Genomic DNA, 112,693 nt, shown 5'->3' on the forward strand with positions numbered 1-112,693 from the left:
ATAATCTCCTCTGATATATCCCGGCATTGCTGACATCACATCCGAAATGGTTGCGGCACCATTGACATCAAGAATGCGCACCGGTTCTGCGGGCTTTTTAAACCAGCGTGCCGGTTCGCGCGTTGAGGCGATTTCCTTCAGGGGTCTGTTATCGTTCAACCCTTTCTGAACGGCCTTGCCCAAGGCAACCACCCGCAGGCTTGCGCCACAATGCGTGCAGGTCTCACCCTGCTGACGGTTGATATAATCGACCTCTTCAGCATTGATTTCCCATTGCTCGATCAAAAGCGGCCACAGAACGTTCGCGCGCTTGAACTCTGTATGTCCGCAAATGGTGCATTTCAACATATCGACTTTTCTCTTGATTGGCCCATTTGGTGAGCGCGCGGTTACGGTTTCGGCTGCATAATTCCTTAAACAGAAATCGGTTTAAGGAATTATGCAGCCGATGTTAAGAGTTACAGCCAACATTTGTGCGCCCTATGGCGGGCAGTGCCCGCCATGCCTGGTCGTTTAGAGCAAAGCCGCGCAGCATCTTGATCAGAAAATTATTGCATCTCTTCCACCGTCAGGTCGCTTCCACGGGCGCTGACAATTTTTATGCGTTTGCCTGCGGCGAGATCCGGCCCAGTTACGGGCCAGAAGGTGCCATCGAGCTGAATGCGGCCTCGGCCCTCAAGGATGGCGTCTTCCAGAATTGCGGTTCTGCCCACGAGGCTTGCGGTGCGCTGGTTGAGCAAGGGTTCATCGCTACGTGATGCATCGGAGCGCACAAGTTTGCGCCCGAGCAGAATGGCAATGACCGAGAAAATGGCAAAGCACAGAAACTGCACCTGCCATGGCCAAAAACCATCGCCCCAGAACAAAAGCGATAGCAGGCCGGTGGCAAGCGCACCGACCCCAAACCATATCAGAAACATGCCGGGCATGATCATTTCCAGCGCCAAAAGCGCAAGACCCGCAATCCACCAGCTCCAAAGGCCCAGTTGATCCACCAGCCATTGCAGCATGGCCTTTACTCCTCAGGCTTTGTGAAAGGATTCACGACAGGCGTGCTGCGCGATGGTGATGGACGGGCAGGGGTGGTATTGGCCTTGGCCGAAGCGCCGGTTTTGCCTTGGCCGTTATCGCCAAACACGTCGCGGGCAATGGCACCAATGCCGCCCAGAGAGCCAATCAGCGAGGAGGCTTCCATCGGCATCAGCACGATTTTTGAGTTTGGAGCAGAGCCAATCGTGGACATTGCCTCGGTGTATTTCTGGGCTACGAAGTAATTGATGGCCTGCACATCGCCTGCCGCAATCGCCTCAGACACCATTTTTGTGGCTTTGGCTTCGGCTTCGGCCAGACGTTCACGCGCTTCGGCTTCGCGATAGGCCGCTTCACGCTGGCCTTCGGCTTGCAGAATGGCAGATTGCTTGGCACCCTCGGCACGCAAAATCTGGGCATTTCGAAAGCCTTCTGCCTCCAGCACCTGCGCGCGCTTTTCACGCTCTGCCTTCATCTGGCGGCCCATGGCAGCCACCAGATCTGTTGGTGGCTGAATGTCCTTGATTTCAACGCGCGTCACCTTGATACCCCAAGGCCGCACGGCCTCATCCACCACCCGCAGCAGCCGATCATTGATCACTTCGCGGTTGGACAAAAGCTCGTCCAGATCCATGGACCCCATGACCGAGCGGATATTGGTCATGGTCAGGTTGAGAATGGCGTTTTGCAGATTGGCCACCTGATAGGCGGCCTCGGCGGCGTTCAACACCTGATAAAAGGCAACAGCGTCGGCAGAGACGCTGGCGTTATCCTTGGTGATGACTTCCTGGGTTGGCACATCCAGCACCTGTTCCATCACATTCATCTTGGCACCGATGGTCTCGATAAATGGGGCGATGATGTTGAGGCCGGGCTCCAGCGTGCGGGTGTAGCGGCCAAAGCGCTCGATGGTATAACGATATCCTTGGGGAACTGTTTTGATCCCTGCCATCAATACGAGAATGACGAAGCCCACAAGAGCAACGACGAGAATATCAAAGCCGGTCATAACAACTCCCCAAAACCTTCAAAATACTGCCTTATATCTAGGCTTTTGAACCGCCACTTACCAGTGCACAGGCCAGTGCAATGGTTGATTTTCGAGAAGGCGGCGCAATTACCCGTTCGGGTGGGTTTTCAAATCCGCCATTGTGGATTATCAGCGCTTTGGTTTTCGCCACCGGTCGCAGCCTACCCGGATAAAACAAGGACTAGAACTATGAAGACACTTGTCGTCTGCTCTGGCGGACTCGATTCCGTTTCGCTTGCCTATAAAATCGCAAGCGAGCAGCAATTGATTGGTCTGTTGTCGTTTGATTACGGTCAGCGCCATAAAAAAGAGTTGGAATTTGCCGCCCGCGCGGCCAAAGCGCTGGGCGTGCCCCATCAGATCATTGATATCACCACGATTGGCAAGAGCCTCACCGGCTCGGCCCTGACGGATGATCTCGATGTGCCCGATGGTCATTACGCCGAAGAAACCATGAAAATCACGGTGGTGCCAAACCGCAACGCCATCATGCTGGCCATTGCCTTTGGTGTGGCAGCGGCCAAAAAGGCCGATGCGGTGGCCGTTGCCGTGCATGGTGGCGATCACTTCATCTATCCCGATTGTCGCCCCGGCTTCATTGATGCGTTTCAGACCATGCAAAATCATGCGCTGGAAGGCTATGCTGATGTGACGCTGCTGTCGCCTTTCGTCACCGTGCCAAAGTCTGAGATTGTCGTGCAGGGGGCGAAATACGGCACACCCTTTGCCGATACTTGGTCATGCTACAAGGGTGGCGCGCGGCATTGCGGCCGTTGCGGCACCTGCGTGGAGCGCCGCGAGGCTTTTCATTTGGCCGGTGTTGTTGATCCGACAGAGTATGAAGATCCTGATTTCTGGCGTGCTGCCACCTCCGGCTTCAAGGCGGAAGGTGTGTGAGCATGTACCGGATCACAACGGAATCTGAGGTTCCGGACACATCGGCGGTGCGAGGGCGCGAAACGCAAAAAAAGCCGGGCGGGGCATCATCCGCGAGCGGGCTGGGCAACCAGATCCGCATTAGCGAAATCTTTGGCCCGACCATTCAGGGCGAAGGCGTGCTGATTGGTCAGCCCACCGTGTTTGTGCGCACGGGCGGCTGCGATTATCGCTGTTCGTGGTGTGATAGTCTGCATGCAGTTGACAGCCAGTTTCGGGATGCATGGCAGCCGATGGATGTTGATGCCATCTGGGCGGACGTGGAGCATCTGTCCGGTGGCGTGCCGTTGATGGTGTCGCTTTCGGGAGGCAATCCGGCCATTCAGCCGCTTGATGGTTTGATCGCCCATGGTCATCAGCGTGGCTATCGCTTTGCTTTGGAAACCCAAGGCTCGATTGCGCGCGACTGGTTTGCTGATCTGGACGTTCTGGTGCTGTCGCCCAAGCCGCCATCCAGCGGCATGGAGACCGATTGGATCGCCCTTGATGACTGTTTGAACAAAGCTGGCACTAAGCCGCAAACGGTGCTGAAGTTCGTTGTGTTTGATGAGGCCGATTACGCCTATGCCAAAGCGGCCAGTGCGCGTTATCCGCATCTTCCGACCTATTTGCAGCCGGGAAACCATACGCCACCGCCGCCCGAAGCTGTTGATGCGGTGATTGATATGGATGGGATCATGAGCCGTGTGCACTGGCTGGTGGATCGGGTGATGCAGGACCGCTGGTTTGCGGCCACCGTGCTGCCGCAACTGCATGTTTTGCTCTGGGGCAACAAGCGCGGCGTGTAATTGGCTATCTTGCATTGAAATATTCACCGCATCTGTCACTTTGGCGTGGGTTGAGGAACCAGCTATGTTGAATGTGGAGGATATTTCATCATGCGTTTGCTTTTTTCGCTGCTGCTTGCGGCGGGTTGTGCCGTGACTATTCCGGCCTTTGCTCTTGATCGCCCGGCATCACCTCCGGCGGATCGTCCGTTGAACGGGTTTGTCACGAGCGTCGAAAAGGATGGGTCGATCACCTTTCGGCTTTTTGCGCCTTCGGCCAAAGCCGTCTCGGTTGTTCTCGGCGCGGGTGACCCCATGGCGCTGCAACGCAATGAGGACGGGGTGTGGAGCGTGAAAACCGAGCCGCTAAAGCCCAATCTTTATGAATATTATTTCAATGTTGATGGCTTTCGCAGCATAGATACCGGCACCAATGCGCCCAAGCCCCAACGGCAGGTCAACACCAGCCTCATTCTCGTTCCCGGCAGCATTCTGGACACCCGCAATGTGCCTCATGGTGATCTGCGTCTGGTGACGCTGCATTCCAAGGCGTTGAAATCCGAGCGGCAAATGTATGTCTATACCCCGCCGGGCTATCTCGACACATCAAAGCCGCTGCCGGTTTTGTATCTCTATCACGGCTTCGGTGATACGGTGGCCTCCTGGGTCACGCAGGGGCGGGCACCGCAAATTCTCGACAATCTTCTGGCTGAGAAGAAAATCAAACCGATGATCGTGGTGATCCCGGATACGGAAACCGATGTGCCGGAGGCGATTGCTGAAAATGTTGCAGGTTCTGAGCGCCGCAAGGAATTTTATCCGGTCAATGCCGAGGCTGCCGACCGGGAACTGATCGAAGACCTCATTCCTTATATGAAGCGCCATTATCGTGTCCGCAGCGACGCCAACAGTCGTGCTGTGGCGGGGCTTTCGCAAGGCGGGTATCAGGCCCTGGTTTCGGGTCTTTCACATCTGGGCACGTTTGGCTGGGTTGCGACCTTCAGCGGCGTTTCCACAACCACTGTGCCGAACAAGGCGGTGGAAGCAGCCTTGAATGATCCGGCCAAAATCAACAAGATGCTGCGCAATTTTACCGTCACTGTTGGGTCAAAAGATCAGGTGACGGGCAAGGATATCGCAGGCTTGCGGGCTATTCTGGACGAGAAAAAAATCGCTCACGAGTATCATGAATATCCAGACTTGCAGCACGAAATGGATGTCTGGCGTCCATCTCTGATTGCCTTTTTGCAAATACTCTTCAAGAATTAGAGTTTGTCAGGGAAAAGTGGAACCCGGTTTTCCCGAAAAAACAAACGAAAACAAAGATGTTTAGAGTCTGTCAGGTTCAATCTGAACCTGACAGACTCTAAAGTATTCCACCGCCGTGCGTTTACAAATGCACGGCGGTGTTGGTTTCTTATGCGCCGGTTCATCCAAAAACCGGTCTACACTTTTTCCTGACAAGCTTTAGAATTCTTCCCAACTGTCATTCGAGGTTGCGCTCATCAGAGCCGGGGCCTTTGCAGAACCTGCATTTGTACTGGCAGCCTTTTTAAAACTGCTATTGCCTGTGAAAGCCTTGGCAACGGCCTGCACCTTGGCGTGGACGGGAGACGGCACGGGCCGCGCCGTCCCTTTCACGGCCTGTGGTGCGGCGGTTGGCATCCGGCGCTGGTGATTGGCATCATTGACCTTGAAATGCTCCAGCAGTCGCGCAAGGCTATCGGCTTCCTGCGAGAGCTTGTGGGTGGAGGCGGAGGTTTCTTCCACCATCGCGGCGTTTTGTTGGGTCACCTGATCCATCTGGTTGATGGCGGTGTTAACCTCTTGCAGACCGGTGGACTGCTCCTTGGCCGAGCTGGCAATCGAATGGATATGGTCGTTGATGGCCAAAATCTGTGCTTCGATGGCCGAGAGTGCCTTGCCGGTTTTTTGCACCAGCGCCACGCCACCGCCCACTTCCTCGCCGGATTTGTTGATCAGCGCCTTGATATCCTTGGCGGCATTGGCAGACCGCTGCGCCAGCTCGCGCACTTCTTGTGCCACGACGGCAAAGCCCTTGCCCGCTTCGCCTGCGCGGGCTGCTTCAACACCGGCGTTGAGCGCCAGAAGATTGGTCTGGAAGGCGATTTCATCGATCACGTTGATGATCTTGGAAATCTCGTTGGAGGCCTGTTCAATTCGGCCCATGGCGTCCACGGCACTGCCGACAACAATAGCCGATTGCGCGGCGTCCTCCTTGGCTGCCGAGACGATCCGGGTTGCCTCCTGGGTACGATCCGTCGAGTTGCGTACTACGATGGTGATTTGCTCAAGAGCGGCAGACGTCTGCTCAAGCGCTGCGGCTTGCCGCTCGGTGCGCTGTGACAGATCGTTGGTCGCCTTGCTCAATTGGTCAGTATTGCCATGGATGCCATCTGCCTTGAAGCGGATATTGGCAATCACTTCGCGCAGGCGCTCAAACGTGCTGTTGACGTTGGACTGCAGCTCGGCAAAAACGCCGCGGAACTGGCCCTTCATGCTCTGTTCCAGATCGCCTGCCGCAAGGCTGGCAATGACCCGGCCTGTTTCGCCAACGCCCTGATCAACGCTGGTGAGCAGCGTGTTGATATTGGCGGCAAACCGATCCAGATTGACATCGTCGTAGTGCTTTTCGATGCGCTTGCTGAAATCGCCACTGGCGGCGGCCTCCACGACGGCCGAAATGCTCGACTGCAGATCGTCGCTCTTGGCCCGCATGGCCGTCTCTTGCGCGTTCAGACGCTGAACCTGCAAGCCGTTTTCTTTGAAAATAACAACAGCTTTGGCCATGTCGCCAATTTCATCAGAGCGGTCACTATAGGGCACATCGGCATCAAATTCGCCATTGGCAACGCGCTTGATGGCGGCTGTCAGGCCTGTAATCGGTCTGCTCAACTGGCTGACGCCAATATACATGCCAACGCTGACGCCGAGAACAATCGACAGGACAGTGGCGGATGCAATCAACGTCATCATGGTCGCGCCAAACGCGCCCAATGAAGACTGGAGGGCATCAAGCTGGGCTTTATCGGCATCGACAATTTTGTCAATCTCGGCCTGAAATTGCTTGCGATTGTTGCGGTTGTTCTCGTTGTTGCCCTGCTCGTTGGCCGCTTCAGGGCCAACCTCTTTGCCCAGGCGCACCGTCTCAGTCCGAAACTTGCGAAACTCGGATGCTTTCTCAACCATGCTATTAAAGCTGGTCTTTTGATCTGCAGGTATTAATTTTTCCCAGGTTGCGAGGGTTGTATCAATTTCGCTCAAGCTTTTCATCAAGCCGGTGCCGAACTTTGCGGCATCTTCTTTCGACTTGGAGGCGTAGATGCCGCGCGCATCCATCACCACGGCCGTCACGTATCGGTTGAGGCGCTCACCTTGAAAGGCGCGTTCCGACACATTCATCAATTCGGCCGTTTTATTGTTATAGCGAAGAGTGACAAACACCCCCATGGCACCAATAACAAGTGCCGCAATCCCTAATATAGCGACTAAGGAATATATTTTGCCGCTGATTTTCACGAAATTATCCTCCAATTTAAACTCCGCTTTTAAGCGAAGGCATCAGAGGATTTTACGATAAAAACCATTAATAATTGCTTTTTGAGTTTTGTGTAATTTAGATTCTGCATTGGTTTTATTTTTAAAAAATCAAGTGAAAACAATTATTTACGTGATGTTTGACGAAGGTTAAATTGACTATTTTTTGTGCAAATCATCTCGTCTTGGGCATCCACACTCTGCGCCCGGTGTAAAGCTTACACCGGGCGTGAAGGCTTGTGCGCTTTACAGCCAGCCCATCAGTTCCCGTCTGACAACATCTTCGAGAACGCGCATGCCATCCGGGCTGTCGTTCAGGCAAGGAACGTGGGTGAATTTTTCACCACCATTATGATGGAAAATTTCGCCCGCTTCGCCGGCAATTTCCTCAAGGGTTTCCAGGCAATCGGAGACAAAGCCCGGGTTGATAACGGCGATGCGCTTCATGCCATCCTTGGCCAGTTTCTCCACCGTTTTATCGGTATAGGGTTGCAGCCATTCTTCGGGACCAAATCGAGACTGGAAGGTGACCATCAGCTTTTCTTTGCTCCAACCCAATCGGTCACGCAAAAGCCTTGCCGTTTTGTAGCATTGGCAGTGATAGGGGTCGCCCGCCATGAAATAGGATTTGGGGATGCCGTGAAACGATGTGAGCAGCACTTCTGGCTCCCAATCGAGAGACGCATAATGCGCCTCAATCGAATTGGCCAGCGCGTCGATATAGACGGCGTTGTCGCTATATTGCGGAACTGTGCGAAGCGCCGGTTGCCAGCGCATTTTCAGCAAGGCCCTGAAGGCTTCATCGTTCACCGTTGCGGTGGTGGCGGCGGCATATTGTGGGTAGAGCGGAAACAGCAGGATTTTTTCGCAGCCCGCCTTTTGCAATTCATTCATTTTTGACTGGATTGAAGGCTGGCCGTAGCGCATGGCCCAATCCACAATCACATTGGGCATATCGGCAAACGATGCCGCCATTTTTTCTGCTTGGTTGCGGGTGTAGGTGCGCAAATAGCTCTCATCCAGATCCTTGTTCCAGATGCTTTCATAGGCCTTGCCAACCTTGCCGGGGCGGGTGTTGAGCACAATGCCATAGAGGATCGGATACCAAAACAGCCTGGACCACTCGATCACGCGCTTGTCGGAGAGAAATTCGCGCAAATACCGACGCATGGACTTATAATCGGTGCCGTCCGGTGTGCCGAGATTGACAAGCAGAACGCCCACCTTTCCAAACTTGACAACGGGGTGATCGGCCGGGAGGTTGTTCATATGCGCGCTCATATCTGGAATGCCTCAGTCAGGAAATATCATTCAATACGTATGTGCCGCGGGAAGAGATCACTGTCTACTCTATAAATTGTTGGCAGCACGGCCTGCGCTTTATGCCGCACGCATTCTCATCAATAGAAAGCGGCTGGAGTTGCCTCCAGCCGCCATTGTAAAATCGCTTGAGCCCTTATTTGGCGGGCAATGTCAGCTCTTCACCAATTTCAATGTGGTTTGGATGGCGCAGTTTGTTGGCGGCGGAAATTTTTGTCCACGCTTCACCATCGCCATAGACGCGCTCGGCAATCTTCCAAAGGCTATCGCCTTTGACAACGGTATAGGGTGTGGTTTTCGTTTCTGGTGCCGCTGGTGCCGCTGGTGCCGCTGGTGCCGCTGGTGCTGCGGCAGCCGGGGCAGGTGTCGCTGGCGCAACAGCGGTTGCGGCTGCTGCCGTTTTTGGCTGGGCCGCCGGTGCCACATAATCCTTCGGGGTTACTTCCGTGATGCGATTGCTAGCCACAGGCGTATAGGGGCTGTGTTTGCCAAGATAATCTGCGGTGACGGTTTCAAGGCTTGGGCCAAAGTCATAGGCATTCTGGCCCTTGGTTGCGAAAATCTTATAACCGTCGCCGCCCGAGCGCATATAATTATTGGTGACCACGCCATAGACTTTTTCGAGATCAAGCGCGGTGTAGCCGTCGCCATCCTTGACCTCAACTGAGGTGATGCGGCTGCCAACCGGCTTGGAGCGGTCGAAGGAATATTTCATCCCGGCAACTTGCGCAAACCGCCCGGCACCATCATCAATCTGGCTCACACCATTTTCCAGCGAGGCCAGCAGATCGCTACCCTTGAGCTGGAAAGTGGCAACGGAATTCTGGAACGGCAGAACCGTGAGAACATCACCCATCGTCACTTTGCCAGCATTGATGGAGGCGCGCACGCCACCGCCATTTTGCACGGCAATGGTGATACCCTGATTTTTGGTATGATCCAGCATGGCATCGGCAATCAAATCGCCCATCGAGCATTCGCGGTTGCGGCAGGCACTGCTGCCGCCGTCCAAAACGCCTGTGGTTTCGCCCACCACCTTCTGCTTGACTTCTTCCAGCGGCTTGGCCAGCTCGGCAACTTTGGCAACATAGCTCGCATCCGGCGTGACCGAGGAATCCAGCAGCTTTGGTGCGCCTTCTTCTGCTTTCACCACGCCCTTGTCGTCGAAAGTCACTTTCAGCTCGCCGAGATATTTGGAATAGGCGTAAGCGGTGACGATCGGCACCTCAACACCGCCCGGGTTTTTCACCAGTGTCGGGTAGGGGCCGGAGGACTTGGGGTCGGTGCTGGACAGGTAGGTATGGCTGTGGGCACCCACAATCACATCAATGCCGTCAACCGCTGCGGCAATGCGCTGGTCTTCGGCATAGCCGACGTGGGAGAGCAGAACGATCTTGTTGATGCCCTTGGCTTCAATTTCGGGCACAATCTTTTTCAGATATTCAATGGGATCAAGGAAGGAGATCTTGTCGCCCGGCGAGGATGTTTCGCCGCTGTCAGCCGCAAGCACGCCAACCACGGCGACTTTCTCTGAGCCGAAATCCTTGACCACATAGGGCTGATATTTTCCGGCAACAATGCTGTCAGCGGCGGCAATGGTATTGCCCGAGACCATCGGGAATTTCAGCGCATTGATGAATTTCAGCAGCTCTTCCGGGCCATCATCGAATTCGTGATTGCCAATTGCCATCACATCAAAGCCGATGCCATTCATAAAATCGGCCACCGGCGCGCTTTTATAGGTGGTGTAAAACATCGAGCCTTGGAATTGGTCGCCAGCGTCGAGTGTGAGCACATTCTTGCCAGCCAGCGCGGCCCGCGCCTGATCAATCGCCGCCTTGACGCGGGCAATGCCGCCGAAACATGCGTTCTTGGCCTGCTCCTCAGCGGTGCAGGTCGAATCATATTTGTTGATTGCTTCAATTCGGGAATGAAAATCATTGATGTGCAGGATGTTCAGCTCAAAATCGGCAAAGGCCGCATTTGAGGACAGCACCAGCACAGAGGCGCTTAGCAGGCCAAATCTAAATCTCTTCAACATCCAGTCTCTCCGCAAATTTAAGGTTCCCGATTGCTACCCTGCTTATGTGAACGTTTATTGTAGGGGTAACGAATATCCGCATGTTTTCATCACGCGAACGTGACTGCAAGCGAAAAGACGCAATCTCGCACCGCCAAAGCAAAAAGCCGACCCAGAGGGCCGACTTTATCAATGCGAAGAAATGGTCGTTTTCAAAGATCAGCTTTTGCGGCGCAATGAGAAATTCGCGCCCGAATCTGTGGTGCAATTGAGCTGATCGGGGGTGACAAGGGCGCAATTGACACGCGACTGGGTCTTGCGCAGCAGCGATGTCATATTGATTTCAACCAGCGTTGGCGATTGGTTGGAATAGGTGCCCGATGCCAAAAGCGCGTTGCTGTCGGATGAGCGCGTCGAGAATGTCCCGGCCTGGAAGGTGGAAACAATGCCGTTCGGGTCAACCCAGGAGCCATCCACGCCCATGGGCTGCGGCGCTGGCGAATAGGATACCTGTCGAGGTGCCGGGCCACCCATCATGCAAGATGAAAGCGCAAGGCCAGTGATCAGGAGGGTTGTGATGCTTTTGATCTTCATAACAGTCTCCTTCAGGCGGAATGGGTCGTGCGTGCGCCCGCAACCGTCCATAAATTGTTAACCTGACCATGCAGCTTCAATGCGCTAAATGCAAGGCGGCAGGCATATTCCCAGCGCTTTGCTCACAGGCATATTACGGAAGCATATGCAAAAAAGCCCACCAATCATACCTTGGTGGGCTTTTGTTCTATCGAGGCAGGGACTTACCGAACCAGAATATTCTTGAACTGCCAAGGATCTTTGGTGTCCAGATCTTCCGGGAACAGGCCGGGGCGGCCATCCAGCGGGGTCCAGTCGGTGTAGTGACCTTCAACCGGGCCGAGGTAAGGCATCTGCACTTCGAGGCAGCGCTTGTAATCTACCTCGTCGGCTTCCACGATACCAGCCTTGGGGTTTTCAAGCGCCCAGACCATGCCGGCCAGAACTGCCGAGGTCACCTGCAAGCCCGTGGCGTTCTGATAGGGTGCGATTTCGCGGGTTTCTTCGAGCGACAGGCGCGAACCATACCAGTAAGCGTTTTTCTCATGGCCGTAGAGCAGAACACCCAACTCGTCCACGCCATCCACCAGCTCGTTCTCGTCCAGAACATGCAGAACAGGCTGTGCCTTGCCGCCGTTACCAAACATTTCATGCAAGGACAGAACCGCGTCATTGGCTGGATGATAGGCATAATGGCAGGTTGGGCGGAAGGTGACTTCGCCTTCCTTCTCAACCGTGAAGTAATCGGCAATCGAGATGGATTCGTTGTGGGTTACCAGGAAGCCGTATTGTGGGCCGGGGGTTGGGCACCAGGTGCGCACGCGGGTGTTGGCACCGGGCTGCTCCAGATAGATCGCTGCCTTGCAGCCCTTCTTGTGCTTCTTGGCGTTTTTCGGCATCCAGTTTTCATGGGTGCCCCAGCCCAGTTCGGCTGGCTGCAAGCCTTCCGAGATAAAGCCTTCGACCGACCATGTGTTCCAGAACACATCCATCGGCTTGGGGTTCTTGGCGCGTTGGGTGTCGCGCTCGGCAATGTGAATGCCCTTGACGCCAACCTTCTTCATCAGCTTGGCCCAGCCTTCGCGGTCATTGACCGTTGGCTCTTCAAACTTCACACCAATTTCATTGGCAAGGTTGACCAGCGCCTGCTTGACAAACCAGGACACCATGCCCGGATTGGCACCGCAGGTGGACACAGCCGTGGTGCCGCCCGGGTTCTTGGCCTTTTCCTGACGTACAGTCTCGCGCAGCGCATAGTTGGTGCGCTCGGAATTCTTCATATTGGTGTCGAAGTAGAAGCCAAGCCAAGGCTCAACCACGGTATCGATGTAGAGAACATCCAGCTTGCGGCACAGCTTCATCAGATCGAGCGAGCCGGTATCCACCGACAGGTTCACGCAGAAACCCTGACCTTCGCCTTCGGTGAGGAGCGGCTTGAGCAGATCCTTGTAGTTTTCCTTGGTCACGTGCGCCTGAATGTGCTTCACGCCATGCTTGGCCAGAAGGTCGGCATCGTCATTGCGCGGGTCAATCACCACCATCCGGCTCTTGTCGAATTTGAAGTGGCGCTCAATGAGCGGCAGGGTGCCACGGCCGATCGAGCCGAAGCCGATCATCACGATCGGGCCGCTAATTTCGCCATAAACCGGATAGGTCTTGGTGGTCATTCATTATCTCCTTGAAAGGCGTGCCGCTATCAGCATCGGCCAATTTCTTAATCGGTCTAGATCACAAATCCACGACAGAATAAAGACGAGCATTGATGCGAATATGAGGATACCCGGCTAATTTTTTGCGTAGGTTCTTACGCCAGTGCCGCCAGCCCATCGGTCACTGTACTCAGGACCACTTCGGTGATGTCGTAATCGGCAATGGCGTGAATGACAAAGGGATCAAGTGCGACAAAGGCTTCGATTTCCGCACGGTCGCCCTTGGCCAGAATAACACCGCCGGTGCGCGGCACTTTGCGGCCAGACGCCAAAAACCAGCCGCGCTCATAACCTTGCTTGACCCAATCCAGATGCGGCTGCATGTAGGCATCCGCTTGGGAGATGTCGGCTTTGTAGGTGAGGGAGAGAATGATCACGCCACGGCCTTTTGTTTTTCAACCACCAGCTCGGCCCGGATCAAGCCGCGCAGCGAATTGCCGACAAACAGCGGGCGATTGATCAGATTCTCTGGTTTCAGCACTTCGGAGCGTGCTTTACGCTCGCGGATCAGGTCGGCGCGCAAAATGCCGGGCAGAAGGCCACTGGTCAGCGGCGGGGTGATGAAAATGCCGTCCTGTCCCTGTAGAAAAATATTGGTGAATGTGCCTTCGCACAGCTCGCCGCGCTCGTTCAGCAGCAGCACTTCATCGGCCTCATCCTTGGAAAACTCGGCACGCGCCGCCTCATACAGCTCTCGCTTTGAGCTTTTATGGCGATAGAGCGGATCATCGGATTTCATCCGGGTTTTCTCAGCGATGCGAATGCGCCAAATGGTGTTTTCTTCCACAGGCTCAAAGGGCGTGGCAGTGACCTCGATCTTGCCGCGAAAGCTCATGGTCAGGCGCACGCGCATGGGGGCTGTGCCGCTCACCGCCTCTTTTAAGGCGGCTTCCGGCTTGACGGGCAAGCGAAATCCCAGCGCGTCGGCCGAGCGGTTCAGCCTGCGCATATGCTGCTCCAACCGCAAAAATCCGGCGTCTGGCTCCCAGCGGAGCGTTTCAATCAGCGAGAAATCCATTGATCACCTACCGCAAAACGGGCCTTGAGCAGACATTCATCATATTCTGCCTTGGCGTTCGAATCAAAAACAATACCACCGCCGACATTGAAAACTGCCCGAGAGTGTTTGAAAAGTGTTAACGTGCGAATGGCGACAGAAAAACACATGTTTCGTTTTGGATCACAATAGCCGATGGCACCGCAATAGACATCGCGCGGGCCTGTTTCCAACTGGTGCAAGATCTGCATGGCGCTGAGTTTTGGTGCCCCGGTGATGGAGCCACATGGAAACAGCGCGGCCATGATCTCTGTTAACCCAATGCCGTCGATAAGCTTGCCGCGTACATGGCTGACCATCTGGTGAACGGTGGGGTAGGTCTCGATATCAAAGAGTTTTGGTACGCTGAGGCTGCCGACTTCAATAATGCGCGAAATATCATTGCGCAGCAGATCGACGATCATGCGGTTTTCGGCCTGCGTCTTTTCATCCGCCAGCATGGCCGCCTTGATGGCCTCGTCTTCGGTGGGGCTTACCCCACGCGCGGCCGTGCCCTTCATCGGGTGGGTTTCAATGAAACCTTCCTGATCAACCTTGAAGAACAGCTCCGGCGAGCGCGACACAATCACCGGGCCACCGAGATCAACCAGCGCGCCATAGCTGACGGGTTGACGCTCGATCAGCGACCAGAACACCTCTTGTGGTGTGCCGTGATAGTCCGCTTCAATCGGCATGGTGAGATTGGCCTGATAGCAATCACCCTGCCGCAAATGCTGGTGCAGCTGATCAAAGCGCCGAGTATAGGTCTCCAGATCCCAGCCCGCACGCGGATTGGTGATCATCGGTTCATTGCGGGTGATCGGCAAGGCTTGCGCCAACGCATGATCAGAGCCTTCAGGCGCATGAAATACACCAAATTGCAGCAGTGGTGTGTCTCGAGTTTCGGGAATAAGCGGCCTCAGCTTGTCCTCAAACACAAAGCCCGCTTCATAGCTGATTGCACCCGCCACCCAGAACCCTTTTGCTCTGGCCTGATCCAGCCGTTCTAACGCGGGCACCACCTCGGCAGGGTTGCGCGCCACAATGATCTCCACCGGATCGGTGAAGACCAATGCGTCCTTGGTCTTGTCATTTCGAAACAAGATATAAGGTGTTGTCATTCGGGTTGGCCTCAGCCAGCTTTATCAAGCGCCTCCAGCTCATCAATCAGGCCTTCAATCATCGAAAGCCCCTTGGACCAGAAAGCCGGATCGGTGGCATCCAGCCCGAAGGGAGCCAGCAGCTCCGAGTGATGCTTGGTGCCGCCAGCCTTCAGCAGTTCGAAATATTTCTGCTGAAAGCCGGAATCGGCGTTCTGATAGACAGCATAGAGCGAATTGACGAGGCAATCACCAAAGGCATAGGCATAGACATAGAAGGGCGAATGGATGAAGTGGGGAATATAGGCCCACCATGTTTCATAGCCTTCCGACACTTTAATGGCCGGTCCCAGGCTCTCGCCCTGAACCGATAGCCACAGCTCGCCGATTTTTTCCGCCGTCAGCTCACCCTCTTTACGGGCGGTGTGCAGCTTGCGTTCAAAATCATAAAAGGCAATCTGCCGCACCACGGTGTTGATCATGTCTTCCACCTTCTGCGCCAGCATGGCTTTGCGCTCGCGCGTATCACTGGTCTTGTCCAGCAGGGCGCGGAAGGTCAGCATTTCGCCAAAGACGGATGCCGTTTCAGCCAGGGTCAGCGGTGTCTGGCACATCAAGGCACCCTGGTCGCCGGCCAGCACCTGATGCACGCCATGGCCCAACTCATGGGCCAGTGTCATCACATCACGCGGACGGCCCAGGTAATTGACCAGAACGTAAGGGTGAGCGGATGGCACGGTGGGGTGGGCAAAGGCCCCCGGAGCCTTGCCCGGACGGGCAGGGGCATCAATCCAGCCGCCCTCAAAGAAGCGGGCGGCAATCTCGGCCATCTCGGGGGCAAAATTGCCGTAAGCTGACAGAACCGTGTCTTTTGCCTCATCCCAGCGGATCAACCGATCCGAGCTTTCGGGCAGTGGCGCATTGCGATCCCAGAAATTCATGGTCTCCATGCCCAGCCACTTGGCCTTCATGGCATAGTAACGATGCGACAGGCGCGGATAGGCATCCTTGACGGCAGCGGCCAGCGCGTCCACCACCGGGCGCTCCACCCGGTTGGACAGGTGGCGGCTATCGGCAATATCGTCAAAGCCGCGCCAGCGGTCAGAAATTTCCTTGTCTTTGGCCAGCGTGTTGGTGACCAGCACAAAAATGCGGATATTGTCGCGGAAGGTTTTGGAGAGTGCCTCCGCCGCCTTCTGACGGGTGGCAGGATTGGCATCCTGCAACATGTTCAAGGTTGGCTCCAGCGTTTGGCTGACACCATCGACGTCAAACTTCAGACTGGCCAGTGTTTCATCAAACAAGCGGTTAAACGCGCTGGCTCCGGTCTGGGATTTTTCCAAAAACAGCTGTTCGATCTTGTCATCCAGCTGATGCGGCTTGTCTTTGCGCAGATCCACCAGCCAGGGCTTGTAATGGGCAGTCGCCGGGTCGCGGGCAATGGCGGCATCAATCACCGCGTCGTCCAGGCGGTTCAGCTCCAGCGTGAAAAACAGAAGGTGCGCGGCCAGATCGGTGATTTTGGCCTGCACATCGCCAAAAAATTTGCCGCTGGCCGGATTGGTCATGTCTTTATAGTAATAGAGACCAGCGTAAGAGCCGATTTTGCCCAGCAAATCTTCCAAAGCTTCAAAGTCGCTCAAGGCACCGCCAAGGCCCTGTTCGCCCTCATTGTGTGCGGCTTTTTCCAACCGGCCTTTCCATTTTGTCTCAAACGCAAGGCTCATTTCCTGCGCCTTGGCCAGATCGGCCTTGAATTCTGCAGAGTCTGTGCCGGGATAAAGATCGTCCAGCCGCCATACAGGAAGCGTGCCAAGGTCTGTGTGCGAGGAGGGGGAGGCGGATGTTTCCGATACAGAATGGCAAGACTTGTTAACGGCAGTGAAACGCATGATGAAGTCCTTTTTCCCGGAGCGATCTCTCTGCAAGAGTGATGAAAGCCGCTTCCAATCTTAACAATGCTTGGTTTTGTCATAGCACGGGTGAGGCTTTGAGCAACACCGGCAGTCTCGCCAATCATCGTGTCATAGGCGTGGAGATGATTGAAAAGGCCTGACAATGCGCAATTGCCACCACGCCAAGACCCACCACGCAAAGACATAATGTGCTGTGCCGATGTTTGACATATCCACATGGTTGATTTTGTGTCGCTGTGCCAGAAATGGTCTTTTCTGTGGCTATTGCAATTTTTTTTGGCCAAACTGTATCGAAGCGGGTAATTTGATGGCCTATAGATAAAATCCTAACAAAAGTTCCAACCTGTTTTTCAAGACTCTGTGACATTTTCCGATACAGAGGGCTGATATACACTTGCTGCGTGTCGCATTCGCAGCAGATGGCTCTGCTCGCATTGAAGATGACGATAATGTCCGTCGTCTTATTGTTTCCGGATCACACATGTGGTCGATGTTTTAACCGGCGCCAGACGCCACAATGAACCCGGGGAGCTTAAATTGACCGCTCATATTCTCGTTGTCGATGACGATCCAGTTCAACGTCGTCTTTTGAAGGCTGCTGTGGAAAGTCAGGGGCATGTGGCCCATCTGGCTGAAGATGGCGAGGCAGGCTTGGAATATTTCCGCCTGCATCGTTCGGAAATTTCTGTTGTGCTTCTCGATTTGATGATGCCGGGCCTGTCTGGTCTTGATTTTCTGATTGCCGTGGGCGGTCAGGAAGTGGATGTGCCGGTGATTGTGCAGACCGGGCAGGGCGGTATTGATACGGTGGTGCAGGCTATGCGGGCTGGCGCATTTGACTTTGTGGTCAAGCCGGTGACGCCAGAGCGGATTGTCGCCGCCGTTGCCAATGCACTCAAGGTCGATCAACGGGATTCGAAAGTGCGCCCGGCGCGTCGTTCGCGCTCCGGTGCCGTGCAGTTCAGCGATATTATTTCGGCAAGCCCTGCCATGACCCGCGTGGTTGATCTGTCGCGCCGTGCGGCGCAGTCCACCATTCCCGTCGTGCTGGAAGGTGAATCAGGCGTTGGCAAGGAAATGGTCGCACGCGCCATTCAAGCCGCATCCGATCGCAGCAGCCGTCCATTTGTGACCGTCAATTGCGGTGCCATTCCGGCCAATATGGTCGAGAGCGTGCTGTTTGGCCACGAGAAGGGGGCTTTCCCGGGGGCCACAGAGCGGCATATCGGCAAATTCATCGAGGCCGATGGCGGCACGCTGTTTTTGGATGAGATCGGCGAATTGCCGCTGGATGCGCAGGTCAAGCTGCTGCGTGCCGTCCAGGATGGCGAAATTGAAGTGATGGGCGCTGCTCGCCCGCAAAAGGTCAATGTGCGGCTGATCTCGGCGACCAACAAGGATTTGATTGCCGAGGTGAAGGCTGCGCGCTTCCGTGAAGACCTTTATTATCGCCTCAACGTGTTCCCCATCACCATTCCAGCCCTTCGCCGGCGCAAGGAAGATGTGCCATTCCTGGCGCGCGCCTTTGTCGAACGCTTCTCAATGGAGCAGCGTCTGCCCAGACCGCTGACCCTGACCGCCGGTGCTTTGGCGCTTTTGACGGCGTTTGACTGGCCCGGCAATATTCGCCAGCTGGAAAATGCCATCTACCGGGCGATCATTCTGGCCGAAGGCGTTGAGCTGACAGAAAATGACTTCCCGCAGATTTTGGCGCAAATTCCCGGTGGTTTGTCGCAGGATCGGTTCTGGTCGGGTGTTTCCGGTCTCTCCGATAGCTTGGCGGAGGCCCATGCGGCACAACGCCACACCGATCGGCCTGAACTGGCCTTCATTGATCGCCTGCCCGCCCCTCGGGTTGATGATCGGGGCGCAGTTGCCGACAACGTCATCGTCAGTGTTGATGATAGCGGTGATGTTCGTCGTCTGGCCGAAATTGAAGAAGAGCTGATCCGGTTTGCCTTGAAATTCTACCGGGGACAAATGAGCCAGGTGGCGCGCAAACTGGGGATTGGCCGCTCAACACTCTATCGCAAATTGAAGGATTACGGGATTGATCCTGATGATCCACAGAAAAATGCAGCCTGATTTTTAAGGCGAGGGGCGTGTTTCAGATATGAAGCGCGCCCTTTTGTTTTGAGGGATGCGTTCAGCATTCTGATATGCTATAGCAACCAACGCCAAATATGGTGCGCGAAGGGGCTTTTTATACGATAAGCACTTTTGCGAGAATTTCTGCTGTGATGACAAATCCTATTCGGTGCTGATATAGCAAGATTCGCTAATCTGTTAACCCCCGGGTAAGGATGATTGATTACTGCTTGTCAATGACTTGTTATGAATTGGTTCACCATATATGAATCAATTTCGTCGGTGTGGTTTTTTTGCCATGTAACCACCGCATTTCACAGTCATGTGATGGCGTATTCAATGTAGGCTTCTGACGGGGACGGATTTTGCAGATATCTGGTGTATTTGTATCGCCCAACGGGCAAGGCGGGCGGCTAAGTCGCTTGGCTGTGCTATGGGCCAGTATGTCCAGATCTGCTCTGATGGCATGCGTTCTCGTGGTTATGGCCATGTCGGGCCTTTTCGCCAGCGCCCAGACGGCGGCTGCCGAAACCCGCTCCTTGAAGATCTATTTTGTCCACACGGGCGAAAAGCAGGACATCATCTTCAAGCGCAATGGCCGCTATGATCCCAAGGGTTTGCAGGCGCTGAACACGATCTTGCGGGATTGGCGTCGCAACGAAGCCACCAAGATGGACCCCCGCCTGTTCGACCTCGTGTGGTCGGTTTACAAACAGTCCCGGTCCAGCGGTTATATTTACGTTGTCTCGGGTTATCGCTCGCCCGCCACCAATGCCATGTTGCGCTCACGCTCACGCGGCGTTGCCAAGGAAAGCCAGCATATGCATGGCACGGCGATGGACTTTTTCATTCCCGGAACACCTTTGAAAACGCTACGCGATATTGGCCTGAAAATGCAGGCGGGTGGCGTTGGCTATTATCCCAATTCCGGCTCACCTTTCGTGCATATGGATGTTGCGGGGGTTCGCTCCTGGCCGCGTTTGCCGCGTGATGAGCTGGTCCGACTGTTCCCGGATGGGAAAACCCTTCACATTCCCGCCGATGGAAGACCCTTGCCGGGGTATCAGGTGGCGATGGAAGAATATAAGCGACGATTGGGGTCTCAACAGATCCTGATGGCGGATAGCAGTTCGTCCTCCCATCGAAAATCGAAGAATCTTTTTGCCATGCTGTTTGGCGGCGGTGATGAGGATGAGGGCGACGAGGATGTCGCGCCAGCAAAGGCAACGGCACCACCACCTGTTGCGCGTCAGCAGCAGCAGGAGTTGACCAACCCGTCGCCTGTGGTGGTTGCATCCGCCGCACCTGCGCCGCCCATGCCTGATATTTCAGCGCCGGTTCCTTTGAGCCGACCAACCTCGACGCAGGGCAATGATAGTCTCGCCGTTGCGCTTTATTCGCCTGGCGGGCGCAATGCGGCGGAAGACGCGCTGCAAAAAGTTGCCAGCAATCAGCCGACATCCATTCCGTTTGGCAAGGCGCAGCCCGATGCTGGCGACGGCTATCAGGATCTGTCCGAGTATAAGATTCCCGTGCCTACCATGCTGGATACGCGTGGCATGAAGGGTGATGCAGAAAATGTGATGACGGCGTCGCTGGCACCAGGATCGCTGCCACCTGTTGAGGATGGCGTGATGCGCATCCCCGTGCCGGCTGGCCGACCAGCTTTGGCCGACGCCATTGCCGCTACCATGCCGCAGCAAGATGTGGCATCTGCCAATGCGCAGCATGAACCTGCGACCGTGGAAGAAGCCATGCTGTCGCCTGCTGCGGCCAAGGCTCTGGAAATGAGTGAGGCCGCATCCAATAAGGTTGCGACAGTAACGCCGCTTGATCGTCCGTCAGAAAACACAGCTGCACAGGTTGCGGCGGTGCCGGAACCACGGCCTTATATTGTTGCACCAGCTGCTTCAACGCCAAAACAGGAACTCGCCTCGCTTGAACCTGTGTCACCTTCGACAAAGCGCCGTAGCGGCGAGTTTGGTGACGTGTTTGATCAGCCAAAAGCGGCGGCTCAGGCCATTGAAGCCAGCGTACCGGTCAAGGGTGCGCGTCCGGGACCAAGCGAAGCGGAAGTGGCGACGCGTGGTATGTCGGGTGGCAAGGTCCTAACGCGCGCCATGCTGTCGCAATGGGCCATGGCCAAGAACCATATCGAAGCACCCTCTGCTGTGAGCCGCGGTGGACGTGTGGTGATCGACCCACCAGCATCGGCATCTGCGCAAGCTTTGCCGGTTGGGTTCTCGGATAAGGCTCCGCGTATCGATCCGGCCCGCTTTGGCGCTATTCGCTAACGTTTAAATTTGCTGATGACATCGTGAGGGTCGTCGGGTTCACATTGAACTCGACGACCTTTTGTTATTTGTCTGCCATTTTGATAGATTGCATCTACGTTGCTGTGTGTTCTGCACCACGTTCGATTTAAGGAATTATGCAGTAGGTTCTCGCTTTTCACGTCGATGCTGTCGAAATAGAGCAGCCATTCTTCGTCTGATGCACATAAAAAAACCCGCGATGGACGCGGGTCTTTCATATTTGTCGCGTGGGCGCAAAGGGTGTCCTTTGAAAACCTCAGCCTTCTGGTGGGTTTTCAATCATGCCGAGGGCGTGGAGGTAAGTGTCGAGGATCAGGTCTTCTTCCATGCGTTCCTGATCGTCCTTCTTGCGCAGCGCAATAACTTTTTTCAGGATCTTGGTGTCGAAACCTGTGCCCTTTGCCTCGCCGTAGACATCCTTGATGTCGTCGGCAATTGTTTTCTTTTCTTCTTCGAGCCGTTCAATGCGCTCAACAAAAGCGCGAAGTTGGTCACGGGCGACGCCATGCGCATCAGACATCGGGATCTCCTAACTGGGAATTTCATGTGGTGGTGACGTGCCGCGAACGCGGCGTCACGTCAAGCTTTTTTGGAGCGAAAGCGCTATTCTTCTTTTTCCAGGCGCTCAAAATCATCTTGTTCGCGTTGGCTTGTTTCCTTTTGATAGCGCTTTTTCCACATCTCATAGGGCATGCCGTAGATGTAGCGGCGGGCTTCGTCGCGTGTCATCTCCAGCTCCCGTTGGTCGGCGGCGTCCTGGTACCAGTTGGACAGGCAGTTGCGGCAAAAGCCCGCGAGATTCATCAGATCGATGTTTTGCACGTCGCTGCGCTGCCGCAAATGGGCCACCAGTTGCCGGAAGGCTGCGGCCTCAATTTCTATCTGCTGTTGAGTGGTCAACTCGGTCATGGCAAACACTCTCCTGTTAGCTGGTGTAAGGGCCGGTGCGTGACGGAAATTGCTTGTAGCGGTGCAGATCAGGATCGGCATTCATTGTGGCAAATATCGGTTCAAGTCGATCCGCCCAAGCTGTCACCCCTGCGCTATCACCAATCAAATCCTGCCGCACCTCGAGCAGCGCGTGTGGAATCCCAGCGCGCATGCAATGATGATACATTGTATCATTCCTGAGTGCGCCATCGTAGGGCTGATTATCGCCCACCAGAATATCGCCGGGTGCCCGCAGCAAATCAATCAACGGCGTTACCGCGCGGTGGTCGGTATCCCACAGCACGGCCGCATGCCAGGGGCGCGGAACGCCTTTCCAGGCGTGCGTATAGGAATGAAGCGACAGCACAAGCGGTGCCATGCCACTCGCCTTGGCAACGGAGGCAATCATTTGGTCAACGGCACGATGATAGGGGCGATGATAGGTCTCGATCCGATGCAGCCATTCCTCCTCGCTGATCGGGTGATTGCCGGGAATGATTGCCCCGTCCGAGATTTTCATGATCAACGTGGGATCATCCTCGCCGCGATTGGGATCAATCAGCAGGCGCGAAAAGCATGACATAACGGCGGGAACCCCAAGGCGGGCGGCAAGCTGGCGTGTCAGGGCTTCGACGCCGATATCATAGGCAATATGGCGCTCAAACGCGCTTTGCGGCAGGCCTAAAGAGCCGTAGGCCGGTGGCAGACAGTTCATTGCGTGATCAGCCAGCAGCACCAGCCCCTTTTTTTCATCGCCGGGAATGTCTTCGAAGATTTTAAAATCGCTCATGATATCCACGTTTGTGTGATTCTGGAGTGCTACTGCATAATTCCTTAAATCGGAATCGGTTTAAGGAGAAAATTATGCAGCAGATTAAAAGCATTACAGCATCCTTTGTGCGCCATATATGGCGCACGGTGCTGTATGTAAGTTTACTTCGCGCAGCTTGCGGGTTAAACTGCTATTTCTCTGAAATTCATAGCGTTTTTGCGTCTATTTTCAAAATAAGTTCAATCATGTGGAAAACGACAATCGAAGCCACCATTCAGCCAAACTGTGGGTGAATGTTTGTGTCAAAAATATAATCGATTAGAGTTGCGTTGACTTTCTTGATCCATCGTCGCAAGAAAGCACCACAGAAAAATGGAGTTCCGTCGGAAGCCGTGCCTCATTCCAACACACACTCTTCCGTTACAGGCCCCGGGCGTTTTGCACGCCTCTGCCTGTTCCTGAGCATTCTTGCCGCCCCTTTCGCAATCGCGGCCCCGGCCCACGCGGATTTCCGCGTGTGCAATGGCAGTCAAAACCTCGTTGGGGTGGCCATTGGCTATCGTAATACGGATGGCTGGGTCAGTGAAGGCTGGTGGCAGGTTCCTGCTTCCACATGTGCAACCCTGATCGAGGGTGAGCTTAAATCCCGCTATTATTACCTTTACGCAGAAGATGCCGCACGCGGCGGGCGCTGGGCGGGCAATGTCAACATGTGCGTTGCTGAAAACGAGTTCAAAATTGTTGGTGTGCAGGACTGCTTCAAACGCGGTTATCAACAAATGGGTTTCAAAGAATATGACACGGGCCGCCAGGGAAGCTGGATGGTCCAATTGTCGGATACACCAGGCACGCAGGAAGGCCAGAAGTGATGAGACGTAACCGTAAAGTAAAGATCCTTGCAACATTGGGACCCGCTTCGCAAGACGAAGCCATGATCCGCAAGTTGCACGAGGCAGGGGCGGATCTTTTTCGCATCAACATGAGCCATGCCAGCCATGAGCTGATGCGTGAGGTTGTCAAGCGCATTCGCAATGTTGAGGCTGCCTGTGGTCGCCCGATTGGCATTCTGGCTGACCTTCAGGGGCCAAAACTGCGCGTGGGTAAATTTGCCAATACGACGGTTGAATTGGCGGCGGGCCAGACCTTTACCCTCGACAACAACGAAGCGCTGGGTGACAACACCCGTGTTTATCTTCCCCATCCTGAAATTCTCGAAGCAGTCAAGCCGGGTGATCGCCTGCTGATCGACGATGGCAAGCTGCATTTGCGCGCCGAAAAATGTGACGGCAAGAGCATTGTGTGCACAGTTATTGCCGGCACCAAGATTTCCGACCGCAAGGGCGTGAGCCTGCCGGACACCATTCTGGCCTCTGGCGTGCTGACCGACAAGGACCGCGCCGACCTGGATGCCGTGCTGGCCACCAATGAAATCGACTGGGTGGCGCTGTCCTTCATTCAGCGTCCTCAGGATCTGACCGAAGTTCGCAAGATTGCGGGCCACCGCGTTGGCCTGATGTCGAAAATCGAAAAGCCACAGGCTATTGATTGCATTGATGAAATCATCGAGCTGTCGGATGCCTTGATGGTCGCCCGTGGTGACCTGGGTGTTGAAATGCCGCTTGAAGCCGTGCCCGGCATTCAAAAGCAGCTGATTCGTGCCTGCCGCCGCGCTGGTAAGCCGGTGGTGGTTGCAACCCAGATGCTGGAATCGATGATCACCTCGCCGGTGCCAACCCGCGCCGAAGTGTCTGACGTGGCAACCGCCGTGTTTGAAGGCGCAGACGCGGTGATGTTGTCGGCAGAATCGGCCTCTGGTCAGTATCCGGTGGAAGCCGTATCGACCATGGCATCCATTGCCCGCACCATTGAGCGCGAGCCGCATTATCCAGGCATTATTTATGCGCAGCGCCCGCAGCCAGAAGCCACAGGCGCGGATGCGATTTCGCTGGCGGCCCGCCAGATTGCCGAAACGCTGAAGCTGAAGGCCATTGTTTGCTACACAGCGTCTGGCACCACCGGCATGCGCGCCTCGCGTGAGCGCCCGGAAGTGCCAATTCTGGCTTTGTCTCCTGTCGTTCAGACGGCGCGTCGTCTGTCTGTTGTCTGGGGCTTGCATTGCGTGGTGGCCGAAGAGCCAACCGATCTTGACGATATGGTCAACCGCGCTTGCAAAATCGTTGTGTCGGAAGAGTTCGGTGAGCCGGGAGATCGGGTGATCATCTCAGCCGGTGTGCCGCTTGGTACGCCCGGTGCAACCAATATGCTCCGCATTGCCTATATTTCGGCCGATGGCCAGTCGGGTGTCTGATACACCGTAAATTTGAATGCTGAAGCCCGTCCGGTCTCTCACCGGGCGGGCTTTTTTAATTGTTCGAGACCGCAATGGGGGCGTGAAACGCGCGCGCCATGGCTTGAAGATCGCGCGGCTTGCCTGCGATTTTTTCAAGGGCAGCAATGGCAATCTCTGTTGCAACGTAGTCTGGCTTATGGCCGACATTGCGCAGCCACACCAGCTCGGCTCCCGCAATATCACGGGCAAGGCCTGTGGAATGGATATTGGCCAGCACAATATCATCACTATCGCCTGTGATAATCACGGTTGGTGCCTTTATCTCGCGGTAGCGTGGTGCCATGCGGCTGACGTAGCTGTGCAAATTGCTTACATCGATGGCGTTATAGCGAAAGGCGGCAGGCCGCAGCACAAGAGTAGGGGCGGCATTTGCGATATAACCCACCGGCTGAGGATTGGGCGCAAAAACCGCACGAATGGCGGCTTTCATCCGCAGCTGACCTGCGAGAGGCGCAATGGTATGGGCGAAAATCGGGCCAATGACCGGCATAGCCGTCAGCCTGTAATGCCAATCGACGCCGCCCGGCCAAGGATGGGTGGCCGGGGCAAGCAGCAGCAGGCCTCTGGTTTTTTCAGGGTGCAAAACGGCAAAGCTTGCGGCAACGGCACCGCCAAAGGAATGGCCGACGATGATGGCGCTTCTCATGCCAAGGGCGTCCATGGCCCGTGCGATCGTATTGGCCTGACCGTCTGGCGTGTCATTCTCCAGTCCACCTCTGTCTGAATAACCATGACCGGGGCGATCCACAAACAACAGCTCTGCCCGGCCACGCAAGTGTGGCAGGAACGGCATTGACTGGTCGAGCAGATTGCCGCTGGCACCATGAATGAACACGATAGGGGGTAGGTCTGCGGTGTCACCTGCCGGAACATGCAAGACGTGAAGCGATAGATCACCAAGGGCTATGCGCTGCCCAACCGGCGGATGGGTTTTGGCAATTCTTGCTGTGATGATTGTGCCATAGGCAAAACAGGCCAGCAGCGAGAGTATGATGATGAATATCGTTGTTGCAAACCAATGCACTCTCAACACTCCTTGCTGCGCATATACTGCGCCAAAAACCGGCTTCGACCACGTATAATTGTTTAAATCGGAATCGATTCCGATTTAAGGAATTATGCAGTAGGCTGTAAGGCTATACGATTTTATTGCTGTATCGGATTGGTCTTGCGGCGATTTACAGCTTTGGTCCGAAAAGCGGGAACCAGTTTTCGAATAAATCCGATGCTGTGGGGCGTGGACCTGTTTCCCGATCCATTGCTTCGGCCCGCCTTACGTGCGTGCCCCGGCCAGCTTTTCTGCAAGGTCGCTGAAGGCTTTTTGAGCGCTTCGGTCCGCCGGGTAGACATCGAGATAGTCTTGCCATGCCTTCATGGCTTTCTCGTCGCTGCCGGACTCGGTGAGAATGGTTGCCAGCATTTGTATCGCCGGGAAATATCGCGGCTCGATTTTCAGCACTTCGTTCAAATCACTGACCGCTTTGCGGACATTGCCCAGACTGTAATTCAACGTGGCGCGTTTCGCCCAACCTCTGGGATCCTTGGGGTCAAGAACAATCACTTGATCCAGAAAATCCAGCGCCGCAGCATTACGCTTTTCCCGCCGTGCCTTATCGGCCCATTGGGTCAGCAGATCTGCGGTGGCGCTGCCCGTATCGGCCCATTGCGTGACAAGATTGGCGGCAATGGTTTTGGCAACATCCGGGTTGCGCTCGCGCTTAAGCTCTTCCAGCAACTCTGTCGTGGATTTCGGCGCAGCTGAGCGGTCTTGCAGGCGCTCTATCGGTGGAGAGGCGGGCTTGCTATCGTCAGCGCATGCATAGCCAATGGTGCTGATCACGAGGATGCAGGTCGATAGAATCAAACGATGAACAGCATGAAAAAAGCGCATGAGAGACAATCTATCTCGCATGCGCTTTTAATCAAACTGAATTCTGCATTTCACAGCCAATCTGCGTTTTTGTTGGATAACGCAGTGCTCCATAAAGGAGAGAATTGGCAATCAGCCCTGACGAGCTTTGAAACGAGGGTTCATCTTGTTGATGATGTATACACGGCCCTTGCGGCGAACCAAACGGTTGTCGCGGTGACGAGCCTTAAGCGCTTTCAGCGAATTCTTGATCTTCATTTTACGATCCGCACGGTTGCCAGGGAATTATTATATTCCGCCGGGAAGTAATAGATTGAAAGCACGCCTTGAGGCGCGCTGGTTCAGGGTTGGTGGCACATACCCCGGCTAAACCCTCCATGTCAACCGCAAACGCTGCAAATCAACAGGCTCAAGCCGGTTTTTTGGGCTTAAAACAGTTCGGTCACATGCCCCATTTTGCGGCCGGGGCGCGCCTCGGCCTTTCCATAGAGGTGCACAACCACGTTGCGCTTTGCCAGCCAGTCGCTAAGCGCATCAATGTCGTCACCAATAAGATTTGTCATGATGCAATCGGAATGGCGGTTGGTGGCTCCCAGCGGTAAGCCAGCGACGGCGCGAATATGCTGCTCGAACTGGGAGATCACGCAGGCCGCTTCCGTCCAGTGGCCGGAATTGTGCACGCGGGGTGCCATTTCATTGGCAATCAATGTGCCATCCGCCATCAGGAAAAATTCAATGCCGACCACGCCGACATAATTCATGCCTGAGAGCAGCTTTGCCGCTGCCTGACGCGCCATCTCTGCCGTTTGGGCAGAAATGTGAGCGGGCAGGGTGGAGGTGTGCAAAATGCCATCCCGATGCACATTCTCGGCCGGATCATAGCAGGCAATGTCGTCGTCTTTTGTTCTGGCGGCAATGATCGAAATTTCGCGCTCAAAAGCAATGAAGCCTTCAAGAATCAGCGGCACGGAGCCAAGTGCTGCATAACCGCCATTGGCATCATCGCCCTTGCGGTAGACCCGCTGACCTTTGCCATCATAGCCGAAACGACGGGTTTTTAGCACACCTTGACCGCCAAACTCGGCAAGAGCTGCTTCCAGATCGGCCTGACTGTCCACCGCGCGGAACGGGGCTGTGCTAATGCCACTGGCGTTGAGAAACTGCTTTTCCAGCAGACGGTCTTGTGAGACTTCCAGCGCCTTGGCAGGGGGGTAGACGGCAATTGTGCGTTCAAGGGCGGTCGCTGCCTCCACCGGCACATTTTCAAATTCATAGGTGATGACATCACATTGTGCGGCGAGTGCTTCAAGAGCCGCAGGATCGGCATAATCGGCAACGATCTGCTGATTGGCCACCTGTGCTGCCGGGCAGTCTGCCTGCGGTTCCAGCACAATCGTCTTGATGCCCAGTTTGGCGGCCGCCATGGCCAGCATGCGGCCAAGCTGGCCGCCGCCGATAATTCCAATTGTCTGAACGCTCATGGTGCCTCGTCGGTGGGATAGTCTGCAACAGCGGCGGTCTGGGCAAAGGTCCAGTCTTCCAGCCGCTCAAAAAGATCTTCGTCATGCAGGGCCAGCACGCGGGCCGCCAAAAGGGCGGCATTGACGGCACCGGCGCGGCCAATGGCCAGCGTACCAACCGGAATGCCGGCTGGCATTTGCACAATCGAATAAAGGCTGTCCAGACCGGACATGGTTTTGGATTGCACCGGCACGCCAAACACTGGCAGCGATGTCATGGAGGCCACCATGCCCGGCAGATGAGCGGCACCACCGGCTCCGGCGATGACCACCTGAAAGCCTTCATCGCGGGCTCCCTTGGCGAAAGCCACCATGCGATCCGGTGTGCGATGGGCGGAAACGATGCGCGCTTCATAGCTGATGCCCAAGGCATCGAGCGTGTCTGCGGCGTTTTTCATGGTTTCCCAGTCAGACTGGCTTCCCATGATGATGGCAACGGGTGGTCTTTCGTCGTGCATGGGCGGCCTTCTCCTCCTTAAGCACTCAAGTCTTGGGCTCAGGCAATAATGTCGGGTATCATCTGATCTTCTAAAGATGTCAGCCTGTCCTTGATCGCAAGCTTCTTCTTCTTCATCCGCTGGATTCTGAGTGCGTCGCAGCCAACCTTGATCATCGCATTGATAGCCGCGTCATAGTCTTCATGCTCCTGACGAAGACGTGCGAGCTGAAGCCTTGTATCTGCCTCTTCCTGATCCGCCATTGTGCTGTCCCCAATCTTGCTCTGCTGCATCTTCATCTGATGCAAATTGTGATCGCGCAAGCTCCTATCATTAAACAGCGGTAACGGGAAGTTAGCCGTAACCACGAAATTGCCGCTGTTATTCCTTGTTTTGACCTTAGACAATCGCAGCGGATCGTGTCACACTCCTGTCGTAAACCAAAGAGCTCCAGCGATGGAAGCTGGAGGTGGAAAAAAGGAAGGACGAAATCAGATGACCATTCAGGCTCATATTGAATCGCTTGCCAAGAAACATGAAGATCTGGAGGATAAGCTTCATGTTGCCCTTTCCTCACCCTCAATCGACGATGCCGAAATTTTGGAAATCAAGCGTAACAAGCTGCGCCTCAAGGATCAAATGCAGAAATTGAAGTCGACACGACATTGATCGCGCCGCATTTCGCATCTTGAATCGCGTTTAAGCTCCTGCGTGCTTGTTCATCCGCTCTCGGCTTGAACATCAGGCATGCAGCGGTGACAATGGTCACCGTGGCGCTCGTCATCATCACTGGTGAGAGCAGCTTAAGGGCATGGCGCAACATGCGAAACACCGAGTTTAAAATTATCAGGCTTCGAAGTGCTGATCGCCTTCGGAGCCTTTTTACAAACTATGATAGATGACAGAAAATCGAACCGGTCAGGACCAGAACTGGTCGAGCCAAAGGTTCATGCGGTTAAAGCCCGTATTGTTCACCGAGTAAACCCGCTTTGTGCCGTCATTGGCCACGGTGACCAGGTTGCAATCGAGCAAGGCCTTGAGATGCTGCGACACAGCCGGGCGGCTGATGGGCAGGCCTTGCGCCAGATCATTCACTGTTTTGGGGGAACGCCGCAACTGTTCCAGCAGGTAGCGGCGATTGGGGTCGGCAATTGCTGCGAAAGGATCTGTTGTGGTCATGGCGAAAAGCTACGCCATGACTTTTTATTAAGCAAGTACAATTGTGTGAAATTGCAAATACAATTTTACCTCGATTTAGGCCTTGGTGAAGTGACCGGGGCTGCCGCTTGAAACGGCAATTACAGCAAGGCCAATCCATCCCACAGCAGTTTCAACCCCGCCAGCAGAGTCGCGCCATAGATCAGCGGGTAAAAAACCTGCGGTTTAAGTCGTCGCACAATGAAGGCTCCGGCCATGGTGGAAAGAAATGCCAAGGGCAAAAGCGTCAGCGATGCGGTGAAGTTTTTGAGATCCAACTGCCCCAGCGCCACATAGGGGATGATTTTGATGGCGTTGAGAATGGCAAAAAAACGCACGCTGGTGCCGGTATAGGCTCTGGGATCGAGCTTGAGGGGTAGGGCGTAAATCTCAAAGGGTGGGCCACCAGCATGGGAGATGAAGCTGCCGTAGCCTGCAATTGTGCCCCACAGCCCGGCGCGAATGGGCCGTTGCGGTGCAGGTTTGATGTCATCATGGCTTAAACCCTTCAGCCGATTGACAAAATAGCGGCCAGCAAAAATCACGGTGATGGTGCCCAGCACCAGCCGCATGGCGTCCGCAGGAACGATATTGGAGGTCATCCAGCCAAGGGCAATGCCGATGATGCCGCCGGGAAGCAGTAAAAACAGGGTCTTGCGGTCATTGTGCATGCGCCAGGCATAGAGCGCCACCCAATCCATCACGATCAGGATCGGCAGAAAAATCGCTGCCGCCTGCATGGGAGAGACCGCAAGGGCCAGAAGCGGAACGCCCAGCAGACTGAAGGCACCACCCAACCCGCCTTTGGACAGGCCAACCAGCACAACGGCGGGAACGGCTGCGAGAAAGAACGTCAGATCATGCAGCATGGGTATATTTCTTGGTTTTATCTGGCATTTTATGGTGTCCTGCTGCTGAAGAGCGCTATGGCTTTTGCAATTCATGCTGACGGAATTATGCAAGAGTGTTGATCCTTGCGTCAGTCCGGTCTATCGAATTCCAACATTTGTGGCGAGACCTTTCGCCGACGCCAACAGAAAAGAAGACGGAAACCACCATGAGCAAACAAGAAGACCGCTGCCGCCTGGTTCTCATCACGCCACAGATGAGTGATGGGCACGCGCTGGCCACTCTGGTGGGCGATGCGTTGCGCGGTGGCGATGTGGCGTCTGTGATTATTCCGCAATATGATCTCGACGATGGTGCCTTCCAGGTGCTGACTGAGGCGGTGGTGCCGGTGGTGCAAGAGGCGGGTGCCGCAGCCCTTGTTGTTGATAACAGCCGGGTTGCAGGCCGGGTGAAGGCCGATGGCCTGCATGTGATTGGCAATCGCGAGCTTGTGGCCGAGATGGTGGAAAAATTTTCGCCCAAGCTGATTGTCGGGGCAGGTGGGGCTTCTGAGCGCCACACGGCACTTGAAGTGGGCGAGGCAACCCCGGATTACATGTTCTTTGGCAAGCTGGATGGCGACATCAAGCCGGAAGCGCATTCCAAAAATCTCGCACTTGGCGAATGGTGGGCGTCTATGGTGTCCATACCCTGCATTGTTATGGGTGGTGCTGATCCTGCCTCTGCTTTGGCGGTTGCCGAAACCGGAGTTGAATTTGTGGCGCTGTCGAAGGCAGTTTTTGCCGATCCAGCCGAGGCTGCAACCATTGTGGCCAGAATAAATGCGGAGCTTGACGAAAAAGCGCCACGGTTTGCAGATTGAAACCCTGTATGACCTTTGATCCTGTCGGTAAATTGATGAGACTGTCTGCCTGCGCTGGCCTTTTGCTGGCGGCGTCAAGCGTGGGCGCGATGGCGCAAAAGGCCGATGGTCATGCAGGCCCGGCTGCCGGGGCCGATGCAGCACTGGCGGATAAGGCACTGGCGGATAAGGCAACGCAACCCACGACGGGTGCGGATGCAGGCCGTATGCAAAGGCCAGGCGCGGGTGAGACCCCACCCTCAGCCGGGGTGACGCTCATGGAGCGCATGGGCATTCCGCTACCGCCGCTGCCGCCGGAAAAGCCTTACACCGGCAAGGTCGATCTGGCCTATGGTGCCTTCCAGCGCGGGCTGTTTGGCACGGCGTTTGATTATGCTTTGCCGCTTGCCGAAAAAGGCGATCCTGCATCAGAAACCCTGATTGCGGAATTGATGAGCCGTGGTCTTGCGGTGAAAAAGGATATGAAGGGGGCTGCCTTCTGGTATGCCAAGGCCGCCAAGGACGGCGATCCGGCCGCCATGTTCAAATATGCGCTGATCTTGCTGGAAGGTGTGTACGCGCCCAAGGATAATGCGCTCGCGGATGACTATATGCATAAGGCCGCGGACGCCGGCAATGCCTCTGCCCAGTTTAACTGGGCGCAGATTCTGGTGTCACAAAACCCCGGCGTTAAAGGGCTGCATCTGGCTTTGCCATATTATGAAAAATCGGCCGAACAGGGCATTGCGGATGCGCAATATGCCGTTGCCCAGATCTATCGCAATTTGTCGGATTTGCCGCAGGAAAAACGCGACATGGCACGCGAATGGCTGGTTCGGGCCGCCCGTGCCGGTTTTGATACCGCGCAACTGGACATGGGCATCTGGCTGATCAACGGTATTATGGGGCCACAAAATCTCGACAACGGCTTCAATTGGCTTCGCATTGCCGCCAACCGTGGCAATGTTGCAGCCCAGAATCGTCTTGCCCATGTGTATGTTGCAGCCCTTGGCACGCGGCCAGATCCGGTTGAGGCCGCAAAGTGGTTTATCCTGTCGCGCCGCGCTGGCTTGAATGATCCCAGCCTTGAAGACTTTTATCTGGGCCTGCCCACAGCCCAGCAAAAACAGGCGATTGAGGCTGCCAACAAATATCGGGTTGGCCACAAAGCAGCGCAAGTGCAGGCACCCACGACCCAAAATAAGGCGCCTCCGCCAAAACCCGAAACCGCTCCGGCACCGTCCAATGCCGCAGTCGGGCTTCCGGGGGTTTCTGTGCCGCCTGTTGGCGGCTATGTGCCACAAAATGATGCCCCGGATGATGAAAACACCAAGGTTGAGCCGCAAGCACCCGATGCCAAGCCTGCTACCCCTTGAATTTCGCCTTTTTTTGTGGTCTTGAACCGGCCAAACAACAGAAGCCACAGATGCAGGCTTTGGCTGCGACCGCTTTTTGCATGATGGTGGTCGGCGGCATATTTGCAAACAAGATCTAAGGATACAATGTATGGCCCGCTCAGCCCTCCTTAATGTCATGGTTCAGTCGGCCATCAAGGCCGGTAAATCGCTTTCAAGAGACTTTGGCGAAGTTCAGAACCTGCAGGTTTCTGTGAAAGGCCCCGGCGATTTCGTGTCGCAAGCCGATATGAAGGCTGAGAAGTTGCTGCGCGAAGAGCTTTTGAAGGTTCGCCCCACCTATGGTTTTCTTGGTGAAGAGAGCGAAGAAATCAAAGGCACCGATGGCGCGCATCGCTGGATTGTTGATCCTCTGGATGGCACAACCAATTTCTTGCACGGTATTCCGCAGTTTGCCGTGTCGGTGGCGCTGGAGCGCAATGGCGAAATCGTCGCTGGCGTGATTTTCAATCCGGCCACCGACGAGTTGTTCACAACAGAAAAGGGCGGCGGCGCGTTTATGAACGATCGCCGTATTCGGGTTGCTGCCCGCAAGGCGCTGTCAGATTGCGTTGTTGGGTGCTCGGTGCCACATCTGGGCCGGGGTAACCACGGCAAGTCGCTGGTGGAGATTCGCCATGTGATGGGTGAAGTGGCTGGCATGCGCAGCTTTGGGGCTGCCGCCCTTGATCTGGCCTATGTCGCGGCTGGCCGTCTGGATGGCTATTGGCAAAGTGGTTTGAATGCCTGGGATATTGCTGCAGGCACGCTGCTGATTCGTGAAGCCGGTGGCTTCGTCAGCGATCTGACGGGCGGCAATGATTCTTTGACACGCGGCGATATTGTCGCTGGCAATGAATATATCAAGAAAGCCCTGTTGGAAGTGGTCACACGTCCGCTGCCATCGGCTTGATTTTGGGTCAATTTATCGGCTCTCGTCAAAATGTCGGGATTTCGCTTCAATTTGGCTTAAAGTTGAAATAGCTTCCAGCTATCTGGGAGCTACCATGGAGATGTGGCGCATATGACGGATCTGGATGTGGACGCACCGGAAGCGCGAGAGGCCCGCTACGGCTCGAAATTATCGAGCCCTGCTCCTATCATTCTGACGATGCTGATTTTTCTGATCATCATCGGCTTTATTGCGGCTATTCTATTTCGGCAGGCGGAGCATGCCTTTTATACCAATCCCGGTTTGAACGGGTTGATTTTGGGTGTGCTGGCCGTCGGTATTCTGCTGATTTTTGGCCATGTGATTGGCCTGATCTCGGAAGTGCGCTGGTTCAACCACTATCAGGCGGCAGGCACGGTCGATAAAGTTGCGCGTGAGCCAACGCTTTTGGCCCCGATGCGCTCGCTTTTGGGCAAGCATCGCTCTGTTGCGCTGTCTGCGGCTCTGCTGCGCTCAATCCTGGATTCCATTGCCACCCGTCTCGACGAATCGCGCGACACCTCGCGCTATCTGATCGGTCTTTTGGTGTTTCTCGGCCTGCTCGGCACATTCTGGGGCTTGATTGGCACCATTGGTTCGATCAGCGGCGTCATTCAGTCGTTGGATGCCGGGTCCGGCGGGCAGGGCAGCGATGTGCTGCAAACTTTGAAAAATGGCCTTGCGGCCCCGCTGGCGGGCATGGGCACGGCGTTTTCGTCCTCGCTGCTCGGCCTTTCCGGCTCGCTCATTCTTGGCTTTCTGGATTTGCAGGCGGGCCGCGCCCAAAACCGCTTTTATACCGAGCTGGAAAACTGGCTGTCGTCTGTCACCGATGTGGGGGCAGAAGTGCGCACGGCACCGGATGGCGTCTCGGACCAGACCATGAACCGTCTGCTGGAGCAGATGAAAACCCTCTCGACCCAACCTGCTGCTGGCAATGATCGCAATGCGGCGGCGCTGGCCGGGTTGGCGGATGGCATTCAGGGCCTAGTGAAAAACATGCGCAACGAGCAGCAAATGCTGCGCGACTGGATTGAGGCGCAGCAAGAAGATGCGCGCGCCATGCGCAAAACGCTGGAGCGGTTGAACGACAAGCTTGGGAGCAAATAGTCATGGCTCTTGGGCGCAACCGCAGGCGCGAGCGCGGCGGCGATTACTGGCCCGGCTTTGTCGATGCGCTTTCGACATTGCTGATTGCCATCATGTTTTTGCTCACCGTGTTTGTGGTGGCGCAATTTGTGCTCAGCCGCGAAATCTCCGGCAAGGATGAAGTGCTGAACCGCCTCAACAGCCAGATTGCAGAATTGACGCAAATGCTGGCTTTGGAAAAAAGCGGCAAGCAGGATCTGGAAGACACGCTTGCCAATCTGCAATCCTCCTTATCAACGTCGGAAAGTGAACGCTCTCGCCTGCAAGCGCTTTTGGATGCGGGCAGCGGCACGTCTGCGCAAGCGCAAGTGAAGATCAATGATCTTACCGGCAAGCTGAACGACGAAAAGCAGGTCAGCTCCCGCGCCATGAGCCAGATTGAGCTGCTCAACCAGCAGATTGCAGCGCTTCGGGCGCAAATTGCTGCCGTTGAGCAGGCTTTGCAGGCATCAGAAGCCAAGGACAAGGATTCACAGGTCAAAATCACTGATCTGGGGCGTCGCCTCAATGTGGCGCTTGCGCAAAAAGTGCAGGAGCTGAACCGCTATCGCTCTGACTTTTTTGGACGGTTGCGTGAGATTTTGTCGGATCGTCAAAATATCCGCATTGTCGGCGACCGTTTTGTCTTCCAGTCCGAAGTGCTGTTTCCCTCGGGCAGTGCCGATATGAACCCGAATGGCCAAGAGGAAATGGCCAAACTGGCCGCCGCCCTGATTGATCTCTCCAAGGAAATTCCATCAGACATCAATTGGGTGCTGCGCGTGGATGGCCACACCGACAATGTACAGATGTCCGGCAATGGTCGCTATGCCGACAATTGGGCACTCTCGGCGGCGCGCGCCATCTCGGTGGTCAAATTCCTGATTTCCAAGGGTGTTCCAGCCGAGCGGCTGGCGGCAGCTGGCTTTGGCGAGTATCAACCCATTGCGCCGGGCGATACGCCCGAAGCGCGGGCTCAAAACCGCCGTATCGAGTTGAAGCTGACTGAGCGTTGATTGTTTTCAGCGTTTCAGAAAGCCTGCGTCAAACCTTTGGTCCGAAAACCGGTTTCCACTTTTCGAACCAAAGCTGTCGCCCAAAAGCAGTGTCCCCCATAGAAATTTACCCCGATACTTGCCAAGTTTTGACGTTTGCGTAAAGGTAAATGTGTCGAGCCTTGGGAGGGGATGATGGACAGATTTGATGTGATCGTGGTCGGGGCGGGCCTTGCGGGGCTGGTGGCTGCGATTGAAGCTGGGATGCGTGGGCTCAAAGTCTGCGTGTTGGATCAGGAGGGGGAGCAAAACCTCGGAGGACAGGCTTTCTGGTCGCTCGGCGGATTGTTTTTCATCAACAGCCCAGAGCAGAGGCTGATGCGGATACAAGATAGCATTGATCTGGCGCGGCGCGATTGGCTTGGATCAGCCGCTTTTGATCGGGATGACGATCTTTGGCCGCGCCGCTGGGCTGAGGCCTATCTGCATTTTGCCGCGGGCGAAAAACGCAGCTGGCTGCATCAAATGGGCATGCGCTGGTTTCCGGTGGTGGGCTGGGCAGAACGCGGCGGTGAAAAGGCGGATGGACATGGCAATTCCGTGCCGCGCTTTCATGTGACATGGGGGACAGGGCCGGGGGTGCTGGCACCCTTTGTCAAACGGGCAAGGGCTTTGCAAGACGCCGGATCGATCACTTTCAAATTTCGCCATCAGGTGGACCGGCTCATTCGTCAAGGGGAGGCGGTCACGGGCGTTTCCGGCACTGTGCTGATGGCAGACCCCGTGCAGCGAGGCCAGCGCAGCAGCCGCGATGCGGTGGGCGATTTTGAACTGCAAGCCGGAGCCGTGATTGTCACCTCGGGCGGCATTGGCGGCAACCATGATCTGGTGCGTAAAAACTGGCCTGTGGCGCGGCTGGGCACGCCGCCTGCCAGCATGGTCTGTGGTGTTCCGGCCCATGTGGACGGGCGCATGCTGGCCATTACCGAAGCGGTCGGTGGTGCTGTGATCAATCGCGACCGCATGTGGCATTACACCGAGGGCGTGAAAAATCATGACCCGATCTGGCCCAATCACGGCATTCGCATCTTGCCCGGTCCCAGTTCATTTTGGTGTGATGCCGATGGGCGGCGTTTGCCAGCCCCCGCCATGCCGGGGTTTGACACGCTTGGCACATTGAAGATCCTGCGGGAGCGCGGCAGCGATTACAGCTGGTTTATTCTCACCAAAGCCATCATCAAGAAAGAGTTCGCGCTCTCCGGCTCCGAGCAAAACCCGGACCTGACCGATAAAAATATTCCCTTGCTGCTCAAGCGCCTTGGCAAGCAACCCACTGGCCCGATTCAGGCCTTTATGGATCGCGGCGAAGACTTTGCTGTTTCCGATACGCTGGAAGAGCTGGTGGCGGCCATGAATGCGATTAGCGGCGAAAACCGGCTCAACGTGGCGCATATCCGCGATCAGATCGAGGCCCGCGACGGGCAAATCACCAATTCCTTCAGCAAGGACGCGCAAGTGACGGCTATTCGCGGTGCGCGCAATTATCTGGGCGATAAGCTGATGCGCACAGCCAAGCCGCATCGATTGCTGGACCCCGGCCAAGGGCCGCTGATTGCCGTGCGGCTGCATATCTTGACGCGAAAAACCCTGGGCGGTCTGCAAACGGATTTGAAGGGCAGAGTGCTGGATGGGGAAGGGCTACCCGTTTCCGGCCTCTATGCGGCTGGCGAGGTCGCAGGCTTTGGTGGCGGTGGCATGCATGGCTATAATGCGCTGGAGGGCACGTTTTTGGGTGGTTGCCTGTTTTCTGGCCGGATTGCCGGCCAGAATGTCTCTGTCTGAGCCGGGTTATTTTGCCGGTGCAAAATCGTCTTCGATGGTTGAGTGAAATTGCAGGCGGGCCAGTTTGGCATAGAGCCCGCCTTGCTGGATCAGGCTTTGGTGCGTGCCCTGTTCCACCACCTGGCCGTCATCAACCACCAGAATGCGATCGGCTTTCAGCACGGTCGCCAGGCGATGAGCAATGACAATGGTGGTGCGATCCTGCATCAGCCCATCCAGCGCCTTTTGCACCAATGTTTCGCTCTCAGCATCCAGCGCCGATGTTGCCTCATCCAGCAGCAGCACGGGTGCATCTTTCAAAATGGCGCGGGCAATGGCAATGCGCTGGCGCTGACCACCGGAGAGCGTAATGCCGCGCTCGCCAACTTGCGTGTCATAGCCCGCTTCCAGCCGGTCGATAAACTCTGCGGCTTGCGCTGCACGGGCGGCATTGACCACAGCGTCGCGGCTGGCAGAAGGGTTGCCGAAGGCGATGTTATCGTGAATGGAGCCGGAAAAAATCGTCACTTCCTGCGGCACAATGGCCATGCGGGCACGCAGGTCTTCCAGCGCGACCTCGCGGATGTCCATGCCATCCAGACAGAGCTTGCCGCTAATGGGATCATAAAAGCGCAAAATCAGCGAAAATATCGTGCTTTTTCCAGCGCCCGATGGGCCAACGATTGCCACGGTCTCTCCTGCCTCGACGGCAAAGCTTAACCCTTTCAGGGCCGACCGATTGGGGCGGCTGGGATAGGAAAACTGCACGTTTTCAAACCAGACTTCGCCACGCGCGGGCATGGGCAGGCTTTTGGGCTTTTCGGGCGAGCGCACGGCCGAGACTTCTGCCAGCAATTCGCTCAAGCGCTCAGCCGCACCCCCCGCCTGCATCAATTCGCCCCAAACTTCCGACAATTGCCCAAGCGAGCTGCCAGCAACGACCGAGTAGATCAAAAACTGGCCCAGCGTGCCGGGGGTCAGCGTGCCAGACAAAACGCCCTGCGCGCCATACCACAGAACGCCAACAATACTGCTGAACACCATGGTAATGGCAACGCCGGTGAGAACGGCGCGCGAGCGCGTGGCAACGCGGGCGGCTTCAAAGGCTTCCTCAACGGCAGCACCATAGCGGGCATCGGCTGCTTTTTCGCCATTAAAGGCCTGCACGATGCGCGATGCGCCAATGCTTTCGCCTGCAAAGGCAGATGCGGCTGCCAGTTTATCTTGTGCCAGCCGCGAGCGGCGGCGTACGGAGCGACCAAAGGCAATCAGCGGAAACACAATGATTGGAATGGCCACCAGCACCAGCACAGATAGCCGGGGGCTGGTGTACACCATCATGATGATGGCCCCAATGCACATGATGGTGTTGCGCAGCGCGACCGATGCACTCGCTCCGACCGCAGATTTGATCTGGGTGGCATCGGCGGTGAGGCGCGAGACGATCTCGCCCGATTGGTTGATGTCGAAAAAGGCCGGCGACAAGCGGCTGACATTGGCAAACACTTCACGGCGAATATCTGAGACGATCCGCTCACCAATGGTAATGACATAATAATAGCGCAGCGCGCTGGCGGCGGCCATGATAATGGCCAGCACAATCATCATGGCGAAATACTTGTTGATGAAGACGGAATCAGAAGAGGCAAAACCGTGGTCGATCATGCGGCGCACGGCAAGCGGCAGGATCAAGGTGGTCACTGCGGCCAGGGCCAGAAAAAACAGCGCTGCAATCACCATGCCCCGATAGCGCATGAGATAGGGCGCAAGGCGGCCAAGAGGCTTGATGGACCGGCGTTTTGGAGGCTCTGATGCAGCAATTTCAGACAATGCGACGTTCTCCTCATCGGCCGTGTCGACTGTTGCGTCGGGGGCCTTGTTATCTCTGTGACCTTCATGTATAGGCTGCCCATCAAATTGGGAAGCTTAGACAGAAAATGTCTATGGCTTCATGTATTGAATTGGGTCGGCTGACGCAATTGCGGCAAATAGACCCCCCGGCACAGCAGGAAAAGCGTCATGAAGGCTAACATTCATCCAGACTACCACAAGATCAAGGTTGTTATGACCGATGGCACCGAATACGAAACCTTCTCCACATGGGGTTCCGAAGGTCAGGTCATGAACCTCGAAATCGATTGCAAGTCCCATCCAGCATGGACCGGCGGCAACCAGCAGCTGATGGACCGTGGCGGTCGTCTCTCCAAGTTCAACAAGCGTTTTGGCGGCCTCGGCCTCTAATTCCCTTGATTGTTTAAAAAAAGCCGGGCTCTGCTGTGCAGACCCGGCTTTTTTTATTGAGCATTTTGCGGCAAGCCATCTGTGATGTCGTAGTAATCGCCCTTGTCGGCAACGAAGATATGCAGCTCAAGCTGTGTTTTTGTTGGGCTGTCAAATGCGCCCATTGCAACAGCAATCCAGTCTTTATGAGGTGGATCAAAAAACAATGATGCGCCGCAAGTTCCGCAAAATCCCCGCCTGACTTTCTCAGAGGATTGATACCAGCGAAGATGATCGCTGCCTTCAATTGTGATCGCGTCTCGCGCCACCTCGGTGGAAGCAAAATAATGCCCGGATGTTTTACGGCATTTTGTGCAGTGGCAGGCATCTGGCGGCTTTAATTCACCGCTGATCTGGAATGTGACGGCACCACACAGACAAGAACCAACATACATTGCACGCTCCATTTCCTACTGCTCTTCAAAAGGATGCGTTTGGGCCTCAAAATCCATCGAGTGGCTTACAGCATGTCACATTTTTTCGTGTCACCCTCTCAATTTTCTTGGTTAACGCATAGCGCTTTTTACAATACTTCCAGCAAAACTAAAGCATCGGTCCAAAAAGTGGAATCTGGTTTTCAGCACGATGCTCTCGGGGAGAATTGATTGCCATGAATGCCATTCCTTTTGTTATTCTTGATGTGTTCACCACGGAGCGCTTTAGAGGCAATCCGCTGGCGGTTATTCTGGATGGTCGCGATATTTCGAGCGACCATATGCAGGCCATCGCTGCCGAGTTCGGTTATTCCGAAACGAGTTTTGTGCTTCCTGCGCAAAATCCCGCCAACACGGCTGAGGTGCGGATTTTTACGCCGGTTGCGGAAGTGCCTTTTGCCGGGCATCCCAATGTGGGAACGGCGATTGCGCTGGCAGAGCAGGGTGTGCTGTTCGGCAAGACCTTGAGCGATGAGATGCGCTTTGAGGAAAAGGCAGGCCTTGTCACAGTGCGGCTTGAGCGCAAGGGCGATCAACCGTTGCGCGCCACTATCCGCGCTCCGCAGGCGCTCACTCTTGGGGCAGAGGTGGCTGTGTCTTCGCTGGCAAGAGCAATGACCCTTGCCGAGAGCGATATTGTCACCACTTGTCACATGCCGGCCTTTGTCTCGGTGGGGTTAAAATTTATCGTTGCGGAATTGGTTGATCTCGCGGCTCTTGGCCGCGCAAAGCCGGATTTGTCAGCACTTGGTGATCTCGTCAAGGATTATGCCGATCAACAGACGGACGGGTCTACATTTCTCTATTGCCGCGTGGCAGAAGGGCATATTCGCGCTCGGATGTTTGCACCATTTGATAATGTCCCGGAAGATCCCGCCACCGGCAGTGCCTCTGCCGCATTGGTTGCTTACCTGACGCAGCTCAGACCTGAGGCGGATTTCAGCCAGACGATGTTGGTTGAGCAGGGTGTCGAAATGGGACGTCGCAGCCTGGTCACCATTCATGCGCAAAAGCGCGGTGGCCTTGTTGAAACAGTTGATATTTCAGGTGAGGCGGTTTGCGTTATGAAGGGACAAATTTTGCGCTAAAGCCCGTCGCAGCGAATAGGATTCACTGCGACGGGCTTTAGCTCTTATTGTGTCGCATGTACGTTATCGTTTTAGTGAGGACAATAAAACGCGACATGCGCTAGATCACCGTGCAGACAATCGCAATCGGACCAGAGCTGTAGCGCCTTCATGGCCTGAGCAGCAGCGTCAGACACCAGATAATGAGCGCAACAATGGCCAGCCGCCAAAAATCGCGGCGTCGGCGCAAGAGGGGAAGGTCAAGCGGGCGAATGATCTGCACGGCCATGGCCAAAATGAAGAAAATGGAGATGGCTTTGATCATTTTCGCTATCCGCTGCTTGCAATAAATCCTTCCTTAGGGAGGACATGTTCTGATCTTACGCTATATCTCAATGCTGCGTTACTGTTACGGTTTCGACATTGCAAGCACGTTTGAGAAGTGGATAAAATGGCCAGAAAAATTTTCCCCGTTATCTCCCTATTGCTCGGCACCCTTTTTCTGTTTTTGGGAAATGGTTTGCACGGTTTGCTTTTGCCGGTTCGCGGCTCGGCCGAGGGCTATTCCAACGAAGTTCTCGGCTTGCTCGGCACCTCCTGGGCCACCGGCTTTGTGCTGGGCTGTTTTGTGGCACCCAAAGTGGTGATGCGCATTGGCCATGTGCGCGCCTTTTCAAGTTTCATTGCTGTTATCGCTATCATTGCCCTGATGACCGGCATCGTTGTTGAGCAAACCTCTTGGGTGTTGCTGCGGGCGCTGACGGGTTTCTGCACGGCTGGCACCTCGATGATTATTGAAAGCTGGCTTAATGAACGGGCCAGCAATGAGAGCCGTGGGGCGATTTTTTCCTTCTACATTTCTGTCACGCTGATGGGGGTTGTTGGCGGACAGATGATGGTGGCCTTTGGCAATGTGCACACGCCCATTCTGTTCATGATTTGCGGCATTCTCTATTGTCTGGCCATGCTGCCCACCACTTTGTCGAATGCGGCCTCTCCACGGCCCTTGAGCTCGGTCAAGCTGGACCTGCCCAGTCTGTTTCGCAATTCGCCCGTGTCCTTTGTTGGCATTTTGCTGATCGGTATTGCCAATGGTGCTTTCGGAACATTGGTCGCCGTCTTTGGCGCGCGGATCGGGTTGCCGGACGTGACAATTGCAGCGATGCTGAGCATCACGATTTTTGCAGGGGCTGCGGCGCAGTTTCCAGCGGGTCGCCTGTCCGACAAGGTCGATAGACGCTATGTTCTGGCCGGTATTGCGGTGATTGCAGTGGTTGCTGCGTTGGTTTTGCTGTTTGTCCAGCCGGCAACAGCCATTGTTCTCATTCCGATTGTTGCCATTTACGGGGCGGCGGCCAACTCGCTCTATCCCATCGCCGTTGCCCATGCCAATGACTATGCCGACAGCGGCGATTTCGTCAAAGTGTCGGGCGGGCTGTTGTTGCTCTATGGTATCGGCACGATTATTGGGCCAACCATCGGTGGTCCGGTGATGACCCATCTCGGGCCACATGCCCTGTTTATTGTCACCGCCATTGCCCATGCCATGCTGGTCGCCTATGCGATTTTCCGAAGCCGTTTGCGTCCGGCCTTGCCGCCGGAAGAGAAAGACAACTTTGCCCATGCCCATGGTCCGCTTTCAACCATGACGGCCACGCCACAATCGGCCAATCTTGATCCAAGGTCCGATCGGGCTGACACAGATCGTGCGGACATGGGTGATGATACCAAGGAGAATGGATAGTGTCATTTGACCCAGATCGACCCATCAAAAAGCCGGAGCATGAGGTGGGATGCGACCTTTCCCTGCTGTCTGTGGATGAGCTTCAAAAAAGAATCACTTTGCTGGAAGAGGAAATTATCCGCCTCAAAATGGCCTGTGACAGTAAAGAAGCAGGTAAAAAGGCTGCAGAATCGCTGTTCAAGGCCTCGAAGTAGTCCGATTTGGATCGAAATATTACAGCGCCTGTTGAAGCAGATCCGTGGAAAATCGCGTCTTGGTGGGGCAGAAACAGGCCCTTTCAGGCATATCAGGACACAGTATTAACCAAAAATTATGCATTATATGAGAATTTATAAACTATCCGGTTCTTCTGGATGCAGATTTTTTCCCATTTTAGGAAAATAGTCTGATTTTTCTCCCTGTTTTACCTTGAGAGCCGCTTTTGCGGCTCTTTTTTTACGTCAGCCGACTTGTGGCAAAACTGTGGGAATTAACCTTTTCTTAAGAAACGACTTGCGGATTTGCGCTATTGGTAGCATCTTGAAGTCCAAGCAATGATACTTAAAAAAGTCCAAACAGCGGTGGATGTTTTCATGCAGCGAGGACTGGGCTTTCTTTTTGGTCGCGCTACCTTAATTAGTGATGCGTAGGACAGGGGTTAATGTCGATGTCAGAACTCGGATTGAATACGGTTAGCTTTGCAGGCCGCGCAGCCGCGTCGCCGCAGTTCAAGGTAACCTATGCTGAGGGAATGGGTCTCGTGGAAGAGACCGCCGCTTATCTGGATGGCCCGGGCCGCTCGGCGGCCAAGGTTTTGCCCCGGATGGCGTCTGTGCTGTATGCAGCAGAATCCATGCGTCTCACCACACGGTTGATGCAGATGGCCTCCTGGCTGCTGTTACAGCGCGCCGTGAACAATGGCGAAATGTCGCGCGATCAGGTGATCTCTGAAAAGAGCAAGGTGCGCCTGGATGGCTTCAACGTGGATCGCAATGCGCCCGGCTGGCACGATCTGCCAGAAGCGTTTCGGGATCTGATTGAGCGCTCGCTGCGCCTGCAAAATCGCATTGCGCTTTTGGATCGTGAAATTTACCGCCCAAGCGACCCATCGATCGTTCCTGATAATCAAAATAGCGTGCAGGCCCAGCTTAATCTGCTGCGTACGGCGTTTGACGCCAGCTAATCATCGACATACCCCGTGTCGGCATGAAACCCGGTTCTGCCCAGCAGCGCCGGGTTTTTTTGTCTGCAATGTTCAGATGCAGATGGATTTGCTGTAACACCAAGCTTTATTGAAGATGTCTCTTGGTATTGCCTTTGTAAATCTCTCACACGCATGGATAGTATTGGAGAAATTTGCAATCCCATTGAGGTGCGAATGCGCCAATATCTTTGTGCTCTGGTAATATGGCGGGTATTCCGCCATTCAATTTCTCTCTAAACGTGTTTTCGTCGTTTTGTTTTAGCAACGTTCTGCTGAAAATTCCTGTTATTTCGAAAATTTACGTTTTATTAGCTGGAATACTTATAATTAAATTCACAATTACATTGATTTGTCGACGCTGGGGGCGCAGATGACAAGCATTAATACAAATACAGCGGCTATTTCAGCTTTGGCGAACTTGCGGCAAACTGATAGTAGCTTAAATGGCATTCAAGACAGGATTTCGACGGGTTATCGCGTTGCAAAGGCGGCAGACAATGCTTCCTATTGGTCAATCGGGACGACCATGAAAAGCGATGATAAGGCGATGGCCGCTGTGGGCGACAGTCTATCGATTGCCGATGCTCTGGTGGATACGGCCTATACTGGTACCAAAGCTATTATTGGTTACGTCAACGAAATTAAAGCACGACTGGTGTCGGCGCGTGAACCGGGTGTTGACAAAGACAAGGTCGGCAAAGAGATCACAGAATTGAAGTCGCAGATTGTTTCGACAGTCAAGTCGTCATCATTCAATGGCCAGAACTGGCTATATGACAGCACATCGAATACGGGGCCCATCGCGGATAATCAATTGAGTGCCGCATTTGTGCGTGGCGCAACCAATATGGTCGGTGTCGGCACCCTGACGGTGAAAGCACCCATCAATTCCAGCGGCGGCCGTGGCATGCTGATCAGTGATCGTGCCGATTTCAATGGCTTGCTGACAGAGCGAAAGGCTGTGTCCCAAGGCGATGGATTTGGCGGCACGACCACCAAGAACTATTTTCTGATTCGTTCGCAAGCGGGTTCCGCTGGCACCGAGGTCACGCTCTCAACCAGCACGGCCGATGTTGATGTTGATGGCATGGTCAGCGCAATCGACTATTACGCACAGACATTGACCGATTATGCCGCCGATCTCGGCGCATCCAAGGCCCGCATAGCCTTGCAAACGAAGTTCAACAATGATTTGCGCGATGCAGTTAATATTGGCGTTGGTAAGTTGATTGATGCTGACATGAACAGCGAGTCAGCCAAGCTCAAGGCGACCCAAACGCAAAAGCAGTTGGGCATACAGGCGCTTTCCATTGCAAACAGCGCAGGCGATTCGATTCTGTCATTGTTCCGCTAGAGTTTGTCGGGGAAACGTGGAATCCGGTTTTCGGCACGATGCTCTTAGGCTTTGTTGCTTTCTCTCCGCACAAACTCAAAACGCCGCTCCCGTGAAAGAGCGGCGTTTTGATGTGATACACTTCCTGTGGCAATCCAGGTGACGCACAAAGGCTTAAAGTAACCCCTCGGGAAGCCGAATTCGACTGTCCCGAAACTCGTCCTGAGAGAACCTCAAAAGCCCTGATATCAAGCGGCCTTTTCGAGATCTTTCTTCCACGATCCCTTGGCAGCAAGGCTGTTCATTTCGGCGCGATGCGCAAAGGCGCGCTGACCGGCTGCAACATTCTCTGAGCGACCGCCCCAAGCCTTCAAAGCGCTGTCTTGCAGAGCGCGGCCGTAAGAATAGGTGAGCGCCCAAGGCATGTCATAGTTGGCATTCATGGCAGACAGATGCGCGCTGGCTTCTTCCGTGCTCTGGCCGCCGGACAAGAAGGCAATGCCGGGAACGGAGGAGGGCACAGTGGCCTTCAGCACCTTCACGGTTTGCTCGGCCACCTGCTCAACCGATGCCTTGCGGGCGTTCTTGCCGTCAATCACCATGTTGGGCTTGAGGATCATGCCTTCCAGCTTGACGCGGGCGTCATAGAGGTCGTTGAAGACCGTGCGCAACACCCATTCGGTGACTTCGGCGCATTTGGCAATATCATGGGTGCCCGGTGCACCATCCATCAGCACTTCTGGCTCAACGATCGGCACAATGCCCGCTTCCTGGCAAAGCGCTGCGTAATAGGCGAGTGCCTGAGAATTGGCCTTGATGGAACCCCAAGTGGGCAAGCCATCGGCAATGGCAATCACGCCGCGCCATTTGGCAAAGCGCGCACCGGCTTTATAATAGGTGGCAAGACGTTCGCGCAGACCATCCAGACCTTCGGTGAGCGTTTCACCGGGGAAACCGGCCATAGGCTTGGCACCGGTATCAACCTTGATGCCGGGAATTGCGCCTGCGGCCTTGATGATGTCCACGAACGGCGTGCCGTCTGCGGCGTTCTTAAACAGCGTTTCTTCATAGAGAATGACGCCGGAGATGCATTTTTTCATTGCGTCGTCAGAGCGAAACAGCATTTCGCGGTAATCGCGACGGCTGGTCTCGGTCGATTCCAGGCCGATTGTGTCAAAACGCTTTTTGATTGTGGATGTGGATTCGTCTGCTGCCAGCAGCCCCTTGCCCTCTGCCATCATCTGGATGGCGATGTCTTCAAGTCTCTCACTCATATCCATTCTCCCGAAAACGTGATGATGGCTAATCGCGTAACAGAAGATTGTGGCATGGGAAATGGGGGCTTAAGTCATTGAAACGATTGAAATCGTTTCAATCGTTTTAAAATTCAAAGTTTTTTTAAAAAAATTAGACGCGACATTTTGTTCCATGTCGCGTCCAGTTTATTTTCACCCGTTTGGGTTTCAGCCTTGCTTGGTCAAAACCGTGACGCCGGGCAATTCCTTGCCTTCCATCCATTCCAGAAAGGCACCGCCTGCGGTGGAGACGTAAGAGAAGTCATCGGCCACGCCTGCATGATTGAGAGCAGAGACGGTATCGCCACCGCCGGCAACCGAGACCAGCTTGCCGTCTTCGGTGCATTTGGCCGCAAACTTGGCGGCAGAAACCGTGGCTGCGTCAAAGGGCGGAATTTCAAACGCGCCAAACGGGCCGTTCCAAACCAGCGTTGCGGCCTTGGAAATCCACTCATTGACCACTTCGACCGACTTGGGGCCAACATCGAGCATCATGGCATCCGAAGGGATGGCTGAAACATCGACGGTCTCATTGGCGGCATTGGCCTTGAACTCGCGGGCAACCACGCCATCCACCGGCAGCACAATGGCGCAGCCCGAGGCTTCGGCCTTGGCCATGATCTGCTTTGCGGTTTCCGTCAGGTCGTGCTCGCACAGCGATTTGCCGACATCGATGCCCTGGGCTGCCAAAAACGTGTTGGCCATGCCGCCGCCAATCACCAGCGCATCAACCTTGTTGACGAGGTTCATCAACAGATCGATCTTGGACGACACTTTTGCGCCGCCAACAATGGCCACCACCGGATGGGCTGGCGCGCCAAGGCCCTTTTGCAGGGCTTCAAGCTCGGCCTGCATGGTGCGACCAGCATAGGCGGGCAGAATGTGGGCCAGACCCTCGGTGGAGGCATGGGCGCGGTGGGCGGCAGAAAAGGCATCATTGACGTAGATATCGCCATTTTTGGCGAGTTCGCTCGTAAAGCCCGCGTCGTTCTTTTCTTCGCCCTTATGGAAACGGGTGTTTTCCAACAGCAAAATGTCACCATTGTTCATGGCAGCAACAGCGGTGGCTGCTGGCTCGCCAATGCAATCGCTGGCGAAAGCAACGGCCTGATCCAGAACTTCTTCCACAGCAGCGACAATCTGGCTCAAGGACATGTCGGCGACAACCTCGCCCTTGGGGCGGCCAAAATGGGCGAGCAAAATAACCTTGGCACCCTTGGACGACAGCTCCTTGATGGTGGGGGCGACACGCTCAATGCGGGTGGCATCGGTGACTTTGCCCTCGGAAACCGGAACGTTGAGGTCTACGCGCAAAAGCACGCGCTTTCCTGCGATGTCGGTGAGGTCGTCAAGTGTTTTGAAAGCAGGCATGGTCAGTTTCCCGTTTTGGAAAGAGATACGGTTTTACGAGGGGACCTTACACCGGTCTGGGCCAGAGGCAAGGCTTGCGCGGGTCAGGCCCAGAAATCCGGGATGGTTTCTGCAAGCCGTGGCCCAATGCGCAAAGGCGCAATCTTTTCGGCAAGGCCCGTGCTGTCGGAAATCTCCACACCCACGCCGCAGAGTGTTGCCGGGCCATGGGCCGCTTCAAACCGGCCTTTGGGCATTTTGGAAATAAACCGGTTCAGCGGCTCTTCCTTTTCCATACCGAGCGAGGAGTCATAATCGCCGCACATGCCAGCGTCAGACATATAGGCGGTGCCGCCGTTGAGGATTTGATGATCCGCCGTTGGCACATGGGTGTGAGTGCCCACCACGAAACTGGCGCGGCCATCGACAAAATGGCCAAAGCACTGCTTTTCGCTGGTGGCTTCGGCGTGGAAATCGAAAATAATCGCGTCGGCCTGCTCTTTCAGCGGGCAGGCGGCCAGAATGGATTCTGCCGACTTGAAGGGGTCGTCCAGTTCGGGATGCATGAACACCCGGCCCATGATGTTGGCTACCAGCACGCGCGCGCCATTGCGGGCATAAAACAGGCCGGAGCCTTTGCCCGGCGTGCCGGCTGGATAATTGGCAGGCCGCAGGAATTGATCATGACGGGTGCAGAAGGTGACGGCTTCTTTTTGATCCCAAACGTGGTTGCCGGTGGTGACCACGTCGGCCCCGGCGTTGATGGTTTCGAGATAAATATCCTCGGTGATGCCAAAGCCGCCCGCGGCATTTTCACCGTTTACAATCACGAAATCCAGTTTCAGATCGGCGATCAGGCCGGGCAGTTTTTCCCAGACAGTCGTTCTGCCGGTTTTGCCTACCATATCACCCAGAAAAAGCAGCCGCATTCCATCATCCAGTCAGGTCTTGAAGTTTTTATATCCACTTTCCGTCAAAATGGCATGCAAAGCGACGTCATGGGGTTCATGGGGCACATCTGCCACTTCCTGGCAGTCAAATGCAATGCCGATCAGCGTGGGATTGCAACCTTTCTCGTGCAAACGGGCAATTGCGCGGTCATAATGACCCGCACCGTAACCGATGCGATTGCCTTGGCCATCAAAGGCAGACAGGGGAACCAGCAGAATATCGGGATCAACCACGGCGGCGTCCGGACCTGGGCCACGGGTGCCAAAGCCGGTGCTGACAAGGTTTGTGCCGGGCTGCCATTGCCGAAAACAAATGGTTTGCCGATCCAGCACCACAGGCAAGCACAGTTGTGCCCCCCTTGTGCTGAGGTCTTGCATGAGGGGTTGAAGATCAACTTCTGATCGGATGGGCAGGAAGCCAGCGATGATTGTGCCCGGCGAAAAGGCAATCGCATCATTGCCATAGGCTGCCACCTGCTGCGCAGAAGCCTGTCGGATTTCGGCCGTGAGTGCGTCTCGACGCGCGAGACTGGCCTCGCGAAGAGCGGCTTTTGCGGCTTTCATGTGGTTTTTCCTAGTATTTTATGGGGGCTTAACGCTTTTCTGGTGTGTTGCAGTGCAAAATACAACAGACCATTAAGACTCTGCCGATATCGTATTGATGATTGTTAATAAACTTCTTGGGGACTCGTCATGAAGATCTTATCCCGCTTCGGTCTTGTGGGGACCTTGACCGCAGCCACATGTTTAATCTTGATCCTTTGTCTTGGTGCTGTTGCCTGGACAAGCTCATCACTGATTGAAGATAAGATAACGGCTGATGCCATCAATAGCCAGAATTCAAATTTGCGCGTTGCCGCGACGATTTTTGCGCGTGATGTGCCCGGTCTTAAGGTCAGCTGGACAGCGTCTGGTGATGTGGATCGGATAACGGCAGATAAATTGCCGACGGATTTTGCCTCTCATGACATGATCGACTCGATTGGTCGCATGACAGGCGAAACCGCAACCTTGTTTACGCTGGACCCTGCGACAAACGGCTATATTCGCCGCACCACCAATATTATCAAGCCCGATGGCAAGCGGGCTGTGGGCACGCCGCTGGATCCCAAGGGCGCTGTTTTGCCCGTGATTCAGCGTGGCGAGGTCTATCGTGGTGAGGCCGTTATTCTCGGCACCCCCTACTACACCGTCTACCAGCCGATTTTCTCTTCGACCGGGACGGTGGTTGGTATTCTTTATGCCGGTGTTCGGGTTGCGAAAATTGCCAGCATTGCCGATCAGTTTGCCTGGGCCATTGGTCTGACGGCAGCCATTACGCTGGCTTTGTCGATGATTTTGATGATCCTGATCACGCGGCGCATCATGGCACCCATTGCGACACTGACGCAGACTGCTGAAAATATGGCGCGGGGCGATATCAAGAGCGATGTTCCCCATCAGGATCTGAAAAACGAAATCGGTGCCATGGCGAAAGCTCTGGATGTGTTTCGTAACAATGCGCAAAGCAAGGTGTTGCTGGAGCGCGAGGCCGAGGAAAACCGCTCGCTGAGTGAACAGGAAGCAGCCCAGCGCGAGGCAGAAAAGGATGCAGAAGCGGCGCGTCGCCGCGTGTGTGCCGATGCGTTGGCGCAGGCGTTGAACCGTCTCAGCACAGGTGATCTCACGGTGCGGATCGAGCAGGCGTTTACCCCGGAACTGGAACAATTGAAGGCCGACTTCAACAATTCTGTTGCCAATCTCAGCCGGGCTTTTGGCGGTTTGCGCCAGGAGGTTATGGCGGTTGAGGCCAATGGTCATGAGATGCGCAGTGCAGCAAGCGAACTTGCAGGCCGCACGGAGCAGCAGGCAGCCTCCCTTGAGGAAACATCCGCCGCCTTGCAGCAGATCACCACCACCGTGCGCAGTGCGGCCGAACGGGCACAGGAAGCATCACAACTGGCGGAAGGCGCAAAAAGCAGCACCGAAGGGTCTGCCGAGGTTGTCTCCAAGGCTGTGGATGCCATGGGCCGGATTGAGCAGGCCTCAAATGAGATTTCCAAAATCATCAATGTCATCGATGAAATCGCTTTCCAGACCAATCTGCTGGCTCTGAACGCCGGTGTTGAGGCGGCGCGCGCAGGCGAAGCGGGCAAGGGCTTTGCAGTTGTGGCGCAGGAAGTGCGCGAGCTTGCTCAACGCTCTGCCAATGCTGCAAAAGACATCAAGGCCTTGATTACAAAATCCGGCGACGAAGTGGCAGGCGGCGTGAAGCTGGTGCGCGAAACCGGCGATGCGCTGGGCACCATTTCCAATCAGGTCTCTAAAATCAACGGTCTGATCGCTGAAATTGCCACATCCTCGCGTGAGCAGACCACGGGCCTGCAGGAAATCAACACAGCCGTCAACCAGATGGACCAGTTCACGCAGAAGAATGCGGCGATGGTTGAGGAAACCACTGCCGTGACGCACCGGCTTGCCGAAAGTGCCAGTGCTGCCGTGGGTCTGCTGGGCCAGTTCAAGGTGCCGGGTGAGGCCTATGCTGCACCGACAATGGCGAGCGCGCCAAGCCCTCGGCGCATGCCTGCCCGGTCTGCAGCCCCTGCCGCTGTCCGTCCTTTGCCTGCCAGCATCAAACCTGCGCAACCAACATCAAAAGCGATCAGCTCGCCAGCGCGCTCTATGATCGGCAAGCTCTCAAACGCCTTTGGCGGTGGTAGTCCGGCCAGCACGCAAGCGAACGCTGCCTCAAGTGCCAACTGGGAAGAATTTTGATCGTCTCTCCAGACCAGTGCTATAGCCTTTTTTAAGGAATAATGCAGCAACCGGTCGCGACACCAATGAAAACGGCAGGCCCGGATGGAAACATCCGGGCCTTCGTTGATTATACATCCGGCTTATCAGCCGTCGCTTTGCGCACCAATGCGGCCATATCTGCGGCAGTCTGGGTGCCTTTCGCGTCCAGTCCGGCAATAACGCCGTTGTAATCGGCAGCGGTTCGGTTCTGGCTCACCTTACGTTTGCCCTCAATGGCGGTGATTTCCAGCTCAATGCCGACAATGCCGCGCATCTGGGCCGCAACAAAACTCTCGGGCGCGTCCTGCACCGCCCAAGGCCTCGGTTCACTGGCCTCTTGCTGGTCTGTCAAAGCTGTCAGCTGTTTCAAAAGCCAGTCTGGGTCCTGATGGATGGTGGCTTTGCCGCGCACCTGCACGGTCTGGTAATTCCAGGTGGGCACGACTTTTCCGGTATCCTGCTTTGTCGCGTACCAATTGGGCGTGATGTAATGGTGGCTGCCCATGAAACTCACCAGCACCTCATCGCCAGCATCAATGGCTTTCCATTGCGCGTTGGCGCGCGCTATATGGGCCAAAAGACAGTCGGTGCCATTCTCATTCTTGCTGCGTCGCACAATGAAGGGCAGGGGATTGGCAATCAGGCCAGCACTGCCAGCCGAGATCAGCAATCCAAGCGGATGGTGGGCGATAAAGCTGAACAGATCTTCCGTGTCTATCTGGCGAAAATGGGGAGGTTGATACATGGTCGTTCTCTTGCACCCGCTCAGAAAGCGGTGATGTGATGGCTACTAAAAGGCTATTTTGCCCATGCTGTGCCAAACAACAAGAAAAACAACGGTTCATCAAAAGAATGAATAGGTGCGATCCACACAACCGATGGATTTTGTCGATCCTGGGAGCCTACAAAGTAGGTGGGTGCCATGTATCCTGACCCACGGGTCAAGACAGGGACAGCTCCCTCAAGATCGGGTATGGCCCCAGGGATTGTGTAATCCTGTCGAGAGGCGCAGATCGCTCTTGATATATAGGCCTAAACCCCGCGATGTACCAGTGGTTTCAAGGCGGCTTCGACGGTTTATTTTTGCGCTGGAGTTTTGTGCTTTTTCAGAGCTTTTGAAGTCATCAGGTGGCGGGTGTTGCGGGCTTGGCCATCAGCTTTCGGGTCACGCCATTGAGCTGTTCGGTCAGCTCCATAATCGCCTTCAACAGGGCTTCTTCACGGGTGTTGGCACCGACCGATGAATTTTCAAAAGCGCTGAGGCGGCGTTTTATGTCGGACAGTTCATCCATCACCATAATACCAGCCATAACCGTGACCCGCAGATCGCCGATTTCACCAAACTGGCTTTTCAGATGTCCCACATAGCGGTCGAACTGGTTGGCGAGATCAATCAGATGATCCTCCTGTCCCTCTTCGCAGGCCATGCGATAGGGCTTTCCATCAATGTTGACCGTGACTTGTGCCATGCCTATCCGGTTTTCTCTCAAACTGATGCGCTGCTGGACTTAACGATCCAGCACCGCTCTGATGGTTTCCATGGCTGTCACCAGGCGGCGGGAAACCTCACGGTTGACCTCTTCCAGCCTGTTTGCCCGAAATTGCGACTGATCAAGCTCCTGCGCCAGGCGCTCGCGATCAGCATGCACACGTCTGACCTCGTGCTCAACCTCGCTGTTGCTGCGTTGGGCTTCAAGGCGCATGTCAATTGCATTTTCCAAACCAGAAATGGCCTGACGCAATGCACTGAGCGCTACTGCAGTTCTGTCTGTCACCATTGTCATTGCCCCGGCTTATTAAAAAAGGCTAGCCGAATCGACCCCTTGGAACCCAAACTTCGTTCAGCACACTAGCCATCGGATTTGGCTGCCGTCAACAAAAGCCCGCGATTGTGGGCATTGTGGCTGTGGACGGAGCCGCGTCTTGTGTTCAGACGGTTTGCTTCAACCTTAGACTCTGTTCAAATTTAAGGCAGAAACAGAAATATTGTCACCAATACAGCCAAGATTTGACCGATTTTATTGACTTGCCTGTCCCACCTGATAAGGATCAGCCGCTTTCTGACGTTCGCCGGGACGGCGGCGTCCATCGAGACCCGGAACAGGCGGAACACTCATGATTTCTCCCGAACAACACAACCGGATGGCCAATGCGATCCGCTTTTTGTCTATGGATGCGGTTGAAAAGGCCAATTCTGGTCATCCCGGCATGCCGATGGGCATGGCCGATGTCGCCACCGTCCTCTTTACGCGCTTTTTGAAATTTGATCCCAAAGCCCCCAAATGGGCCAACCGCGACCGGTTTGTGCTTTCGGCGGGTCACGGCTCGATGCTGTTGTATTCCCTGTTGTATTTGACAGGCTATGACGACATCACCATCGACGACATCAAGAATTTCCGCCAGATTGGCGCAAAAACCGCTGGCCATCCGGAATATGGCCATATCGAAGGCATTGAAACCACAACGGGCCCGCTGGGTCAGGGCATTGCCAATGCGGTTGGCATGGCGATTGCCGAAAAGAAGCTGGCGGCCGATTTTGGTGCCACTTTGATGAACCACCACACCTATGTCATCGTTGGCGATGGCTGCTTGATGGAAGGCATCAGTCAGGAAGCGATTTCGCTGGCTGGCCATCTCAAGCTCAACAAGCTGATTGTGCTGTGGGACGACAATGGCATTTCCATCGATGGCGCGATCTCGCTGGCCGACAGCACCGATCAGCACGCCCGTTTCCGCGCTTCCGGCTGGGAAACCATGGCGGTTGATGGCCATGATCAGGAAGCGGTTGCCGCAGCCATTGCCGCCGCCCATACGTCTGAGAAGCCAACCATGATTGCCTGCAAAACCGTGATCGGTTTTGGTTCGCCCAACAAGGCTGGCACCCACAAGGTTCACGGCTCGCCGCTTGGTGCCGATGAAATTGCCGCCACCCGCAAGGCACTTGGCTGGGCCGAAGAAGCCTTTGTTGTGCCGTCTGACGTGCTCGACGCCTGGCGCGAAGCCGGTGGCCGTGGTGCAGGTGCCCATGCCGAATGGACACAGCTTCTCGATGCCTCGCCAAAGAAGGGCGAATTCCTGCGTCGGTTTGAGGGCAAGCTGCCTGAAGGTTTTGATGCGGCTATCGACGCCTACAAGAAGAAACTGGCAGACACCAAGCCGGTGCTGGCGACCCGCAAATCCTCCGAGGATGCGCTGGAAGTGATCAACGGCGTGGTTGCGGAAACGCTGGGCGGCTCTGCCGACCTGACCGGCTCCAACAACACCAAGACCAGCCAGACGGCCTCCATCACGCCGCACGATTTTACCGGCCGTTACATCCATTGGGGCATTCGCGAGCACGGCATGGCCGCTGCCATGAACGGCATTGCGCTGCATGGCGGTCTGATCCCTTACTCCGGTGGCTTTTTGATCTTCTCGGATTATTGCCGTCCGTCGATCCGCCTGGCCTCCTTGATGGGCATTCGCGTTATTCACGTTCTGACCCATGATTCGATTGGTCTGGGCGAAGATGGCCCAACCCACCAGCCGGTGGAGCAGATGGCCGCACTTCGCGCCATTCCCAACCTGATGATGTTCCGTCCTGCTGACGCCACCGAAGTGGCGGAATGCTGGCAGATCGCGCTGACCCATCAGGATCGCCCATCTGGCATCGCGCTGACCCGTCAGAACCTGATGGCAGCCCGTACCGAATATTCGGCGGAAAACCTCTCGGCCAAGGGCGCTTATGAGCTTATGGGTGCAGATGATGCCAAGGTATCGATCTTCGCCACCGGCTCTGAAGTTGAACTGGCGATCAAGGCGCGTGAAGAGCTGGCCGCCAATGGCATTGCTGCTCGCGTTGTGTCGGTGCCATGCTTTGAGCTGTTCTTTGAGCAGCCGGAAGAGTACCGCGCGGCTGTGATTGGCAATGCGTCCGTCAAGATTGGCGTTGAAGCTGCCATCCGTCAGGGCTGGGACCAGATCATTGGCTCAGACGGCACCTTTATCGGCATGTCGTCTTTCGGTGCTTCTGGCCCTTACAAGGAGCTGTACAAGCACTTCGGCATTACGGTTGAGGCAATTGTCGACGCTGCTGAAGCCAAGCTGGCCTGAGAAAACCCAAGCCTGATAAAAACCATTGCCCCGGACGAAATTGTGATCCGGGGCCGATTTGAGAAGCGGGAGTTACTGTAATGACTGTAAAAGTAGCCATTAACGGCTTTGGTCGTATCGGTCGCAATGTACTGCGCGGTATCATCGAATCTGGCCGGACCGACATTGAAGTCGTGGCCATCAACGATCTTGGCCCTGTGGAAACCAACGCGCATCTGCTGCGTTACGACAGCGTGCACGGCCGGTTCCCGGCAACGGTTGCCGTTGAAGGCGACAGCATTGTGATCAATGGCGGCAAGCCCATCAAGGTGACAGCCGTTCGCGATCCGAAGGATCTGCCATGGGCTGGCGTTGACATTGCGATGGAATGCACCGGCATTTTCACCTCCAAGGAAAAGGCATCGCTGCATCTTTCCAACGGTTCCAAGCGCGTTCTGGTGTCGGCTCCGGCTGACGGTGCCGACAAGACCATCGTTTACGGTGTGAACCACGGCACGCTGACCAAGGACGATCTGGTTGTTTCCAACGCCTCCTGCACCACCAATTGCCTGGCTCCGGTTGCCTATGTCCTGCAAAAGACATTCGGCATCGAAAAGGGCTACATGACCACGATCCACTCCTACACGGGCGACCAGCCAACGCTGGACACCATGCACAAGGATCTGCATCGCGCCCGTGCTGCTGCTCTCTCGATGATCCCAACCTCCACTGGCGCTGCCAAGGCTGTTGGTCTGGTTCTGCCAGAACTGAAGGGCAAGCTGGATGGTTCTGCTATCCGCGTTCCAACCCCGAATGTGTCGGTTGTGGACCTGAAGTTCGTGCCATCGCGCAATGTCACGGCTGAAGAAGTCAACGCCGCTGTCAAGGCTGCGGCTGAAGGCGAATTGAAGGGCATTCTTGCCTATACAGAAGAACCATTGGTTTCGATCGACTTCAACCATGACAGCCATTCGTCCAGCTTCTCGGGCGATCAGACCAAGGTTATGGACGGCAACTTCGTTCGCATCCTGACCTGGTATGACAACGAATGGGGTTTCTCCAACCGTATGGCCGATACGGCTGTTGCCATGGGCAAGCTGATCTAATTCGCCACTGTACGGCTTTATCAGAAGGCAGATCGGGAAACCGATCTGCCTTTTTCATTTTTTTGTTTTGCCCTACTCTGATCATGATTATTGTTGACTATGAAGCGTGGCAATTCTGCCCGCATTCTTCAGTCGGTCGCGTTTATGGTGGCGCTGCACTGTCATGGTCTGAGGGCCGTGGCCCGCTATTGTCGTGTGTGGAACAGCTCTTGGCGCATTTTGCTGAATTTGAATATGTGGCATGTTTTTTTGAAATTTATGCAGAAATTTAAGAGTGTTAGAGCCATTTTTATGCAGTAGATATAAAACAGCTGTGACGCTTTCTCCACTGTTGAAGGCGCACGCCGCTGTCGAGGATAGACAGATACAGTGCAGGACTGTGGGTCTGCGGTCGGAGTAGGGGGTAAAGAGGTTGGAACATTTTTATATTGTCACGCTGGTTTTAACCGCGCTGATTTTATTTGCTGCTTTTTCCAGCCTGATTGCTTTTCGTTTTGGCGCGCCTTTGCTTTTGCTGTTTTTGGTTATCGGCCTTTTGGCGGGCGTGGACGGCCTTGGCATTCACTTCGACAATAATTCGGTTGCCTACACCATCGGCTCCTTGGCTTTGGCCGTTATTCTGTTTGATTCCGGCTACACCACCTCTTTGCAATCCTTCCGTCAGGCGGCAGCACCCTCTATCACTATGGCCACGCTCGGCGTTGTGCTCACAACCGTGGTTTTCGGTTTAATGGCCAGTTGGGCATTGAACTTGAGACTGCTGGAAGGCTTGCTGCTCGGCTCGATTGTGGCCTCAACTGATGCAGCGGCTGTGTTTTTCCTGCTGCGCGTCGGCGGTGTCAATATTCGCGACAAAGTGCGCTCAACGCTGGAAGTTGAATCCGGCACCAATGATCCCATGGCCATCTTTCTCACCATGGCGCTGGTGGAAATGGTCTCGGCGGGCAAAGATCACACCAGCCTCGACTGGAACGTGCTGCGGCTGTTTGTTGAGCAGATGGGCATGGGTCTGGCGCTGGGCCTGATTGGTGGCGCATTGATTGTGCTGATCGTCAAAAAAATCCCCATTGATCGCGGTCTTTTGCCCATCATTGTGCTGGCCCTGTCCATGGTGGTGTTTTCTTACACTGGCGTGATTGGTGGCAGTGGCTTTCTGGCGGTCTATGTTGCGGGGATTTATGCGGGCAACCGAAATATGCCGGGTAAAGCGGCCATCGCCCGCTTTCAAGAGGGCATGACATGGCTTGCGCAGATCATCATGTTTCTGGTGCTTGGCCTGCTGGCAACGCCATCGCATTTTCTCAAAATTTTGCTGCCAGCGGTGTTTCTGGGCCTGTTTCTGGTGTTTATCGCCCGTCCCATGGCGGTGTGGCTGTGCCTGATACCCTTTGATTATACAAGGCAGGAAAAGCGGTTTATTTCCTGGGTTGGGTTGCGTGGGGCGGTTTCCATTCTGCTGGGCATCTTGCCGATCCTTGGCTCGTTGAAGGGCGGCGAAGTCTATTTCAACACGGCGTTTATCGTGGTGATGATTTCGCTGATGTTGCAGGGCTGGACCATTAAGCCCATGGCCAAACGCCTTGGATTGATTATTCCGCCCCGAATCGGTGCGATTGATAAGGTGGAGCTTGATTTGCCGGGTGCCGCCAATCACGAGCTGCTGTCCTATCGCGTGGTTGCTGACAGCCCGGTACTGAGTGGCGCGCGCATTCCGCGCTGGGCCATGCCATCCTTGGTGATTCGCGATGGCAAATCCATGCGTTATCAATATGCGGGCCGCCTGCGTGAAAATGATCAGCTCTATCTGTTCATTGCCCCCGGCTATTCGCGACTTCTCGACCGGTTGTTCGCCAGTAAAGCTCCGGTGCATGATGATGACAGCGAGTTTTTTGGCACATTTACCATCTCACCAACCCGCCCCTTGGCCGAGGTGGATGCAGCCTATGGGCCGGGATTGTTTTCCGAGAGCGACAAGGCCAAAACGCTGGGCGACTATATGAATGCCAGGCTGGGGGGCGTTGCGGAATATGCGGATCGCGTGCGCCTTGGCCATATTATTCTGATTGTGCGCGATCTCGACGAGCATGGCCATATTGCATCGGTGGGCGTTTCGATGGAGGCCGTCGATCCAACCGATAATTCGCCGCCATTCCTCAGCCTGCGCGGCATGGCAAAATGGCTAATCAGCCTGCGTTATCGCTGGCACAAGGGCAAAGCGGTCTAACCTTTCCCGTGCGGCAGGTCTTGCCTGCCGCAGAGGGGTAAAACGGGTTTAGGCAAAGTTGAGATGACGATGAACGCCCACATCGGGCATTTTGCTGTCATCGAAATTGGCCTTGGCAATTTCCCAGCCAAATTTGAGCGGATTGCCGGTTGAGGCCCAGATCTCGGCATCGTCCACATGCATGGCCAGCATGGTCAGGGTTGGGTCATTCTTGCCGCCCTCATACCAGGCTTCAACAATTGAGCTCCAGTGCTCGTCAATCTTGGCTTGGTCTTTGCGAAGCTCAATCACGCCACCGAGGCAGGCGTGGTAATCATGGTTTTTACCAATTACGCAAAAATGCGCTCTGCTGCCGGGGCGGATGCTCATGGCGAGTTCCGAATCGGTTTTGGTGAAAAACCAGACTGTATTGGTTGTTGGATCACTGTACGGAGCCATGGGTTGCATATGTTTGGTCGAGCCCTCAAGGCCGAGCATGCCGGCATGAACCGCGTCAATTTCTTTCCACAGCTGATTGGCTGGTGCATCAACGGCTTCGGTAATATTGGCCATGATATGTCCCTTTCTATCGTGTCTTGATCTCAGTGAGCTAACGACAGGCAGACGCGATTGTTCCATCGTCAGGCATATGGTGGGCATGTTGAGGCTTTGGCCCTCTTGAACGATGGGCCTTCGACGCTTATAAGAGCGCCAAATCCGAAATTTTAAGACGGCAGGGGTCCCATGGCTGGCCATTCACAGTTTAAAAACATCATGCATCGCAAGGGCAAGCAGGATGCTGTGCGCTCAAAGATGTTCTCCAAGCTTGCACGCGAAATCACGGTTGCTGCCAAAACCGGCATGCCAGATGTGAACATGAACGCACGTTTGCGTCTTGCTGTTCAAAATGCCAAGGCGCAGTCCATGCCCAAGGACAATATTGAACGGGCGATCAAAAAGGCATCCGCTGCCGACGGCGAGAACTACGAAGAAATCCGCTATGAAGGCTACGGCCCAGGCGGCGTTGCCGTCATCGTGGAAGCCTTGACCGATAACCGCAACCGCACAGCGTCCAGCGTTCGCTCCACCTTTTCCAAGGCTGGCGGCGCACTTGGCGAAACCGGCTCGGTGTCCTTCTCCTTCGATAAGGTTGGCGAAATCACCTATAAAGCCTCTGTTGGCGATGCCGATAAGGTGATGGAAGCGGCCATTGAGGCCGGTGCCGAAGACGTCACGTCTGATGAAGACGGCCATACCATCATTTGCGGCTTTGAAGATATGAACGAAGTCTCCAAGACGCTGGAAGGTGTTCTGGGCGAAGCCGAATCCGTCAAGGCCATCTGGCGGCCCCAAAATACCGTGCCGGTGGATGAAGAAAAGGCGCAGTCGCTGATGAAGCTGATTGATACGCTGGAAGATGATGATGACGTACAGAACGTCTATTCCAACTTCGAAGTGTCTGACGAAGTGATGGCCAAGCTCTCGGCTTGATCGAAGATCGTAACATGAAAAAAGCCCGGCGGTGATTTCTCACCGCCGGGCTTTTGTTTGCGTTCTCAAAAAATCAGGCCGCAACCTCACGGGTGTTGGCAATCACGCCAATCAGATCATTGACGATGCGCTCGATCTGGCTGCGGTCATCACCTTCCGCCATGACACGGATGAGCGGCTCGGTGCCGGAGGGGCGGATAACAAGGCGGCCGTTTTTGGCAAGCTCGCTCTCGGCATCGGCAATCGCCTGGCGCACATAGCTGTCTTCCAACGGCTTGCCGCCAGAAATGCGCACATTGCGCAACAGCTGCGGCACGGGTTCAAAACGGTTGCAGATCTCGCTGACGGTCTTGCCAGTGCGCTTCACGGCGGCCAGAATTTGCAGCGCGGCCACAAGGCCATCGCCTGTGGTGCCAAAATCAGACATGACGATATGGCCGGATTGCTCGCCACCGATGTTGAAACCATGCTGGCGCATATGCTCCACCACATAGCGGTCACCCACTTTGGTACGCGCCAGGGTCAGGCCCTTGTTGGCCATGAAGCGTTCCAAACCGAGATTGGACATCACGGTTGCGACAATGCCACCGCCGCGCAAAGTCTGGTCGTTGGCCCAGCTCTCGCCGATGACCGCCATCAATTGGTCGCCATCAATCACCGTGCCGGTTTCATCGACGATAATCACCCGGTCTGCGTCGCCATCCAGTGCAATACCAATATCGGCGCGCACTTCATGCACCTTCTTTTGCAAGGCGGCGGGGTGGGTGGAGCCACATTCGAGGTTGATGTTGATGCCATTGGGCTCGTTGCCAATGGTGATCACCTCGGCCCCCAATTCCCAAAGCGCGGTTGGGGCGACCTTATAGGCTGCACCATTGGCGCAATCGATGGCAATGCGTAGGCCATTCAGCGTCACATCGCGGGGCAGGGTGCGCTTGACGAATTCGATGTAGCGATAAATATCACCATCGACACGCTTGGCGCGGCCAATCTCCTGGGCCTTGGCCAAGGGAAGAGGGGCTTCCTGATCCAGCAGCACTTCAATTTGCTGCTCCAGTTCGTCCGACAATTTATAGCCATCGGGACCAAACAGTTTGATGCCATTATCCGCGAAAGGATTGTGGGAGGCCGAAATCATCACACCAATGTCGGCGCGAAGGGAACGTGTCAGCATGGCAACAGCAGGTGTGGGGATCGGGCCGAGCAGGAAGACATCAAGGCCCGCCGCGGTAAAGCCAGCCACCAGCGCATTTTCCAGCATATAGCCCGAAAGACGCGTGTCTTTACCGATCACCACGCGATGGCGATGCTGGCCACGACGAAAAATGGTGCCCACGGCAATACCAACCTTCATGGCAATGTCGGGCGTCATCGGAAACACGTTGGATTGGCCGCGAATACCATCGGTGCCGAAATAACGTCGTGTCATACTGTCTCCTGCGTTTTTGTGTGGCGATCAGATGCCATGGTGCATCGATCAGCGTCTGTTATCTCAGTCCTTGCCGGATGCGCTCTTATAACGTGGCACATGCAAGCTTGGACACGTGCGGCGGCAAGATTTGCACACCTGTTTCAAGTCTTGGCGGTGTCATGCCACAGATTATGGATTTGTTCACTTAAATTACCGTCAACATTGAATATATGGCGTTACCAAACCTTGTCTTTCGGATGGGTAGAGGCCGTTTGTCTGATGGCAGGCAAAACAAAAGCCGCCCGGTAAGGGGCGGCTTGTTTATTGTCGAAGAGATTGGCCTTAATGGGGCTGTGGTTCCAGATCGGTATCAGGTTCCTCGCCACCCTTGGGCGTGTCTTTTTTGCCCGTGGAAGGCACGGCGCTACCGCGGGCAGGGCCATCCTCACCGCTGTCGCGGGTTGGCTTGACGCCCTTGATCAAGGCTTTGATTTCCTCGCCAGACAGGGTTTCATATTCCAGCAGGCCTTCGGCCAGAATAACAAACTCGTCATGCTTCTCGGTCAGAATGCGACGTGCTTCCGCATAGGCTTCTTCGATCAGGCGACGAACTTCGGTGTCGATCTTCTGGGCGGTTGCCTCGGATACGTTCTTGGACTGCGATACCGAGTGGCCAAGGAACACTTCCTGCTGGTTTTCACCATAGGCAACCTGACCAAGCACGTCAGAGAAGCCCCATTGAGTGACCATGGCGCGGGCAAGCTTGGTGGCCTGCTCGATATCCGAGGACGCGCCAGAGGTGATGTTTTCCTTGCCGAAGGTGATTTCCTCAGCAATACGGCCGCCCATCATGATCACCAGACGGGATACCATCCACTTATAGCTCATGGAATAGCGGTCGCCTTCCGGCAACTGCATGACCATGCCCAGCGCGCGACCACGCGGAATGATGGTGGCCTTGTGCAAGGGATCGGCAACGGGCACGTTCAGCGCGGTAATCGCATGGCCAGCTTCATGGTAAGCTGTCAGCTTCTTTTCGGCTTCGGTCATGGCAGACGAGCGACGCTCGGCACCCATCATGATCTTGTCCTTGGCATCTTCAAACTCGGCCATGGTCACCACCCGCTTGTTGCGGCGGGCTGCCATCAAAGCGGCTTCGTTGACGAGGTTCATCAGATCCGCACCGGAGAAGCCGGGTGTACCACGGGCCAGAACCTTGAGATCGACATTCGGAGCCAAAGGCACGTTGCGGGCATGCACCTTCAAGATACGCTCACGACCAATGATATCGGGGTTCGGCACCACGACCTGACGGTCAAAACGGCCTGGACGCAGAAGCGCAGGGTCAAGCACGTCGGGACGGTTGGTGGCGGCAATCAGGATAATACCTTCATTGGCCTCAAAGCCATCCATCTCCACCAGCAACTGGTTGAGGGTCTGTTCGCGCTCGTCGTTACCGCCGCCAAGACCAGCGCCACGGTGGCGACCAACCGCATCGATTTCGTCGATGAAGATGATGCACGGCGCGTTTTTCTTGGCCTGTTCAAACATGTCGCGCACGCGGCTTGCGCCAACGCCGACAAACATTTCCACAAAGTCCGAACCGGAAATGGTGAAGAACGGCACATTGGCTTCGCCAGCAACAGAGCGGGCCAAAAGGGTCTTACCCGTGCCGGGAGGGCCAACCAGCAGCACGCCGCGCGGAATTTTGCCGCCCAGACGCTGGAATTTCTGCGGATCGCGCAGGAATTCGACAATTTCTTCCAGATCCTGCTTGGCTTCATCCACGCCAGCCACATCATCAAAGGTCACACGGCCATGCGCTTCGGTCAGCAATTTGGCTTTGGACTTGCCAAAGCCCATGGCTCCGCGCGAGCCGCCCTGCATCTGGCGCATGAAAAACAGCCAGACACCGAGAATGAGCAGCATGGGCAAAAGTGTGCCGATGTAGCTGAGGAAACCTGACGAGCCATCCGATTCAGGACGGGCCAGAATGGTCACATTCTTGGTCTGCAACTTGTTCAGCAGATTGTCATCAATCACAGGCGCGTAGGTCTGGAAGGAGGCCGCATTGTCAACATAGCTGCCAACAATGCGATTGCCGGTAATGGTCACGTCACGCACGCTGCCAGAGTCAACCTTGCTCAAAAACTGCGAATAGGGGACCTCGCGTGAACTTGTTTGCGACGGTGACGTCTGGAACATGCTGAAAAGTGCGACCAGCAACAGTGCTATGATCGCCCACAGCGCGAGATTTCTAAAATTTGGGTTCATCGAACTCCCCAGAGAAAATGCCTGGCGCAACGAGACGCCTTATTGTCAGACTATAACATAGGTTTCTGAAAGCGCCTTGCCAAGGACAAGCACGAAGCATCTCTCGTTTTCCGTCAATAAGATCTAAAAATCCGCAGGAAAAAATGGTTTTGCCTCGAAAAGCTCGACGAGCGTGCAAGCAAGAGGCCAGTCAAAGCCCGGCAAGAAACTAAAATATTGCGAAATGATGGATTGGTAGTCCGTGTCAGCGCGCATGAGTGTTGGCAATGTTTCGCCGCTCAGGTGAAATTGCGGCTGAGATTGCTGCCCGAGTGCGACAATGGATGCAGGCAGCGCTTTGTCATCCGGCATCTGCGTGAGAGTGCTTTCGGTGACGCGCAATTCTGTCTCAAAAGAATTGCGGATTTGCCAACGGCCATCCCAAACAGCGGTTTCATTTGGCGCAAGGATGATTGCCTGCAAGCCTCTTGCCTCGCGCACCAACAAAAGACCGTGCCGGTGGCGATGGGCAAGGCAGCGGCCCAGCGTGATGCGCGCGCCGCCTGGGCGCTGAAATAGCGTCATGACTTGGGTGAGCGCTTGCGCCGCCGGGCCATGGCTTTGGCCGCCCACCGTTGCCACCAAGGCCTGAAGCGCATGACGCAGCACGGAGGAAGGCGCTTGCCATGCCGCCTGATCGATTGCGATCACCCCCGCCACGGGCTTGTGCACATGCGCTTCAATCAGCCTTGCTGCCTGCTGCGAAATCTCTTCGCGGCGCTCCGGCCTCGGGAGATTAATGTCGTTGGCTTTGGCTAACGTTGCACGCACTCGTGCGCGCTCATAATGGCTGTTGGTGTTGGAGGGATCGTCCATCCAGGAAAGGCCCTGATGGCTGAGAAAATCGCGAATCATTTGACGCCGACAAGACAGCAGCGGGCGATAGATCCAGATCTGGTTGCGATAGAGTACGCGGTCTGCCATGCCCGACAGGCCGGGGGCGTCTTCTGTGGCGCTGCGCTGTTTGCGCATGGCAATGGTTTCAAGCTGGTCATCGGCGGTGTGGCCGGTCACGATGGCATTGGCCCCAAGGGCTCTTGCTGCATCGGCCAGTAGGCTGTAGCGCGCCTCGCGGGCCGCGGCAGAAATGCCTGTGGTGGGTTTTGGCCCGTTCCAGTGGCGGATCGCATGGGCAATGCCCAATTGCGCGCAGAGCGTGGCAACGTCTTGCGCTTCTGCCGCCGATTCCGTACGCAATCCATGGTCAATGGTGGCCGCCGCCAACGTGATATGAGGATGGTGATGCAGCAGTTGGTGCAGCGCGATCAGCAGACCCTTGGAATCACTGCCGCCGGATACGGCAACCAGCAGGCGGAAGGGAACGGTAATCCTGTTTAAAAAACGCACAAGTGCGGCGTTTAGCGCGTCATCAGAGAGCGCGAGATCGACGGAGTTCATCCGCAGGCGAGGCGCTTTTGCTCGCTGGCAGATTTGCTTTGTACTGCCTTGGAGGCATCGGGGTAGCGCTTGTTGACCTCGCGCAAGGTGGCGCAAGCGGTGTCTTTATTGCCCAGAGCGGCAAGCGACATACCGAGTTTCAAAAGAATTTCGGGGCCTTTGGAGGATTTGCCATAGCCTTGATAGGCTTTCAAAAAGGTTTCGGCAGCGTCCTTGTAACGCTCTTGCGAATATTGGGCTTCGCCCAGCCAGAAGCTTGCGTCAGCGGCCCGCGCACTTTTGGGATAGCGGGTGATAAAATCCTTGAATTCAACCTCTGCAGATTTGTAATCGCCCGAAAGCACATGGCTATAGCCAACCTGATAGAGGTCTTTTTCGCTGCCCACAGAGGCGGTGTCATTGGCAGTTGGAGGCGCACCTGCGGCACCCGCGCGGCCTGCGCCATTGTCACCGGTTGTGCCATTCAAGGTTGCGCCAATGGGATTGCCATTGCTATCGAGGTCAATGGCACCCAGCGTTGTCGGGCCGGGGGCATCATTGCTGGCCTGGCGCGATGCAGCCGGAGGAGGAGTTGTGGATCCATCAATGATTGCGCCGACATTATCATTTGGCGCAGGTTGCCGCGAGGCGACCGCCGGGCTGGATTGGCCCGGGGTGCTTGCGTCACTTCTTTTTTTTTCCAGCTCCTGGAATCGGAATTCGTTATCCTGCTGCGCCTTGCGGATGGTTTCCTGCATCTGCAACAGCTGATAGCTCATGTCTTCAATCCGGCCATTGAGCTGGCGGATTTCATCTTCCAATTGCTGAATCTGGACCGTATTATCGCTGGAGGCCTGCTGTACCTGTTGCACCGGCAATGAATTTGTCGGCGTATACTGTGGTGCTTTATGACCGAAGAGCGAAAAGGCCATGGCACTTTCGTTTGCTTGGGGGCCGAGCAGGGCTGCTAAACCAACCATCCCAGCCACGACAAGTCTCTTCATCTTTTGAATTCCCCTGTTGCGTTGCCCTTGGCACCATGACGCATATGCGGCACGACACCCCCATTTCAAAATTGCTACAGCGCCCTGCATTTTTCAAAATTCGAAAAAGACGCTGTAACCCTTCAAATCTGCTGCATGATTTTTGTCTTAAATCCATGCGGGTTTAAGGAATTATGCAGGAGATTTCATTTTGCAAAGCACTCTTGCGTGAAAACACTGCCATTTTGCAAGTGAAGCTTTCTGTTGACATGCAAAAGGCAACGGAAGTTCGGCTAAAATGTGGAGAAAATAAAAGGGCGACCCGAAGGCCGCCCTTTTCATGGCACGGTTTATCGTGCTGAGAAGACTTACATGCCGCCGAGAACGGTCACAGCACGACGGTTCTGGTTCCAGCACGATGCGTCATCGCAAGCAGCAACGGGACGCTCTTTGCCGTAGGAGATGGTCTTGATACGGCTTGCAGGAATGCCCTTGGAGACCAGGAAGGCCTTGGTGGCAGATGCACGACGTGCACCCAGTGCAAGGTTGTATTCGCGCGTGCCGCGCTCATCCGAGTGGCCTTCAACCGTGATTGGGTACTGCGAATAACGCTGCAACCACTGAGCCTGACGGGCCAGGGTCTGCTGGGCATCGGCGCGGATTGACGAGCTGTCCGTGTCGAAGAAAATGCGGTCGCCGACGTTCACAGTGAAGTCCTGGGTCGAGCCGGGTGTCGATGCGCCACCAGCACCGTTCAGGCCAAGCTCAGAGGCGCTGTTGGGCAGGTTCTTCTTGGATGCGCAACCAGCCAACGCCAATGTCAGGGCGAGGGCGACAATTGCGGGGTTGCTGGCGAGCTTCTGCATGCGGCTTACTGCCGGGTTCAAAGTGCGGCTCATCGCCGATCTCCTTGCGTGATGAATTAAGGTTGCCGAACGCTAACCAATAATGGTTACTCTTTTGACAATCCTTATGGTTAATTTTTTATAAATGATGTTGCAAGCGTGTGATGTGCAACCGCCGGGTCGAAACCCGGCGGCTGGTCGTTCAACTATTCCAGAAGCGGAGACCAGGCTGGGTCAGAGGCGTAGCCAGGTGTTTTGATAATCTGTTCGTTGTAGCCGGACAGATCGATCGAGTGCAGTTGTGGACCACCGGAACCGGCAGAATCGGCGAAATACATGATAACGCGGCCATTTGGTGCCCAGGTTGGGCCTTCGTTATGGAAGCCTGTGGTCAGCAGGCGCTCGCCTGAACCGTCGGTTTTCATCACACCAATCGAGAATTTGCCGCCTGCCTGCTTGGTAAAGGCAATCAGATCGCCGCGTGGTGACCACACCGGTGTCGAATAGGAGCCTTCACCAAACGAAATGCGGGTCTGGCCGGAGCCATCAGAGTTCATCACATAGAGCTGCTGGCGGCCACCACGGTCGCTTTCAAACACGATCCGCTTGCCGTCTGGCGAGTAGGAGGGCGAGGTGTCAATGGCCGCCGTGCTGGTCAGGCGCGTGGTCGTGCGCGAGCGCAGGTCCATGGTGTAGATATTGGCATTGCCGCCTTCCTGAAGGCTCATGATTACCCGTTGACCATCTGGCGAAAAGCGTGGCGCAAAGGTCATGCCGGGGAAATTGCCCACCACTTCACGCTGGCCTGTTTCCAGTTGCAGCATGTAAACGCGAGGCTGGTTGCCCTCAAACGACATGTAGGTGATTTCCTGCCGGTTTGGCGAGAAACGTGGTGTCAAAACGATATTGGCATTGTTGGTCAACATGCGCACATTGGCACCATCCTGATCCATGATGGCCAGTTGCTGCTTGCGGGCGAGCTTTGTGCCGCTTTCAGATACAAAGACGATGCGGGTATCGAAATAGCCCTTTTCACCGGTGATGCGTTCATAGATCGCATCAGCAATGATATGGGCCACACGCCGCCAGTTTTCGGGCTGGGTGTAAAACTGCTGACCGCTCATCTGCTTGCCGGCATAGGTATCCCAGAGACGGAATTCGGCGCGCAAACGGCCATCTGGCTCCTGATTAATACGACCAACCACCAGAGCCTGCGCATTCAACACCGTCCAGTTCTGCATATTGGGTTGCTGATCAGGATTGATGTTCTTATCAATGAAGGCGGCGTGATTGACAGGAGCAAACAGGCCAGAGCGCTTGAGATCGGCCTCGACAACGGCAGAAATCTGGGCACCGACGCCATTCTTGGAGACGAAGTCCGGAATGGCAATGGGCATGGGTGCCACATTGCCCTTGTTGATGTTGATCTCAACAAGCGCCATGGCCGGTGTCGAGAAGGCGCAGACCATGCCGGCCAGCACACTCAAAATACGAAGGATTGGCAGAATACGTAAGCGTGGGAATGTTTTCATAGAGGAAAGCCTTTCAGCTCTTACATGAATTGGCTCGGGTCGAAATTCACGACAACCTCAGACCAGGCATCGTATTTATCGGCGGGCAGGTTCTTGAACGGGGCGGATTTCAAGATAGCACGGCGTGCGCTACCAATCATAACTTGTTGCGACGATGGTGAGCCGCCGGTGGCAGTGACCTCGGGTTCACCAATAATATTGCCGGACTCATCCAGTTTGAAATGGGCGCGAATCACCATGCCTTGCGTATCGGACATGCCTGCAATCACCGACCAGTTGTTCTGGATCTGGCCGCGTAACGCATCCATTTCACTTTGGCTCAACGTGGAGCCGCCTGTGGTTTTCTTGCCACCAAGAGCAGCCTGATCCTTGGAGCGCTTGGCTCCGCCACCGGCAGCATCGGTCTTGTTCAAAAGGGCTGCGATTTCGTCGGCATTGAAATCACTTTCCTTCGAGGCTTTCGCTTTCGCAGCCTGCTGGTTCTTGTCAGCCTTTTTCACATCCGGCGCTTTGGCAGCTTCGGTTTTTGGTTTGGCTTCGGGCTTGGCTTCAGCGGCCTTGGTCTCGTCCGGCTTGGGCGGCTCTGGTTTTGGCTTCAGGGTGGGCAATGGCACGCTGGATGGCAGCGGAATGTCTTCCGCCTTCGCCACTTCCTGCGGCTTTTGCTCTGGCTTTGCTTCAGCCTTGGCTTCCGGCTTCACATCGGGCTTTGGTGCAGGCTTTGGTTCTGCCAATGGAATAGGAACGTCTTTGGGAACAGGAACACTATCCTTGGAAGGCGCAACGGCGGTCTCTTCCTTGGCAATCTCCTTGACGTCGTTGTTTTCATTGTCCGGTGTCGGCTTGACCTGATCGACCTTTTCAGGGGCCGCAGCCACCTCTTCCTTTGTCGGCCGTTTGTTGGGCGTCGGCGGCGTCTTCATGTCGACGTCATTGTCGCCCATGTTTTCGGCATTTTCGACAACATTCGGCTTTTTGGTGGGTGTCGGCGCGGATTTCTCGCGTTTTGGCGCTTTTTTATCGCCCTGCTGAATTTGGGTCAGCTCGGAAATCGGCACAATATCAACCGGCAGGGCTTCGACGTCGGCCACCTGCATGGGGGCAGGCGCGCTGAGTGTCAGCAGCGCCATTGCCAGCGCCGTTGCGTGTAAAATCGCGGATGTGACGATACTGCCTTTCATCGCGAAAGATCACTTGTCTTGTTCTTGCAAGGTCACAAGGCCGATATTCTTGTAGCCAGCTGTGGAAATCAGCGCCATGACCTTCATCACAGTGCCATAAGCGGCGGCTGTATCGCCGCGCACATAGATGCGTTCGTTGTAGCCGGTGGTGGCAATGGCTTGCAGCTTGGCAACCACTTCATCCACCGCAATGGGGGCCTCCTGCAAGAAGACTTCGCCCTTGGAATTCACAGAAATGGTGATCGGCTGCGTGTCGGAATTCATGGCGCTTGCCTTGGTTTCCGGCAGATCAATTGGCACGCCAACTGTCATCATGGGGGCTGCCACCATGAAGATGATCAGCAGCACCAGCATAACGTCAACCAGAGGTGTGACGTTGATCTCGCTCACCAGACCGCGCTTGCCACCACCCCGACGTCTTGATCCACGACGACCACCGCCTCCGCCACCGCCACCACCTGCAGACATACCCATGAGATTATCCCCTTCGCCAGGCTGTTATTCTGCAGCCTGACGGGGCTGCAATTTTTCATCAATCTGGCGCGACAGAATGCCGGAGAACTCATCGGCAAAGCCTTCCATGCGGGACGAGAGCTTGCCCGCCTCACCAGAAAACTTATTATAGGCAATAACCGCTGGAATAGCGGCAACAAGGCCAATGGCCGTTGCCAGAAGCGCTTCAGCAATACCGGGGGCCACAACCGCAAGGTTGGTGGACTTGGAACCGGCAATGGCCTGGAAGGATGTCATGATACCGACAACGGTACCGAACAGGCCGATAAACGGACCGGCAGAGCCGATGGTTGCAAGTGAACCGAGGCGGGCTTCAAAGGATTCTGCCTCGCGTGCCATGGTCACGTCCATGGCCCGGTCGATACGCATTTGCAAACCGATGGGTGAGCGCGCGCCGCGCTCAAAGCTTTTTTTCCATTCGCGCATGGCGGCCACAAAAATGGCGGCAAGGCCAGAGTTGTTGCGCTCGGCCAGGCTGCGATAGAGCTCTTCCAGGGATTGACCAGACCAGAAGACCTGCTCAAACTGGCTGAACTGCCGGCGTGCCTTGGCAAAGCTGATGTATTTGTCGATGACAATGGCCCATGTCCAGACAGATGCACCCAAAAGCCCGAGCATAACCAGTTTCACAATAAAGCCAGCCTGCATAAACAAGGCCCAAAGGCTGACATCATGCGTCGCGGCTGCTAATCCTGCTTGTTCCATTGTTACCGTTCCTGAAATCCAACCGCCCGGACAAGATGACTTGGCCGCGCAAACTCTCGTTTCTTCACCATCATTGGTGACAAAACGAGCTCATGCATCAAATCACCGCATAATTTTGTCTCAAGCTGATGTCAGCCCAAGTTTCATGCCGCAAAACTCTGTTGCAAAATGTGCGCGGACCCTGGCAATCTTTCCCCAAAGCACCCAAACTGCCTTTTCAACCGGAATTTTGGTCAAAGGAAGGCGTGCGGCGCACAAATCACCGCAGCGCCATTAAGACATCATTATCCTTAATGTTTGGTTATCATGGAGGCTTCTGCATCAAATTCTATCGGCCGCGCGTGCAATCGTGGCAGCCGATGATACGTCAAGCTGCGCGCGTGGCTCTAAAGCGAGGCAGAGCCTAAGAATTTATCGGCGATTGTGTCGGGCAAACGACGCGGACGCCCGTGCTTGTTGATGACCGCAACCACCACCTTGGCCTCAATCAATCGGCGCTCTTTGCAGGTAATGGTTTGGCGCAGCACCATTTTGGCACCACCGGCCTTTTCGGTGATGGTTTCAACGGTCAAAATATCGTCCATGCGGGCCGGGCTTTTGAAATCCAGCTCCATGCGATGCACCACAAACACCAGGCCTTCTTCATCGGCGTCAATCAGATCACTCTGCGAACAGCCAAGGCAGCGCAGATAATCGGTGCGGCCGCGCTCCAGAAAATGCAAGTAACGGGCGTGATAAACCAGCCCGGAAAAATCGGTATCTTCGTAATAGACTCGCTGGGTCAGGCTGTGACCACCGTCAATCAGGTGGCCGCTCAGGGAAAATGTTTCTGTCATGATTGGCCTCTTTAATGGCGGAGGTAGGCTTCGCTCCAGCCCAACGCTTGCATGACATCGACGCGGTCACGGAAATTGGCGGTGATGAATTCATCAAGTTGGGGTGGCTTCACACTGGTTCCAGCGAGCATGGCGTGAACTTGACCACGATGGTGGGTTTGATGATGGAGTAGGTGCATCAGAAGATCATCACACCGTTCGATTTGAAGTTGTGTGCCACGATGGACTGTTACATCACTGGCAAGTCGGTCGGCAGTTAGGGTGTCACACACGCTGACAAGACGCTGATCGACAGCGGATTGCGCCTTGTGCAGGGTTCCAATTGTTGCAAAAGGCTCCTCTTTATCAAAGGCTGACAAACCAAGCGTGCCGCCTTCCAGCGCGTCCACGTAGAACCAATCAACGATCAGAATGTGGTTGAGTGTCGCCTTGATGGAGGGAAAAAAGCTGGTGCGTGGCGCTTCAAATTCACCCGGTTGAAGTCGAGCGCAGGCCCCCAATAATCTAGTATTGGCTAAGGCATTGTTGCGGGCAAGCTTACGAAATGTACGGCAGGGATCAATGGTCATGATCGAGGCTTTCCTTCATCAACAATCAGATGTTCAACACGCTCTGGCAGGTGTCCCATATAGCTGCCCAGAAAGGCTGGCCGAATATCAAACGCCTCAAAGGCGGCAGCCGTTGCGGGCATCCAGCGAAACAGCACTTCTGTTGGCCCATCAATCACCCGATGGACAATCTCGTCTGTGTGAAAGGGTAGGGGAATATCTATGTTCAAAAGATAGTAAAATCCCAGCTCGTGGGCGCGGTAATCGTCGAAAGAGAAGAAAAGTTCGGTCGTGAAAAGCAGACGCTCAATCTTGACCGTACGGTCAATTTCCTCCTGCATTTCGCGGATGATTGTCTGTTCGCTGCTCTCACCAATTTCGGCACGGCCACCCGGCAAGGCCCAGTAGGAATCGCGCGCACCCCTTTGCACCAGCAGATGATCGTTGTGAAAGATCAACCCTGCCACGCGAAACGTGAACAATTGCGGCTTTTTATCCAGCCGGATCATGTGGCGCTGATCGGTCATTTGTCGTCCAGATTTCCATCATCCCACACCAGATGGCGTGCGGTTTGCGGCAGGTTATCAATCTCGTCAGCGATAAAATAGGGCGGAATGTCAAGCTTCTTCAAGGCATCCGATGTGGCGCGTGCCCATTTGAACTCCAGCGCGTTCTTGCCATCCTGAATGCGGTGGATGATATCGCTTTGATGAAACGCCAATGTGTCGGGCAGATGCATCAGATAATAAAGGCCGAATTCATGCCAGTCGCGACCTTCATAATGAAAGAACGTCTCGACACTCCACAGCAGCCGATCCACCTTTGCGTCCAGCCCCAGCTCTTCCATCATTTCACGCTTCAGCGTCTCGGCTGAGGCCTCGCCAACCTCCGCCCGGCCACCGGGAAAGGTCCAGAATTTTTCGTGGACTGCGCGATGCACCAGCACATGGCCGTTGCGAAAGGCAAGGCCCGCCACCCGCATTTGAAATGTGCGGGTCTTTTGCTTGATGCGAATGCGGTTATCGATGATTTTAGCCAAGGTCGATCACCAGAATTTCGGGTGGTGAGCCAAAGCGCACCGGCGCAATGGAGCAGCCAAGGCCGCCAGAGACAATCAGGTTGCGGCCATCTTCCACTTTGTGGCCATAGACATAGCGCGAGCCAAAGCGCGAGGGCACCACCGGCGTCCAACCAAACAGATTGACCTGACCACCATGGGTGTGACCCGAGAGTGTCAGCGACACCCGCTCCGGCACTTTTGGAAAAATATCCGGCTCATGCGCCAGCAGAATCACCGGAGCGTCATCGGTAATTTGCGCCATGGTGCCGGGCAAATCATCCAGCCCGCGCTGGGTATAGCGGCCGGTGAGATAGGCCCATTGGTCTTCCAGCCCGGCAATCCAGAAGGGGTGCGCGTCTGTGCCAAGCTTCACGGCTGTGTTGGAATGCACGGTGATGCCTTCAGCCCGAAGGGCGCGATGCGCGACCGTTTCTTTCAGCCTTAATTCCTGCGCTTGTTTGTCTTGCCACCAATCGTGGTTGCCGCAAATGGCGTGGACGCCATAGGGGGCTTTGAGGCGAGAGATGGCCTTGGCCCACTCAGCTGGCGGCACCACGCCTGTCACCAGCTTCATGCCCGACATATAATCACCCAGCAGCACAATCACGTCGCCGCCCAGCGTGTTGGCATAATCGCAAATGCTGGCAATACGATCGGCGGGCATCCATGGCTCGCAGGCGTGAAAATCGGCCAGCGCCACGATCCGCAGTTTTTGTCCCTTGGGCCAATGGGGCGGGGTCAGCCTATACGGCGTTGCTTCAAGCCGCAGCAATGGCTCCACTGCACCGGCATAGCCGCCGAGGGTCAGAATACCAGCTGCAGTGCCTGCCAGCAGTTTGAAAAATGTTCGGCGTGTGATCACTCAGTCATCCTCGAGGGTGAGGCGAAATTGCGCAGCTTCCATATCTTTTGGCGGCTGTAAACCCAGATGTTTCCACGCGGTTGGGGTCAGAATACGGCCGCGTGGCGTGCGCTGAATAAACCCCTGTTGGATCATATAGGGCTCGATAATGTCCTCAATCGCGTCGCGCGGTTCAGACAGGCCAGCGGCGATGGTGTCGATGCCCACCGGTCCGCCACCAAAATTCACCGCAATCATATTGAGATAGCGGGTATCAAGCTGATCAAGCCCCATATTATCGACCAGCAGACGGGTCAAAGCCTCATCGGCAATTTCGCGGGTCACGGCAGGGGCGCGGGCCACTTCGGTAAAATCGCGCACCCGGCGCAAAAGCCGCCCGGCAATGCGCGGTGTGCCACGGGCGCGGCGGGCTATTTCGCGCGCGCCATCATCGGTCATGCCAAGGCCCATCAAGCGTGCGCCACGCCGCACGATCAATTCCAGCTCATCAACGGTATAGAAGGACAGCCGCACCGGAATACCAAAGCGATCGCGCAGCGGCGTGGTCAGCAAGCCAATGCGGGTGGTGGCGGCCACAAGGGTGAATTTGGAGAGGTCGATCTTCACGGACCTTGCCGATGGGCCTTCACCAATAATCAGATCGAGCTGAAAATCCTCCATGGCCGGATAGAGAATTTCTTCCACAGCCGGATTGAGCCGATGAATCTCATCGATAAACAGCACATCGCGCTCTTCGAGATTGGTCAAAAGAGCGGCCAGATCGCCCGCCTTGGCAATCACCGGGCCGGAGGTGGAGCGAAAGTTGACGCCCAGCTCCTTGGCCATGATTTGCGCAAGCGTGGTCTTGCCCAGACCCGGCGGGCCAACGAACAGCACGTGGTCGAGCGCTTCGCCCCGGTTTTTGGCCGCTTCAATGAAGATTTTTAAGTTCGCGCGGGCCTCGGCCTGCCCGGTAAAATCATCCAGCGTCTGCGGACGCATGGTGGCGTCGAAATCTTCACCCCGTTTGTCCGGCGAAATCAGGCGGGCTTCTTCGGTCATGCAGGGCGTTCCAAGGGCTTATTCTTCCGGCTGGATCGTGGGCCAGTTTGTGCTGGCGCATACGATTCTGGTCATCATAGGTAACAATATCAGGATTATGGCGATAACAAAACGGTTGTGAAGACGCGACACAAGCCATCAGGCGCAGGTGATCAACGCGACAATTCCTTCAGGCCAAGGCGGATCAGCTTGGCGCTATCAGCATCTTCCCCGCCATTTTTAAGAGCGGCGGCCACAGCATTGGCGGCCTGATCGCGCGAGTAGCCCAGATTGGTGAGCGCAGAGACGGCATCCGACACCGGCGCAGAGGCAACCCCCTCGCCAATTTCCTGTTTCAGGCCGATATTACTGGCTGCATCGCCGGTAAAGGCGGGGGCCTTGTTTTTCAGCTCAGTGACAATACGCACCGCCACTTTTGGCCCCACGCCGGGGGCGCGCGAAATGGACGGCTTGTCTTGCAGGGCAATCGCATTGGCAAGCTCGGACGGGGTGAGGGTAGAGAGCACCCCAAGCGCCACTTTTGCCCCAACGCCTTGCACACTTTGCAAAAGATTGAACCATTCACGTTCAAGAGCGGTCATGAAGCCAAACAGCTTGAGCTGATCTTCGCGCACATAGGTTTCAATAAACAGCACAATCGCTTCGCCGGGCGAGCCAAGCCGCGCCAATGTGCGAGCCGCGCAAAACACCACATAACACACGCCATGCACGTCAATCAGCACATAATCATCGCCAATTTCGTCAATAGTGCCTTTGAGCTTGCCAATCATGGAGCACATCCGTCTGGAGGGGTGAAGAGGAACAGTGGCATGGATTATCCTGCCATGGCTTTGCGCATGCGGTCTGCGCTTCGGTTATGGGCATGGCAGATGGCAATGGCAAGCGCGTCTGCGGCGTCATTGCCTTTGAACTCGGCCTTGGGCATTAAAATTTTCACCATCATGTGAATTTGCTGTTTTTCGCCATGGCCCACACCGATGACCGATTTTTTCACCGCATTCGGCGCATATTCTGCCACCAAGAGGCCCGCGCGGGCGGGCACCAGCATGGCAATGCCGCGCGCCTGACCCAGTTTCAGGGTGGCGACTGCGTCTTTGTTGACAAAGGTTTGTTCAACAGCAGCTTCATGGGGCTGATGGGTGTGCACCACCTCGGCCAGGCCATCGTGCAACTGGCACAGCCGCGAGGCCAGATCCATGTCGCCATCCGACGTGACCGTGCCAGAGGCAATGAAGCGCAGGGAATTGCCCAGCGTTTCAATAATGCCCCAGCCGGTGCGTCTCAGTCCTGGATCTATACCAATAATACGAATTGCAGCTGTCATCGAAAATCCTGTTGCATCGGACCGAAACAGGAGAACCGCGTTTCGGACCCATCCAATGCGGGGTTAAAATAGTCTGATTTGCACCAGAATTGCCAGAAAAATGTGAACAAAACAAAAACATTGCTGTGTGAATTCTTCTGGCATGACCGCTGGTAATCGCGATTGCAGCACTTACCTAAGGTGCAATGCTATTTATAAATGGAGCAATGGCCATGGCGTCCATCCCTTTTTCAGTTCTGGATCTTTCTCCGATTGGTGAGGGCCAAAGTGTGTCGGACGCATTGGAAGCATCGCGCCGCATGGCTGTGACAGCAGAAGCGCTTGGCTATCGGCGTTTCTGGCTGGCAGAGCATCACGGCATGCCCGGCATTGCCAGTGCGGCAACCGCTGTGGTGATTGGCCATGTGGGCGCTGCCACCAAAACCATTCGTATCGGATCTGGCGGTGTCATGCTGCCCAACCATTCGCCGATGGTGATTGCCGAGCAATTTGGCACGCTGGCGGCGCTGTTTCCGGGTCGGGTCGATCTTGGTCTTGGGCGTGCGCCGGGCACCGATATGCGCACCGCGCAAGCGCTGCGGCGCAATCTGGATGCGGGGGCCGAGAATTTTCCGCGCGATGTGCAGGAGTTGCAATTGCTGCTTGGCCCGGTGCGCGAAGGGCAGGGCTTGATTGCCGTGCCCGGTGCCAATAGCGATGTGTCTGTCTGGTTGCTGGGCTCCAGTCTTTATAGCGCCCATCTGGCGGCGGCTTTGGGCCTGCCTTACGCATTTGCGTCGCATTTTGCACCCGATCAGCTGTTTGAGGCGATTTCGATTTATCGGGATCGGTTCCAGCCCTCTGAAACATTGGCGGAGCCCTATATGATCGTGGGCGTCATGGCCGCCTTGGCAGACACCGATCAAGAAGCGCAGCACCTTTTCACCTCTGCACAACAGCAGTTTATCAACCTGCGACGCAACGTGCGCGGCGCGTTTCCAAAGCCAGTCGAGACGATGGATGGTCTTTGGAGCGAAATGGAACGCTTTGGCGTCGAGCATACTTTACAACACGCTGTTGTTGGCTCACCCGCCACCGCACAGGCAAAGGTCGCACGCTTCTTGAAAGATACCGGCGCGGATGAATTGATCATTTCCACGCCAATTCATGATATTGATGCTCGTCTGCATTCGCTCAAGCTGTTTGCCGGGCTGAAAGACGCGGTATTGCAAGATGCCCTTGTTGATGCGTGAGACGTGCACGCGGCGAGGACTTTTTTTGGGAAATTATGGCTAACATAATTTTAAATTCTCTGGTTAATATTCAAGATTAATGACGAATTAACCATTCGGCTTCATTGTTCTGGCAAGAAAAGAGCCTGCGCGCTCGATGCTGGTGTTTTGGAGCCCTGATGATGAGAAACAGTTTTCGATGGCTGGTCTTGGCTGGTTTGGTCGCAGGCCCTGCGACCGCAGCCGACCTCTACCAACCTGAGCCCGTGCCACAATATGCGCCTGAAGTGCGGGTTGCCGACGTGTCCGGCTTTTACTTGCGTGGCGATATTGGCTATTCTTTCAACAAGTTGCGCGGTGCCAATTATTTTCAGGGGTCAAACGCCTCTTTGGTGGATTTCGACCGCCATGATCTGAAAAACAGTTATTCGCTGGGGGCCGGGGTTGGTTATCAGATCAACAGCCGCCTGCGCACCGATCTGACCTTTGACTATTTGGGCAAGTCCGATTTCCATGGCTCCACCCAGGGAACCTGCGGCGTTGGCAATGGCACACTCGCCTGCACATCCGCAGATCTGACCTCGATGCAGGCCTATACCTTGATGGCCAATGCCTATGTGGATCTTGGCACCTATGCGTCCGTGACGCCTTATGTCGGCGCGGGTATTGGTGGTTCTTACGTCAAGTGGAACGATCTTAAAAACACCTCCTGTGCTGACAATGGTGCGGGTTGCGATGCCACCGAAACCCACGATGGTCGTGGCAGCTGGCGTTTTGCCTATCAGTTGATGGCCGGTGCCTCGATTGATATCACCTGCGACTGGAAAGCCGATGTCGGCTATCGTTTCCGCCAGACGTCTTCGGGCGATATGTTTGGTTATAAGGCCAATGGCGGGCCGGGCCGTGACAAGGGTTTTTACAGCCACGATCTGCATGTCGGCGCGCGCTACCAATTCGGCGGTTGCCCGCAGCCAGTGGCCTACGAGCCACCGCCGCAGCCTCTGGTTTATAAGTAATTTTAAGGCTTTGATGCTTGATAAAAACCCCGGCATGGGTGACATGCCGGTTTTTTTGTTGAGGGTGTCTTGATTAAAACTCGCGCTTGATGAGGGCGCGATCCACCGACAAGGCACCGCCGCCAAAGGCTGCGTAAAACAGAGCAGCGCCTGCCCAGAAAATCGATGCCAACTCGGCTTTGCCCTGAACCTGTTCGAGAAAGACATGGCCGCCATCGGCCAGACGCTTCAGGCCATCAGGCGTAAACAACACCGCACCATTTGCCTTCAGGGCGGCGATGCCCTCAGGGGTCAGCAACGCCTGACCGTAGGGGTGTGTATAGTGAAACCACAAGGTCACCAGCAGCATAATGCCATTGGCCAGCGCCATGGGCCGGGTCAGAACGCCAACCGCGATCATGAAGCCACCGATAAACTGCATGACAGCCAACATGGGTGAAAATAGCCAGCCGGGGTGAAAGCCGAGGTTTTCCACAAAACCGACCTGACTCATGGGAGCTAGAAACTTGGGATAACCTTCAACCATCAGCATAACACCAACGGCAACACGAAACGCGGTAAAAGCAAGGGGTTGAGCAAAGGTTTCGTAAAAAATTTGCATGAAGGGAAGAATAAAACGGCTTTCAGCGCTTTTCTTTTCGCTGGTGTAAGTTGCTTGTAGAGTCATGGGTCACCTTTGATCCCGATTATGGTGTCAACTTAGGTGAATGCTCGATAGGATTGTTGACTCAGATCAATCATTCAGGATGATTGTTCGCGCTCCTTCGCGCAAAAGATGTGACGGGGTCTGCATAGCCGCTGTTCGATTACGCCGGTTGTTGTGCTTCGCAATTAATGGTGAATTGATACGTTGTTGAATTCAGGTAGGTTTGCGCACTTGAAAAGAAGCCTGTGCCGCAGGCGTATTTCCTGATGGCGTCTGGTTTCGAAAATTGTCTTGTCATTGCAATCATGGTGTTGGTTTTATGAAGGGTCTCGTTGCTTTTCTGGCTTGGCCGGGCGTGTTTGTCTTTGGCCTGGTCGGCTCTTATTTCGCGTTCGCAAGTCCCCATCCTATTTTGGCGTTCATTGTCGTTTATTTCGCGGCCTGCGGTTTGTTGGCGCTGTTTGAGCGGATTTTGCCCTACGAGCCAGCATGGCTCGACAATGATGGGGAAACGATCAACGATCTGGCCCACACGCTGCTGACAAAGGGTCTTGTGGAGGTTCTCTCTGGCCTGTCTGCGGTGTTTCCCATGCTGGCCGCGCAAATTTTGCGCCCTCTGGCAGGCCTTGAATTTGGTATCTGGCCAAATAGCTGGCCGATGGTGTTGCAGGTGGTTCTGGCTGTCGTGGTAGCAGAGTTCGGCCTCTATTGGGCGCATCGCATCGCCCACGAGCGGTTGTTTTTCTGGCGCTTTCACGCCCTGCACCACAGCGTGACACGGCTGTGGGTGGTCAACACCGGGCGGTTTCATTTCATGGATTCGCTGTTCAAGATCGCTCTCAGTCAGGCTCCTCTTTACCTGCTTGGCGCGCCGGTGGCGGTATTTCTGTGGGTTGGTGCGGTCACCGCGTTCATTGGCATTTTGACCCATTGCAATGTGGCGGTGCGCACCGGCGTGCTGGATTATGTGTTCAGCACACCGCGGCTGCATCGCTGGCATCATTCCAAGGATTTGCGCGAGGGCAACACCAACTACGGCGAGAATATCGTGATTTTTGATCTGATGTTCGGCACATTTTACAATCCCAACCGGCCATCTTCTACCGATATCGGTATCAGTGGTACCATCGCCACCGGTTTTGTGTCGCAATTGACCCAGCCGTTTTCCCGCAAAGGGATTTCGGAAATTCTGGGGCGCAAGCCGCGCAGCAGTGGATAAGCGTGCGGGCAAGTGCCCAACCGGGCGGTTGAATTTTTTGTGACGAGTTGTTTTCCGTCTTGACGATGAATGGGAGTTTCAATATCAACAGTGGCGGGACACCTCTCCCCAACGAGGGACGTTTTAGCCCACAATCTCCTACAGTTTTGATATTGATTTAACTCACTATTTTGAGTTTGTGCACGTTCGCTGTGTCAGTTTTTGTGTCAGCTGTGAGCAGGTTTGTTATCGTCTCGTCGCGCATGGCGTGGCCATATGTGCGGAACACCAGCTGTGCATCTGCCCATCCGCCAAGCTTGGCAACGGTGATCGGGTCAACGCCTCGATGTAGCAGCGTTGTGGCAAAGCCGTGGCGGCATGAATGATATGTGAGGTAGGGAATATCAGTGCGCTTGAACACCTTGTTCCATTGCGGCTTCATTGTGTGGCGCGAAGAATATTTGAAGACTTTTTCCGCTGGATTGCGGTTGCTTTCGATTTTCATCAGGGCCGCAACCAGTTCTGGCGGCAAATGCGCTTGGCGCTCTTTGCCGACCTTGGTTTGCCTGATCAAAGCCTTGAGGTTGAGCAGGTCAATATCCGCCCATGTCAGATTCGTCGCCTCGGTCACGCGCGCGCCGGTCAGGAACATAAAACAGCATGCCGCGCCAAGGTGTGGGTTGGCGTGGGCCATGAACTGCTTGACCCACTCCCATGTCGCTGGCTCTTTAATTTTTGTCTCGGTTTTAAAGCGTTTGACTTTGATAGGGTGGCACATATCCAGCGTGGCGGCGTGGTTGATGATTGCTTGCGTTGGCACAATGACGTTACGATTGCGCGTTGCGCCCGCTGCCTTCGGGTACAGCGTTATGGCTGCCTGCTGCACCTTGCCGGATGTGATCTTATTGACCGGCGCATCTTCCCAGAAGTCTACCATCTCTTGAACAAACCGGGCGGTTTTCCCTGCTTGAAGATAAAGCTCTGCCGCCCGATTGAATTTTAGTCGACCAAACCCACGCTCTTTGCGGTCGGTTTCTTGCCTGAGAATTTCAGACTGCTTTTCGATGATGAAGCGCTTCGCTTCGTTTTTGTCCGCTGTTCCGGTTGTGCCACGGAAGCGCTCACCCTCGATTGTGCCTCGGTAGTGGTAGTATCCGCCTCTGAGGTATAGCGTGAGTGACACGGGCGACTTGCCTCCATGATTGTGTTTATATCTTTATCGGTCAATGTCATGCGATTGCCAAGTATGCTGCAAGCACCAATTTTACGGGCAAATTCGCGCAACTTGCGGGGTGACCACTTGAGGTGGGTGGCCACTTGCTCCGGGCTGTAGACGTTTGGCAGCGTCATGGCTTGTCCTCCAATCCTTTGCGGCGCTCCAGTTCGGCGGCAATTGTCGCGGCGGCGGCTTCTTCCGTGGCCTCGTCAACCTCGAAATTACCGTCGCCGCCTGCGTCGCTGGCCGGTGGCAAAAATGCGTAGTATCGTCTTTCAAACACGCCGCCATGATCATATTCCAGCACTTGCCCTGCTTCGAGTTCGATGTTTTGTGCAAGTTCGCTGACTGATGACGAAGAAATTTCGCTGTCGTGATCGTCGCTTGGCCAATACCAGTCATATTTTGCTAGAATTGGCCGCAATCGCTGGCTCTTAGCTTCGATAGGTAATGCCGCCAACCTCGTAGCCAGCCCATTCTCCTCGCTGGTCTGGTTAAATTTGCGGATGATTGTCGCATCCATATCAATGCCAGCCGTCAATGCGCAAAGATAGGCGGTGATGACGGTATCAGCCAGTTCGTCGCCGAGCTGCTCCAGCGTTGCCGTGCTACCCGCAATGCCAAGGCGTGCGCGTTCCAGTTTTTTCATGTTGTTGCAGGCCTCGCCTGCCTCGCCTGCAAGCTCAAGGCCGCGAAATGCGAGTGTTATGTTCTCAACACCTGGCCACTCGCTTTGGCGGGCAGCATTGGCGGCGGCGAGGGTGGTGTAGGTTTTGATTGCTGTCGTCATCACTCACCTGCTTCCATGAGCTTTGCAGTTTTTGCGTATTGGAGGGCGGCCTCTTCGACGCTGATTTCTGCGAGGCGGTCCAGAGAATAGCCCGTCTCTTTCGAGGCATGCTCCAGCCACTTGACGGCGTTTGCGTTGACTAGAATGGTAATGCTTGCTTGGCCTTTGAGCGGGCCGTCATGATAAATTTCAGCCATCACACATCCTTTCCATACCGGAATGTGCTCATGTCTCCGCCAATCTCTTCGCCTGTATCCAGATCGACAACAGGCGACCCTTTGAGGCAGGCCGCATGACACATTCCAAGCTCAATATCCAATGCGCAAAGATCGCCAATCTGAAACTGGTCATCACAAATCGGGCAATTCATCTGCTCTTCTTCGCCGGTATGTTCAGCCATCACGCACCTGCCTTTGGAACGCCACGCACATGCAAATCTTGGGCAATAAAATTGATTTGCGCGCTGACATTAATAGCCACTTCGCGTGCTGCTCGTTCGTGAGGTGTGGCGTGAAAGACGATCAAGCCTAGGATGCTTGAAAGCGCGTTGATCACGTCATCTGAATCATGGCCCTCAATAACGGTCATGATTGTATTTGCCATTTTTTTGGCATTGGCTTGTGGATCAAACATATCCTCTTGCTCTTGGCTTTCACTCTCGCTCATCACACACCTGCCTTTCTGGCCTCGGCACGATCAAATGCCTCAATGTCAGCGATGATAAGGGCTGCTGCCCGCACCATGTCAGAGCGGTAATTCTTTTGATGAAAGCCGCTCATCGCCCACGGGTAGAGGTACAGCGCATAGCTGCACACCGTTGTGCTGGACATGGCGACACCTGCTGCCCGGCCCGCGTAAGCCGCCTCAGCCAGAGCCAATTCACCGCGTGGATAATGGTCATCACGCTCCGGGGTGTGTCCCTTTACATTCACTTGGCGGACGCGCTCATCGAGTACGTCAAGGAAAGCTCTTGATAGATCATCTGCCATCACGCCGCGCTCCTTATGCCGGTGTTGTCAAATGTCGCCAAAATTGAAAGGTGCGGCATGGTGATGACTTGGCCCGTGGCTGTGACAATCTTCCGGGTCTGGATGAACGGGAACTGCTCGGCAAGCGCCGCCTTGGATGTTGGTTCTGGCGCTGGCTGCGCTGGCTCTGTGGTGGGCAGGTTCCACCAGCCTTTTAGGTCGCTTTGGCAGCCTGCCTCATTCATCCATTTGCGTACCGTGTGCACGCCCGCGCCACAGCGGGCGGCAATGTCATCAGTTGATAGCTTGGCGGCAGCCATGGTGCGCAGCTCGTCGTCTTTCGGGCGGGTTATTGTCTTGCGCGGCTTCATGCTTCGCCCCTTTCGTCCTTCGCGAGGGTGTCGATGGTGCGCAGCACGGCATTGCGATAGGCGGGTTTTTTGAGTTGGGTATAGCTGCGGATGAGCTTGATGCCTTCGCGGCTTTGCAAGAATGCCGTTATTTCGTCTGGTGCGCTCTCTGGTGAGGCTGGCACGTCTTCAAAAAACCACGACACGGGTCGGTTGGGGATGTTGGCAATATCGTTAAGGCGGCTGGCACCAACGCGGTTTGTGCCTTTCTCGTATTTCTGCACCTGCTGGAATGTGATGCCCAGACCCTCGCCAAGCTTCTCTTGGCTCATGCGAAGCAGGTTACGGCCAAGGCGAATGCGTGCGCCAACCAGCCTATCAGTGGGGTTTGGGGTTTTGGTTTTATGCAACATGTTTTGTCCTTTGGTTGGGTGGTTTCGAGCGGACACAGATCGGCAATCGCGGCCCACGGTGTGGGTGCGGTTTGATGGGCTGGGGTTCGGGGTATCCGTTCGGGAAACCGCAGCGGGCGGGCTGCGGAAACCGGAAGGGACCGGCACATGCATAGCGATTAGATTATGACGCCTCTCTCATTTGTTGATCTCGCCATATCTTTTTGAGACTGTGGATGCCCCGTGCTGCTCCAAACGGCACGGGGCAATCATCCTCCAACCAACTTCAACACTGGAGAACGAAACTATGATTGCTGACTTAGAACTGGATAGCGATGGCAACGTCAAAGTTGCTCCGCTTGTTGGGTATCGGATACAGCCTGTGGCAGATATGTTTTGCTTTCTAAGGCTGGAATTTGCACCAAGTGATGCTGAATTGAAAACGATGACACTCTCTCACAATCAACTGGCCCTGACGCCGCAACAGTGCCGAGAGCTTTCTTCAGCTCTTCTACGTGTTGCCGACTTGATTGAGCATCAGAGTGTTCCGGAGCGCTCATCGTAAGATCAACGGGCTTTATCTGAAATCTCACGGACATGGCTGTTTTCCCTATCGCGTAGTAAACACAACCGGGTTGCCTGTTTGGGGTACGGGGTAGGGCGGCAACCCGGCTGTGGTTTGGTGCGTCCACCAGTGCGGGGTGGATTAGGCAATATTGCCAAATAGGCAAATTTCGTCAAGTTATAATTTGCCTATTTGGCAATATTATTTTGAAGCACAAAAAAAGCCCGCGAGCCGGGCTTAGCGTTAAGGTCCAATTGGGATATCAGCGGGCGGTCATCTTCCTCGCAAGCCTGTGTCTTTCTGCTGTGGTGATCTTTTTCCATTGGCCACATCTGATGACTGATTGGATTGCTGCAACCCAAACCAGCTCCACACCTCGGATTGGTGGCGCGTTGTGGCTTTCGAGATCATAGGTTCCCGCATCTGCCCCTTTGCGGATACGCTTAAGGTATCTCCGGCCATCTCCAGTTTTTACTGCAGCTTCCCATCCGACTACGCTATCCGGGATAACGCTTTGCGCCCAACAAATTACGATATCGCCATCATCATAGCGAGGCCACATCGAATCACCATTTACCTCGAACGCCAGGGCATCGTCTGGAATGGGGAAAGGGGTCTCGACCTCGTAGAGGCCTTCTGGCGGTATCTGTTCTTCGTCGGGGACGATCTCTGCGCCCGCGCCAATTCTTCCCATTACCATTACTGAATTCTCTCGCGTTTCTTTCCTTGGGAGTAGGATTTCCTGTGGGGCAACATCCAAGGCATGCGCGAATAAGTTCATATTTTTGACGGAAAGGTTGCGCTCTCCTTTTTCGAGCCTCGACACATACGACGTGGAAAGTCCAGTCGCTTCAGCTAACTGTTCAATTGTCTGTCCGCGCTCTTCACGCAAGGCCTTAAGCCTATTTGGGTGCTGTTTGTCCATATGGCAAATTTGATCACTTTTAATCGCAAGCACCATAGCCAAATAGGCAAAATTGCCCTTGACTAAAATTTGCCTATTTGGCAAGTTCCCCGTTATGGATGCTTTATCGATATATTTGGTTGAGACTGGCGAGAAATTATCGACCTTCGCAGTGCGGATCGGGCGTTCTCCGAGCACGCTTTCCCGCGCTTTGGCGGGGCAGCGAGATCCAAGTATTGACTTGGCTAGAGATGTCGAGCGCGGAACTGGCAGGCGAGTTACTGCAATTCAATTCCTCGAAATCTGCATTAGCAGGCAAGAGGCCGCGCGATGATCGGCCTTCAGTCAATTCTTCCAACCGCGCCAACGCCTCCCAGTTTGCGCGGCACCTGCAACCGGGCTGGCGGATCTTTTGCCCGGTTGCCTTCTTTTTCCCAGATAGCCCGGACGTGTTTCGTTCCTTTCCCGTCCGGGTTGGCGGCAGGCCGGGTTGGCAGTTCCCGGCCTGCTTTTGCGTCTGGTGTGTTTCAGCTTGCATGTGGGCCTCCGTAGTTCGTCGCGGCTCATTCCTCACATTTTCAATCAATTCCCACCACGGGAAAAACGCCGGAAAATTCCCGGCGCGGGAAAGGTTTTGTCTCATGCATTCAAGCGCTTGGTTTCATCGCATCAAAGCCGCGCAACGTGATTTGATCCGCCTGGTTGGCGGTATTGAGCGGGCGGCGGAAATCTCCTCTGTTTCAGCCAGCCATATTGGTCGCATGAACAATGCGCGTGACACGGACCTGATGCCAATTTCTGTGGTTTACGCGCTGGAGAGTGAATGCGGTGTCCCCGTTGTGACCTCGGCCATGGCGGAATTGAGCGGGCGTCGTTTGAGTGACCCGGATAACGACAAGGCAATTGGGCAGGGCGTTGTTGTTGCCTTTTCGGAGGTATCGCGCCGCGCTGGTGACCTGATCTCGGGCGGCGCGGTGGCTATATCTGACATGGTGGTTACGCCCGCAGAGGCCACCAAGATGGACCGCGATGCAGCGGAACTGCAAGAGGGTCTCGCGGCGTTTCGCAAGGCGCTGGCGATGGTGAAGGCCACCGGCGGTGAAAAGCTTGGCCTGCATGTTGTGGGTGGGCAGCCATGACCGACGCGACCGCAACCGAACTATTTGAACGGCCTTTGAGCGATGCGGCGCGTGGCTTTTTGCGCAAGGTGAAAATGCACGGCGGGCGCTTGGTTATGACCGACGCGGAACCGCAAGGGCTGGCCACCGAGTGCCGCCGTGCGGGTTATCTGCATATCAGTGACGCCGGAATGATCCATCTGACTGGCTTGGGACAGGCCTATCTTGATCGTCTGATGAGGGCGAACTGATGGCCTATGCACCCGTTCCCTATCCTAAGCCCGGTCATGCCGGGATTGCGCTTATTTTGACCGCCGTTCGCGAGGGTGAGGTTTTTGCCCATGATTCCAGTCAACAGATTGCCGCCAACAAGGTTGCGGCGTCTGGTTGGGATTATCTTTCGCGTGATCCGCAAGATGGCAACAAGTTTTACCCCACACAGCGCGGGCGCGAGATGCTGGCGGCGCACAAGCTGGGGGGCGATATTGTTGTTGCCGCGCCGAAAACCAAGGTCGCGACTGAGCGGCGGATTGATAGCATTCGCGCCGACAACCGTTTGCGCAATCTGGATGAAAAAACCGTTCTGGCTTTGATGGATAATATCCAGAAATACGGGCTGGAAACGCCAATCACGGTTTACGGTGATGTTGGTGCCGCCTCGGTTGATCTGGGTGCGGGTGGCCACCGGCTGGAAGCGTGCAAGCGGCTGGGGCTGGATGCCATACTTTGCTTTCACAAGCGCGGTGATGAGCTGGACCGCCAGCTTTGCGAGATTGACGAAAACCTGATTCGGGCGGATTTGACGCCAGCGGATCGGGCTTTGTTTTTGCATCGTCGTAAGGAAATCTATCTGGTCAAATTTCCAGATACCGTTCGCGAGGCCAGCCTGAAACGTGGCAGCAATCCCCCGTCTCGCCAAATTGGCGAAACGGGAAAGCGCTTCACGGCGGCAACGGCGGAAGCCACCGGGCAAACTGAGCGAACTATTCAGCGTGACGTGGAGCGTGGTGAGAAGATTTCCCGCACCGCATTGCAGATGTTGCGCGGCACCCGCCACGACAAGGGTGTGACGCTGGATCAACTCAAGCGGCTTGAAACCCATGAGGCGCAAGAGAAGTTTGCCCATGATCTGATCAAGGCTGACAAGGCGGTCACGGCAGAATCCAAGGCTATTCGCACCATCGGGCAAAAGCACAATCGGGAAATGCGGCTCAATCTTGTGTGCGCTATTGCCGAACAAGGGCGGCGCAAGAGTGGCGACATGCCGCGTGGCGCTTATGCTGTTGGCTATGCCGATCCGCCTTGGCAGCAAGAAGCGTGGAATGATGAGACCGGGCAGGATAAGGGTCTGAAATACCCTTCCATGACCGTGGAAGAAATCAAGGCTCTTTGCGCGGGCAATAATAGCCCGTTTACCATGGATGCGGTGCTGTTTCTTTGGGTGACAGCGAACCGGCTGCCCGATGGCATTGATGTGCTGCGGGCGTGGGGCTTTGAATATGTCAGCTGCATGGTGTGGGACAAAGCCCACATCGGCATGGGCCGCTGGGTGCGCGACCGTGCCGAGCTGCTGTTGATTGGCAAGCGCGGCAAGATTTCGCTGGCACCGCTGCCCGGCACCCAGCCGGAAAGCCTGTATGCCGAGCCGAAAACCGAACATAGCCGCAAGCCCGTGTGGTTTGCCGAGCAGATAGACCGGCTCTGGCCGCAATTGCCAAAACTTGAGCTATTCCAGCGGCGCGAAAGCTTGGCCGATAGTGACGTGCGCCTTTCTGGCAAGTGGGACTTTTGGGGCTTTGAAGCCTCGGAAGAGGGGGACGTGTGAATGTGGCTATACATCCCAACCCCCTCAACATTATCAGCCTCTGCACCGGCGGTGGAGGCCTCGATCTCGCCGTCGAGCTGGCAATTCCAAGCGCTAGAACAGTGTGCATGGTCGAGAGGGAAGCCTTCGCGGTCGCGCAACTGGTATCGGCAATGCAAGCGGGACATATGGCTCCAGCGCCTATTTGGAGTGATGCCAGAACCTTCGACGGCAGACCATGGCGCGGCCTGGTGGATGGCCTCATTGGCGGAATCCCGTGTCAGCCCCACAGTCTTGCCGGGAAACGCCTCGGGCAGGAAGACGAACGCGACCTCTGGTCCGTCGCACGGCGAATCATCGTCCAGTCAGGTGCCTGGTTTGTCCTTATCGAAAACGTCCGTGGGATATTGTCTTCGGGCGGTGCGGAACGTGTCTGGCGAGACTTTCAGCGATTGGGCTTCTCGGTTGAGGGTGGATTGTTCACGGCGTCAGAGGTTGGTGCGCCTCACGAACGCGAAAGGCTCTTTGTCCTCGCAGTGGCCGACAATGCGTGTTGGCGCGGGTGCGCTTGCAGCGCTGCCGGCAGCTCCGGAACGTGGGAAATCACGGCTGGAGGATGCGGTGGCCATGTGGCCCACAGCAACGGCGAACATGGTCAACGGGCCGGGCGTGGGTGGCAGGGACGGCGGGCCGAACTTGCAGACGGCTGCCAGTCTTTGGCCAACAGTGTTGGCGAACGAGGCACGGCTGGGGTTTCAGGATCGCAGCAATCCGGCGAAACGGGGATCGCAAGAGAGCCTTTCGACGATAGCGGCATTGTGGCCTACACCACAGGCGCGGGACGGCAAGGGCGCGAACCAACTGGATTTGTGCGACAGGGAAGGCAAAACGCCACCGTTAAACGAGGTGGCGGTGCTCTGGAAGACACCCCGCGCCATCGAGGGCGAAAAGGGGGGGCAGTGGCAGAAATCCGGGGCCTCTCCTCCGGTGGCAACATTGACAGGGCAGGCCTTTTCCCACCTCGCCCTCACGATCCCGACGGTTGGCGTAGCGCACTCGCGGCCTCGCCGCAGCTTGAACCCGCTTTTTGTCGAGTGGCTGATGGGCTGGCCACCCGGATGGACATTGCTCGCGTGGACCGCCTTCGGATGCTCGGAAACGGCGTTGTGCCATTGGAAGGCGCGTATGCGCTGCGCACTCTCTGCGCTCGGCTTGCCGCAAGAGGCTCCACCGGCGCAGCTCGGCTTGTTCGGTTAATGGGGGTGGGGGAATGACCGCTATTCCTGACCCACAACGCGCTCGCGAAAAAGCACATATTGGCCGATTGCGCGGCGCGGCGGCGCGCATGGCTGATGACGCTTGGCTATTGGAGGCCAGCCGCGACGGCATGCGGTTGATCGTACAGCGTGGCATGGGTGAGCAAACGCATGTTGCCACCATCCATCGCGCTGCGACCGACGATGAGCGCGATGTGCTTTGCGGCGGGCTGGATAATCTCCGGCTGTTTTTCGCGCTGTTTGACCGGGCCGCAACAGCAGTGCGCGATTTGCAACAACAGGTTAGCCAGTTGGAGGCCCATGTTGCCGAGTTGAGCAAGCCAAAGGGCGACTATGCCGCGCAAGCGGCCATGCTGTGCCAAAACAGCGAATTTTGGCGATTTATGACAGGCAAGAGCGGCATGCCCGTGCACGACAAGGGTAGCGCCGACAAGGCTCTGAAAAAGCAGATCGACATTTCCAGCAAAACACAACTGAGCGCAGACGATAGCAAACTAGCGGATTTCAGGTCGCTGGTGGGCGAGTTCGAGGCGTGGAAGCGCGGGGGCGCACAATGAGCGAGCGAACATATCCAGAGACTACCATTCCTTACGGCGACAAGACCGCCAAGGCCATGCGGATCGCCTGCGCGTGCTGCGATGCCGTTGCTTATTTCCCGTTTCAAAACGGGGTCGTTCGGAAGTCGCCAAGCGCGGCAAGCCAGCATTTTTTGAACAAGGGCTGGGTGGTTGGCAACAGTCCGAAAAAGGATTTCTGCCCCAGACACGCAAGCCCTGCCAAACGAAAAGGAACCAAGACCATGGACAGCAACATCACCACGCCGGTTGCCGACAAGCCTCGCGAAATGGGCCGCGAAGACCGCGCCATCATCTTTGACAAGCTGAATGAGGTCTATGGCAAGGACGCGTACAAGTCGCCCTGGACTGATGCCGCCGTGGCCAAGGATCTCGGTGTGCCGCGTGATTGGGTGTCAACCATGCGCGACGACATGTTCGGCCCGGCTGGCTCGAACCCGCTGTTTGATGAGTTTTTGACCGCAACCAGTCTCTTGGAAGAGCGGTGCGGGGCATTTGCCGCGAAATTTGAGGCGGCAACCAAGTCGGCGGAAATGCTGGCGGCTGATTATGCCGAGCTTCGTAAACAGGTGGATGTGTGCCGCATGTTGGAGCGGCGGGTGCAAAGGGAGATTGGCCGATGACGGCGCTGCTGCCTATCGTCGAGCAATTGTATGATTGCCAGACGGATGCCGAGCGGGCCGCGTGGCTGCTTGGTGTGCCGCAGGGCATCATTTTGCGCGACCTTTCCGCCATCCTTATCGCATTGCGCCGTGCTGGCTTTCTGGCGGGCATTGCCTGCCTTGAGGCTGAGTTTGCAGCGTTGAATGCCACCCGGCTGGCTGACGGGCGTCTGCCAGAGGCGCATGAGCTGGCGGTGAATGAGGCGCGGCGCTTTCTGGCTGATGTGGCACAGAACGGCGGTGCGGTATGATGGAGCCTGATCACGGCGCAACCTCGCGGGCATGGTCTTGGCGGCATGCGGTGGCCAAGTCTGGCCTGCCGCCAATAACACGGCTTGTGCTGCACACGCTTGGCCTGAAAATGGATGCCACGGGCGGCTCTTGCTATCCGCCGATTTCCGAGCTGGTGGAACTGTCTGGTCTCGATAAGAAGACGATTTTGAAGCACCTCGACATTGCCGAGCAGGCCGGGTGGATTGAAGTCACCCAGCACGGTTTTCGTGGGCAGAAGTGGAAGCGCAACGAATATGTTGCCCGCTGGCCCGGTCGGGATCTGACCGGCACGGCTGCCAATGTCGCAGAAGAGCAAGGCGGTGGAAGCGCTCCACCACCTTTTGAAGATGCTGTTTTGGGTGAAGGTGGTGGAACAGCTCCACCGCCTTGCGCGCAAAAGGTGGTGGAAATGACGCCCGAAGGTGGTGGAAATGGTTCCATGAAGGTGGTGGAGCAGCTCCACCAAGATAAGATTCTTCCAGCTAACTCTCCAAACAACTCTCCAGTCGCTGCCGCGAAACCGGGGGATTGTTCGAATAGCGATTTCAAAAAAATCAATCTGGCGTTCAAGCGCTGGTTTCCGACCTGGCCGAATTACGACCGCAGCAGCGACACGGCGGCAAGGAAGGCTTGGTTTGCCTTGACCGATGATCAACGTGCGGCTTGCATCGACAAAACGCCTGCCTTCATCGAATGGGCTGGCAAGAGCCGGTGCACGTTTGCAGCCGTCTACCTGCAAGACCGGGCTTGGGAGAAGATGCCAGACACCGCCCAACCAGTCCAAACCCACGGCGTTGCCAAGGTTTGCGGCAAGCTCTGGATGGGCACCCGCCTTGAAGCGCTGTTCGATGAACCCACGGGCCGGTTTGTGATTACCACGTTTGAGGAACGGCAGATTGCCTCTGGCGCTATCAGCCGGGAAGGGCTGTTGCGGCAAAAGCGCCGTGACCACGGCTGGCCGCTGGTGAGCCGGATGCATGACCTTGCCCGGCGCAATGAGCCGTTTGTGACCGCGCTGGCATTGATGCCGCATGTTTCTGATTTCCAGAAGGTTGAGCGCGGCACGCCTTTGCTGGATGCATGGCGGCGGCTGCATGAGCGCCGGGGCTGGCTGTTTGTCGATGGCCTGCGCGATTGGAACTATTTCCCGCCGATTGCGGACGGCGCGGATGATCTCGATGCGGCTGTGGAAGCGGCGCTTGAACACTTCAAAACTAAGATCAGCAAGGAGCGCACCAATGATGCAGCATAGTGGAAACCTCATGCATGGCGTGTCTGATCAGGGGCTTTTGAAGCTTGCCCGGATCAACGAGGCAGAAGCCAGCCGCCAGCGGATGATTGCCATGGCAAGGTGTAATCGTGCGGGCTTTGAACAGCTGGGCCGCTGGCTTGTGGCCAGCTGCACCAGCGGCATGGAACAGGCCATTCGTGATTCGTTGCAAGAGCAGGGAATTGAATGCTGGTGCCCGTGTGAGAAGCTGCGGTATCCACCACGGCGCGGCAAACAGGCTGTGGAAATCCAGCGGGCAATTTTTCGAGGTTATCTTTTTGTAAAGGTGATTCCAGACAACGAAGCCTTTGTCGGCCTGCTGGTTGCATCGAAGTTAAAGGGGCTGATGGGTCAGGATGGCAAGCCTTATCTGATGCCCGAAAATTTGATGAGCAAGCTCATGTTGTCGGCCAAGAAATCCGAGCGAAAACATATGGATGCTTCCAGCCTTCCGGTGCCTTCAGATGTGGTTGGAAAGACGGTTACAATCCGGTCTGGCCCGTTTGCAGACTTCGTGGTCACCGTGCGCAAGGTGCTGTCCAATCGAGGCCAGCTGGTGGTCGATGTGCCGCTGTTTGGCGGTATGAGTGAAGTTACCTTGGGTGTTGACAGCGTGTCGATGTGAGATTATCGCTCAAAACGTGGAAAGGCGAATAGCGCCTCTCCATTCGAGATGACCGGGGCGTCTGATGCTCCCAAGGGATTGATGTTCTCCCCCGGCCTCGTTCTGATCCAAGCCAAGAGGCGATGTGATTCAGAGCCAGTGCGTAAGCTATGCCCAAATGAATGATGGAATGACAAGGCGGCCAGAGGGTCGCCTTTTTGCGTTAAAGGATATGGGTATTCGTTATGATGAAGGCAGGCCGTGGAAGAGGTGGTACTCCACCGCCCGCTGGCGCAAGACACGGCTTAACCAGCTGACTATTGAGCCGCTATGCCGCATGTGCAGGCTGCAAGGCCGCTTCACAGCTGCCACGGTTTGCGACCACATTGAACGCCACAACGGTGATGCTGAGAAGTTCTGGAATGGTCCGTTTCAAAGCCTATGCAAGACCCACCACGATGCAACCAAACAGGCAGAAGAGCATCGCGGCTTCTCGACGGCAGCGGGCGCGGATGGCTGGCCCACCGACCCCCGCCACCCGGCAAACCTGGGGTAGGGGGCGGGTCAAAAGTTCAAAGCCCCTCTGACCGCGCACCGGCGTCAGTCATTTCTGTGTAGCGAGAGGAAATTGAAGGGAAAAAGCCACTGAGCAGTTTTGACCTGAAAGGGCTAGAGTCACCAAAAGGCATAAGTTTATTCCGTTAGAAATAGCCCCGCCTGTCCAAGAATATCAGGCGAGGCCAATTGATGGTCAAGGGAAGTAAGCTGAAGTTAGCCTTTTCCGCCTGGGCGTTCTGAGGCGGCCCGACCACCGCAGCGGCTCCCGTCCGAAGCCCTATCACTAGGGACATTGCAGGCCGCATAAGAGACAGCAGACATCCCAAGCAGGATGGCCAAAGAGAGAGTTATAATTCGCATATTTTCCTCCAAGTTTTTATTGTTGCTACGTTGCATGCGAGAGATAGCATAAATTATTAAATTCGAATATTTTTTTGCAACTAAAAATATTTTTTTGTCTTACTGCTCTCCGTTTATCTATTTGATGCGACTTAATCACATTTGAGCTCAACAGTTTTTTTGCGTATCTCATTGCCAATCACGTTGGGGTCCCGGAACTGCCTTTTTCAATTCTATGGAGGCCCCCATGAAAGGCCGCAAGCCCGCATCGGAAAACGTTGTGCCGTTGAAACCTGAGGATGGGCAGGGCGCGAACTTTGAGGCGCGGGCGGTGGCTAAGGCGCGGGAGCTGCGGCCTGATGAATTGCCGTTTGATGTTCGCGCCATTTGGGATCGGCTGGCACCGGGGCTGTGTGATCCGCGCAAGAACCGGCTGAATGAAGTCAACGCCTATATGTTTGAGCAGCTGTGCTGGACGATAGCGCGGCATGAGCGGTTGCGGCTGGATGTGCGCGAAGGTGGGGAAACCTATGAGAGCGAAACCCGCAACGGCAAACAGCTAAAGAGCCGCCCGGAAGTCAGCCAGTTGAATGAGACATGGCGGCAAATTCGGGCGCTGGCCAGTGATTTTGGCATGACGCCTTCCGCCGAGCGCGGTTTGCAGGCGAGCGGCCAACTTGGATTTGAGTTTCCCACCGATGATGGATTCGATTGATGTTGCGCTGCCGGATGTCAGTTATGATGACGATCCGGTCACGGCTTGGGCCTCTGATGTGGTGCGCGGTGAAGTGGTTGCCGGTCCGCATGTGCGCAATGCCTGCCTTCGGCATCTGCTGGATTTGCGCGATGGCCCAGCAAGGGGTCTGATCTGGGATCTGGAAACCGCAAACAAGCGCATCAAGTGGTTTGGTGACAAGCTTCGGTTAAACGGTGGGCAGTTTGAGGGGCGGCGGTTTACGTTGCATCCCAGCCAAGCCTTTCGCGTTGGGTCGCTGTTTGGCTGGAAATGGGCGGACACCGGGCTTCGCCGCTTTCGTCGTTTCTATGATGAGGAAGGCAAGGGCAACGGCAAATCGCCGCTGCTGGCGGGCATTGGCATTTGCATGATGGTGGCCGATGGTGAGCCGCGTGCCGAGATTTATGCCGCAGCTGCCAAGAAAGATCAGGCGCAAGTGCTGTTTCGTGATGCGGTGGCCATGCGCGACCAATCGCCGGAACTGACACGGCGGATTATACCGTCCGGCGTCAACCCGGTTTGGCAGCTGACCTATATCAGCAAGGGGGGCGACAAGCGGTTCTTTAAGCCGATCTCGGCAGATAAGGCGCAATCTGGCCCGCGTCCGTCCTGTGCCTTGTGTGATGAGGTTCACGAACACCCGAACCGGGATGTGATTGAAATGCTGGAACGCGGCTTTAAATTCCGCAAACAGCCGCTTTTGGTCATGGCCACCAATTCCGGCTCGGATCGGAAATCGATCTGCTGGGAAGAGCATCAACACGCGGTCGAGGTGGCGGCGGGCATCAAGCAAGATGACACGACCTTTGCCTTTGTCTGTTCGCTGGATGAGGGCGATGATTGGGAAAACGATCCCTCTTGCTGGGTGAAGGCAAACCCGCTGCTCGATGTCACCGTCACCACCGAATACCTTCAGGGCGTGGTTGAACAGGCCCGGTTGATGCCGGGCAAGCGCAACAGCATTGCACGGCTGCATTTTTGCGAATGGACGCAATCGGTCAATGCGGCGATTAGGCGTGAGGCATGGATGGCCTGCCAAGCGCCGGTTGATCTGGATGAGCTGGTGGAGAAGGGCTATCCCTGCTTTGGCGGGCTGGACCTTTCCAAAACGCGGGATTTCACCGCGCTCACCCTGACATGGCTTGTGGATGCCACCAAGGATTCGGAACAGCTGGTGTCAAAAACATGGTTCTGGTCGCCTGCCGATACCTTGCGGGATCGCGCCAGCACCGACCAAGCGCCCTATGAGTTGTGGCGGGATCAGGGTTTCATTGAAGCGGTGCCCGGCCAGCGGCTTAAATATGCGTGGCTTGGCAAGGCGCTTGCCGAGATTTGCGCCAAGTATGAACCCAGCGAGATTGCCGCCGACCAATATGGCCTGGAGCAATTGAGCGAACACCTGGGCGATGATGGCGTGTCCTTGCCGCTGACCATCCACCCGCAAGGCTTTCAAAAGCGGGTGCTGGAACGCGACAAACACGCAGCCGATGGCGAACAGGAGATTTATCTCTGGATGCCAGACAGCATCAACAAGCTGGAAAACGCGCTGTACGAACAGCGATTAAAGATCGACCCGAACCCGATGCTCGATCTGTGCGCGTCCAGCGTGGTCTATGCCGAAAACCGCACGGGGCACCGGATGTTTGACAAGGAACACGCCTTCGGGCGCATCGACGGCATGGTGTCTTTGGCCATGTCGGTTGGCATTGCGCTTTGCAAAGAGCGCGCAACGGGGCCGGATTTAGGCTCTTATCTGGAAGCGATGGCGGGGCGAGTATGAGCATCTGGAATGGTCTTTTTGGCCGCCGTAATGTCAAACTGTCGAATAGGGATGATGCCGCAACCCTTGCCGCCTCGCTGGCATCATCGGGCAGTGCGGCGGGCAAGGCGGTCACGCCGGATACGGTGTTGCAGCTGGCCACGGCGTGGTCATGCATTCGGCTGTTGTCGGAAACCATCGGCACGCTGCCTTTGCAGGTGTACCAGCGCCAAGGTGAGGTTAAATCCTTGGCGCGGGACCATCTGCTCTATGGGCTGTTGCATGATAGCCCGAACAGTGATCAGACGGCGGCGGAATTTGTCGAGGCCATGATTGCCTGCCTGTGCTTGTGGGGCAATTTCTACGCACGAAAGCAGTTTGTCGGCAAACGGCTGGTGGCAATTGAACAGCTTCGCCCTGATCGCATGAGCGTAAAACGCAATGAGTATGGGCGGCGGGTTTACGTCTACAGCGGCGGGGCAAAGGCAGAAACCTTTGACGAAGACGCGATTTTCCATGTGCGCGGCTTTGGCGTGGGTGGTGATGTTGGCCTGTCACCAATCAGCTATGCCCGCCAAACCATGGGCACGGCGTTGGCCGCCGATGAAACCGCGGCGGAATTCTTTCGCAACGGTTTGCAGATTTCCGGCTTTATCAAGGAAGCGCCGGGCACCAAGGCCACCAAAGAACAGCGCGATGAGCTGCTGGCGCTGTTTGAGCGCTTCATGGGATCGCGCAACGCTGGCAAGGTGATGCCGCTGCCATCTGGCTATGATTTTGCCTCGATCAGTATGAACCCGGAAGATGCGCAATTGCTGCAAACCCGGCGTTTCCATGTGGAAGAGATTTGCCGCTGGTTTCGGGTGCCGCCATTCATGGTCGGCCATACGGAAAAGTCGAGCAGCTGGGGCACGGGGCTGGAACAGCAGATGATAGGCTTTTTGACCTTCTCGCTGCGGCCATACCTGACCCGCATTGAACAGGCGATCAAGAAACAGCTTATCCCGATTACCGAGCGGGCAAATCTCTATGCCGAGTTCAATCTGGATGGCCTGCTTAGGGCCGATAGCCAAGGCCGGGCGGCGCTGTTGAGCGCCCTTGGTCAAAACGGGTTCCTAACCCGCAACGAGGGCAGGGCGCTGGACAATCGCCCACCCATGCCGGGCGGCGATGTGCTGACCGTGCAATCCAATCTGGTGCCGCTGGAACAGCTGGGCAAGGTGCCAGCCACGCCAACGCCAGATGCACCGCTGCAAACGCCAGCGCCAACCCCAACGACGCCTCCACCCACCGAGGACTGATCACCCATGAAAACCAAGAATTTTGACCTGCAGGTGAAAAGCCTGTCGGAAGACGGCACCTTTTTGGGCTACGGCTCGATTTTTGGCAATGTCGATAGCTATGGCGAGAAGGTCGTGGCGGGCGCGTTTAACGAAAGCCTTGCCCGCCATAAAGCGCAAGGCTCCAGCGTTAAAATGCTGTGGCAGCACGATCCCAGCCAGCCGATTGGCATTTGGGAAGAGCTGACAGAAGACAGCCGGGGCCTTCATGGCAAGGGCCGGTTGATCCTTGAGGTGGAAAAGGCCCGTGAAGCCTTGGCGCTGATGAAGGCCAGGGCGCTGGGCGGTCTTTCCATCGGCTATCGTGAGGAAGACACCGACCGCGACGGCAAGGTGAAGCTTCTTAAAAAGCTGGACCTGTACGAGATCAGCCCGGTGACCTTTCCTGCCAATGATCTGGCGACGATTGAAAGCGTCAAATCTGATCGGTTCACCGAATTTGTCCAGCGGCTGAAGGATGGCAACCCCATGCCCGCCGATGATTTTGCCGAGATCCTGCGCGGCCTTGGCGTTCCATCCTCTATCGCCTCTGAAATCGCCACGCTCGGCTATGCCAAGGCGGTTTCGGCGCAAACCCATGCCGATGAGGCCGCAGGCAATGCGCTGAAGGCGCTTCGCGATGCCGCCAGTCGCTTCAAAACCCTTTGATCTTCAAACCAGCCCATAAAAAGGAAATCACCCTATGAATGCCAACGAATTGGAAACCTTGGCCCGTGACCTTAAGTCCGCAGCCGATGAGGTCAAGCGCTCTGCCGAAACCACCAATATTGAATTGAAGAACCTCGGCGCGGTGACGGCAGACACCAAGAAAGCCGCCGATGAGGCGTTGATCAAGCACAATGAGCTGTCTGCCCGCATGAGCGAGCTGGAACAGAAAATGGTGCGCGGTCCCGGTGAGCCGGAACGGCAGAAATCCATCGGCCAGTCGGTCACCGAGCATGAAGATTTTAAGCACTTCATCAAATCCGGGGCCAAGGGCCGCATGTCGATCTCGGTCAAGGCGATCATTTCCGCGCTGACCACCGATGCCGATGGCTCTGCTGGTGATTTGATTGTGCCGCAACGCCAGCCCGGCATTTTGGCTTTGCCACAGCGGCGCTTGACCATTCGCGATTTGATCATGCCTGGGCAAACGTCCTCAAATGCCATTCAATATGTCAAGGAAACCGGCTTCACCAACAATGCCGCCACGGTGTCGGAAACATCGGGCGCAACCAAGCCGCAATCCGAAATCAAGTTTGATATTGTCACCGCACCCGTGGCCACCATTGCCCATTGGGTGATCGCCACGAAACAGATTCTGGATGATGTGCCACAGCTGCAATCCTATATCGACGGGCGGCTGCGCTATGGTCTTGCCTTTGTCGAGGAAGCCCAGCTGTTGATGGGCAGCGGCACGGGCACCAACCTGAATGGCATCTACACGCAAGCCAGCGCCTTCACACCGCCGGTGAAATTGCCTGCCGGTGTCACCAAGATCGATGTGATCCGCCTTGCGATGTTGCAGGCATTTTTGGCCGAATACCCGCCAAATGGCATTGTGATGCACCCCGGTGATTGGGCAACCATTGAGCTTTTGAAGGATACCACGGGCCGCCACATCATCGGCAATCCGCAAAGTCAGGCAGAAGCCCGCCTGTGGCGTTTGCCGGTGGTGGAGACCCAAGCCATGCCGCTCGATAACTTCCTGACCGGGGCTTTCCAGCTGGGTGCGCAGATCTTTGATCGGGAAGATGCCAACGTGGAAATTTCCACGGAAGACGGCAACAACTTCACCAAAAACCTTGTGACCATCCGCGCAGAAGAGCGCCTGGCAATGGCGACCTATCGGCCTGAGGCTTTCGTGAAGGGTGCATTTGCCACGGCCATGGCGGCGGCAACGGAAGCATAATCAGCGCTCAAAGGCGCTGCTTCCAGAGACGCAAAACCAAACTCCGAAAGCAGCCGCCTCTTCATAGGGCAACATGGTTAGCGACCGATTAACCATGTTGCCCGCCTTCAAAAAAACACTGCGAAAAAGGTCATGGATCATGAAACTCGAAGCGCTTGATAATTTTTACACCGACGAAACCAAACAGGTTTTGGCGGGCCAAACCTTTACCGTGGAAAGCCCGGAAACGGGAAAAGACCTGATCAAGGCGGGGCTTGCGCAAGAGGCGGAAGAGACGGAAGAGGAAGACACAAACACGGGCGAACCTTCCGCCACCAAGGCCACCGCTGCCCCACAAAACAAGGCGAAAGCCGCGCCTGCCAACAAGTGAGGCCGGGATGATGGTGTCTGTGTTGGAACCGCCATCACCTGTGGTCACGGTGAGCGAGGCAAGGGCGCATTTGCGCATTGACCATCCCGATGATGATGGCTTGCTTGAAACCCTGATCAAGGCGGCAACGGGCTGGCTTGATGGTCCAGCCGGATGGCTTGGCCGCTGCATTGGCGGGCAGGTGCTGGAGTTGCGCATGGCCCGCTGGCCATCAAGGGGTAGCGATATGGCTCTGCCTTATCTGCCCGTGGTGCAGATTGTGCAAATCGCACACATCAACACCGATGGAACGGAACAGGTGATTGATCCGGCCCTTTACCGCCTGACAGGCAATCGGCTGTGGTTCATGCCCGATTTTGTTGCCCCCTTGCAAAGTTGCCAGCCTTTGCCGGTGCGTATCCGTTATCGGGCAGGTTATGGCGCATTTGATGCGCAAGGTGCTTGGGTCAACGATGCCCCGGCCTCCATCAAAGCCGCGATCCTGATGCTGGTGGGGCAATGGTATGCCAACCCGGAAGCGGTCAGCACCAATGCCAGCACGGACACCATGCCCTTTGCCGTTGAAGCGCTTTTGCAGCCCTATCGGGTGCTGTCATGAAGGTACGGTTTACAGAGGACTACGATTACAAACCCACGCGCGCCTGCACCATCGCTTACAAGGCCGGGATGGTGGAAACCGTCAAGCGTGCTTGCGGTGAGGCGGCGGTGGAGCAGGGCAAGGCGGTGGAAATCGCACCTGCTTCGCGACAGGGAAAGGTAAAATCAGATGGCTCGAACTAGATCTGCAGGTGACCTAAACCAAAGAGTGGCCTTTGATAAGCGCGAGGAAGTTGATCGCGGCGATGGTGTCACGGTTGGCGCATGGAAAGAGCAATTTATTGTTTCGGCAGGCTTCAATCACCTAAGGGGTGGCGAAAGTGTGATGGCCAGCCGGTTACAGGGAAACCATACTCAAGTGATCTTTGTTCGGGCTTCAAGCCTAACGAAACAGGTCAATACCAGTTGGCGCATTCGAGATGTTCGCAAAAATGAAATCTACAATATCCGCGACGTCGGGCCGACAAGTGATCGTCAATGGATTGATTTTCTGTGTCAAAGCGGTGTCGCCAGCGGATGAGCAAGATTCTCAACCTCGTAAAGCTTGACCGAAAGTTGAAGCGCCTGCCAGATTCTGCCAAGTCCCATATCAAGTCGGAAATGGAAAAGGTGGCTGATACCATTGTTTCTATGATGAAAAGTCTTGTTCCGAAAGATGACGGCACGTTGATGGATAGCATCGGCTGGACATGGGGCAAAGCGCCGAAAGGCTCTATGGTCATTGCTGCGGTCAAGAGCGGGCTTGCAGGTGACCTGACGCTCACGATCTATGCCGGTAGTGCAAAAGCTTACTATGCCCGCTGGGTCGAATTTGGAACGGCGGCGCATGTCAACGGCGGCATGTTCAAGGGCACTAAAAACCCCGGCACCAATGCCCGCCCGTTTTTCTATGTGTCTTGGCGGGCTAATAAAAAATCGGCTGTTCGCGCTGTTCGAAAGGCAACGCGGGCGAGTGCCAGAAAGGTGGCAGCTGGATGATGAAGCAAGATGCATCTCACGAATTACAGGTGGCCATTGTTTCGGCGCTCAAGGCTGATGTTGATGTATCTGCCTTGGTATCTGGTCGCATTTACGATGTCGTTCCTGCGCAAGCTGGTAGCGATACTGCGCAATTTCCCTACGTGTCGTTCGGTGGTTCGCAGGATCTTCCAGAGGGTGCCGATTGCATTGACGCTTCTGATTTGACCATACAGCTCAATGTCTGGTCCCGTGATCCCGGTTTTGCTGAAGGTCGTAAGATTGCGAAGGCAGTGCGCCGCGCCCTTGATCAGGACGCCTTTAGCCTGACAGACAATGCTCTTGTCTATTTCACCTATCTGCGGCGCGATGACATTCGCGCCCCTGACGGATTAACCACGCAAATCGCAATGACGTTTAGCGCTGGTATCGAAAACCACTAACCTTTCATCACATTAGGAGGCCATTATGGCACAGGCAACCACCATTCGCGGGGGCAAAATCCGCGTGCTTATCGGCGTGAAACCGGCTTCGGGGCCTATCGTTTACGCCGCACCTTGCGGCTTCACACAACGTTCTGTCTCCATTGATAAGTCGCTTGAAGAGCAGGCTATTCCTGATTGCCTCGATCCCGACAAGGTTGACTGGATTGGCCGCGATGCTTCGTCCCTTTCCATGTCGGTTACCGGTGAGGGAGTACTTGCTGCGGAAAGTGTCGATACATGGCTTGAGGCGGTCGAAAACGTCAATAGCGTCCCGGTTAAGATTGAGTGGGAGTTTCCGGCCAAGACCATCACATGGACCGGCAACATGCATGTCGAGAAGTTTGAAGGTGCTGGCGATAACGGCAAGCGGGCAACGGCCAGTGTGTCGCTGCAAAGTGATGGCCCCATGGTTCGGACAAGCGCATGAGTCGTGATGCCAGAATTACAATCCCTTGGGCGGATGGTGATTACACCTTCCGCCTTGGCTGGGGCGAGCTGGAGCTGTTGCAAGAGGCGTGTGACGCCGGGCCTTATGTCGTTCTGTCGCGGCTTTATGGTGACGATTGGCGCATGGGTGATATTTCCCACACCATTCGCCTCGGCCTGATCGGTGGCGGCATGGTTCCCACGGATGCACTAAAATTGGTGCGGACTTGGGTGGAGAAGCGCCCACCGTTGGAAAACATTCTGTTTGCGCAGACCATTCTTTCGGCTGGCATTATCGGTGCAAAGGATGAAGCGCCGGGGGAGCAAGACGCGGCAAATCCAGTGGGGCAGCCCTTGACGACCTCCCCAACGGAAAGCTGAGGTTTGCCGCGATTTACGGCAATGGCGCGGCCATGGGGTTCTCCCCTCAACAGGTCCGCGCCATGTCACTTTTTCAATACTTCTCTGCCCTTGATGGCTGGATGGCGGCAAATTCCCCGGAAGACGAGGGCGCTCTTTCCGAAAAGGAAAAGGATGACCTTTGGGATTGGCTCTAAGGCGTCAGTTCCGGTACGGGCTGAAATGACATTGTAAGCGCCCTGCCTGTTTTCTCAATTGAACCCTCTTGGATCTTGGTGCCGGAAAGCCTTTATTTGTATGGGCTCACGGCTGTTCCACACAGGCTTCAGGTCAGTCGGGACAGCAAGGGTTTGGCGGCTTTGCGTCAATTGCAGTCATTAGCTTTGAAATTGCGAGTGTCCGATTTGGGGCCGAGACGCGACTGTCCGCTATTGGATTAGCGACTTGCAACAGCGGACATCCGGGCATCTGGCGATGTGGTCCGAGTTCGGCCCAGAGCGGACTTCGCCCGCTCTATTCTTTGTGGTGATTACCGTCTCGGGACAACTACGCGCTAACGTCTCGTCCAGACAGGCTTGGATTTGAAAGGTTTCTTATCAATCACACCTTTGACAATATTGAAGCCATCTTCCTGTAGTCGCAGCACGGCGGGAAAGTCGAAGTATTTCGCGTTGATGTTTGCCAAATACCATTGGCTTTCGAGGTAACTCCTAAACTCCGTTGCGCGCTTGTATCGATCCGCAATCTCAAACGACGGAGCTAAATCCGATATGGAAGACCGACACTCTTCGTCGAATATAGGCGTATCAGTCGACGTCGCATCCAAGAACGAAAATGCCCCTATCCAGTGCTTCACATGGTATATGCCAACCGAAGTTGCTCTGAAATGAAACTGATCCGGTAATTCATTCTCGGGAACTTTCAGCTCTCGAAAGTGGGCGTAAGGCGTCTCGATGAGGCGTTTAGCTGCAAGTCGCCTCAGCGCATTCCGGGTTTGGTCTTCGATGAAACCGTGACGCAACATTTCTGCGACGATGAAATCGCCCAACACGAACCCGTCGCTATCCTTGTCCCCTATGTTGGAGCTCAGGTAGGAGACGATGAGGGAAGCGAGAAAATGTTCACGGGCGTCCGCTGTCGAGACGTCAAAGACATTCTGGGCGACGAGAGAGGATTGTGCATTAAAATACGCGTATTCGCCCAGCAGAGCGTGCTTAGTGAATTCGTGGAGGGGAACCTTATAGCCTCCAGTTTCCTGCTCTATCCTAACAATTTTTTGAGAATCAACGTTCGGACTTCCGCAGAATGACGTGATTAGCTCTATTACTGCGCGCGTGTTGCCAGCACTAATATTGCTTAAAAACTGTTGTATTGCCTGATTTGATCTCACCGAGCGCAGGGTCGCATTCAGAAAAGCCACAACACTGCCAAGCTGAAGCCTAATGCCCTCCAATTTGCCTGGCTTCTCCTTCCCCTCCGCCACCCGTACCGCAAAAGTTAGGCGTCGTTGTACCACTTCGTCGGCCGGTGGCGGCGAGATTGTTAAAATCTTGTTCTGATAACCTGATAACGCGCCAGTAGTCTTCGAGTCATAGAAAGTGCTTGGTCTTAGTGCGATAAAAATCAGTAAGTTCCGCCATGATGCCAATTCTTGGGATATCAGAAATGCTTCCTGCTGTACGGCTAGTCCACGCTGGTCAGCGTTGTCCATGATTATGATGATTTGTTTGCCACGACCTTGCACAATGTGACCAAACGCGGCCATCAAATGGTTATCCTGTTGCGCAATTTTTGTCGACAGGAATTCAATTTTTTCTCTCTCGTAGGCAATAGGGTCTACAGTTTTCAGTCGACCTTTAACGCTATTATCAAAAGCCCGAAGTTCCTCATAATATATCGTGTCTGCGAATGCAGCCGAATTGATATCAATGCCATATTTCTTATTCAGAACAGATGGAATCTCAGAAAGTACGAAGGTTTTTACGTCCTTTGATAGATTCGCTTTGATACCAAGATTGATGTGAATGAAGTAGGTGTTCGCTTTCTCACCTACATCCATTCTTTCAAAGAGATTCTCGAAGAACGATGTCTTTCCGACGCCTACGTCCCCCAATACGACGACAGGGCGTGAGCTCGATCTTCCTAAGACTGCGGTTTCATCAATCGCGCTGGGTGTTATCCCGTCGCCGCTTACGCGCTTGTAACGCGCGGAAATGATTTGCTTGCTGAGCAGAAGATGCCGATTGTTAGCTTCAATCGGTACGTAGCAATCGCGGTAAAACGCGGATTTCAGGTCGGGATTGTCTTCAATCTCCTCAAGCAAAAGTTCTGATAGGTCCCGTAGATTTTCCTGGAAGGGATTTCTGTACCGATGTTTCATCAGCTCTGGAATGACTATCGATGCCTTTTCAGGAATCCTCGGATTGCGATGGATCGCAATGTCCCTATATGCCCGATTTTCTGAGATTCCTTCCGGTGATAGCAGCGTCCAGAGAAGTGAGAAATTTGACAGATAGGTTTCAAACCCGTTGAACCAAAAGCATTCGCCCTGTAGCGGCGACTGACCCGGAATGATTGCTTGGAAGATCGCCAGTTGCGGACCGTTGCACACGATTGCCACTTGCGCGCCCAGTAGTGAGCAGTACGGAATAACTTGGTGCACAGCCTCCTTGAACGCAGGGGACGCTTTCATTAGAGGTTCGAGTTTGCGGACCAAGGTCGGCTTGCCAACAGGGAGATCGCCGAATGTGGTCGCCTCCCGCTTTGCTTCTAAGACTGCCTTCGGCGGACGCCCGAGCACGTAATCGGCCTTTCCACCAATGCCGTCTTGGACTTCAACTCGGACATTCGGCTTTTCCCAACCAAGACATTCCGTAAGGAGCCGATCGACAAACTGGAATCTGTTCTCAGCTTCGTTCCAATGTGAACTGTCCGGCGGAACAGCCGAAACAATCGACCTTAGTCGCTCTTCTCCTTCGCTCAACTCAAAAGGTGCTTGCATCAATCCCCCAAGAACGCCCGCGCTGATGGAAACCAGTACGCATTCCGCGCCAGTTTAGCGACTTGTTTGATCTATGCAATATCACCGTCAGCTACCGGCTTGCGCGACGTTTTGGGAACGCTTATCTGGCCTGCCTAAGGGATGAATTTTCAAAGCGATAAAACAGGCGTCTGCATACGGCCAGTCGATCATCGCCAACTTCAAAACGTCTCCTTTTGGCGCACAGGCGACGTGACGCTGCCAAGGCGATTTGTCCGCTTTCGGGTACCAGCGATCACAACCTTTACGACCGATATGAGGGCGCAAAGCTGCCTGTCTTCTCGCGGACGCCAATGACTGCAAGGGGCTAATAGCGGACTTCGCTCGTTAGAGTGCCATTTCGCCCTCAGCCTAAACCGACCCCTCTAAGGTAAATGGGTTAGTTACTGCTCCGCACACCTTGCCTTAGCATCTCTTCATAAATAATTTTATTGCTTTCGCGCACAGCTTTTTCGGCGTTCCTCTTTTGGGTCCAAGCTTCAAGCTCTGCGGCGCGTTGCGCGCGTGTCTTGCCATCGGATTTTGGCCAAACGGCGAAAGCGATAAAACCAATAAAAAGCACGAAAACCACTAGACCCCGCAAAAAGCTCTTTCCTGCTTCTTCCGCTTCTTTTTGCTGTTTCTCGTCCATATCTCCCCTTCTTTATGCGTCTGGAAAATACAATGGCAACGGATGTTGAAAAACTCGTAGTGCAACTTTCGGCTGATATAAAGAGCTATCAGCGTGAAATGCAAAAGGCGGCGGGCATTACCAATCGTCAGGCCCGTGCGATTGAAGATCGCTATAAGCAGATGGACAAGCGGCTTGCTGGTTTCGGTTCATCGGCTGCACGGGGCTTGATTGCTCCATTGACCGGTGTTGCCGCTGCTATCAGCACAAAAGAAGTGCTGGCCTATGCCGATGCATGGACTTCCGCCAAGAATAGCTTGGCTGTTGCGGGCGTGGTTGGCGACAACCAAGTGCAGGTGCTGGATAAGCTCTATCAGTCGGCACAATCCAATTCGACGCCTATTGGTGCGATGGCCGATCTGTTCGGCAAAGCTGCGCAAGCATCTGACAATCTCGGTGCTAGCCAAGCCGATTTGCTCAAATTTTCAGATGGTGTGGGTGTTGCCCTTCGGGTCGCGGGCACGGGGGCGGCTGAAGCATCCGGCGCACTGACACAGCTTGGCCAGTTGCTCGGATCTTCCCGCGTGCAGGCGGAAGAATTTAACTCTGTGAACGAGGGTGCGCGTCCAATCCTGATTGCTGTTGCCAACGGGCTTGATGCTGCTGGAGGGTCTGTCAATAAGCTCAAGCAATTGGTGAATGACGGCAAAGTTTCTGGCCAGCAGTTTTTTCAAGCTTTTTTGAAAGGTCTGCCAACTATTCAGGCTATGGCTGCGAACTCTACGCAGACAATTGAGCAAGGTGTTACCAAGGTCAACAACGCCTTCACCCGCTATATTGGCCAGTCCGACGAAAGTCTCGGTGCCTCGCAACGTCTTGTAGCGGGTCTCAATGCGCTTGCAGATAATTTTGACAACACGGCTGATATTGTTCTCAAACTTGCCAGCGTGATTGCTGGTGCGCTTGTGGGCCGCTCGATAGCCGGAATGATCGCAAATTTAGGCTTGGCGACAACGGCGGTTGTTCGCCTTGTAGCGGCTCTTCGGGCTGCTTCATCCATGGCAGGCATTGCCACGGCACTTGGCGGCGTTGGCGCAGCTGCCGGGCCACTTGGCTTGATCATTGGCGGAACAGTAGTCGGGGCACTCGCGCTGTTTTCCTCGTCCTCCAATGAAGCAAGTCAGTCTGCCAAGACCTATGCGGATGCACTCGCGAAAGTGCGGAAAAATGCAGAAGCGACGGCAACCAGTGTTGAGAATGCTGCGAATAGGATAAGTGAGCGAACCCGCAATGCTCTCTCAGGCGGCGTGCAAGAAGGTCGTGCCAATGTCGAGGCGGCAAAAGCATCTGTCATCGATCTATTTTCTCAGATCATAGACAACGCTCCGCGACGGTTGATTTCCGAGGAGCAGCTGAAGTCATTGGCTGATCTTCGTGATGGACTGACTGACGGCAAAGTTACCGCAGCCGGAGCCAGCGATGCACTATACGCGCTAGCAAACTCAAACCCAAAATTTCAAAAACTGGCTGATCAGCTTGCTCCGCTGCTCGATAAGCTGAAAGAAGCTATGGCCGCAACGTCACTTTTGCAAAAGCAGCTGGGGGATGTTTCAATCGTCGATCCAACGGTTAAAGCTGGATACGACCAATATTCTAAATCGCGGCTTCAGGGCCGGGAAATGGTCAAGCTCGGCAAGGCTTACGCCGACGAAGCACAGCGCCAAAATAGTCTCTCGAAAGAGCAGCTGGCCATTGAAAAAGAGATCGCCAAGATCAAGACCGACCTTGCCAAAACGGGCGGCGCGTTGCCTGACGCTCAAATCAAATCCCTTGCAACGGCGAACGTTAAGGCAGATGAAGCCAGATCGTCATCCGGAAAAAAAACATCTGCGCCAAAAACTGCCGACAGCCGATTTGAGACTGATATTCAGGCGGTAAGAGATCGCACGGCTGCGCTGATCGTAGAACAGCAAGTGACCGGCAAGACGTATGTCGAGCAAGAAAAGCGCCGTATGGCGCTTGATCTGGAGCAGCAGGCTTTGGCCGATGTGCGCGAAGAGGCGCGCAAAAAGGGCGATAAAGATTGGCAAAATGCCGAAATCTCTAAAACCCAACGTGACCGCATTGAAGAGGTATCCGCCGCTTACGCCGAACAGGCTGATATGTTGCGCAAAGTGGAAGAGGCTGAACAGCGTGCGCAAAGTGCTGCCAGCGAATTTTACGACACGGCACGGTCAGCCTTTTCCGATGTTATCACCGGGGCGGAAAGCTTTAGCGATGCTCTTTCTGGTATCTTGAAAAAGCTTGGTGATCTTGCCCTGAATAGTGCTTTCGATAGCATGTTCGGTGGATCGTCTGCCACCGCTAGCGGCGGCTGGCTCACGGGTCTGTTTAAGTCCGCTGGCTTTGCCGATGGCGGCTACACCGGGGCGGGCGGCAAATACGAACCTGCGGGCATTGTCCATAAGGGTGAATATGTCATGGATGCCGAGACTGTCAGAAAGGCGGGCGGGCCTGCCGGGCTGGATGCCATGCGCAAGCGGCTTAAGGGCTATTCTGCCGGTGGCTATGTTGGGCCAAGTGCACCGCGCATGCCAGATATTTCCAGAGTCGCTGCAAGCCGGTCCTCGCCTGTCCAGATCAGCTTTAATCCGGTGATCGACAATCGTGGGGCGTCTGTTGAGGCTGTGGCACGCAATGAGCAGGCATTGCAGCAGTTTCAAAAGACACTGCCTGCGCAAGTGGTCAACGCAATTCGTGATGCGCGGGCGCGGGGTGTGAAGATATGACCATCACCTATCCGGTTGACCTGCTGGCCGATTTCCCCGGCTGGTCAACCAAGTTCGAACCGCTTTACCGGCAAGAGCAATCACGAACGGCGGGCGGTGTCACCTACATCAAGGATCTGGGTTCGCCGCTGTGGTCTGCCAGCTATCAGACCCGCTCACTCAAGCCGAATGAGCTGGATGCCTGGCGGGCGCGGCTGGAAGCGCTGGAAGGCGGCTTGCAGTTCTTTAAAGGTGTGCCTCTGTCGCGGGCGCGGCCTATTGCCTATCCGGCTGGCAAGGCGGTGCCAAGCAATCCGGTGCTGTCGGCCATTGGCAGCAACAACAAGAGCGTGACCATTTCCGGCTTGTCGAGTGGTTACGTTTTTTCAGTGGGCGATATGGTCCAGATCGCGGGCAGCGGGCTTTATCGCGTGGTTGAGGGGGCGGTTGCCAACTCTGGTGGCGTTGCCAGCCTGTTCGAGGTGCGCCCGCATTTATGGCCGGGCACGGTTGCGGGATCTGCGGTGACGTTGATCCGGCCATCCTGCACCATGATGATTGTGCCGGGGTCGATCACGTCTGATGCCGAGCTGGCGACCGGGCGCGGTTCTATCACGTTCAATGCAATAGAGGTGCGCTGATGCGGTATCTTCCAACAGCCATCACCGATGCGCTTGCCCGTCGCAAGCTGGTGGCGCGTGACTTTCTCTGGATCATTGCCCGCGACCGCACCAATGGCCAGCCGCAAGCGGTGGGCTTTTGGTCGGATGTGGGCAATCTTGCCGCTGATGTTGTCCATCCCGACACCGGCCTTCCTGAGACCCGCAATTTCTACGGCTCTGGCACGCTGATCGGCATGTCAGAAATTCCGCTGGTTTCGACCTTGGAAGCGCAAAACGTGACCATCACCATGTCCCAGATTGATGATGTGGTGGCGCAAGCGGTTCGGCTCTATGATTGCAAGCAAGCCCGTGTGGAAGTCTATCGCGGGCTGTTTTCGCCAGAGACGCGCAAGATGGTGGCACCTAGCGAACTGCGGTTTTTGGGCTTTGTCGACACCATCCACATCAAGACACCAGCGGAGAACGAGGCGGGGGCGGTTACGCTGACTTGCGTTTCCCATATGCAGGAAATTACCCGCTCCAACCCTGACACCCGTTCCGATGCCAGCCAAAGGCAGCGCAATGCCAATGATAACTTTTATCAGGATGTGGCGGTGGTCGGCGAGTGGGAGCTGTTTTGGGGGCAGGCGCAAGGCAAAATTGCCACCACGGCCCGCAAGCTGTCCTCCATCCTTGGCATTTCGGGTTAAACCATGATCAGACATGCTGTTTTTGATGATCGCTTTGCGGTCATTGCGCTGTTGCGCGAAA

At 55.3% G+C, this 112,693-nt stretch carries 119 protein-coding genes, 1 other RNA gene and 2 pseudogenes (2 of these 122 only partly in view); 58 read left to right on the top strand and 64 right to left on the bottom strand.

The features are described from left to right. From BJF95_RS11250 to BJF95_RS11260, 3 genes are all read right to left on the bottom strand, one after another. Positions 1–348, bottom strand: the beginning of a protein-coding gene (locus tag BJF95_RS11250; protein ID WP_075639566.1) for a class I SAM-dependent methyltransferase. The gene continues 366 nt to the left of window position 1, outside the view; 348 of the gene's 714 nt are visible here — the first part of the coding sequence; its start codon is at positions 346–348; its stop codon lies beyond the left edge, outside the window. 200 nt (positions 349–548) lie between these two features. Further along, positions 549–1,010, bottom strand: coding sequence for an NfeD family protein (locus BJF95_RS11255; protein ID WP_075639567.1), 462 nt, complete (start codon positions 1,008–1,010; stop codon positions 549–551). Between the two features lie 5 nt (positions 1,011–1,015). Next, entirely contained in the window at positions 1,016–2,038 is a 1,023-nt protein-coding gene (locus tag BJF95_RS11260) for an SPFH domain-containing protein (protein WP_075639568.1), read from the bottom strand. A gap of 210 nt (positions 2,039–2,248) precedes the next feature. Between BJF95_RS11260 and queC the strand changes: the two genes are divergently transcribed. The 3 genes from queC to BJF95_RS11275 all read left to right on the top strand — a co-directional run bounded on the left by queC (position 2,249) and on the right by BJF95_RS11275 (position 5,031). Then, positions 2,249–2,956: a 7-cyano-7-deazaguanine synthase QueC gene (gene queC / locus BJF95_RS11265; RefSeq protein ID WP_075639569.1), complete on the top strand. Its 708-nt coding sequence runs from the start codon at positions 2,249–2,251 to the stop codon at positions 2,954–2,956. A 2-nt stretch (positions 2,957–2,958) separates the two neighbouring features. Beyond that, positions 2,959–3,783, top strand: a complete 825-nt coding sequence (gene queE, locus BJF95_RS11270; RefSeq protein ID WP_083638792.1) for a 7-carboxy-7-deazaguanine synthase QueE — start codon at positions 2,959–2,961, stop codon at positions 3,781–3,783. Positions 3,784–3,873: 90 nt separating this feature from the next. Beyond that, a complete protein-coding gene (locus BJF95_RS11275; RefSeq protein WP_075639570.1) occupies positions 3,874–5,031 on the top strand; it encodes an esterase in 1,158 nt (385 codons plus the stop codon). Between the two features lie 198 nt (positions 5,032–5,229). Here the strand turns inward: BJF95_RS11275 and BJF95_RS11280 are convergent, their stop codons facing one another. The 9 genes from BJF95_RS11280 to BJF95_RS11320 all read right to left on the bottom strand — a co-directional run bounded on the left by BJF95_RS11280 (position 5,230) and on the right by BJF95_RS11320 (position 16,970). Continuing rightward, entirely contained in the window at positions 5,230–7,302 is a 2,073-nt protein-coding gene (locus BJF95_RS11280; RefSeq protein WP_075639571.1) for a methyl-accepting chemotaxis protein, read from the bottom strand. 264 nt (positions 7,303–7,566) lie between these two features. Beyond that, on the bottom strand, positions 7,567–8,589 hold the full coding sequence (gene hemH / locus BJF95_RS11285) for a ferrochelatase (protein ID WP_245297301.1): 1,023 nt from the start codon (positions 8,587–8,589) through the stop codon (positions 7,567–7,569). Between the two features lie 187 nt (positions 8,590–8,776). Next, positions 8,777–10,681, bottom strand: a complete 1,905-nt coding sequence (locus tag BJF95_RS11290) for a 5'-nucleotidase C-terminal domain-containing protein (protein ID WP_075639573.1) — start codon at positions 10,679–10,681, stop codon at positions 8,777–8,779. A 198-nt stretch (positions 10,682–10,879) separates the two neighbouring features. Then, positions 10,880–11,254, bottom strand: coding sequence for an outer membrane lipoprotein Omp10 (omp10, locus tag BJF95_RS11295; protein WP_075639574.1), 375 nt, complete (start codon positions 11,252–11,254; stop codon positions 10,880–10,882). Between the two features lie 203 nt (positions 11,255–11,457). Beyond that, positions 11,458–12,900, bottom strand: a complete 1,443-nt coding sequence (locus BJF95_RS11300; RefSeq protein WP_075639575.1) for a homospermidine synthase — start codon at positions 12,898–12,900, stop codon at positions 11,458–11,460. A 137-nt stretch (positions 12,901–13,037) separates the two neighbouring features. Then, the gene (locus BJF95_RS11305; protein ID WP_075639576.1) at positions 13,038–13,319 is read right to left on the bottom strand and encodes a YciI family protein; all 282 of its coding nucleotides are present in this window, start codon (positions 13,317–13,319) and stop codon (positions 13,038–13,040) included. Continuing rightward, positions 13,316–13,960, bottom strand: coding sequence for an aminotransferase class IV family protein (locus BJF95_RS11310; protein ID WP_075639577.1), 645 nt, complete (start codon positions 13,958–13,960; stop codon positions 13,316–13,318). The genes BJF95_RS11305 and BJF95_RS11310 overlap by 4 nt, the downstream gene beginning before the upstream one ends. Next, positions 13,945–15,099 carry an aminodeoxychorismate synthase component I gene (locus BJF95_RS11315; RefSeq protein WP_075639578.1) on the bottom strand — a complete coding sequence of 385 codons (1,155 nt, stop codon included), beginning with the start codon at positions 15,097–15,099 and terminating at the stop codon, positions 13,945–13,947. The genes BJF95_RS11310 and BJF95_RS11315 overlap by 16 nt, the downstream gene beginning before the upstream one ends. 11 nt (positions 15,100–15,110) lie before the next feature. Then, positions 15,111–16,970: a M3 family oligoendopeptidase gene (locus tag BJF95_RS11320; protein WP_075639579.1), complete on the bottom strand. Its 1,860-nt coding sequence runs from the start codon at positions 16,968–16,970 to the stop codon at positions 15,111–15,113. Between the two features lie 561 nt (positions 16,971–17,531). Between BJF95_RS11320 and BJF95_RS11325 the strand changes: the two genes are divergently transcribed. Beyond that, positions 17,532–19,079, top strand: coding sequence for a sigma-54-dependent transcriptional regulator (locus BJF95_RS11325; RefSeq protein ID WP_075640287.1), 1,548 nt, complete (start codon positions 17,532–17,534; stop codon positions 19,077–19,079). A gap of 464 nt (positions 19,080–19,543) precedes the next feature. Continuing rightward, positions 19,544–21,376, top strand: a complete 1,833-nt coding sequence (locus BJF95_RS11330; RefSeq protein ID WP_425348695.1) for a peptidoglycan L,D-endopeptidase MepK — start codon at positions 19,544–19,546, stop codon at positions 21,374–21,376. A 277-nt stretch (positions 21,377–21,653) separates the two neighbouring features. Here BJF95_RS11330 and BJF95_RS11335 read toward each other — a convergent pair whose 3' ends face one another. The 3 genes from BJF95_RS11335 to BJF95_RS11345 form a co-directional block, all read right to left on the bottom strand. Further along, entirely contained in the window at positions 21,654–21,917 is a 264-nt protein-coding gene (locus tag BJF95_RS11335; protein ID WP_075639581.1) for a DUF2312 domain-containing protein, read from the bottom strand. 83 nt (positions 21,918–22,000) lie between these two features. After that, the gene (locus BJF95_RS11340) at positions 22,001–22,306 is read right to left on the bottom strand and encodes a DUF1244 domain-containing protein (RefSeq protein ID WP_075639582.1); all 306 of its coding nucleotides are present in this window, start codon (positions 22,304–22,306) and stop codon (positions 22,001–22,003) included. Positions 22,307–22,322: 16 nt separating this feature from the next. Then, a complete protein-coding gene (locus BJF95_RS11345) occupies positions 22,323–23,117 on the bottom strand; it encodes an N-formylglutamate amidohydrolase (RefSeq protein WP_075639583.1) in 795 nt (264 codons plus the stop codon). Positions 23,118–23,191: 74 nt separating this feature from the next. On the opposite strand from BJF95_RS11345, the gene BJF95_RS23835 reads away from it, so the two are divergent. The 3 genes from BJF95_RS23835 to pyk all read left to right on the top strand — a co-directional run bounded on the left by BJF95_RS23835 (position 23,192) and on the right by pyk (position 25,407). Continuing rightward, a complete protein-coding gene (locus BJF95_RS23835; RefSeq protein ID WP_139317472.1) occupies positions 23,192–23,392 on the top strand; it encodes a hypothetical protein in 201 nt (66 codons plus the stop codon). 159 nt (positions 23,393–23,551) lie between these two features. Beyond that, positions 23,552–23,968, top strand: a complete 417-nt coding sequence (locus BJF95_RS11350; protein ID WP_245297333.1) for a DUF1036 domain-containing protein — start codon at positions 23,552–23,554, stop codon at positions 23,966–23,968. Then, positions 23,968–25,407: a pyruvate kinase gene (gene pyk / locus BJF95_RS11355; protein WP_075639584.1), complete on the top strand. Its 1,440-nt coding sequence runs from the start codon at positions 23,968–23,970 to the stop codon at positions 25,405–25,407. The genes BJF95_RS11350 and pyk overlap by 1 nt, the downstream gene beginning before the upstream one ends. 55 nt (positions 25,408–25,462) lie before the next feature. Here the strand turns inward: pyk and BJF95_RS11360 are convergent, their stop codons facing one another. The 6 genes from BJF95_RS11360 to BJF95_RS11385 form a co-directional block, all read right to left on the bottom strand. Further along, on the bottom strand, positions 25,463–26,473 hold the full coding sequence (locus BJF95_RS11360; protein WP_245297302.1) for an alpha/beta fold hydrolase: 1,011 nt from the start codon (positions 26,471–26,473) through the stop codon (positions 25,463–25,465). A 249-nt stretch (positions 26,474–26,722) separates the two neighbouring features. Continuing rightward, positions 26,723–27,340, bottom strand: a complete 618-nt coding sequence (locus BJF95_RS11365) for a tetratricopeptide repeat protein (protein ID WP_075639585.1) — start codon at positions 27,338–27,340, stop codon at positions 26,723–26,725. A gap of 111 nt (positions 27,341–27,451) precedes the next feature. Further along, a complete protein-coding gene (gene ykgO / locus BJF95_RS11370; RefSeq protein ID WP_007607121.1) occupies positions 27,452–27,577 on the bottom strand; it encodes a type B 50S ribosomal protein L36 in 126 nt (41 codons plus the stop codon). A gap of 170 nt (positions 27,578–27,747) precedes the next feature. Beyond that, positions 27,748–28,800 carry a 5-(carboxyamino)imidazole ribonucleotide synthase gene (locus BJF95_RS11375; protein ID WP_075639586.1) on the bottom strand — a complete coding sequence of 351 codons (1,053 nt, stop codon included), beginning with the start codon at positions 28,798–28,800 and terminating at the stop codon, positions 27,748–27,750. Continuing rightward, positions 28,797–29,297: a 5-(carboxyamino)imidazole ribonucleotide mutase gene (gene purE / locus BJF95_RS11380; RefSeq protein WP_075639587.1), complete on the bottom strand. Its 501-nt coding sequence runs from the start codon at positions 29,295–29,297 to the stop codon at positions 28,797–28,799. The genes BJF95_RS11375 and purE overlap by 4 nt, the downstream gene beginning before the upstream one ends. Positions 29,298–29,335: 38 nt before the next feature. Then, entirely contained in the window at positions 29,336–29,539 is a 204-nt protein-coding gene (locus BJF95_RS11385) for a YdcH family protein (RefSeq protein ID WP_075640290.1), read from the bottom strand. A gap of 232 nt (positions 29,540–29,771) precedes the next feature. On the opposite strand from BJF95_RS11385, the gene BJF95_RS11390 reads away from it, so the two are divergent. Next, positions 29,772–29,945: a YdcH family protein gene (locus BJF95_RS11390; protein ID WP_075639588.1), complete on the top strand. Its 174-nt coding sequence runs from the start codon at positions 29,772–29,774 to the stop codon at positions 29,943–29,945. Positions 29,946–30,194: 249 nt separating this feature from the next. Here BJF95_RS11390 and BJF95_RS11395 read toward each other — a convergent pair whose 3' ends face one another. Both BJF95_RS11395 and BJF95_RS11400 read right to left on the bottom strand, forming a co-directional pair. Then, complete coding sequence (locus BJF95_RS11395; protein WP_075639589.1) at positions 30,195–30,455, bottom strand: ArsR/SmtB family transcription factor; 261 nt, start codon at positions 30,453–30,455, stop codon at positions 30,195–30,197. A 119-nt stretch (positions 30,456–30,574) separates the two neighbouring features. Next, positions 30,575–31,342 carry a sulfite exporter TauE/SafE family protein gene (locus BJF95_RS11400; protein ID WP_075639590.1) on the bottom strand — a complete coding sequence of 256 codons (768 nt, stop codon included), beginning with the start codon at positions 31,340–31,342 and terminating at the stop codon, positions 30,575–30,577. 188 nt (positions 31,343–31,530) lie between these two features. On the opposite strand from BJF95_RS11400, the gene BJF95_RS11405 reads away from it, so the two are divergent. From BJF95_RS11405 to BJF95_RS11430, 6 genes and pseudogenes are all read left to right on the top strand, one after another. Then, positions 31,531–32,184 (top strand): thiamine phosphate synthase, encoded by a 654-nt coding sequence (locus tag BJF95_RS11405; RefSeq protein WP_075639591.1) that lies wholly within the window; start codon positions 31,531–31,533, stop codon positions 32,182–32,184. A gap of 89 nt (positions 32,185–32,273) precedes the next feature. Then, positions 32,274–33,320, top strand: a pseudogene (locus BJF95_RS11410) (tetratricopeptide repeat protein); the annotation flags it as partial. Positions 33,321–33,669: 349 nt separating this feature from the next. Continuing rightward, on the top strand, positions 33,670–34,470 hold the full coding sequence (locus BJF95_RS11415) for an inositol monophosphatase family protein (protein ID WP_075639593.1): 801 nt from the start codon (positions 33,670–33,672) through the stop codon (positions 34,468–34,470). Between the two features lie 111 nt (positions 34,471–34,581). Continuing rightward, the gene (locus BJF95_RS11420) at positions 34,582–35,598 is read left to right on the top strand and encodes a flagellar motor protein MotA (protein ID WP_075639594.1); all 1,017 of its coding nucleotides are present in this window, start codon (positions 34,582–34,584) and stop codon (positions 35,596–35,598) included. A gap of 2 nt (positions 35,599–35,600) precedes the next feature. After that, complete coding sequence (locus BJF95_RS11425) at positions 35,601–36,632, top strand: peptidoglycan -binding protein (RefSeq protein WP_075639595.1); 1,032 nt, start codon at positions 35,601–35,603, stop codon at positions 36,630–36,632. A gap of 174 nt (positions 36,633–36,806) precedes the next feature. Further along, on the top strand, positions 36,807–38,453 hold the full coding sequence (locus BJF95_RS11430; protein ID WP_075639596.1) for an FAD-binding dehydrogenase: 1,647 nt from the start codon (positions 36,807–36,809) through the stop codon (positions 38,451–38,453). Positions 38,454–38,459: 6 nt separating this feature from the next. Here BJF95_RS11430 and BJF95_RS11435 read toward each other — a convergent pair whose 3' ends face one another. Further along, the gene (locus BJF95_RS11435) at positions 38,460–40,262 is read right to left on the bottom strand and encodes an ABC transporter transmembrane domain-containing protein (protein ID WP_075639597.1); all 1,803 of its coding nucleotides are present in this window, start codon (positions 40,260–40,262) and stop codon (positions 38,460–38,462) included. A gap of 189 nt (positions 40,263–40,451) precedes the next feature. Here BJF95_RS11435 and rpmE point away from each other — a divergent pair, with 189 nt between their 5' ends. Beyond that, complete coding sequence (rpmE, locus tag BJF95_RS11440) at positions 40,452–40,673, top strand: 50S ribosomal protein L31 (RefSeq protein ID WP_075639598.1); 222 nt, start codon at positions 40,452–40,454, stop codon at positions 40,671–40,673. A 53-nt stretch (positions 40,674–40,726) separates the two neighbouring features. On the opposite strand, the gene BJF95_RS11445 is transcribed toward rpmE, so the two are convergent. Then, positions 40,727–41,107, bottom strand: coding sequence for a GFA family protein (locus BJF95_RS11445; protein WP_075640291.1), 381 nt, complete (start codon positions 41,105–41,107; stop codon positions 40,727–40,729). A 215-nt stretch (positions 41,108–41,322) separates the two neighbouring features. Here BJF95_RS11445 and BJF95_RS11450 point away from each other — a divergent pair, with 215 nt between their 5' ends. Then, positions 41,323–42,234 (top strand): PhzF family phenazine biosynthesis protein, encoded by a 912-nt coding sequence (locus BJF95_RS11450; RefSeq protein WP_075639599.1) that lies wholly within the window; start codon positions 41,323–41,325, stop codon positions 42,232–42,234. A gap of 148 nt (positions 42,235–42,382) precedes the next feature. On the opposite strand, the gene BJF95_RS24050 is transcribed toward BJF95_RS11450, so the two are convergent. Beyond that, complete coding sequence (locus BJF95_RS24050) at positions 42,383–42,538, bottom strand: hypothetical protein (protein WP_175577242.1); 156 nt, start codon at positions 42,536–42,538, stop codon at positions 42,383–42,385. Between the two features lie 126 nt (positions 42,539–42,664). Here BJF95_RS24050 and BJF95_RS11455 point away from each other — a divergent pair, with 126 nt between their 5' ends. The 4 genes from BJF95_RS11455 to BJF95_RS11470 all read left to right on the top strand — a co-directional run bounded on the left by BJF95_RS11455 (position 42,665) and on the right by BJF95_RS11470 (position 46,494). Then, entirely contained in the window at positions 42,665–43,957 is a 1,293-nt protein-coding gene (locus BJF95_RS11455) for an MFS transporter (protein ID WP_075639600.1), read from the top strand. Further along, positions 43,954–44,151 (top strand): DUF1192 domain-containing protein, encoded by a 198-nt coding sequence (locus BJF95_RS11460; RefSeq protein ID WP_075639601.1) that lies wholly within the window; start codon positions 43,954–43,956, stop codon positions 44,149–44,151. The genes BJF95_RS11455 and BJF95_RS11460 overlap by 4 nt, the downstream gene beginning before the upstream one ends. A 452-nt stretch (positions 44,152–44,603) precedes the next feature. After that, complete coding sequence (gene rcdA / locus BJF95_RS11465) at positions 44,604–45,119, top strand: protease adaptor protein RcdA (RefSeq protein ID WP_075640292.1); 516 nt, start codon at positions 44,604–44,606, stop codon at positions 45,117–45,119. A gap of 391 nt (positions 45,120–45,510) precedes the next feature. Further along, positions 45,511–46,494, top strand: coding sequence for a flagellin N-terminal helical domain-containing protein (locus tag BJF95_RS11470; protein ID WP_075639602.1), 984 nt, complete (start codon positions 45,511–45,513; stop codon positions 46,492–46,494). A gap of 227 nt (positions 46,495–46,721) precedes the next feature. On the opposite strand, the gene BJF95_RS11475 is transcribed toward BJF95_RS11470, so the two are convergent. The 4 genes from BJF95_RS11475 to BJF95_RS24060 all read right to left on the bottom strand — a co-directional run bounded on the left by BJF95_RS11475 (position 46,722) and on the right by BJF95_RS24060 (position 50,632). Next, complete coding sequence (locus BJF95_RS11475) at positions 46,722–47,747, bottom strand: class I fructose-bisphosphate aldolase (RefSeq protein WP_075639603.1); 1,026 nt, start codon at positions 47,745–47,747, stop codon at positions 46,722–46,724. 189 nt (positions 47,748–47,936) lie between these two features. Next, positions 47,937–49,139, bottom strand: a complete 1,203-nt coding sequence (locus BJF95_RS11480) for a phosphoglycerate kinase (RefSeq protein ID WP_075639604.1) — start codon at positions 49,137–49,139, stop codon at positions 47,937–47,939. An 83-nt stretch (positions 49,140–49,222) separates the two neighbouring features. Beyond that, positions 49,223–50,047 (bottom strand): TIGR00282 family metallophosphoesterase, encoded by an 825-nt coding sequence (locus BJF95_RS24055; RefSeq protein ID WP_175577243.1) that lies wholly within the window; start codon positions 50,045–50,047, stop codon positions 49,223–49,225. Between the two features lie 12 nt (positions 50,048–50,059). Further along, on the bottom strand, positions 50,060–50,632 hold the full coding sequence (locus BJF95_RS24060) for a 5-formyltetrahydrofolate cyclo-ligase (RefSeq protein WP_175577244.1): 573 nt from the start codon (positions 50,630–50,632) through the stop codon (positions 50,060–50,062). A gap of 129 nt (positions 50,633–50,761) precedes the next feature. Between BJF95_RS24060 and BJF95_RS11490 the strand changes: the two genes are divergently transcribed. Further along, positions 50,762–52,822, top strand: coding sequence for a methyl-accepting chemotaxis protein (locus tag BJF95_RS11490; protein ID WP_075639605.1), 2,061 nt, complete (start codon positions 50,762–50,764; stop codon positions 52,820–52,822). 109 nt (positions 52,823–52,931) lie between these two features. On the opposite strand, the gene BJF95_RS11495 is transcribed toward BJF95_RS11490, so the two are convergent. The 4 genes from BJF95_RS11495 to BJF95_RS11510 form a co-directional block, all read right to left on the bottom strand. Then, positions 52,932–53,588 (bottom strand): FMN-binding negative transcriptional regulator, encoded by a 657-nt coding sequence (locus BJF95_RS11495; protein ID WP_075639606.1) that lies wholly within the window; start codon positions 53,586–53,588, stop codon positions 52,932–52,934. A gap of 115 nt (positions 53,589–53,703) precedes the next feature. Next, positions 53,704–53,861: non-coding RNA, 6S RNA (gene ssrS, locus BJF95_RS11500), on the bottom strand. Positions 53,862–53,967: 106 nt separating this feature from the next. Continuing rightward, complete coding sequence (locus BJF95_RS11505; RefSeq protein ID WP_075639607.1) at positions 53,968–54,312, bottom strand: cell division protein ZapA; 345 nt, start codon at positions 54,310–54,312, stop codon at positions 53,968–53,970. 39 nt (positions 54,313–54,351) lie between these two features. Further along, positions 54,352–54,621, bottom strand: coding sequence for a DUF4164 domain-containing protein (locus tag BJF95_RS11510; RefSeq protein WP_075639608.1), 270 nt, complete (start codon positions 54,619–54,621; stop codon positions 54,352–54,354). 337 nt (positions 54,622–54,958) lie between these two features. Here BJF95_RS11510 and tkt point away from each other — a divergent pair, with 337 nt between their 5' ends. The 3 genes from tkt to BJF95_RS11530 all read left to right on the top strand — a co-directional run bounded on the left by tkt (position 54,959) and on the right by BJF95_RS11530 (position 60,244). Then, entirely contained in the window at positions 54,959–56,935 is a 1,977-nt protein-coding gene (tkt, locus tag BJF95_RS11515; protein ID WP_075639609.1) for a transketolase, read from the top strand. Positions 56,936–57,015: 80 nt separating this feature from the next. Next, entirely contained in the window at positions 57,016–58,020 is a 1,005-nt protein-coding gene (gene gap, locus BJF95_RS11520) for a type I glyceraldehyde-3-phosphate dehydrogenase (RefSeq protein WP_075639610.1), read from the top strand. 412 nt (positions 58,021–58,432) lie between these two features. Continuing rightward, positions 58,433–60,244: a potassium/proton antiporter gene (locus BJF95_RS11530; protein WP_075639612.1), complete on the top strand. Its 1,812-nt coding sequence runs from the start codon at positions 58,433–58,435 to the stop codon at positions 60,242–60,244. A 48-nt stretch (positions 60,245–60,292) separates the two neighbouring features. Here the strand turns inward: BJF95_RS11530 and BJF95_RS11535 are convergent, their stop codons facing one another. Further along, positions 60,293–60,796: a pyridoxamine 5'-phosphate oxidase family protein gene (locus tag BJF95_RS11535; protein WP_075639613.1), complete on the bottom strand. Its 504-nt coding sequence runs from the start codon at positions 60,794–60,796 to the stop codon at positions 60,293–60,295. 171 nt (positions 60,797–60,967) lie between these two features. On the opposite strand from BJF95_RS11535, the gene BJF95_RS11540 reads away from it, so the two are divergent. Then, the gene (locus BJF95_RS11540; RefSeq protein ID WP_075639614.1) at positions 60,968–61,714 is read left to right on the top strand and encodes a YebC/PmpR family DNA-binding transcriptional regulator; all 747 of its coding nucleotides are present in this window, start codon (positions 60,968–60,970) and stop codon (positions 61,712–61,714) included. 73 nt (positions 61,715–61,787) lie between these two features. Here the strand turns inward: BJF95_RS11540 and glmM are convergent, their stop codons facing one another. From glmM to ruvC, 17 genes are all read right to left on the bottom strand, one after another. After that, complete coding sequence (gene glmM / locus BJF95_RS11545; protein WP_075639615.1) at positions 61,788–63,143, bottom strand: phosphoglucosamine mutase; 1,356 nt, start codon at positions 63,141–63,143, stop codon at positions 61,788–61,790. 324 nt (positions 63,144–63,467) lie between these two features. Further along, positions 63,468–65,399 (bottom strand): ATP-dependent zinc metalloprotease FtsH, encoded by a 1,932-nt coding sequence (gene ftsH, locus BJF95_RS11550; protein ID WP_075639616.1) that lies wholly within the window; start codon positions 65,397–65,399, stop codon positions 63,468–63,470. A gap of 123 nt (positions 65,400–65,522) precedes the next feature. Next, positions 65,523–66,836, bottom strand: coding sequence for a tRNA lysidine(34) synthetase TilS (gene tilS / locus BJF95_RS11555; protein ID WP_075639617.1), 1,314 nt, complete (start codon positions 66,834–66,836; stop codon positions 65,523–65,525). Then, positions 66,833–67,819: a tol-pal system protein YbgF gene (ybgF, locus tag BJF95_RS11560; RefSeq protein WP_075639618.1), complete on the bottom strand. Its 987-nt coding sequence runs from the start codon at positions 67,817–67,819 to the stop codon at positions 66,833–66,835. The genes tilS and ybgF overlap by 4 nt, the downstream gene beginning before the upstream one ends. A gap of 347 nt (positions 67,820–68,166) precedes the next feature. Further along, entirely contained in the window at positions 68,167–68,697 is a 531-nt protein-coding gene (gene pal / locus BJF95_RS11565; RefSeq protein ID WP_075639619.1) for a peptidoglycan-associated lipoprotein Pal, read from the bottom strand. Positions 68,698–68,849: 152 nt separating this feature from the next. Continuing rightward, positions 68,850–70,175 (bottom strand): Tol-Pal system beta propeller repeat protein TolB, encoded by a 1,326-nt coding sequence (gene tolB, locus BJF95_RS11570; protein WP_075639620.1) that lies wholly within the window; start codon positions 70,173–70,175, stop codon positions 68,850–68,852. Between the two features lie 20 nt (positions 70,176–70,195). Continuing rightward, a complete protein-coding gene (gene tolA, locus BJF95_RS11575) occupies positions 70,196–71,356 on the bottom strand; it encodes a cell envelope integrity protein TolA (RefSeq protein WP_075639621.1) in 1,161 nt (386 codons plus the stop codon). 9 nt (positions 71,357–71,365) lie between these two features. Next, positions 71,366–71,830 (bottom strand): protein TolR, encoded by a 465-nt coding sequence (tolR, locus tag BJF95_RS11580; protein WP_075639622.1) that lies wholly within the window; start codon positions 71,828–71,830, stop codon positions 71,366–71,368. A 24-nt stretch (positions 71,831–71,854) separates the two neighbouring features. Beyond that, the gene (tolQ, locus tag BJF95_RS11585) at positions 71,855–72,574 is read right to left on the bottom strand and encodes a protein TolQ (RefSeq protein ID WP_075639623.1); all 720 of its coding nucleotides are present in this window, start codon (positions 72,572–72,574) and stop codon (positions 71,855–71,857) included. A gap of 386 nt (positions 72,575–72,960) precedes the next feature. After that, positions 72,961–73,410, bottom strand: a complete 450-nt coding sequence (gene ybgC, locus BJF95_RS11590) for a tol-pal system-associated acyl-CoA thioesterase (RefSeq protein ID WP_075639624.1) — start codon at positions 73,408–73,410, stop codon at positions 72,961–72,963. 11 nt (positions 73,411–73,421) lie between these two features. After that, positions 73,422–73,982 (bottom strand): DinB family protein, encoded by a 561-nt coding sequence (locus tag BJF95_RS11595; protein ID WP_075639625.1) that lies wholly within the window; start codon positions 73,980–73,982, stop codon positions 73,422–73,424. Next, on the bottom strand, positions 73,976–74,485 hold the full coding sequence (locus tag BJF95_RS11600; RefSeq protein WP_075639626.1) for an NUDIX hydrolase: 510 nt from the start codon (positions 74,483–74,485) through the stop codon (positions 73,976–73,978). The genes BJF95_RS11595 and BJF95_RS11600 overlap by 7 nt, the downstream gene beginning before the upstream one ends. After that, a complete protein-coding gene (locus tag BJF95_RS11605; protein ID WP_083638830.1) occupies positions 74,482–74,940 on the bottom strand; it encodes an NUDIX hydrolase in 459 nt (152 codons plus the stop codon). Before BJF95_RS11605 ends, BJF95_RS11600 begins: the two co-directional genes overlap by 4 nt. 49 nt (positions 74,941–74,989) lie before the next feature. Further along, entirely contained in the window at positions 74,990–75,880 is an 891-nt protein-coding gene (locus BJF95_RS11610) for a metallophosphoesterase (RefSeq protein WP_075639628.1), read from the bottom strand. Then, on the bottom strand, positions 75,881–76,921 hold the full coding sequence (gene ruvB, locus BJF95_RS11615; protein ID WP_075639629.1) for a Holliday junction branch migration DNA helicase RuvB: 1,041 nt from the start codon (positions 76,919–76,921) through the stop codon (positions 75,881–75,883). 152 nt (positions 76,922–77,073) lie between these two features. Next, a complete protein-coding gene (gene ruvA, locus BJF95_RS11620; protein WP_075640293.1) occupies positions 77,074–77,691 on the bottom strand; it encodes a Holliday junction branch migration protein RuvA in 618 nt (205 codons plus the stop codon). 44 nt (positions 77,692–77,735) lie between these two features. After that, positions 77,736–78,245, bottom strand: coding sequence for a crossover junction endodeoxyribonuclease RuvC (gene ruvC, locus BJF95_RS11625; protein WP_075639630.1), 510 nt, complete (start codon positions 78,243–78,245; stop codon positions 77,736–77,738). Positions 78,246–78,457: 212 nt separating this feature from the next. On the opposite strand from ruvC, the gene BJF95_RS11630 reads away from it, so the two are divergent. Both BJF95_RS11630 and BJF95_RS11635 read left to right on the top strand, forming a co-directional pair. Further along, complete coding sequence (locus tag BJF95_RS11630; RefSeq protein WP_075640294.1) at positions 78,458–79,477, top strand: LLM class flavin-dependent oxidoreductase; 1,020 nt, start codon at positions 78,458–78,460, stop codon at positions 79,475–79,477. A 161-nt stretch (positions 79,478–79,638) separates the two neighbouring features. Further along, the gene (locus BJF95_RS11635) at positions 79,639–80,472 is read left to right on the top strand and encodes an outer membrane protein (protein WP_075640295.1); all 834 of its coding nucleotides are present in this window, start codon (positions 79,639–79,641) and stop codon (positions 80,470–80,472) included. A gap of 73 nt (positions 80,473–80,545) precedes the next feature. On the opposite strand, the gene BJF95_RS11640 is transcribed toward BJF95_RS11635, so the two are convergent. Beyond that, complete coding sequence (locus BJF95_RS11640; RefSeq protein WP_075639631.1) at positions 80,546–81,139, bottom strand: DoxX family protein; 594 nt, start codon at positions 81,137–81,139, stop codon at positions 80,546–80,548. Positions 81,140–81,437: 298 nt separating this feature from the next. Here BJF95_RS11640 and olsE point away from each other — a divergent pair, with 298 nt between their 5' ends. Next, the gene (olsE, locus tag BJF95_RS11645; RefSeq protein ID WP_075639632.1) at positions 81,438–82,337 is read left to right on the top strand and encodes an ornithine lipid hydroxylase OlsE; all 900 of its coding nucleotides are present in this window, start codon (positions 81,438–81,440) and stop codon (positions 82,335–82,337) included. 157 nt (positions 82,338–82,494) lie between these two features. Here the strand turns inward: olsE and BJF95_RS11650 are convergent, their stop codons facing one another. The 8 genes from BJF95_RS11650 to BJF95_RS11685 all read right to left on the bottom strand — a co-directional run bounded on the left by BJF95_RS11650 (position 82,495) and on the right by BJF95_RS11685 (position 86,053). Next, positions 82,495–83,499 carry a tyrosine-type recombinase/integrase gene (locus BJF95_RS11650; protein WP_075639633.1) on the bottom strand — a complete coding sequence of 335 codons (1,005 nt, stop codon included), beginning with the start codon at positions 83,497–83,499 and terminating at the stop codon, positions 82,495–82,497. 163 nt (positions 83,500–83,662) lie between these two features. Then, positions 83,663–84,322, bottom strand: a complete 660-nt coding sequence (locus BJF95_RS11655; protein WP_075639634.1) for a MazG-like family protein — start codon at positions 84,320–84,322, stop codon at positions 83,663–83,665. Next, positions 84,322–84,519, bottom strand: coding sequence for a hypothetical protein (locus BJF95_RS11660; RefSeq protein WP_075639635.1), 198 nt, complete (start codon positions 84,517–84,519; stop codon positions 84,322–84,324). Before BJF95_RS11660 ends, BJF95_RS11655 begins: the two co-directional genes overlap by 1 nt. Beyond that, a complete protein-coding gene (locus tag BJF95_RS11665; RefSeq protein WP_075639636.1) occupies positions 84,519–84,722 on the bottom strand; it encodes a hypothetical protein in 204 nt (67 codons plus the stop codon). Before BJF95_RS11665 ends, BJF95_RS11660 begins: the two co-directional genes overlap by 1 nt. Continuing rightward, positions 84,722–84,988 carry a hypothetical protein gene (locus tag BJF95_RS11670; RefSeq protein WP_075639637.1) on the bottom strand — a complete coding sequence of 89 codons (267 nt, stop codon included), beginning with the start codon at positions 84,986–84,988 and terminating at the stop codon, positions 84,722–84,724. Before BJF95_RS11670 ends, BJF95_RS11665 begins: the two co-directional genes overlap by 1 nt. Beyond that, the gene (locus BJF95_RS11675) at positions 84,988–85,311 is read right to left on the bottom strand and encodes a hypothetical protein (RefSeq protein WP_075639638.1); all 324 of its coding nucleotides are present in this window, start codon (positions 85,309–85,311) and stop codon (positions 84,988–84,990) included. The genes BJF95_RS11670 and BJF95_RS11675 overlap by 1 nt, the downstream gene beginning before the upstream one ends. Continuing rightward, a complete protein-coding gene (locus BJF95_RS11680; protein ID WP_075639639.1) occupies positions 85,311–85,661 on the bottom strand; it encodes a hypothetical protein in 351 nt (116 codons plus the stop codon). The genes BJF95_RS11675 and BJF95_RS11680 overlap by 1 nt, the downstream gene beginning before the upstream one ends. Continuing rightward, positions 85,658–86,053, bottom strand: a complete 396-nt coding sequence (locus BJF95_RS11685) for a helix-turn-helix domain-containing protein (protein WP_075639640.1) — start codon at positions 86,051–86,053, stop codon at positions 85,658–85,660. Before BJF95_RS11685 ends, BJF95_RS11680 begins: the two co-directional genes overlap by 4 nt. 286 nt (positions 86,054–86,339) lie before the next feature. Between BJF95_RS11685 and BJF95_RS11690 the strand changes: the two genes are divergently transcribed. After that, on the top strand, positions 86,340–86,597 hold the full coding sequence (locus tag BJF95_RS11690) for a hypothetical protein (RefSeq protein WP_075639641.1): 258 nt from the start codon (positions 86,340–86,342) through the stop codon (positions 86,595–86,597). A gap of 262 nt (positions 86,598–86,859) precedes the next feature. On the opposite strand, the gene BJF95_RS11695 is transcribed toward BJF95_RS11690, so the two are convergent. Next, positions 86,860–87,699: an XRE family transcriptional regulator gene (locus BJF95_RS11695; RefSeq protein ID WP_245297303.1), complete on the bottom strand. Its 840-nt coding sequence runs from the start codon at positions 87,697–87,699 to the stop codon at positions 86,860–86,862. A gap of 443 nt (positions 87,700–88,142) precedes the next feature. Here BJF95_RS11695 and BJF95_RS11700 point away from each other — a divergent pair, with 443 nt between their 5' ends. The 24 genes and pseudogenes from BJF95_RS11700 to BJF95_RS11810 all read left to right on the top strand — a co-directional run bounded on the left by BJF95_RS11700 (position 88,143) and on the right by BJF95_RS11810 (position 104,923). Next, the gene (locus BJF95_RS11700; protein WP_075639642.1) at positions 88,143–88,640 is read left to right on the top strand and encodes a hypothetical protein; all 498 of its coding nucleotides are present in this window, start codon (positions 88,143–88,145) and stop codon (positions 88,638–88,640) included. Further along, positions 88,637–88,870, top strand: a complete 234-nt coding sequence (locus BJF95_RS11705; RefSeq protein ID WP_075639643.1) for a hypothetical protein — start codon at positions 88,637–88,639, stop codon at positions 88,868–88,870. Before BJF95_RS11700 ends, BJF95_RS11705 begins: the two co-directional genes overlap by 4 nt. Next, on the top strand, positions 88,870–90,444 hold the full coding sequence (locus BJF95_RS11710) for an MT-A70 family methyltransferase (protein ID WP_075639644.1): 1,575 nt from the start codon (positions 88,870–88,872) through the stop codon (positions 90,442–90,444). The genes BJF95_RS11705 and BJF95_RS11710 overlap by 1 nt, the downstream gene beginning before the upstream one ends. A 2-nt stretch (positions 90,445–90,446) precedes the next feature. Next, positions 90,447–90,953: pseudogene (locus tag BJF95_RS24660) on the top strand (DNA cytosine methyltransferase); the annotation flags it as partial. 16 nt (positions 90,954–90,969) lie between these two features. Further along, the gene (locus tag BJF95_RS24415) at positions 90,970–91,680 is read left to right on the top strand and encodes a hypothetical protein (protein ID WP_245297304.1); all 711 of its coding nucleotides are present in this window, start codon (positions 90,970–90,972) and stop codon (positions 91,678–91,680) included. 13 nt (positions 91,681–91,693) lie between these two features. Further along, on the top strand, positions 91,694–92,257 hold the full coding sequence (locus tag BJF95_RS11720; protein WP_075639646.1) for a hypothetical protein: 564 nt from the start codon (positions 91,694–91,696) through the stop codon (positions 92,255–92,257). Next, complete coding sequence (locus tag BJF95_RS11725) at positions 92,254–92,898, top strand: hypothetical protein (protein WP_075639647.1); 645 nt, start codon at positions 92,254–92,256, stop codon at positions 92,896–92,898. The genes BJF95_RS11720 and BJF95_RS11725 overlap by 4 nt, the downstream gene beginning before the upstream one ends. Further along, the gene (locus BJF95_RS11730) at positions 92,895–93,188 is read left to right on the top strand and encodes a hypothetical protein (RefSeq protein ID WP_075639648.1); all 294 of its coding nucleotides are present in this window, start codon (positions 92,895–92,897) and stop codon (positions 93,186–93,188) included. Before BJF95_RS11725 ends, BJF95_RS11730 begins: the two co-directional genes overlap by 4 nt. Next, entirely contained in the window at positions 93,185–94,462 is a 1,278-nt protein-coding gene (locus BJF95_RS11735; protein WP_083638794.1) for a helix-turn-helix domain-containing protein, read from the top strand. Before BJF95_RS11730 ends, BJF95_RS11735 begins: the two co-directional genes overlap by 4 nt. Further along, positions 94,449–95,105, top strand: coding sequence for a transcription termination/antitermination NusG family protein (locus BJF95_RS11740; protein ID WP_075639649.1), 657 nt, complete (start codon positions 94,449–94,451; stop codon positions 95,103–95,105). The genes BJF95_RS11735 and BJF95_RS11740 overlap by 14 nt, the downstream gene beginning before the upstream one ends. Before the next feature lie 169 nt (positions 95,106–95,274). Continuing rightward, positions 95,275–95,640: an HNH endonuclease gene (locus BJF95_RS11745; protein ID WP_245297305.1), complete on the top strand. Its 366-nt coding sequence runs from the start codon at positions 95,275–95,277 to the stop codon at positions 95,638–95,640. A 588-nt stretch (positions 95,641–96,228) separates the two neighbouring features. Continuing rightward, the gene (locus BJF95_RS11750; protein WP_075639650.1) at positions 96,229–96,696 is read left to right on the top strand and encodes a P27 family phage terminase small subunit; all 468 of its coding nucleotides are present in this window, start codon (positions 96,229–96,231) and stop codon (positions 96,694–96,696) included. Beyond that, a complete protein-coding gene (locus BJF95_RS11755; RefSeq protein WP_245297306.1) occupies positions 96,659–98,497 on the top strand; it encodes a terminase large subunit in 1,839 nt (612 codons plus the stop codon). Before BJF95_RS11750 ends, BJF95_RS11755 begins: the two co-directional genes overlap by 38 nt. Continuing rightward, positions 98,494–99,777: a phage portal protein gene (locus BJF95_RS11760; protein ID WP_083638795.1), complete on the top strand. Its 1,284-nt coding sequence runs from the start codon at positions 98,494–98,496 to the stop codon at positions 99,775–99,777. The genes BJF95_RS11755 and BJF95_RS11760 overlap by 4 nt, the downstream gene beginning before the upstream one ends. A 6-nt stretch (positions 99,778–99,783) precedes the next feature. Beyond that, positions 99,784–100,464: an HK97 family phage prohead protease gene (locus BJF95_RS11765; protein WP_075639652.1), complete on the top strand. Its 681-nt coding sequence runs from the start codon at positions 99,784–99,786 to the stop codon at positions 100,462–100,464. Between the two features lie 34 nt (positions 100,465–100,498). Beyond that, positions 100,499–101,707: a phage major capsid protein gene (locus BJF95_RS11770; protein WP_075639653.1), complete on the top strand. Its 1,209-nt coding sequence runs from the start codon at positions 100,499–100,501 to the stop codon at positions 101,705–101,707. A gap of 139 nt (positions 101,708–101,846) precedes the next feature. Next, the gene (locus tag BJF95_RS11775) at positions 101,847–102,077 is read left to right on the top strand and encodes a hypothetical protein (RefSeq protein ID WP_075639654.1); all 231 of its coding nucleotides are present in this window, start codon (positions 101,847–101,849) and stop codon (positions 102,075–102,077) included. A gap of 7 nt (positions 102,078–102,084) precedes the next feature. Beyond that, positions 102,085–102,675 (top strand): head-tail connector protein, encoded by a 591-nt coding sequence (locus BJF95_RS11780; protein WP_075639655.1) that lies wholly within the window; start codon positions 102,085–102,087, stop codon positions 102,673–102,675. Beyond that, complete coding sequence (locus BJF95_RS11785; RefSeq protein ID WP_075639656.1) at positions 102,672–102,857, top strand: hypothetical protein; 186 nt, start codon at positions 102,672–102,674, stop codon at positions 102,855–102,857. The genes BJF95_RS11780 and BJF95_RS11785 overlap by 4 nt, the downstream gene beginning before the upstream one ends. After that, the gene (locus tag BJF95_RS11790; protein WP_075639657.1) at positions 102,844–103,194 is read left to right on the top strand and encodes a phage head closure protein; all 351 of its coding nucleotides are present in this window, start codon (positions 102,844–102,846) and stop codon (positions 103,192–103,194) included. Before BJF95_RS11785 ends, BJF95_RS11790 begins: the two co-directional genes overlap by 14 nt. Next, positions 103,191–103,652 (top strand): HK97 gp10 family phage protein, encoded by a 462-nt coding sequence (locus BJF95_RS11795; protein WP_075639658.1) that lies wholly within the window; start codon positions 103,191–103,193, stop codon positions 103,650–103,652. Before BJF95_RS11790 ends, BJF95_RS11795 begins: the two co-directional genes overlap by 4 nt. Continuing rightward, a complete protein-coding gene (locus BJF95_RS11800) occupies positions 103,649–104,074 on the top strand; it encodes a DUF3168 domain-containing protein (RefSeq protein ID WP_083638796.1) in 426 nt (141 codons plus the stop codon). The genes BJF95_RS11795 and BJF95_RS11800 overlap by 4 nt, the downstream gene beginning before the upstream one ends. A 25-nt stretch (positions 104,075–104,099) precedes the next feature. Beyond that, the gene (locus BJF95_RS11805; RefSeq protein WP_075639659.1) at positions 104,100–104,543 is read left to right on the top strand and encodes a phage tail tube protein; all 444 of its coding nucleotides are present in this window, start codon (positions 104,100–104,102) and stop codon (positions 104,541–104,543) included. Then, positions 104,540–104,923 carry a gene transfer agent family protein gene (locus BJF95_RS11810; RefSeq protein ID WP_075639660.1) on the top strand — a complete coding sequence of 128 codons (384 nt, stop codon included), beginning with the start codon at positions 104,540–104,542 and terminating at the stop codon, positions 104,921–104,923. The genes BJF95_RS11805 and BJF95_RS11810 overlap by 4 nt, the downstream gene beginning before the upstream one ends. Before the next feature lie 532 nt (positions 104,924–105,455). Here BJF95_RS11810 and BJF95_RS11815 read toward each other — a convergent pair. Together BJF95_RS11815 and BJF95_RS11820 are read right to left on the bottom strand one after the other, a co-directional pair. After that, the gene (locus BJF95_RS11815; RefSeq protein WP_075639661.1) at positions 105,456–107,903 is read right to left on the bottom strand and encodes a hypothetical protein; all 2,448 of its coding nucleotides are present in this window, start codon (positions 107,901–107,903) and stop codon (positions 105,456–105,458) included. 418 nt (positions 107,904–108,321) lie between these two features. Next, entirely contained in the window at positions 108,322–108,573 is a 252-nt protein-coding gene (locus tag BJF95_RS11820) for a hypothetical protein (RefSeq protein ID WP_075639662.1), read from the bottom strand. A gap of 32 nt (positions 108,574–108,605) precedes the next feature. Here BJF95_RS11820 and BJF95_RS11825 point away from each other — a divergent pair, with 32 nt between their 5' ends. The 4 genes in view from BJF95_RS11825 to BJF95_RS11840 are tightly spaced (at most 3 nt apart) and all read left to right on the top strand, a layout consistent with a single transcriptional unit that may run on beyond the window. Then, a complete protein-coding gene (locus BJF95_RS11825; RefSeq protein WP_075639663.1) occupies positions 108,606–111,341 on the top strand; it encodes a tape measure protein in 2,736 nt (911 codons plus the stop codon). Then, positions 111,338–111,961 carry a hypothetical protein gene (locus BJF95_RS11830; protein ID WP_075639664.1) on the top strand — a complete coding sequence of 208 codons (624 nt, stop codon included), beginning with the start codon at positions 111,338–111,340 and terminating at the stop codon, positions 111,959–111,961. Before BJF95_RS11825 ends, BJF95_RS11830 begins: the two co-directional genes overlap by 4 nt. Beyond that, entirely contained in the window at positions 111,961–112,632 is a 672-nt protein-coding gene (locus BJF95_RS11835) for a hypothetical protein (protein ID WP_075639665.1), read from the top strand. The genes BJF95_RS11830 and BJF95_RS11835 overlap by 1 nt, the downstream gene beginning before the upstream one ends. 3 nt (positions 112,633–112,635) lie before the next feature. Further along, a protein-coding gene (locus tag BJF95_RS11840) for a GNAT family N-acetyltransferase (RefSeq protein ID WP_075639666.1) crosses the window boundary here: on the top strand, positions 112,636–112,693 show its beginning. Its footprint extends 374 nt past the window's final position; only the first 58 of its 432 coding nucleotides appear in the window; it begins with the start codon at positions 112,636–112,638; the stop codon falls past the right edge of the window.

It is taken from the genome of Rhizobium oryziradicis, assembly GCF_001939045.1.
Lineage (GTDB): Bacteria > Pseudomonadota > Alphaproteobacteria > Rhizobiales > Rhizobiaceae > Allorhizobium > Allorhizobium oryziradicis.

Coding starts and splice junctions, on each gene's coding strand:
- BJF95_RS11255 (WP_075639567.1), bottom strand. CDS start 1,010: ATGCTGCAATGGCTGGTGGATCAACTGGGCCTTTGGAGCTGGTGGATT.
- BJF95_RS11260 (WP_075639568.1), bottom strand. CDS start 2,038: ATGACCGGCTTTGATATTCTCGTCGTTGCTCTTGTGGGCTTCGTCATT.
- queC (WP_075639569.1), top strand. CDS start 2,249: ATGAAGACACTTGTCGTCTGCTCTGGCGGACTCGATTCCGTTTCGCTT.
- queE (WP_083638792.1), top strand. CDS start 2,959: ATGTACCGGATCACAACGGAATCTGAGGTTCCGGACACATCGGCGGTG.
- BJF95_RS11275 (WP_075639570.1), top strand. CDS start 3,874: ATGCGTTTGCTTTTTTCGCTGCTGCTTGCGGCGGGTTGTGCCGTGACT.
- hemH (WP_245297301.1), bottom strand. CDS start 8,589: ATGAACAACCTCCCGGCCGATCACCCCGTTGTCAAGTTTGGAAAGGTG.
- BJF95_RS11290 (WP_075639573.1), bottom strand. CDS start 10,681: ATGTTGAAGAGATTTAGATTTGGCCTGCTAAGCGCCTCTGTGCTGGTG.
- omp10 (WP_075639574.1), bottom strand. CDS start 11,254: ATGAAGATCAAAAGCATCACAACCCTCCTGATCACTGGCCTTGCGCTT.
- BJF95_RS11300 (WP_075639575.1), bottom strand. CDS start 12,900: ATGACCACCAAGACCTATCCGGTTTATGGCGAAATTAGCGGCCCGATC.
- BJF95_RS11310 (WP_075639577.1), bottom strand. CDS start 13,960: ATGGATTTCTCGCTGATTGAAACGCTCCGCTGGGAGCCAGACGCCGGA.
- BJF95_RS11315 (WP_075639578.1), bottom strand. CDS start 15,099: ATGACAACACCTTATATCTTGTTTCGAAATGACAAGACCAAGGACGCA.
- BJF95_RS11320 (WP_075639579.1), bottom strand. CDS start 16,970: ATGCGTTTCACTGCCGTTAACAAGTCTTGCCATTCTGTATCGGAAACA.
- BJF95_RS11330 (WP_425348695.1), top strand. CDS start 19,544: ATGGCATGCGTTCTCGTGGTTATGGCCATGTCGGGCCTTTTCGCCAGC.
- BJF95_RS11335 (WP_075639581.1), bottom strand. CDS start 21,917: ATGTCTGATGCGCATGGCGTCGCCCGTGACCAACTTCGCGCTTTTGTT.
- BJF95_RS11340 (WP_075639582.1), bottom strand. CDS start 22,306: ATGACCGAGTTGACCACTCAACAGCAGATAGAAATTGAGGCCGCAGCC.
- BJF95_RS11345 (WP_075639583.1), bottom strand. CDS start 23,117: ATGAGCGATTTTAAAATCTTCGAAGACATTCCCGGCGATGAAAAAAAG.
- BJF95_RS23835 (WP_139317472.1), top strand. CDS start 23,192: ATGCAGCAGATTAAAAGCATTACAGCATCCTTTGTGCGCCATATATGG.
- pyk (WP_075639584.1), top strand. CDS start 23,968: ATGAGACGTAACCGTAAAGTAAAGATCCTTGCAACATTGGGACCCGCT.
- BJF95_RS11365 (WP_075639585.1), bottom strand. CDS start 27,340: ATGCGCTTTTTTCATGCTGTTCATCGTTTGATTCTATCGACCTGCATC.
- ykgO (WP_007607121.1), bottom strand. CDS start 27,577: ATGAAGATCAAGAATTCGCTGAAAGCGCTTAAGGCTCGTCACCGCGAC.
- BJF95_RS11375 (WP_075639586.1), bottom strand. CDS start 28,800: ATGAGCGTTCAGACAATTGGAATTATCGGCGGCGGCCAGCTTGGCCGC.
- purE (WP_075639587.1), bottom strand. CDS start 29,297: ATGCACGACGAAAGACCACCCGTTGCCATCATCATGGGAAGCCAGTCT.
- BJF95_RS11385 (WP_075640290.1), bottom strand. CDS start 29,539: ATGGCGGATCAGGAAGAGGCAGATACAAGGCTTCAGCTCGCACGTCTT.
- BJF95_RS11390 (WP_075639588.1), top strand. CDS start 29,772: ATGACCATTCAGGCTCATATTGAATCGCTTGCCAAGAAACATGAAGAT.
- BJF95_RS11395 (WP_075639589.1), bottom strand. CDS start 30,455: ATGACCACAACAGATCCTTTCGCAGCAATTGCCGACCCCAATCGCCGC.
- BJF95_RS11400 (WP_075639590.1), bottom strand. CDS start 31,342: ATGCTGCATGATCTGACGTTCTTTCTCGCAGCCGTTCCCGCCGTTGTG.
- BJF95_RS11405 (WP_075639591.1), top strand. CDS start 31,531: ATGAGCAAACAAGAAGACCGCTGCCGCCTGGTTCTCATCACGCCACAG.
- BJF95_RS11415 (WP_075639593.1), top strand. CDS start 33,670: ATGGCCCGCTCAGCCCTCCTTAATGTCATGGTTCAGTCGGCCATCAAG.
- BJF95_RS11420 (WP_075639594.1), top strand. CDS start 34,582: ATGACGGATCTGGATGTGGACGCACCGGAAGCGCGAGAGGCCCGCTAC.
- BJF95_RS11425 (WP_075639595.1), top strand. CDS start 35,601: ATGGCTCTTGGGCGCAACCGCAGGCGCGAGCGCGGCGGCGATTACTGG.
- BJF95_RS11430 (WP_075639596.1), top strand. CDS start 36,807: ATGGACAGATTTGATGTGATCGTGGTCGGGGCGGGCCTTGCGGGGCTG.
- rpmE (WP_075639598.1), top strand. CDS start 40,452: ATGAAGGCTAACATTCATCCAGACTACCACAAGATCAAGGTTGTTATG.
- BJF95_RS11445 (WP_075640291.1), bottom strand. CDS start 41,107: ATGTATGTTGGTTCTTGTCTGTGTGGTGCCGTCACATTCCAGATCAGC.
- BJF95_RS11450 (WP_075639599.1), top strand. CDS start 41,323: ATGAATGCCATTCCTTTTGTTATTCTTGATGTGTTCACCACGGAGCGC.
- BJF95_RS24050 (WP_175577242.1), bottom strand. CDS start 42,538: ATGATCAAAGCCATCTCCATTTTCTTCATTTTGGCCATGGCCGTGCAG.
- BJF95_RS11455 (WP_075639600.1), top strand. CDS start 42,665: ATGGCCAGAAAAATTTTCCCCGTTATCTCCCTATTGCTCGGCACCCTT.
- rcdA (WP_075640292.1), top strand. CDS start 44,604: ATGTCAGAACTCGGATTGAATACGGTTAGCTTTGCAGGCCGCGCAGCC.
- BJF95_RS11470 (WP_075639602.1), top strand. CDS start 45,511: ATGACAAGCATTAATACAAATACAGCGGCTATTTCAGCTTTGGCGAAC.
- BJF95_RS11475 (WP_075639603.1), bottom strand. CDS start 47,747: ATGAGTGAGAGACTTGAAGACATCGCCATCCAGATGATGGCAGAGGGC.
- BJF95_RS11480 (WP_075639604.1), bottom strand. CDS start 49,139: ATGCCTGCTTTCAAAACACTTGACGACCTCACCGACATCGCAGGAAAG.
- BJF95_RS24055 (WP_175577243.1), bottom strand. CDS start 50,047: ATGCGGCTGCTTTTTCTGGGTGATATGGTAGGCAAAACCGGCAGAACG.
- BJF95_RS24060 (WP_175577244.1), bottom strand. CDS start 50,632: ATGAAAGCCGCAAAAGCCGCTCTTCGCGAGGCCAGTCTCGCGCGTCGA.
- BJF95_RS11490 (WP_075639605.1), top strand. CDS start 50,762: ATGAAGATCTTATCCCGCTTCGGTCTTGTGGGGACCTTGACCGCAGCC.
- BJF95_RS11495 (WP_075639606.1), bottom strand. CDS start 53,588: ATGTATCAACCTCCCCATTTTCGCCAGATAGACACGGAAGATCTGTTC.
- BJF95_RS11505 (WP_075639607.1), bottom strand. CDS start 54,312: ATGGCACAAGTCACGGTCAACATTGATGGAAAGCCCTATCGCATGGCC.
- BJF95_RS11510 (WP_075639608.1), bottom strand. CDS start 54,621: ATGGTGACAGACAGAACTGCAGTAGCGCTCAGTGCATTGCGTCAGGCC.
- tkt (WP_075639609.1), top strand. CDS start 54,959: ATGATTTCTCCCGAACAACACAACCGGATGGCCAATGCGATCCGCTTT.
- gap (WP_075639610.1), top strand. CDS start 57,016: ATGACTGTAAAAGTAGCCATTAACGGCTTTGGTCGTATCGGTCGCAAT.
- BJF95_RS11535 (WP_075639613.1), bottom strand. CDS start 60,796: ATGGCCAATATTACCGAAGCCGTTGATGCACCAGCCAATCAGCTGTGG.
- BJF95_RS11540 (WP_075639614.1), top strand. CDS start 60,968: ATGGCTGGCCATTCACAGTTTAAAAACATCATGCATCGCAAGGGCAAG.
- glmM (WP_075639615.1), bottom strand. CDS start 63,143: ATGACACGACGTTATTTCGGCACCGATGGTATTCGCGGCCAATCCAAC.
- ftsH (WP_075639616.1), bottom strand. CDS start 65,399: ATGAACCCAAATTTTAGAAATCTCGCGCTGTGGGCGATCATAGCACTG.
- tilS (WP_075639617.1), bottom strand. CDS start 66,836: ATGAACTCCGTCGATCTCGCGCTCTCTGATGACGCGCTAAACGCCGCA.
- ybgF (WP_075639618.1), bottom strand. CDS start 67,819: ATGAAGAGACTTGTCGTGGCTGGGATGGTTGGTTTAGCAGCCCTGCTC.
- pal (WP_075639619.1), bottom strand. CDS start 68,697: ATGAGCCGCACTTTGAACCCGGCAGTAAGCCGCATGCAGAAGCTCGCC.
- tolB (WP_075639620.1), bottom strand. CDS start 70,175: ATGAAAACATTCCCACGCTTACGTATTCTGCCAATCCTTCGTATTTTG.
- tolA (WP_075639621.1), bottom strand. CDS start 71,356: ATGAAAGGCAGTATCGTCACATCCGCGATTTTACACGCAACGGCGCTG.
- tolR (WP_075639622.1), bottom strand. CDS start 71,830: ATGGGTATGTCTGCAGGTGGTGGCGGTGGCGGAGGCGGTGGTCGTCGT.
- tolQ (WP_075639623.1), bottom strand. CDS start 72,574: ATGGAACAAGCAGGATTAGCAGCCGCGACGCATGATGTCAGCCTTTGG.
- ybgC (WP_075639624.1), bottom strand. CDS start 73,410: ATGACAGAAACATTTTCCCTGAGCGGCCACCTGATTGACGGTGGTCAC.
- BJF95_RS11600 (WP_075639626.1), bottom strand. CDS start 74,485: ATGACCGATCAGCGCCACATGATCCGGCTGGATAAAAAGCCGCAATTG.
- BJF95_RS11605 (WP_083638830.1), bottom strand. CDS start 74,940: ATGCGGGTGGCGGGCCTTGCCTTTCGCAACGGCCATGTGCTGGTGCAT.
- ruvB (WP_075639629.1), bottom strand. CDS start 76,921: ATGACCGAAGAAGCCCGCCTGATTTCGCCGGACAAACGGGGTGAAGAT.
- ruvA (WP_075640293.1), bottom strand. CDS start 77,691: ATGATTGGCAAGCTCAAAGGCACTATTGACGAAATTGGCGATGATTAT.
- ruvC (WP_075639630.1), bottom strand. CDS start 78,245: ATGACAGCTGCAATTCGTATTATTGGTATAGATCCAGGACTGAGACGC.
- BJF95_RS11630 (WP_075640294.1), top strand. CDS start 78,458: ATGGCGTCCATCCCTTTTTCAGTTCTGGATCTTTCTCCGATTGGTGAG.
- BJF95_RS11635 (WP_075640295.1), top strand. CDS start 79,639: ATGAGAAACAGTTTTCGATGGCTGGTCTTGGCTGGTTTGGTCGCAGGC.
- BJF95_RS11640 (WP_075639631.1), bottom strand. CDS start 81,139: ATGACTCTACAAGCAACTTACACCAGCGAAAAGAAAAGCGCTGAAAGC.
- olsE (WP_075639632.1), top strand. CDS start 81,438: ATGAAGGGTCTCGTTGCTTTTCTGGCTTGGCCGGGCGTGTTTGTCTTT.
- BJF95_RS11655 (WP_075639634.1), bottom strand. CDS start 84,322: ATGACGACAGCAATCAAAACCTACACCACCCTCGCCGCCGCCAATGCT.
- BJF95_RS11660 (WP_075639635.1), bottom strand. CDS start 84,519: ATGGCTGAAATTTATCATGACGGCCCGCTCAAAGGCCAAGCAAGCATT.
- BJF95_RS11665 (WP_075639636.1), bottom strand. CDS start 84,722: ATGGCTGAACATACCGGCGAAGAAGAGCAGATGAATTGCCCGATTTGT.
- BJF95_RS11670 (WP_075639637.1), bottom strand. CDS start 84,988: ATGAGCGAGAGTGAAAGCCAAGAGCAAGAGGATATGTTTGATCCACAA.
- BJF95_RS11675 (WP_075639638.1), bottom strand. CDS start 85,311: ATGGCAGATGATCTATCAAGAGCTTTCCTTGACGTACTCGATGAGCGC.
- BJF95_RS11680 (WP_075639639.1), bottom strand. CDS start 85,661: ATGAAGCCGCGCAAGACAATAACCCGCCCGAAAGACGACGAGCTGCGC.
- BJF95_RS11685 (WP_075639640.1), bottom strand. CDS start 86,053: ATGTTGCATAAAACCAAAACCCCAAACCCCACTGATAGGCTGGTTGGC.
- BJF95_RS11690 (WP_075639641.1), top strand. CDS start 86,340: ATGATTGCTGACTTAGAACTGGATAGCGATGGCAACGTCAAAGTTGCT.
- BJF95_RS11700 (WP_075639642.1), top strand. CDS start 88,143: ATGCATTCAAGCGCTTGGTTTCATCGCATCAAAGCCGCGCAACGTGAT.
- BJF95_RS11705 (WP_075639643.1), top strand. CDS start 88,637: ATGACCGACGCGACCGCAACCGAACTATTTGAACGGCCTTTGAGCGAT.
- BJF95_RS11710 (WP_075639644.1), top strand. CDS start 88,870: ATGGCCTATGCACCCGTTCCCTATCCTAAGCCCGGTCATGCCGGGATT.
- BJF95_RS24415 (WP_245297304.1), top strand. CDS start 90,970: ATGCGTGTTGGCGCGGGTGCGCTTGCAGCGCTGCCGGCAGCTCCGGAA.
- BJF95_RS11720 (WP_075639646.1), top strand. CDS start 91,694: ATGACCGCTATTCCTGACCCACAACGCGCTCGCGAAAAAGCACATATT.
- BJF95_RS11725 (WP_075639647.1), top strand. CDS start 92,254: ATGAGCGAGCGAACATATCCAGAGACTACCATTCCTTACGGCGACAAG.
- BJF95_RS11730 (WP_075639648.1), top strand. CDS start 92,895: ATGACGGCGCTGCTGCCTATCGTCGAGCAATTGTATGATTGCCAGACG.
- BJF95_RS11735 (WP_083638794.1), top strand. CDS start 93,185: ATGATGGAGCCTGATCACGGCGCAACCTCGCGGGCATGGTCTTGGCGG.
- BJF95_RS11740 (WP_075639649.1), top strand. CDS start 94,449: ATGATGCAGCATAGTGGAAACCTCATGCATGGCGTGTCTGATCAGGGG.
- BJF95_RS11745 (WP_245297305.1), top strand. CDS start 95,275: ATGACAAGGCGGCCAGAGGGTCGCCTTTTTGCGTTAAAGGATATGGGT.
- BJF95_RS11750 (WP_075639650.1), top strand. CDS start 96,229: ATGAAAGGCCGCAAGCCCGCATCGGAAAACGTTGTGCCGTTGAAACCT.
- BJF95_RS11760 (WP_083638795.1), top strand. CDS start 98,494: ATGAGCATCTGGAATGGTCTTTTTGGCCGCCGTAATGTCAAACTGTCG.
- BJF95_RS11765 (WP_075639652.1), top strand. CDS start 99,784: ATGAAAACCAAGAATTTTGACCTGCAGGTGAAAAGCCTGTCGGAAGAC.
- BJF95_RS11770 (WP_075639653.1), top strand. CDS start 100,499: ATGAATGCCAACGAATTGGAAACCTTGGCCCGTGACCTTAAGTCCGCA.
- BJF95_RS11775 (WP_075639654.1), top strand. CDS start 101,847: ATGAAACTCGAAGCGCTTGATAATTTTTACACCGACGAAACCAAACAG.
- BJF95_RS11780 (WP_075639655.1), top strand. CDS start 102,085: ATGATGGTGTCTGTGTTGGAACCGCCATCACCTGTGGTCACGGTGAGC.
- BJF95_RS11785 (WP_075639656.1), top strand. CDS start 102,672: ATGAAGGTACGGTTTACAGAGGACTACGATTACAAACCCACGCGCGCC.
- BJF95_RS11790 (WP_075639657.1), top strand. CDS start 102,844: ATGGCTCGAACTAGATCTGCAGGTGACCTAAACCAAAGAGTGGCCTTT.
- BJF95_RS11795 (WP_075639658.1), top strand. CDS start 103,191: ATGAGCAAGATTCTCAACCTCGTAAAGCTTGACCGAAAGTTGAAGCGC.
- BJF95_RS11800 (WP_083638796.1), top strand. CDS start 103,649: ATGATGAAGCAAGATGCATCTCACGAATTACAGGTGGCCATTGTTTCG.
- BJF95_RS11805 (WP_075639659.1), top strand. CDS start 104,100: ATGGCACAGGCAACCACCATTCGCGGGGGCAAAATCCGCGTGCTTATC.
- BJF95_RS11810 (WP_075639660.1), top strand. CDS start 104,540: ATGAGTCGTGATGCCAGAATTACAATCCCTTGGGCGGATGGTGATTAC.
- BJF95_RS11815 (WP_075639661.1), bottom strand. CDS start 107,903: ATGCAAGCACCTTTTGAGTTGAGCGAAGGAGAAGAGCGACTAAGGTCG.
- BJF95_RS11820 (WP_075639662.1), bottom strand. CDS start 108,573: ATGGACGAGAAACAGCAAAAAGAAGCGGAAGAAGCAGGAAAGAGCTTT.
- BJF95_RS11825 (WP_075639663.1), top strand. CDS start 108,606: ATGGCAACGGATGTTGAAAAACTCGTAGTGCAACTTTCGGCTGATATA.
- BJF95_RS11830 (WP_075639664.1), top strand. CDS start 111,338: ATGACCATCACCTATCCGGTTGACCTGCTGGCCGATTTCCCCGGCTGG.
- BJF95_RS11835 (WP_075639665.1), top strand. CDS start 111,961: ATGCGGTATCTTCCAACAGCCATCACCGATGCGCTTGCCCGTCGCAAG.